Here is an 88,372-nt window from a genome sequence, read left to right as displayed (position 1 = left end):
GATGCAGAATGGATTGCTGATCTGGTACGTCATGGGTTAGTAAAAGCAAGTTATATCCCAAATCGGGAACAGCGGGAATTGCGCGAAATGACCCGCTACCGCCAGGAGATGATTGAAGAACGTGCTCGTGAATTGAACCGAATCCAAGCTGTGTTAGAAGGTTGTAACATTAAATTAGGCAGTGTGATTACCGATATCAGTGGAAAAAGCGGAATGGCTATTTTAAAAGCGATCATATCCGGAGAAACAGATCCGATTGTTTTAAGTGAATTAGCAGAAGGGCGTGCCAGAAATAAACTTCAGGAAATGCGAAGAGCTCTGCAGGGACGAGTTTTAGAACATCAACAAAAAATGTTAGAACATCAGCTTGTGCATATGGAAAGTCTTACTTCTTTAATCTCAGATTTAGATGAAGATATTAAAAAAAACAGACACTATAAGTTGGGCTGTTGAGGCTTTGGATGGGATACCAGGAATCGGTAGACAAAGTGCAGAACGCATTCTTGCAGAAGCAGGGGTGGAAATGGAACATTTTCAAAATGAATCGCGGTTTAGTTCGTGGGCGGGTCTGGTACCGGAATGTAAAGAAAGCGCTGGTAAAAAGATGAGTAGTCGAATACGAAAAGGAAATAAATATTTGAAAGCATGTTTGGTAGAATGTGCCCGTGCTGCAATAAGAAAAAAACAAAGCTATTTCTATTCACGATACCAACGAATTGCTGCACGCAGAGGAGGGAAACGAGCGCTGATAGCCATAGCGCACACCATGCTAATAGCCATCTATCATATGCTAAAAGAAAAAGTTCCTTATTACGAAATTAGGTGCAGATTATTATAGTGTAAAGAATCAAGAGAAATTAATCAAGAGAAATCTTCGTTCGTTAGAAAAGTTAGGGGTAGATGTAATGATTCAGCCAAAATAACTTCTCCCTGCTATTATCATAGGAAAGTGAAAAGCCCGCCAAAAGGCGAGCTTATTAAGAATGCTTGTTTATAGGTTATCGCTGAATTACGTTTTCAGGACAGCCTCTTGTAGGCGGTCTGATACAGCTCTGTCATGGAAACGGTATGAAGATAACGCGGATCGTTCATGCGCCGGATTCTCTCACGCATTTCCTCAATATTTTCCTCCGAAGGATTGCTTTCGCAGGTTTCATGTGGTATCCTCTGTTTAGTTGAATTGTGAGGCGGCTGCCCTCCATCTGTGCCAACAGATGGGATGAGGGCGGTCGTTTTCTCATTATCCGTCATTGCGCTCACCGTATGGAATGATTCAGGGATGTTTCGTATACTGATGGAAAAAGGGGCAGCAGTGCCGCTTTTTCCGTCCAGCCATATGGGAAGGGAGCGCCATACATCATCGATACAGGTGACTTTCCGCGCACTGACGAATTTTTTCTTCATGAACCCAATGGAGTTCTCAATCGGGCCCTTGCTTTCTGGATCTGCCTTATTACACACCCAAGGCCGGATGTCCTGTTCCCTGTAGAAATCTTCAAAGACTCTGGTTCTGATGACTTCATCGTAGGTCTCACCGAAAGCAAACACGGCATCCTGATCAATGACTTCAGGCGGCCTCCAGGCTTGCAGAAGCACCGCCAGATTGCCTGACAGGCTTCCACAGAGTTGTATTTATGGTCCTATGCATAGACGCATAAAAAACGGCTGTAACACAGCAACAGGCAGATAAAGTGGAGCCGCTTTGCCTGAGAGAGGTTCACGCTATTCTAAATATTTTAATGGTTACTTCCCAGACACAGCTAAATCAACTACGGTTTGAAATGGCCTTATTCTTTTTCTGTTTTAATAATCTATCCCGTATTGGGATGTTCCCTTCATGCGCCACGGTGACGCATACCATAGGGCACCGGAAAAGGCAGAGTACCCCCTTGGCGTAATCCCATCATTTCAAAATGGTGTATAGTAAGCTACTCTTCCCTCCCTTTCTCCGAAAGCGCTGTTCTGTTTTAATAAATCCGGCTTTTTCTAAATCTGCAACCGCCCGTTGGATGGTCCTCCGCGAAAGATTCAGCTCCTCTGCGATGGTACTCATAGCAGGAAAACACTGGCCCTTTTTATCCGTCCGCTCTTTTAGATACATATACAACGAAATCGCGCGGTGTGGTAATTCCTCTGAGTAGACCGAATCGTAATACCCCACATACCTCCCCCCTTAGTCTGTTCGAAGTGGTTGTCTGGTTCCTGGGACAGTCGATCGATTTGGCATCGGCACGTGCGCCAGACCTCCGCCTGAAGTCCCCTCTATTCCTGACGGTTCATCAAAGTCTGCCTCCCCATCCCCATCAAATTGTCTTCGGATAATCTCCTGCTCCAGTTCCAGCCGGTCCGCATAGGACACCGGCCGCGCCACATGCTGTTCTACCTCATATTCTTCCTCAAATTCAATCCCCCATTTAAAAAATAAGCGCAGTTCTACCCGCATTGGATGACAACCGGTCTTCGCCAGGATAAAGTGTCCCTTTGGCAGCGACTTCAATTCATCCGGAGTCATGAGCGGACGTCCAATCATCTGCAGGCTCTGGCTGGGATCATGTTTTCCCCGGCTGATGGAGCCAGACAACACGGTTTTGTTGCCCAATGCCTTTGACAGAATCTCCGCACTTTCCGAGTTGGGTGCAAAACCACCAAATAAAACGCCCTGACAGTTATCCACGATAATTTCACTGCCATCTTTTCCATAGTTTTTCTGCAGCTGAGCGAAGCTTTGTATGATGGGTACCATACTGATCCGCCTGGAGCGCCCGGCTGAAAAAAGCATCTCCAAGGACTCAATCTTGGGAATGGTACCAATCTCATCTCCAAAAATCACCACACGGTTCGGAAGTTTCCCTCCATGCTCATCTGCAATGGACAGCATTTCCCGGTAAATCTGCTGTAAAAATAGGCTTACCATGAAATACTTTGTACTGTCTTCCTCCGGAAGCACAATAAAGATAGCTGACTTGGAATTGCAGAATGTCTCCGTATCCATCGTGCTGTCGAAACACAGGATCTGCTCCATCTCGGAATCCAGAAATGCGTTCAATCTGGACATAGCGGTGGAGAGGACCGAAGCCATGGCCTGTTCCGCTGTGTTAAGTGCCGCGCCGGCAAACCATTTTGCCTTGTGGTCGGCTGGCAGTTTCTGCATGAGCAGCTGGAACTGGTTCTTCCCTTTTACCGGTGACGGAGCCAACAGATCCTGGATTAATTTGAACACACTTACGATATGACGCTGTTCCTTAGGACAGTATTCGGAGATTAGTAAAATCACACTTGTCAGAAGCCCCTCCGCTGCGTCATAGAAAAATGCGTTCTGTCCATAACTGGAGGCATCTCCGCCTCCAGAACTAATGATGGTCTTGGCTGTGATCTTTGCATATTTCTCTGCCTTGGCTTTCACAGCCAGATTCTCCGGATTCTCTAAGTATAGATCCATGTATTTATTCACCATGCCGAGGATGTTATCGCCATCGGAACAGGTCGGATTGCGCAGATCCAGGATGGAAGTCTGATACCCATAATACTTCTGAGCTATTCCCGCGTAGTTGCGGAACAGATCTCCCTTGGTGTCCGTACACAGCCAGCTCATCCCGCTGGCACAGGCATACTCAATGCAGGGATATAAAAAGTTGGCAGTCTTACCAACACCAGCCGCGCCGATCATCAGGAGATGGATGTCACCGGAGTCAACCAAAGCCGTCACTCCGGTTCTGGAAAACAGCCCTCCGACTACGATTCCCTGTACCTTGGGCAGATGTTTTCCCTGCCGCCACAACGCCGGCTCATAGGGAACCTGTGTAAAGGTCCGTTTGATTTCTGCCTCGCTGGCAAATCTGGCCGTGCCATATTGGCCGTCCCCTACCGTCTTTGACTTAATCCCATTCAGAGAATAGTTGTTCGCAAGCAACGGGATCACCCCCATCAGGATAAACATCCCTGCGCCGGCACAAATGAGCAGCACCATCTGAATTGTTTCCATGATACCTCCTTTCTGGAACCGGGTACGATAGATGAAAGTTAGGAACTGACTCATTCCATTTTCAATAATTCCTGTTTCGTTTCCTGCTGATTCCCCGGAAGTTCTTCAGCTGGAATCGCAAGCTGCCCATGAAGGGCTTTTAAATCTTCATTCCAGTCCTTATACTGGGACAAATCCGTTTCCGTATCTCCATATCCCATTTCCAGAAGCTGTTTCTTGATCCGTTCTGCCGCTTTCATTCCTGGGATATCATGATCCAGACACAGCCGTATTTTTTTCATGTTCGGAAAATCCTGCAATAATTGAAAGATCGGCTTAGAGCCTACGCAGCACAGTGCAACATAGCTATGCTGCTTCCAGCCTTCTTTGTGTAGGGAAACATAGGAGAGTAAGTCAATAGGGGCTTCAAACACATAGAGCGTATCGCTGGTTCCTACCCACTGGAAGCTATACTTCGGATCACTGCTCGTTAAGTTTCCCCGGAAGCTCGAACCGTAGGTATAGATTCCTTTTTTGTGCGCGTGCCTGGCCACTCCCTCCTTATCTCTCCCGACAAAGATTGCATTATGGTACTGCCTCGTTCCGTCCTGAGAATCCTCCAGGCTTTCATACAGCAGGTCTGCCTTTGCAAAATCTGTTACGATCTGTTTGTCCAGATACCGCACCTTTAACAAGTAGGCAAAGGTCCGGCGCATATCACGATTCTTTGGCGGAAGCGAAAATGGTGCAGATGGTTCCTTCTCCTGTTTTTGACTCTGAATGTATGGAATCCCCTGTTCCCCGTCAAGCAGCATCGACACTGCATCCGGATACGTTTTCCCATAGAAGTATTTTACAAAATCAATGGCCAGCCCTCCTTTTTCTATCGCATGGTCATACCAAATGTTCCCTCTGACCGTGATGCTGTGGTCGCTGCTTAAACGTTTGTCCCTCCCGGATGGAAGCATTTTTTCTCCCTGGCGCTGTAAAAAGTCCACTAGGTCGATGGAATTCGCCCGCTCCTTTTGCTCTTCTGTGAAATAAACATATGACATATCCGATACCTCCTCATGATAGATTCTGACGCGGAGTTTCATCATCCGATTTATGCCCCATTGCCTTCTTTTTCTCCCGGATTCTACTACGGAGTTTTCCTTCCACCTGCATGGAGCTGCCTCCTGCTTTCCATTTTTCTTCTTCAAACATCTGTGCCAGGCGGTGCATGAGCCTTGTTGTCGCAAGAAAAACAGACGGCTCATAGAACGAATCCAAATGATCTAACAGAAACTGCGCATAGATATTTCCTTGGGCTGCCGATGCTTCTAAGTACGGAAGGGCTTTCTCCTTATTCCGCGGCACTTCATGTCCGCACAGGTACAGTTTTCCGAGGGCATATTGAGCATACTGATTTCCCTGTGAAGCAGACTGCTCCAGCCACTGGACGGCCTCTTTTACATCCGCTTCCACGTCCTCCCCCAGCAGGTAAAACCGTCCCAGACGGTATTCTGCAAACGCATTGTTCTGGGCAGCGGATTTTTTCAAGTAGGTGATTGCTGTCCTAATATCCTTTTCCACTTTTTCTCCGTCCAGATATAATTTTCCCAGAGAATACTGGGCGTACTGGTTATTTGCAGCGGCGGATTGCTTCAGCCACTTTATTGCAGCTTCCACATCTTTTTCTGTCTCTTCCCCCTGAAGGAATTGTTTGCCCAACTGGTAGGCTGCGTAGTCATGGCCTTGTTTTGCCGCTCTCGTAAACAGCTCCGTGGCTTTGGTAACATCTTTGGCAACGGCTTCGCCTGCCAGATAAATGTTTGCGAGAGCATACTGTGCTGACGCATGTTCTGCTTCTGCCGCTTTCTCAAGCCAGGCAACCGCCTGTTTCTGATCTCCTGTTCCATTTTCCAGCCAGAGCTTTCCCAATGCATACTGGGCATTCATATTTCCAAGCTGTGCGGCCCGTTCCCAGTATGCTTCCGCTACTCTATCATCCTTTACCGTACCGGTTCCTGTATGCAGCATCTGCCCCAGGCGGTACTGCAGCTTGTCATCATGGCTCTGCGCTTCCAGTCTGCAGAAACCGGAAAATGCCTGTTCAAAGCAACTTTCCGCATTTTCCACGTTAACGGCAACTCCAATTCCGTCCCGGTACATCTTTGCCATTTCATAACTGGCATAGGGATTTCCCTGCTCTGCGGACCTCTGATATAAGTTAAATGCTTGACTGTAGTTCTGTGTGACTCCCTGCCCCCGGTAATAGAGACCTCCAAGTGAATACTGGGCGTATTTGTGATCGGCCGACACTGCACGGGAAAACCACGCAACCGCTTTTTCATAATCCCTTACTGCTTTCCCGTCCCCGCCTTCTTCATCCGGCACTACAGGCAGCTCATATCCCAATCCAGCCGCATACATTTTTCCAATCCGGTACTGTAGATAGGGACGCTGCCTTTCCTCTGCACATTGCTCCGCTGCAACAAATGCAGTCAGCGCTTTCCCATACCATTCATGCGCTTTCGCGGGATCTGCTTCCCTTCCCAGGCCATCTGCATACATACGTCCCAGATCAAACATGGCAAGTGCATTTCCCTCTTCTGCCTCTCCCGAAAACAGACGGAAGGCTTCCTTAAAATCCGGCTCCTTCTCATCGCTTCCATAGAGACATTGACAGGCTACTTTATAGGTATCACTCCACTCTGCATGGAAATCTATATCATTGTCACCTGGAAGTTCATTGTCCTCCGGTTCATCTGCCGCATCTCTTCTTTCTGATTCTCCTCTTCGTTCATCTCCCGCTATGCTACCCATCTCGGTTACCGCTCTATCGATCCATATATCAGTCTCTTCTGCAGATGATTCTTCCAACAAAAAATGGTGACTCCCGATCTTCATTGCCTCGGTAATCACCATATTTTTAATCCGTTTCAGTTCTTTTTGCTGGGAGAGTGGTGCCAGCGGTATTGGCTGATCAGAATAGGTCTGCCAGATTTTCTCCCGGGCGGTTCCCCATGACTGATACAGTTCCTTGATATGGGGTTCCTGTTCCAGCTCATCCACGATTCGGTCCACCATCTGTTTCAAGTCTGCTTTCAGATACCCGTACACCTTTTTTCCATTTGTTCTCTGCAACCGCTTGGACAGCCGATGTATCTGTTTTTCTATTTTCTGATTCTGACAGGTTCCTGACTGGATTTCCTGAATCAGCCGCTTCACGGTCTGTTCTGCTTCTTTCTTGAGTCCTTCGCGGGCTGCATTCTGCACTCCATAGAGATTAGCAAAGTCCTGGCGGAAAATATCGTGAGCCAGCTCGGAGCGCATCGCTTCAATCGCAGGCTCGGTCAGGAATCCGTCATGATCTTTTGCAGAATACACCATCACATGGACGTGCGGGTGGTAGCTCTCATTGTGGAATGCAGCGTACCATCTCAGGTTCTCGCTGTCTATTTTCATCTGCTTACAGAACATCGCCCGCTTCGACCGCAGCAGCTCCATCCATTGCTTTCCGGAATCATAGCCCAACCGCGCCGCGTCCTCTCTTTTTAAACTGACCACATGCGTCCACACCGGCCCCTTATGTGCTTTCACCTCCTCCTGCACTCTGGCAATCACCACCGGCTTCCCTGCATCTGTGAACAGTCCATGCTCTCCGATCCGCTCCACATGGGGACGGTTGGCCAGATAGTCCACATAGTTTTCCCGTTTCGACAACAGATCCAGATTCCATTCCAGGGCCGTGGAAATAAATTCAGAGGCGTTTCGTCTGGTTGGATGAAGCCGGTAATCTTCATATTCCAGCATCGCCCTTGCCTTCGGCAGATCACGAAGCAGCTGTACAATCAGCTTCTTCTGCGCCGCGGTTGCGGGCAAGTGCCCCTTGCTCTCATCAATCTTTTCCACACCCTCTCTGGTTCCGATGTACTTGACATAGTTCCCAAGCTGCTCCGGCGGGGCATCCCGCAGATAGCGGCTGGTAAAAATAATTTTAGGCATGGAGTTCTCCCTCCATCATCCTTCCTCTCTGGGTGGACAATAAAAAATCAGTAACTGAAATCCATGTTTTATAGTGGTTTCATCTTCCGTTTCATAATAATCACAATCCACATAAAAATCATTAGAGATAAATGCTTTCACATTCTCTTCCAGCAACCAGCTCTTCCAGGTCTTAAAGTTTATAACACTAAATGAAGGTACATATCATCATGGTGCTGATTTAACATTCATTCAGATACTCCGTGCAGAGAAATTTCGAGACTTTTCCAGCTCCAATCCTTTTTCATTTCTCATATGAGCTTTCCCAGAGTAATATCCTCTACTGCTGTCCTCACTTTCCCACACGGTCATTCCATCTTCACTCGTACTCAAATAACTTGTACTGGATCCGCGTCTCGTTTTAACATTTTCTGTTCTGCCTCATCGGTCGTCTCCCTGTGCTCCTGCAAGGCCAGTTCCGTCAGGTCACGAACTGCATCTTCCATAATTTGTTCTTTTCCCATGTTATACTCCTTTTTGACACACCATAAATAAAATAAGGGCGGTTGTCCATACGCAAGATTCATAAATCGTTTTGGCTACTCTTGTACTCTATACTTCACGTTTTTGATATTTGTATGCATCTTCAAACTCAACCGCCCCATTGACTTTCTTCACCTCATCCACGCATTTCAGATGTAGCTTTTTCAGGGCATCCTCATCTACCTCATGGGAATAGGCAATCACATGAGCCAGTTTGGAAATCTCCACTGCAAGCTTAAAATCCATACGCGCCAGACGGTTTTCACTGTCATGTACGGTACTGGTGAGCACGGAGGATAAGGACTGGAGCAGATAGTTTTCTGCCTTTTTAGAATTCAAAAATCCAATATAAAATTTAACCGCTTCTGCCACAAACTCATTACGGGAACGAGCTCCTACATAGCTCACCATCTCATCTGCCCGCTCTACCAGCTCTTTCTCCATATAAACGCCTATACGCTGTTTCTTTGCCCTGCCCGCCAATGCCTTCCCTCCTTCGGTATTCATAAAAAAGCCCGCAATCGGCGTTTTCTTTGCATCTTTTGGCTCTACCAGCACCACTTTCTTCTCTCCCTGCCAATAAAGTATTCAAACCAGAATCCCCGGACGGCTTTGCCGGCCGGTGTTTTCCGGGGGTGTGCTGCGAAAGCAGCATAACCCCTTTAACCTGCACCACTTTCGACCCAACCAGTCCTGCTTCTGCCTGTCCGTATAACCTCCGGTCACAAAGGCCCAACAAGGCCGTCATTCCTGCCAGGGGTATCCCAATCCCACTCTGCCTGTCAAAGCGGCACAAACGGCCAAATACAGGCTCACGTTTCCGGAATAGGCGCTCTATCCCATCATGCCAGGCAGCCGCAGTTCCATCTCCGGCTCGCAAATCTCCACTTCCGACAGGTCAAACTCGGAAAGCGGGTATAATTCATGGGGAAAATCCCCCAAACCCTGAGCCTGCAGATAGGCTTCATTGCTGGCATTAACCCCAAGATCACTCTCATCTCCTGTCTGGCAAGCATATACCTGCTCTACACTACCATCTTCAAACCGGAGATACATTCCCTCGGTAATCTCATTGCCATGCTTATCCTGATATCTCATACACTGGCCGCCTGGCCCATCTCCTGGCCTGTCTGACTTCTCACATGGCTCTCTTCCGCCTGCCTCCTCGGCCTGGCCGGCTTTGCCGCTCCTTCCCTGGCAAGCTTGTCATCCAGGTACTCCCGGGTGGCCTGCGGCACATATTTCTCATACATCTTCTGCAGGTAATCGCTCAGCTCCTCCTTCAGATCCGCTTCCTTTTTGCCCATGTGATAGGTCAGGGCATCCAGACGCTCCGTGTTGAAGGTCAGTGTCAATGTGGTATTTTTCATCCAGACTTCCCCTTTCATGTATTCTTTAACTGCGGGCTTACCGGCTCCTCCTCCGGTTCATTCACCCATGTTTCATATTCCTGTACGCTGCAATAGCCTCCCAGCATAGCGGAAAACGCATCCAGACGGCTGGGCTTCACCCCGGACAGATCCATCTGCAATCCATAAAATCCCTGATACACCCGCTCCACTTTTGCATTCAGGACATCGGCCCAGGCTCTCTTTCCCGCTTCAGTCAACGTTCCCGTATCCAGTTCAACGATGGTGTGTGGCTCGTTTTCTATCTCCTCATGTATCAGATGGACATTCTCCCAACAGGAGAACAGTAAGTCCCTCAACCTTACACAGCCGGATTCATCCATCCCCTTAACAGGCGCGGTGTCATCTTCAGTCTCTTCCTGCGGTTTTACCTCATAGTTCGGGCAACAGTTCAAATAATAGTACACAGCAAAATGGTCCTCTCCAATATCGACATGTGCCACCTCCGGCCGTTCTGCCATCATGTCTGCCAGAAGTTCCTGTAAAAACAGGCTGCCGGAAACCTCCAGACCAGACTGCTCTTCTATCTCAACAAAGCTCGTGATCCAGTTCCCCTCCGTTGTCTTCTCCGCTCCTTCGGCCACCATCCCATGTACCACTTGGGACAGCAGACCCACAAATTTCGATAAGGCGGGATATTCCAGTAATGTCACATCCGGCACGAAAGATGCATACCTGGCATAGGAACTTCCTTCCGACTCCACCAGCACACCATCCCGATGACCTTCACCAGTGACAAGCAGACTGTGATACACACCGCTCTTCCCATCCATATACATCAGCTCCGAGTGCTTTTCAATAAATGCATAATCTACACAGGGCCTTCTTAAAAACTGCTCATATTCTTTGGCCGGCAGGCGTATCACCTTTGTAATCTCCGTCTCCCGCAGCCGGAAATCCGGCTTGCGCTCAAATATTGCCTGTATCAACCAATCCCTCCTCTGTCCATATTCTCAATCAGAACAGGCCGCCATGCTGTTACCTATAGCGTCCCTGTTCCGATTCTTATTCTGTTTTTTACAGGCCGACCGCCATAATCAGACGCATGGCATCCCGAAAGCCGTTCATATACAACTCCCGGCATTCCGTCTCGGATATACAGAACTTGTCAATCAATTGATTGTCCAGCCATTCCCGGTCCTCCTCTGACAGGGTGTGCAGGATCCGGTCCATCCTGGCCACATACTCTTTCATCTCCAGGTCATAGGTCTTGGACCGGCTCATCCCAAACTCATCCCGGATTTCCTGAACGCGCTTCACCATCAGTTCTTCTGCCTGCTCTGCAAGCTCTCTCATTCTCTCTCACCTCCTTGCACCAGCCAACATATCCTATGGCCGACCACAAGTCGATACCTAAAACCACCAAAGATTTTCGTGGAATCCAATCAAACCTAAGCGGCGGGAAGTCTACCAAATGCATAAAAATGGCTGCGCCAATAGCTGGAATCAATGTTCGCGTAACCAACGGGATCCCCGCAGTGCAGCATTTGGTTCCCGCCAACATACAGGCCGACATGACTAACTGGTGTGGACGAAGCATAGGTCTTTGTGAAAAACACAAGATCCCCCGGCTTCGCTTCCTCCCTTGGAATCACAGTGCACTGGTCAAAGATTCCCTGGGCCGATGTCCGCGGCAGCTGGTACGCCCCGGACTGGGTATAAATCCAACAGATGTAACCGCTGCAGTCAAAGGAAGTCTGAGGGCTTGAACCTCCCCACCGGTAAGGAAAACCAATGTACTTGCTTGCCTCCGCAAACAGTGCTTGGTAGCTGCCGTCTCCCATAGCGGCCCCGGCCATCATCCCTCCCGGAACAGCCGGCCCATAGACTGCAACCGTGTAGATTCTCTGGGCATTTGCCTCCTGCTCTGCCCCGATTTCCAAGCCCAGGCGCTGCCTGATGTTGGCATACACAGTACTAAGGTCTGTGATAGGGATGGCCGCCGTGTAGGAATCCCCGTCCTCATCTTCCCGCTCCTCATACTCCACAAAGCAGTCCACAAATTCTTTCTGTGCCAGAAGTGACGGCTGTGCGTTGCCAAAGTACATGGCATAAAAAACAGCTTTGATCCGTTTCGTATCCAGTTCCCCATCTTCCACATGGTCGATCCCTGCGATCAAATCCTCCAGGGAAGTGAAGCTGGTCCGCATGTCCACAATATACTTCCGGTATTCTTCAGGCACCTGGCTGGAAATAACCCCGTCCCGGAACACCAGGTCAACCGCAGACACGTTGTGGGAGCTGGTCCCGTCCATAATGCTTAACAGCATAATGGTCACTAAAACAAACGGAACTAAAACCGCCGCCACAATCGAGGCGAGCACATTTTTCCCCCGTTTATCCGCCGCCACAGCTACTGCCGCCTTGACAGCAAGAAGCGCCGCTGGAGCTGCCATATCGTTTCTCTCCTTTCTCTGCTCTATTTTTTTCCTTCCTATTTTTCCTTCGCTTTAAGATGGCAGGGATTAGACTGGCGCGCTCCTTCCATGTGTCGCTATATCTGTCCCCTATTATTCACTATATCGGCATTTATTCAATCGATTGGCACGCTTTATATGCACAATAAAGTAGGTTAAACTGTTGATATCGTGTATGAAACGGGGTGAACATATGACTGAACACAACGCAAAGGAAATCGGCCTGCGCATCCGCCGCCAGAGGGAAGCCCTTGGCTACAGCCGGGAACGGCTGGCTGAGCTTTCCGAAATATCCAATTCCTTTCTTTCCGATATCGAGCGCGGTGACCGGGGTTTTTCCGTTGCATTGCTGGGAAGGCTCTCCCGTGTACTGGGGCTCTCCGCCGACTATATACTGTTTGGAACCGAACAGGTTACCGATGTCAGCGCCATCACAGACATGCTTTCCGGCCTGGATGGGAAGTATCTTCCGGAACTTAAAGAGCTTCTGGGAGCCTATCTTAAAACGATTACAATTGCTGAAAAACAGGATGATTAACGCACAAAGCTGCCGCGGTATGAGCAGCTTTTTTGCTTGCCTTATAAATGAAAACCGTCCAGATCATGAAAACGTTGCTGTTGATACTGGGACTCCTCCTGCTTCATCATCTCCTCTGTCCGCTCCAGGGCATGTTCCAGCACAGCCGTATCGAATCCGGCTGTTTGGTATCCCTCCTCAATCACCTTGTAATAAGATTCCGAAGGCATCCCGAGAAAGCGCACGTCATTCATCACGTAGACCATGGCGGAGATACGTTTTCCTTCCAGCTCTACATCCATCATCTCCTTCCGGTACAGATGGGGCCAGCCCTCATACCGGTCCAATGCCGCCTCATCGAGAGCCTCAATCTTCCATAACAGAACCGGAACACTCGCCCCTTCCTTCGGCTCCACCGTAGCCACACCGCGGAATAACAGCTCGTAATTTTTGATCTCACTGCTTCCCACCACCTTTGCAGTCGGGCAGCGCCGCTCCATCTGGGGGAGATTTAAGTTGCTGCCATAAGCAATGTACAGCCGCTCCTGTGTTGCTTTTTTCCCTGTCCTTCTTGCCATCTCTGCTTCTCCTTTACATTCCTGTCATCATAGAAAAGGCCGGGGACTGTGCCTCGGCCTCTATGTGCATGTTCTCTTCCTGTTCATTGGTTTCTAATTCTACTGTCGGGACTTCCCTCTCCTCTCGCATCTGCAATTCCTTTTCCCGTTTCATTCTAAGCCGCTCCTTCTGCGCCTCGGCCTGGGCCGGATCCTTCCAGGCAATGCAGCCATCCAGATGTTTCAGCAGGTGAAGCCGCGCTGTCTTAAACTCATCCCCGTTTAGTCCCAACCGTAACAGCCAGGTTCGGAACGTATATTTCTCATTGGTCGTCTGCGTTTTCCTCCGGCTGGCGCTGGTCTGGTTGAGAGCCTGGGCCCCGATAGCCAGGCAGAGCTGGATGTAAGCCTTGATTTTGCCTGCATGAGTGGTCCCATTAAACAGCCGAAACTCAACGGTCCCTTTCTGGAACACACTATGCAGGTTCAGACAATGATAACGGCTGTTATCATAATGTTCCCGCTGGCGGCTGGCTCCGTTGTACCAGATCTGCCTCACTTCCTCCAATGTCCCCGGTTTCTTCTGATTGAGTTCCTCCAGAAACCGCTCCTCCACCGGCTTACACCAGCGATTCTGCCTGGTTACCGATACCTGTAACGCCTTATAGATCAGGTCTTCCTTCGCCGCCATGATATTGGTGATGTTGCGGAGGGTCCTTGCATCAAACGGAGAGGCATCGATATGCACATGGATCCCACAGCTGGAATTCGCCAGGGCTCCTGCCTCCCGCAGCTTCCGCACCAATTCCTGTATGGTCTCGATATCCTCATACCGGCAGATCGGGCTTACCATCTCAGTTTTATAGCTGTCACTGGCTGCTACACGGCTCTTTCCTTCTTTTCTCTCCGGTTTAATGCTGGCGTCACTCATGAACTTCCATTCCCTGCCCTGGGGATCCAGCGCAACATAGGTGTCGTAATAAGTCCCTTCATAGTAGGACTGGGTGCCAAAATAGGCGGCTGCGATCTCCGCCCCACTTTTCCTGGCAATCCCTGTCAGCTCAATCTCAATCCCAAACCGCTGCTGTTTCATGTCCATGGAACCACCTCCCGGCTCATCGTCCGCCTGCCTTTCCAAACAGCTTTGCCTTATAATCCGGTACCGTCACCATCAGGTTGTAACGCTCATTCCCGCATTTATAGAGACACACACCGCGCTGGGGATAGCGAATCAGGCTGAATTCGCTTGCTTCCAACTGCAGGGTATCCGTATAAAACTTCTCATCCACAGCCCCCGCATTGAACAGGAACTGGTGGGTGGGAATGGAGAACAGCGGCTTGGTATATTCCCGAATCCCCTCAATATTAAAATCCTCCAGGTTCTGGCTGGCCAGAATCACAGAGGAGTTCTTCTTTCTCACGCGTTTCATGAAGTTTCGGACATATTCGACCGCCGTCAGATTGGAGAGGAACAGGTAAAATTCATCCAGTCCTGCCACCGTATCGCCTACGGTCAGAAGTCGGTTGCTCATGAAGGACAACGTATTAAACAACAGGGCATCACGGAGATTCCTGCTGGCCTGCAGGACCCCTTTTACGCCGAAAGTGACGAAGCTGGAATCCGTGATATTGGTATGGCCGTTGAAAAACTTTGCCTCCGGTCCCCTGCACATGGAGTGGAGCCCCAGGAGAATGTTCTGCAACAGTTCCGCGGTATACAGCTGCCGCTCCCCGCTGTCAACCCCTTTGTATTCCGCCTCAATGAACTCGTACAGTTCGGAAAGGGTGGGATAATCTTTGGAGCCCAGCCTCTGAAAATCCGTCTCATCCGTAAGCCCGCACTTGGCGTAGAGGCGCTGAACCATAATCTCAATCACGTCAATCTCCCGGTCTGTAAAGTCCTTATAGGAACGGAAGAAATCTTTTAAAAAGCTGATATGCTGACTTATCCGGCTCCGGATCCGGAAGGTTTCCGGTGCATCCGGGTCCTCCGGGCCCTCTCCTTCATCCCATACCTTTGGTTCCAGGGGATTAATCAAAAAACGGCCGCCCATCAGATCGATGAAACAGCCGCCAAGATTGTTGGTCAGTTCTTCATATTCTGTTTCCGGATCCAGGCATATCACATTCAGCCCGGCCTCCCGCAGGTTGCACAGGATCAGCTTTAACAGATAGGATTTTCCCTGGCCGCTGTTACCCAGGATGAGAATGGAACCGTTGGTCTTATCATCTGCCCTCTGGTTAAAATCCACCAGGATGTTACTCCCGAACTTATCCCGGCCCACATAAAAGCCATGGGGATCCGTCTTCCCGCTGTAATTAAAGGGATAGAGGTTTGCCACACTGCTGGCCGGCAAGACCCGCTCAAACTGATCCCGGAACACATTTCTCCCGCTTGGCATCACACACTGAAAGCCCTGCTGCTGGCGCAGAAGGAGCCGGTCTACGTTCAGTTTTGAACGGATCAGTTCGGTCATCACCTCGGTCTGTAACAGCTTCAGGCGGTCGTATTCATTGGCAGTCAGTTCCATGTAAACAGCCGTATGCAGGAGCGGTTCCCGGTTTCGGTGGGTCCTTGCCACAATCATCGCCACATCCTGGAGATTGCTCTCTGCCTGGACCGTCTGCTGTAAGTCATTGGTACTGGACTGGTTCAGCCGGTTCTTACTGGCGGCATTGCTGATGATTTTCCGCTCCTCCGCCGCGCTGACATGGCGGGTATAAATCTTTAAGGTGACCCCATCCTTTTCCCCCAGCCGCTTTAAGATTGCCTGCTCCTCCGTGGAAGTCGGGTACTCCCTCAGCGCCCAGACACAGCGGTATGTGTTGCCGCAGATGAAATAGTCAGTTTCAAACTTGATGACGGAGGGCGCAATCATGTCCAGAAATTCCTGGATGCGCACATCGTCCTTTTCCGCCTCCGGGGCGTTTTTTGCATGTTTCAACGTTCTCCCTCCTTGATTTTGGCGCAAAAAAAGCGCCGGACACATCTCTGCATCCGGCGTCATGCCGTATTTGTTCTTCTGTTTTTACATCTTTGGATTCTGCTGTATGTCCTGCGAAGGCTCCATCATGCCCAGGTAGCGGTCCAGCTGCTGGTCGGTCAAATCTGCAACCATTTCCGCAAACGGGACCAAATTGCCCTCTACCGCATAGGCTTCCAGGGCATTGAAATAATCCAGCCGGCTCTCTTTTGCGATAGACACGGCAGGGAATCCGTTTGCTAAAAGCTGATAGTTCATAATCAGGCGCGAGGTCCTCCCATTGCCATCCGGGAAAGGATGGATTCGCACAAACTCAGCGTGGGTCCATGCCGCCAGCTCAATGGGGTTCATTTCTTTCCCCTTCCATGTGAGGTCGGCATAAAAATCTTTGACCTGCCGGTACATCTCACCAGGTGATGGCGGGGTATGCTGCGCTCCGGAAATGTACACGTCTACGTTCCGGTAAATCCCTCCCACAAAAATATTCTCCATCAACAGTGCATGGATTTCCTTAATGATTTTTTCATCCAAAGGCTGTTCCTTTGCGATACACTCCTTCACATAGCGGTATGCCTTCTGGTGGTTGACAGTCTCATAAATCTCCCTCAGCCTCTTCCCGCCTATGGTAATCCCATCCTCTAAAAGCACCTTTGTCTCCATGAGGGTCAGGGTATTTCCCTCAATAGCGGTAGAGTTATGGGTATATTCTATCTCAAACGCCTGCTCGTAGGACTGCAGCGTCAGCTCCGGGATGGACGCCCTGCCAGACTGGTATAAATCCCTTTTTCTCAATAATTCCGGGTAATTCAAGCAATCCACTCCTTCCTTTTCATAATGATTGCATCTTTTTTACAGTATACCACAGTTTGATTAAATCGTAACCACCAATTTACTGTTCCCATCAAGGCTGGCTTTACAATTCCTATTGAAGTTTCTTCAGCCTCCTGCATTTAATCATCCGGAATGATCCACCGAGCCCCGTCAAAATCCTCGAACTTCTCACTAGTCACGTTCTGCTCATAATACACCGCTAGAATCCGTTTGATATCTTCCTCATCCGCCCGCCTGGAATCAAATCCTTGTTCCTTCAGGGACTTTTCAATGCGGTCCAGATACGAAAACACATCCTTTCCCTTCTGGTTCCGAAGACGGATCAGGATTAAAAATTCACGGGCCGTTGCCATCTGTACCTGAATCCGGTCTAAGAAAATCTGATCCCGCTCCAGCAACTGGCGGATGACCGGATTGCGTTCTTCTTCCGCCCGCCTGCGCAGAAATCCCTTGTTCTCCTCAAAATTCTCCCGGCTGTTTAAGCACAGCATCTCAATCTCAGCCACACCCTTGAGCACATTCATCAGGGCATACACCCTTGCCCCTACACTGGATTCTGACAGGACTGACAGGTTGGTGGGCCGGATCATGAAATACACCAGCTCATCCCCGTCATAGGTCTCTAAGCTATATTCCGTAATCCTCCGGGTGTTCATCAGCTGCCTGGTGGAGAGCCTCTGTTTGGCTGTTGTCTTTCCCTCCCGTTTCCCATTTCTGCTCATCTGGTCATCCTCCATTCAAAAAATTGCTGCCTGAAAAAATAAGCACAGGCATAGCTGATAAAATCCAGGATACTGGTATCCTCAAAACGGATGGTTAAAAAGGCATAGGCGGCCGTAATCAGCGCCGGGATAATCACCCCGGTCTGGACAGCCACAAGCACAGAAAACAAAACTCCCACCCCAATCACAGTCAGATCCCGAAGCTGCCACAGCCACATGACAGCCCTTGCCTTCAAATGTTCCGGGTAAATATACATCCTCCCCCTCCTACAGTTCCATGGACATACCGGACCTCTGGTCCTGTCCACATTCCATTTCGTTTGTAAATTCCTGATGCATGGCCGCCAGTTCCGCCTTAATCTGCCCTAGCTTATCAAGCACCTCCCGGCCAGTCTTCTGGGCCTCGATGGATGTTTTCAAGTCCATCCCCTGGTCCAGGTTCACATAGAAACTGCCGGCCAGTTCCCGCTCCGCCCTGCTTACAATCCGGATAGCCCGTTCATAAAGGGACGGCGTCTCCTTCATGGTTTTCTTCGGGTCTCCCATCTGATACACGCCTCTTCGCAGACGGCAGTAACCGCTTCCGTCCGTATTCGCCAGCCGCCAGAGGGCCGAAGATATGACCGTTGCGCGCATCGGCTCCCCCATCACGGCATGGCCTTTACAGTTTTCCATCACATAATCATAGATTTCCGACATGGGATGCTCATCCCCATCCCGCAATAACGCCTTAATGTAATACAGTGCCATCTCTGTGTTGGTATGAAAATATAAGTGCAAGAACTCCACCTCCTTCCCGCGGTTACATCCCAAGCTGAACATTCTTCTGGTGCGATTGGCTGGTTTCCAGCCCTTCCCTTATGCCTTTCCCCAGCTCCTGAACCGTTTGATTCCCCATGATCTCACATACAGGGATCCGGCGCACCGGAATCCCCCTGGCTTTGGCATACGCTGTTTCCCGCTTCATTCCTGCCGACATCCGGTCACCGCATATCCAAAGTTCCTCACACCGCTCCAATATATCCAGCCCAAGACGGATTCCTATTTCCCGTTCTTCCGGCACGGAATCATTCAGTATCTGGGGATATAACAGGTGCGGAGCCAGAGGAACCGCTCCCTGTCTGATGGCATAACCGCATGCCTGCCTTGCAAATGCCGTATTATCTTCTGTATTCCCCGCATAAGGGGAACAGATATAAATCATCCTGCTCTCCAATCAGTTCCTCCTATTTCGCCGCTGCCTGTACAATGGTCCTAGTCAGGTTTACCGCGCTTTGGGCCGTATACACACTGCTCATCAGGTTTGCCCTAGTACTGGTATCCAATCCAAACTGTCCGGCAATCCTTGGTACCTCCCCCGCCGCCAGCATAATCCCCAGGCCCAGAAGGGCGTTCTTACTTAGCACCATCAGACCGGCAGTCAGCATCGTGGCCTGCAAAAAAGCAGTCAGACAGATACCGATTACCTGCTTACACCAGCTCGTAAAGCCATCCATATATCCCCTTGGAACACTGAACAGGTACAGACTTCCCACAGCAATCTGAATCAGCAGAATCCCTCCCCGTTTCAGGTTGGCAAAGAATACTTTAATCGTGGAATACCCCATCATAAACAGGATAAAAATCATCAGGATCGGATTTGTGATCGTATTGATTCCTCCGAATACCCCGCTGACCATTGCATCCTGCAGGGTACCCGAATTCGCCAGGCTGTCAATGATGTTCCCTGCCATGGAACCGAAATCACCACCCAGCCCGGTGATTCCTCTAGTAAGCTCTCCCTGGAGGGACACACTGAATTTGTAAAGTTCTACCGGTACAACGGTAAAAAGACCGGCCGCCATAAAACCTTTTAATGCATTCAGCGCTGTATCACGGACGCTTCCCCTGCCGCTCTGGTATTCAATGGCACATTCAAATACCGCTACTACAAGTCCAACCACATAGAGCACCCAGGCAAGCTGTGAGAAAAACAGGACTATCGCCTGGATCCAGTCCAGTTCGAACAGCTCTGCCCCCATCTGCCCCATGAGCGAGAAAAAATTTCCCAGAAACCCAATCATCTGGCCATAGATCCAGTCCACGATCTGGCCGAGGACCGTATCCGCTACAAAGTCCCAGATAAACATCGAACCATCACCTCTTTCTTACTGTTAATCTCAAAATTCCCGGTTTCCTTGCTGAACAGGCTGGACGTCTATCATCCTTACCACAAGCAGATGCTCCGGATGGACACTGTTTTCACATCCAGTGCTCCAATGCAGAACAGCGTGAACTCACCACCGACCAGTCCCCGACTGTTTTCGTTTCCACTGTGTTCATAACACTCAATCTTGACTTCCAGATTCCCGGCATACTGATAATCCCAGCAGATCTGCCACATAAACGGTGTTTCTAAAAATGTCATATCCAGTACGTGATCCGGATAGAGGGATGCCCCTATCACTTTTCCATCTGCAATAACAGACACCCGGGAGTACCGGAGCGTTGCGTAATCCTCCGGCAGATAACGTTCATTGGATTCCCTCATTGTGTCATAATACGCCAAGTATTCGTTTAATGATTTCATAGGCAGCGCCCCTCCTGCCTGTGTTACATCTGAAGTCCGTCCTGCATATGCAGGTTTTCTTCTCTGTCCTTCCATGCTTCAATCTCATCCATCATTTTGAATACGTTCGGATTAGGACGGTACAACATGCTCCCGCTTTCATCAATCTCCGTCACACGTTTTCCCTCCAGATACAGCTGCAGCAATCCCTTCTCTAATCCTTTTACCTCAAATCCCATTTTCTCAGCCACGGCTGAAATGTCTTTAAAAAAGCGGCTCTCTTCTCTTGTTTCTGATGGCGACTGTTCTTTATATCCAGACATACTCCCAATGATGGAACACAGATGATCCGCCCACTCTTTATCCATGTCCCAATCATCTGCCAGTTCCCTGATAACCGATTGGACCTCTTTCACCTGGTCTGCTGCCTCCGCACCTTGTGCGGAAACCATTTTGCTCGCATAGCGGTATAGTCCATTCACAGCGGCAATTTTCTATTCCTCTGATAGCCGATTCGCCCTTCCTGTCCGGACTGCACGCTGCAGCATTTTGTCAAACTGCACTTCGCGATCCTTTCGATCACTTAAATCCCAATATGCCTCCATCTCCCCGATCATTTTCTTCAGCCGTCCGATACTCTCATCCCCTTGAGTTTCCCGGTCAATTTTGATCATGGCTGCGTATTGGGTCAAATGCTTAATGCACGTTACATCAGTAACTTATCCTGTTTGTCATTTGAAACCATATCTTTCTCCTGATTTTCTGCCATCGACATCCCATTGTGCCTCACAGTCCAAGTTGATTCTGTAAAGGCCGTTCCGCCTCTCTGCTATTTTCCATTTCCTGATCCTCTGGACTTTGTAATGGAATCAGCTCTATTACGGCTTCTGAAGGTTCGAGAAGTATATCCAGACGGCTGACCAGTTCCGCCATATGTTCCTGCCAACCAATCCAATTCTTTTCTTCAAACCAGCCGCCCCATTTCTCGCCATTTTCAGCCTGGAATATTGCATGTTTCTTTACATTCAGAAGCGTATCAAATATATAGTTCCGAATCCACTGAATAGTATCCCTATGTGCTGTAAATGAAGTAATCGAATCAAATTTGTGATCCTCTTTCCCCCATTCCCCATCATAGTCCAGACTCTTCACTTTCCCGTTCACAAACTTCAACATCAGTTCCGCCAGCGCCATCACACTGGTGTGGGATCCTGCCGTTTCTACTTCCGGAGGGGCGTTCCATGAATCCTGTTTCAAGGCTTCCAACAAAGCTTCAAGTTCCAGTTTACCATCTTCCGGAAGACTCTCCCTAATAAATTCTACCGCATCCAGACCTTCATCCGACTCAAATGCCGTGATTCCCCAACATCCCATTCATCTTCCTCCGTATTCTTATTCCAAACAAAATCATATTTCACTTCTTAGATTCCAACAATCTGCCACACATACATCGGTGCAAACAGGCTGAAAACCAATCCTGCAAACAAAATGGCAGCCGGAGCCCACTCAATCTGACCGTGTTTCCGGTAGTCCATATAGGCAGTCGCCACCTTGACAAAGAACAACACCGCCAATACCAGATCGATTGCCGGGAACACCACGTTGTTGACCACCGTCTTGATCTGGGATGAGGCTGCTTTCCAGGTGCCTTCCACTGCGCCTGCTACATTCCCGGTGTTAGAGGCAAAAGCTGTCATGCCAAACATAGTGGTCAGAAGTACTACAACAATCAGTGCAATCATCCATTTATACTTTTCCATATAGCTCTCCTCTCATACCGATGAAACGAACGCTTCACGAGCGCTTCATCACATACAGCAAAAGCCGCAGAAATCCTGCGGCCTTCACTTCATTTACCTATTTTTCTGTTCTTAAACAACCGTTATCCTACCTCGGTTTTTGAGGCGAAATGTGCCAATCCTGCCAAAGATTCCCTTGCACCCGGACCGAATCCGTCAGATTCATAGATAGCATCCCGGCCGGCGTCCAGCAGTCAGTCAGCCAGGTATAGGGTGTATAGCTGCCATCGGGATACCAGATTGGCAAAAAATGGGTTCTTCGTTCATAGGTGCTGAATGGGTTCTCCTCAAATTCAAACCGGGTCTGATATCCCCGCCCCATCCGTTCCAGTACACGCCAGTAGCTCTGATAATCAAATTCCGGGAAGTAGGTGATGGCGTTCTGGGCTTCTGTCACCGCATGACTTTGATTGGTGCTCACCCCTGCTGTCACTGTCTCCTGGATGCCATAACCGGACTTCAGTGTGTTTCCGGAAGCGGTCGGGGATTTCTCATCCGGGTAGATTTCCATCTCAGCTGATAGTCTGGCCTGGTAACGGTCATAATCAAATTTCCACCAGCCGTGATCGCACCAAAATCCCTCGTCATCATCGTCTCCGCTGTGCCAGACCCAGTAAGAATACCACCATGGCCTCCACACACCCCAATCCGCTCTTGTCACCTGTTCCCGGACTGAAACTGATGGGATGGTAAAACCGTCATTCCGGTCATCCGCGTTGGGATCCGGGGGCGGATTCTTATTCAAGTCTACGATATTTGCTGTAATCGTGTTTTTGTCGGTCCTTCCCCCGCCAGAAACCGTGACATGTATGGTCATGGTCTGCGGTGTGGAAGGGGTGGTCCATCGAATCCAGGCAATCTGGCTGTCTCCCTCTGGATAGTAAACGTGATCCACACGCATCGCCTTTCCGGCCACCCGGAAGGTAACGGAAACCGGATGATCCGGATCCGACTGGCCTCCCCTTACCGTCACTGCGGTGATAACTTCCGTATTCACCCGGTACTCATAATCAAAGGCGTCAATAGCCGGCGGCGTGGTTATCTCATTAAAGCGTACAATTCCCAGCCCCAGGGACGCGATGATTTCCTGGTTGGAACGCACACCGGACTTTGGCCCATTCCAGACAGGATATCCTAAATCCGCGGTCTCTAAGAACATGGATAGCGGCAGATTTTGAAAACCAATCGTGGGAAGCATCGCACGTACCGCACCATTTCCCGCCTGGTCATATAGAGCAGCTTCTGTTGCTGTCATTGCTATATTGGTTCCCTGAAACACAACATAGGCAATGGGTTCCAGCAACAGTTTGTATTTGCCGTTTGTCAGCACTTCAAAGTCTATTCCTGTCAGGTTTGCAATACTACGGATGACCTGCTCGTCTGTAAAATAGTTTTTAATCGCCTCTATGCTGGCCTCGCCAAGACTCTGTGAACTAATGATCCGCGGAAGGGACTGTCCCGGATTCACAAATGTATAAGTCTCGCTGCTTGCATTCAATGCAGTTCCCTTGTTATAGGACAGCTTGCTAACCTTTCCAAAATGCAGCTGGATATTGGTCGGCCTTTTGTTTGTAAAGTCAATGGGCTGTGTCACTGGGGTCCTGGTTTCCGCCAGGATGACTGTCACTCTTACCCCTTCCATGCCAGGAGTCCACTTGTTCTGTGAAGTTCCCTGTCCCATGGACCCACCTCCGCCATCCAGATTTCCTTCTCCGACTGCGTATACGGTGAGAGGGCATATAAGCATCAACACCATTGTCAGCACAGCCAGTCTTTTTGTCACATTCCCGCACATCCTCAAAGAAAAAACACCGCCGAAGCGGTGTCTCATCACGATACTTTTAATCCATAATGCCAATCTTATTCCCATTCTCATACATATCCTCAGCTACCGTTCCCTGCCCTTCTCCGATCTCATCAATCCAGCCAAAAACAGGTACATAAATCTTCCCATTTTGTGTAGTTCCATACTGCGGCTCCCCTGCCTGTGTGGGCACCTCGTTTGGCTGCACAACCTCTTCATGGGGTATGGCCTCGGGAGTTCCTTCCACGGACTCTCCATCCGGCTTTTGGGCAGGATTCTTTAACACTTCTTCAGGCGGAGCAGTTGGTTTTACTGGAGCTGGCTGCACGGCCTGTTCCGTCCGGTCCGTCTGTGCCGGCAGAGCCGCTGTTGGCTCCGTTGTCCCTGTCCCGGAAGGTTCCGTTTCCGGTTCGGTCCTCACTACGATATCCGGTTTGGTTGGCTCTGTTTCTTCCTCTGTTGTTACCACTTCCGTTGTCTCTGCCGGCATGACCGCTACTGTTACCGCTTCCGTCTGTTTTGTCTGCTCCTCCGTCTGGTTGCTTCCCTGTGTCTCACCTCTGAATTGGCTGCCGATTGCTGCAATCAATACAGCTCCCACAACCACGCAACCAAGGACAGCCAGCCGCCGTTTCATCCGCTCATTCAATTTCATTGATTACGCCCCTTGTACTTTTATCTTTGTATGACATAACATACCGTAACCCGCTCTAAAAGTCCAGTGACTTTTCCCATTTCCCCCTCTTTCCCCCCTATTTTTCAGAATACTTCAATATACCCGGCCCGTACTTTAAGTTTCATCTTCATAGGAGGAAATGTCTTTCCTGCAAATTGTACCGGAACCTCCAGCCAGACCACGGCATCTGCTTCAAACCGTTGTGCATTTACAGGGTCTGAAGGCGCCAGGGGCGCATTGCGGATTGTAACATCCAGCCCGAAGATCTTATACTCCAGGACACCTCCAGTATATTTCACCCGGGTTCCTCCCTCCCGCCGTGTTCCCAGCGTTTCATCCAGGTGGTAATAAATATCCCCTGTATCCACCGATTCCTCAAAACCATATCCTTCCGTATAATATCCTCCCGAGTATCCCTCCCGTACTCCGTGGTAGACATTGGCGTAGTTGTCATTTACCACCACAACCACTGCATCCTGCAGCGCTTCTTTCACCCCAGAGGCAATCAGGCTCAGACGGAAAAATTCCATGATTCCACACAGAATCAAAAGGCAGGCCAGAGTCACCGCGATTACCAGGGGAAACGCAGTCCCACGTTGATCTTTCAAACACACCAGCCATTTTTTCATTTCCAATACACCTCAGACTTTCCGGTTGCCGCAGCCCGGAGGGTGATGGGGAAGGAACCAAATCCTCCAAACAATCCCAGATTATAGCGGCAGGTCAGCTGCACGGTTACTTCCTCATTGAGCTGAATCCGGCCACTGGTTGACCAATGAACCTCGGGATTAAGTCCTGTCTTTTCTCTGAGAACAGCCGCCCTCCGGTTCGTCTCACTCCCGATCCGGCCCGCAATCTCTGCCTCCCGGCAAAGTTCTGTCGCAAAAGTATCCAGCTGCTGTTTCGCTATAAACACCGGCAGAATCTTTACGGAAAGAGCCAGAACCAGCATCACGCACAAAATTAAAACTGCCACATCAATGTACCCTTCCCCGCCGCGGCCGGCAAGAATCTTCTTTAAATATGACACACCATCCCCTCCTCACTGGTTCTGGCAGGAATCACTTCTGGCTCATTTAACCGCGTCAACACATACCAGGTGCCCTCCGCATGGTTCATTGACTCCACCTTCTGCTGTAAAAGTTCCTCCGCCTTGATCTGGACGCATTCCCTCCAACTGTACGGACTTCCAGAGACGGCTTCACCCGCCAAAAGATTCCCAATCTGCTCCGGGACCAGATACACATATCCGCCGGGCGTCATCATAAACACCGGTTCTTTGGGATGTCTCTCCAAAAACTCCCGCACTGTCCCCGATAATTTTTGCCCGCTCCTGTTTTTAACTTCTTTTTCTGCCATTCCTGTCTGATTTTTAACACCGCTCATGTCCTTGCGCCTCCGTCTTTTTCTTTTCTAAAACATACTCCCCATGGACTTTAGAATCTCAAATACGATAATCGCCAGGTAAGTGATAATAAAACACACCAGCATGAGGAAGCTGAACACCCGAATCTTGGGCGGGATCTTCTGGGCTTCCTTTTTCAGCCGCTGCAGCTCCATCTGTTTGAAATCATGGGACAGCATCTGAAAATACATGGCACCATCATCGCCCCGTAGTACGCCGATCAGCCCCCGCACCACATCGGAGAGCATGGGGGAGTTGATCCGGGCCTCAAACCGGGTAAGCGCTGCCTCGTAGCTGGAAGAGCGCATATCCGCCGCCAGGATTTCCAATTCATTGGCAAACTCTTCCCCCGCGTTCTTTTTATAGTTCTCCACAATGGACAGCACATCCCGGCTGTTCTTCAGTTCTTGCTCAATGGTTGACACAAACCGGGGCAGCTCGCCCTCCAGCTCTCCCCTCTTCTTCGCCAGCAGCTCATCCGCCTGCTCCTGCTCCTTGAAATACACCATCACCGCCAGAACCACGACAATCACAGCCAGAAGTGGAAAAACCAGCAGACAGGGAATCACGCCCAGCAGCACAAGCCCCGCCTTGGAAATAACATAGGCCTGATACACCTCCGGTTCCATATTCAGCCCACTGGCCTTTAAGATGTTTTTCTGCCGCCCCCGTTTATAATCATCCATATGAATATAAGGCGCCAGCTTCACAGCCAGGGAAAGGAGGTACGTTTCCAGACTCTTTGCTGCCTTTCTGTTTTCCCTTCCTGTATTAATCATCGCCTTTGACGTCTTTAAATACGGCAGACGCAGCATATCCGCTGCCAGGAAAAACAATCCGGCCGCCAGCAGTCCGCCAAAGCAGACCAGTAATCCAATCATCCCCGTCACCTCCTGTATTCCAGCGGCTTGGTCAAACGGATCACACACGCCGTGCTGATAAAGATAAGAGCCGCCGATCCCGCCAGGATGATCTGTCCCATATAGGAAAACATCATCGTCTCGTACCAGCTGCGATTTAAGAAATACATTAACGGGATATTTCCAATGACAAGGATCACCATAGTAATAAATTCCTTCCTGGGTTCCGTCACCAACAGCTCCAGCTCTGCATTTACGATCCGCATATCTGACAGCTTGCTCACAATCGGCGTTAGTGTGGTTTTTAGGCTGCGGTCATACTGGCAGTCGCACAGTGCATTGCACCACTCCTCAAACACATCGTTTTCAATCCGCCCTCTCAGTGCCTGCAGCCCGGCTTCCACATCGGGATTCACCATCCGCACTTGGGTTGAAAATTCCTGAAACACATTGCAGACCGGTGGATTTAAGTAGTGCAGGTTTTCCTCCACCGCGGTCAGGATATCCTCGTTCCTCAAATATGCTGTAGTAATGATGGACAGGGCTGTCTCCAGCTCCGCCGCCACGTTCTTCTTGTAATGGCCGGCCGTCAGGCGCACATACCAGAAAGGGAAGAACAGGAAGCCCATCGCCAAAACCGGGGCCAGAAAATAGTTCCCCATCAGGATTGCCAGCGAGCCGCCAACACAGAACAAGGACAAGCTGGCTGCGCAGATCATGGAAAAACGGCTTTCCCGGCCCGTCATGGCCAGGATTTCCTGGGCCGTACGGATTTCCCGGCGAAACACCCCCGGTTTCTTCCGGCTGGTGGCCTCGTTGATTTCCTCCTTTAACGTTCTGGGCTTTTGCATCAAAAAGCCAAACAGACCGTCTATAAATTCCATCGGTTTTAGGCCCAGAATTAAAAAAGCACCGGTTATCATACCGGCACAGGCTAAAAGCTGCATCAATGTCATACATTCACACCTCCCCTCAACTTCTTCAGCGTCTCACCCGGCATCCCGTTCTCCAACAGCCGTTTTGCCAGCCCGTCCGATATGGCATGCACCTGCTCATGGTGGCCTTCAATGATGAATTTCCCGTCTTCCACCCGGTTTTCCGTGATCTTGTACTGGAACAGCGGCCGGTAGCTCCTGGTTCCATCCGGGCGGATTTCACACTCCTGGATTTCCATCAGGCGCCTTTCCCGGTTTTCCAGCTGCTTACAGAATGCCACGATTGGATAGGCCTCTGTCACATAGGATAGGAGGGTCTCATCGCTCATGTCCACCGCCCGTTTACACAGGGACACCATACGCCGGTATGTGGCTTCACAACTGTTGGAATGGATGGTGGTTACCACCGCCACACCGGTCCTGGCCGCCTCCTGGGCTGCATTGGCCTCCGGCCCGCGCATTTCCCCCACCACAATGATATCCGGGTTAAACCGCAGCGCCATGTCCAGTAAGGCAATCTGATCCACTCTCTGGCGCTCATTCTCACTGTCCCGTGCCAGGGTATGGATGACGGAATTCGTTACCGCGCCTTCCTTCTCGCGCACCAGCGCCAACTCCCTGGAACCACTCTCAATGGTGTAAATCCGCTTGTTATCCGGTATGGTTGTCAAAAGCCAGCCAAGCAGCGTTGTCTTCCCGGAGCTTGTCGCCCCTGCCACACAGATAGAGATCCCGTACCTCAGACACTCGGTCAAAAAATCCATCATTGGCTGGGTAGCGGTTCCCCCGTTTATAAAATCTTCCTGTTTCATGGATTGTGGATTTACAATACGGATAGAGGCTGCAATCCCTACGTCTTCATCCACCAACGGCGTTTTCATGGCTGCGATTCGGATGTTTTTGGATAAATGCCCCAGCACAGCCGGGCTGGCATTGTCCAGAACCATACCGGACGTGTGGAGCATACGGCGAATCACATTGATTGCGTGCTGAGGGCTCTCAAAGCGCTCGGTCAGTTTTTTCGTGACGCCTCCGGAATACTGGACTTCAATATCCCGCCAGCTGTTGAATAGTGATAGGTAATCCTTTGAAGTTATCTCCGGATTTTCCCCCACTCCACACCGTGCATGAAACTTTCATTTCACACGGCGTTCCATCAATATTTACTTATTCTCACTAATCTCACAATTTCCAACTAAACGTCTCAAGTTATTCAGCTTCACGAAGTCTATTGATTTTCGTTTCAACAATTCAAGGTATTTTTCAAAGGTTTCTACTTCTTTTGTATGAATCAGCTTATGCACTGCTCCAGTAACAAACACCAGATTTTTATATGCATCTGTGCCTCCCTCCGAACGCATGGTTTTATGATGTACTTCCATATCTGATATTTTCAGTTTTTCTCCTGTAATAAAACACCTTCCACGTTGTCCAACGTAAAGTGATATCCGGTTATCATTGTATTCCAGACTTTGGTTCTGAACAGGATTCTTCATGATATATTGCAATGTATCATAACTGAAATTTTGCAGATATTTATGGATTTTCTCCCTGCCGTTCACCGTGTAATTGCATATATCCTGCGAAAAACATACCGGTGGAGTTGTCTGCACGTAATGGATTGGATAAAGTGCCACCCGCTGTATAAATAGGGGCTTTACCTTACACTTTCCATAAAAGCGTTCATATGCCCTGCTTTTATTACCTCGTTTACTTCGTATACATTTCGTTCTGCAATAAAGGCTCTTATTGACATGAAAAGCGATTTCTGCAAAGTCTTTACTGATATGACTGGCTATCTTATAATACCCATGCAACCCCAGTACAGTAGCATTAAACTGCTGTACCCGTGCACCGATAGCATCATGTTGTAATACTTTGATTTTCTGTTTTAATTCTTTCTTGCATTTTTCTTTGCTTTTCTTTGTCATGTGGGATTTGACCACATATTTCTGACCTTTCTTCCAAAGCTTCAACTTAAATCCTAAAAATTCAGAATATCGTTTTCTTAAATTTACTATCTTGGACTTTTCCGGGCTGATTTCTAAGCCCAGTCTTTCTTCAAGCCACTGTTTTGTGGCTGCAAACATCTTTTCGGCAGTTTTTCTATCTTTACAGAGTAACTTAAAATCATCGGCATATCTGACGATAAATACTTCTTTTAAATTACCCCTTCTCAACAACTCATATTTTCTTGTCGGATTTTTATATGAGTGGTGGGTTTTATGGTTCTCCCACTGGCTTGCAATCCACCAGTCTAACTCATTAAGAACGACATTAGATAATAATGGACTGAGAATTCCGCCTTGCGGGACCCCTTTTTGTGGAACCCCTATTCCTTTAATTTCAGTCTTTAGCATCTTGGATATAATACATAACAATTGTTTATCCTGAATCCCCAGGCTCCATAACTGTTTCATGAGTTTCCCATGATTGACATTATCGAAAAATCCTTTAATATCAATATCTACTACATACTGAAAGTTATGCCGGTTGGTCAGTGCCAACACTCTGGCAATGGCATGATGAGTGCTCCGATTCGGACGGAAGCCATAACTATGTTTATAAAATTTGGCTTCACAAATCGGCTCAAGAACCTGCTTAATACATTGTTGTATCAGCCGGTCTTCCATGGTCGGAATCCCCAGTGGTCGTACTTTCCCATTATCTTTTGGAATTTCTACCCTACGAACTGGCATTGGTTGAAAATTTGACATTCTATTTCGCACATATGAGATTAACCTCTCCGGATTGTCTTTTCCAATATCCAGAATCGTAGTAGCATTGACTCCCTTGGTCTTACTGCCTTTATTCTTTTTGATGTTACGATATGCAAGCAATATATTTTCTCTGCTTACAATCAGGTCATATAGATTTGTAAATCTCCGATTTTCTTTTGCTTTGGAATACAGTTCATCATAAATCGCCTGAGTATCATAATACTCATTGTTTCTCAATCGCTGTTTCTTCCTTGATTTTCTAGTTGCCATAAGTCGGCTTTCACTTCCTTAATTGCGGAAATCCTGCCTCTCTTAGTCATACTCGAACCTTATGCAGTTTCATAACTGTTTGTAAGTTGTGTTTTACTGTAAATACTGACTTGTGGCTATCCCTCCACCGCTTATTATCACGGCTTCATCGGTACTGTGCCACTACTTTCATCAACATAAAAGCAGGTTATACAAAATGTTTTCCCTGCTAACGCTTCATAGGGATTAAGCCCTCCACGTTGCTGACTTACCACGTTCCGATAATCCTATCTTTACATATATACCCTTAGGTTCCTTCTTTAAGCCTGTCTGCTTTGACACCGCCTGTAACGGTGTAAGGAGTTTCATATCAACAAGTTTTACTAATCCTCACAGACCTTGCATTCTGCAAGCACAGCCGTTAGACTGTTTAGAGATTTAGACCCGTACACTCAAAGGTTCGCCGTCTACTGCCTTTTTACAGTAGAATTCTAACCATAGGTATTTTATAGACCCCGCCCTATCACTCCCAGCCACCTCTGGCTTGGTTTTGCTGTATCCTTTTTGACCTTAGCAAGTGCATACAGGCGACTTCAGCGAGCTTTATGACAATCTTGTGCTTAATCACAATCATGCCATTCGCAGTTTTAGGCAGGCGTTTCAAGGCGTTCCCCTATCATTCCACCTATCGGATTATCAGTTCTCCTAAACCGAACTTTGTTACATTCTTACGTTTAGTGCCTAACCTTTTCAGCTAGGAACGTGTCGCACTGTCGATCTCCTCAATCCCTGTCCCAAACACGTACTTGGTGAGGAAGGAAAACTCCGCCATCTCAGTATAAATGGTATCCACCAGTTCCTGACGGTCCATCCCCTTTACTGCGATCCGGTAGTCTTGCACATACTTGGTGATATAGCGCTTAATCTGATCCTTGACATCCCCGCTCCCCTGGTCGATGATCAGCGTAGAATATTTACTGGAAATGTACTCCTGCACTTCTTTTAAAACATCCGTAAATTCCCGGCCTTCTCCCTGCGGAGAAAAGAACAGGTTGTGGGCGCGAGGAACCTGCGATTCTTGAAAAAGCCGCCGCTCTTCGTCCTCTTCTTCTGTTCTACTGATCTCTTCTAAACTCAGTTTTTCCAAAACAGGCTGCTTTTCCGGCACAGCGGCTTCTCTTTCTCCTCTCTGTGCTGATTCATCCTCAGTTCGTACATTAAGCCCCTCGGAATCGCTATATTTCTGCAGTTCTACTTCCTGTTCATTGCCGGCCACTCCTGCCATTGCCGCCTGTCCACCAGTTTCCCGCTTCGGTCCCGGCCCCAATATATCCCCGGAGCGCTTTTCCCCTAACATCCAAACACCTCCCTGCTGATTGCCTCAATCACCTTTCGGAACCCTTTGCTCTCCCGCAAAGATAAATCCGCCAGAAGATCCCCGGCTAGACTCTGCGCCGCCAGTTCCGCGCAATAAGGCAGCTTAAACGTCACACTTCCAAGCACCTGCTCCACATGTTCGCTGGCCTCATTGGGTTTGATGTTGCTGGCTACTTTATACTGTTTTTCCGCATCCCATTTGTTGTCCCGCAGCAGAGGAAGCTGGCTGGAAAGGTAGCTGATACTCTTCAAGTCACAGTTTACCAGGCGGAGAACCGCATCGGACTCCATCAGCGCAATGGCAGACAGAATATCATTGGCAATGTAGCTTCCACAGTCAATAATCACATAAGGAGCTATTTCCCGGAGACACGCAATCAACTCCGTTGCCTGCTTGGCATTATAAGGCGGATAGGTATATTCATTCTCTCCCCGTAGCATTCCCATCATAGTCAGGTAGTCGTACTTTTTATGGGTAATCAGGTTATGACGGACCAGGGATTGCGTCACCTGGGCGGCCGCCAGCACACTTCCCAGGGATTGTTCACATTCTAAGTCCGCCGGAGGACAGATACAGGGCAGCATGGGAGCTGTCATATCGCAGGTTAGGAGGATCACGTTCCGCTTCTTTCCGGCCAGGTACTTTGCCAGCTTCACAGCCACTGTGGATTTCCCGCTTCCCGGGCTCCCCCAGACCGCCAGGACCTGATTCCCTGGCTCATCCATGAAATCCTCCTGCGCCTTTGCCGAACGGTCGAAAATACTCCCCTTTTTGAAATTCAGCATTTATTCCACCCCGCTCTCACTTCCTGCGGTTGACTCCGGCTCCCTTCCCTGAATTGTTTCTTCATCGACTTTTTCTACTGCTTCTGTTCCTGCTGTTTTGCTTTCCCCCTCCGTGTTCCCTTCCGTTTCTTCTCCCTCTGGTGGATATAGTTCTTCCAGCATGATTCTCTGGGCTTCCACAAACTTCCGGGCATTTTCCTTTGTTCCCCGGTATACCAGAGATAAATGCAGCTTCCCATCCGCTTCCAGTTCTGCCAAGACCTTTCCCTGCTCCGGTGTAACCAGAAGGGTCACGGTTCCCGGCAGTTCTTTCTCCGTCTCCTCATCGCCCCGTTCTCCTGTATTGGCGTCATATCCGCTATTTGCTGTAACCGCAATAACCTCCACATACTGAAGCTCCGGCGGTATCACCGTTGATCCCTGTTTCCTATAATCCGGCGCAATCACAGATACAATATCCCCGCTGATCAGCTTTCCGGACAACCCATTGGCAAACGCTTTCACACTGACGGAAATAGCCTGCTTTTCCCCGTTTAGGTTATAAAGATAGGCATTCTCCGCTGCTGGCTCCTCCGCCACCTTGGAACAAATGATATAGTCACCCGGTGCCATATCCGCCGATGCATACTTTCCAACCACTTCATCGATATTACGCACAACGGACTCCGGCAGGTTATAGGCTCCCACCTCAACCGATTTCACCATGTCCTTTGTAATCTCATCCCCAATCCGGATATTTTTGGTAACCCGGACAATCTCTGTTTTCTCACTGATTGTCCGGTTAAACATCGGCGTGATTGCAAAGCAGATTACCAGGGACAGTACAATGCATAGCAAGCCAATCACGGTTCTGTTCTTAAAGAAATTCATCTTTGTCTCCCTTCCTTCTACCCTTGACCCCTACGAAATCCAACTGCATCGGATATTTTGTGTATTGCTCTCTCCATTGCCATATTGATTCTCCTTACCTCACTGCAAACGGTCTGCCCTTTTCCTGAACCGAAGGCCGAGAACACTCATACAGCCAATCAATACAAACAAACTCAGCACTCTTTTCTTCATTTTCCTACTCCTTCTAAACATAATAAGCAACCGCATATCCAATGGCCAGAAATGGAGCCATTGGATATGAAGACCACACCGGCCTTTTAAAAAGCGGCAGCACACACCTTGCGCACAGATGAAACAGAAGCTGGAGCAGCAGCCCCAGCATGGTTCCCATCATGGCATGCTGCAGCCCCAGCACAAGGCCGCAGGCTGCCGCCAGTTTCACATCTCCACCGCCAATTCCCCCTCTTACCGCCGCCGCCAGGAAAAACAGTGCCGGGATGATCCCCAAAAGACATTCCGGCCGAATATGCAGGAGGGAGAGGGCGGCTATGCCGCCGCTCACCCAGTCCGGTATCTCCCGCCGCTTCAGATCCACAAAGGAGGCGGCCAGCAGCAGAACAATAAACAGGGCTCCCTGCATCCTACATCTGCAAACCCGGCTGTTCCCCGGCCTGTTCTGGTGTTTCCTGCTGGGGAGCGCCTGTCTGCGGGGCTACAGACTGTTCCAACGCCTGCTGGTAGGCCGATAACACTGCATTGTGAAGCTGTTCCCTAAACTCTGCCGTTACCGGGAAACACACTTCTTTATATCCTTCCGTTGTCTTCCGGCTGGGCATGGAAACAAAGAGTCCACGCTCCCCTCCATCCACTACTTTGATCCCCCGGATTCCAATACAACTGTCGACCGTGGCGGATGCATACCCCCGGATACTCCCCGCTTCTCCTGGCGGGTACATGGATGTAATTCTTACGTCTACAGTAGGCATATAATGTTCCTCCTTCTTTCTTTTTCTTTCTGTGTTTTCTGTTAGCCTGCATAGTTGAACATCTCGGTAATACGCCGGGATAAAGTGGGTAACACATTTTCAGAGAATAATGCGTACAGACCTGCCAGCAGCAAAGCGCCGATCACAACAGCCATCAGAATTTTGATGGCACTATCAATGAAATTTTCTCCGGAACGGCCCATAAGGACAAACCGTACCTTCCACATCTTCTGTTCCGCCGCATGTTTCATATGCTCAAATCTTGCTTTCATGAATTGCTCCTCCTTACATAATAAAAGGCAGTCTTCGCTGCCTGGTTTCCTTTATTACAGCTGAAGCGTTTGGGAATGGGACGGCTCCGGTCCTCCAAACGCAACCGGTTTAAAGTCCGTATAGTCCACGTAATAAAATTCACTGGATCCCTCATCGTATAACTCAATGACGTCCGACACGGAAAGGGAGTGTCCCATATATCCCGGCACCTCCTGCTCACTATTAAATTTCTCAAAAATCCGCTCCATCTCATTGGTTTCAATTTCACCGTCATACACCATGCGGTAATTATCCGGTTCCGGTTCTCCAAATTTCTCAACCAGCATTTCATATCCAATGAATTTCATATAGATATTGACATCCGGTTTCAACTGCCAGATCCGGCAGTTCTTTAAGGGGTCTCCTCCCTGTATCTCGGCCTGGCCATTCATCAATCGGTCATACACACCGCCTTTCCACACCACCTCTTCTATCCCTCCCTGCCGTTCCAGATAGGTCTCCAGCTCTTTCCCCTTAAAAATTGGATCCACCACCGCCTGGCTGCCGGCAATGTAGCCGGCCGGATTTCCGAAGTACATAATCCGCCCCTGTTCCACTCGAATTCCACGCATAGGGCTTCCACTCCTTTCCTCGTCTGTTTTGTTCATCTTTGGAGCCTGCAGCGTCTTCCCCAGACATTCCTATTTCCTCTAGGTGCATCCCTGACCCAAAATCCATGCCACATCTCAAATTCCTCCTTATACCAGTTACTGGCTCATGCCCTGTGAAAAGGCGTTTCCTTCTTCCTCCTGTTCCAGCTTGTTTTTCCCTCCTGGCTGATTCATCCGATGAGCCGACTGGATCCCTTCATACTTCTCCTTATGAATAATAGCTGCCTTCACATAGATGGTTTTCCCATTCTTGTATTTCCGGTAATGGCCTCTCCTGGTATGAGGCAGCATTTCATACCCCGTCCTCCTAAATCCGCCTCTCCCGCTGTTCTTCTTACTTAAAAAATAAACAGCTCCGATGGAATCCGGGGCTGCTCCTTCCTGTTTCATATCGAACACCTTGATACTATTTTTGTCTACAAACCGCTGACTTTGAATCGCCTTTCCCGCATACTCCGACTTCCTGGGATGATCTTCCAGATACTTGCGCCATCTCTGCTCCGCCAGTTCCATTTCCTGCAAATAGTCCAGGAGACTTAAGAATACGGCAGCCACACCATCTGCCTTTCCGACCATGTTTTCCATGGAAATTTTCCTGCTCCCCTTCAGACGATCCAGGATCTTAATGCAGAGTTCCTCATCCTTCTCTACCAGATAAGCACAGTCTCCGCCACTGCTTCCCTGGATGTTGATGATGTAATGCACATCATCTGCCACCAGTCGTTCCAGGTTCTCCCGGTCTGTTTCGGTCATCTCATAGTAACCGTATTCTTCATAGAGCTGCTCATTGATTAGCAGCAGTTTAGGAACACAGTCATATTCGGTATAATATTTCCCCTTCTCCATGTCGTATTGAAAGCGGCGGCTTCTCTGCTCTGGGGGAATGGATGAGACGGACTTTTCATCCACATATCGCCGTTTCTTTTCGGACTGCCCCTGAAAGAATGGGATCATGAGCAGCATATCCAGGTAATGGTCCAGGCGCTTCCGGAACTGCTTCATGTCCCGCCCCGTCAGATCCTTCAGGCAGCGTTTTCGGTCCTCCTCCTGGCTGTAAATGAAATCCGCCAGACGATTTTTCTTGGTTGCCAGCGTTATTAACGCCTGGCTGCGCTCCTTCTTATTTCCCCTCTCCAGTATCATTTCCGCCGCCAGCAGGTCACTGATCAGTTCTTTCCGTTCCTCCCCATCCCCCACCATGTGGTTGTAAAACCGGTACTGAGGAAGGTTCATTTTGTACACGTATTTAGACATCCGCTGCCCTCACTTTCCTACTTTACCTATTGTGTCAGCTCAACACCATACCACGCTGTACGCCGGAAAGCGATTCACAAAAACCAACAAACATTAGGGCAGAACATGCAGCAGACCTGACAAAACCATGGGCCGCCCGGTAGGCTAAATCGTAATTCTCTTCTTACATCTGTATTGGTCCCGGACTACCTTCCAATCCCTGGCGCATCTGATCTAACGCCTCCTGTGTAGGGTAAACCTGCCTGCCATCCCGCACCTCCCAGACACAGAAATCATTCCGGTCACAGAGCATGATCCGGTGCTGATAGAGCTTCTGCATTTCCACATATTCCATGGCTTCCTTTTCATTGCAGAGCCACACCCCGGCCGCATACCTTCCATCCTCCAGGAAACTGTATCCGCTATACTGGGGTTCATGGTTCTCCAACGGTAGGGCATCGAGGGGGCGGATCTGGGAGAGCTGAAGCTTCTCCTCATCCGGCAAAAGTTCCGGCTTTAACACACCAAGCACATGATCCCGGGCGCAGCGTTCAAATTCACCATTCTTTAAGTTCACCAGAAACACAGGCTTTCCCAAGGCATTCGCATTGGCACCATTCCCGCCTGTGCAGTAATAAAGCGGCCGGACAAAGCCAGCCTCCAGTGCAGATTCTTTTAAAACAACCACCTTTCCTTTCAAAGAGCAGCCGCTTCCTATCTCCACACAATCCCTGTCTGTAAAAATTCGATCATCCGACATGGCTCCCCTCCTTCTCCCGGACCAGCCCGGACAGGTCTGAAATCAAGCTTAACCGAACCGCATCCGGCATAGTTTTAATAGCTGCGCGGACATATGCCTCCACCGCTTCCGGTGACTGGTCCCCCACCTCCACGATTTCCACCTTACGCACGGATACCTTCCCTTCCTGGAGCTGAAGGGCCAGGATATCCCCGCCGCACATACCGGCCGCCAGACGCAGTTCCCTCGGAATCAACACCCTTCCCTTACTGTCCATCACCTTATATACCGGCTTATTCATCGTAGTAACCTCCTTCTTCGATTGTCTTGTACGCTTCCTCCTCGGATATCCCAAACAGGGACAAGATCTCCAGAAGCGGCGCCTGGACCGCCGCCATGGGATCCGTATCACCGATTAAGATCGCCCCCGGAATCGTCTGTACCACCAGCCCTGCATCCATGGGAATATGAGCATCGTTCAGTAAATCATGAGGAACTACCAGTGCTGCTTCCTCCTCATCGGCAATGATATCCGCCTCACAGATACCCGTTTCCACCTGAAACCGCGGTCCATAACCGTTAGCCTCTTTTACCGGACTGGTGGGGGCAAACTCCAGTGCTACCAGATTCCCTGGATTCAGGCACATACTCTCCAATACTCCTGGCGGCAGGATGATGCTTCCATCCTCCGCCACTCTCCCATTTATTTTCACGTTTCTCATTACGCCTCCCTTTCCTCTCCTTCTGCTGTCTTATCCGGCTGTTCTAACTCCCGGATGAATTCCTGAAGTTCCTCCTCACTCACGCTAAGCTGTGCGGTCTCCAGTTCCTTCACAAGCGCCGCCAGTCCGCTTATTTCCTCTGATAGCTGCTCCAGCCGTGTTCCATTGCAGTACCCGCTGAATGTCCGCAGATAGCCCTTTACATCCGCATGATACCGCCCTGTTTTCTGATGCCTGACCATGGCAAAATAACAGGCTGCCAGGCAGCTGTCATCCACCTTCACCAAGAGATATCCCCCGGTCCCGGTGATCAGGCGCTGTTTTCCTTCTGTCTGTTCCTCCAGCCGGCGCTTTGCCCACCAGAGCTTTTCATCCCCCTCCATCTTCCGTCTCACCTCCCAACAGCCCGGCAGAAAACAAGTCCATCTGCTGGTTGCCCCACTTCTTCTGCTCCTGGGGATCATAGTTGGTAATAATCACCTCCGGGAATTCACACCCCCGGTCATAGCGCTGGGCCAGGTTATTGATCCGGCTGACCGCCGTGATGTGGCAGCCCTCGTACAGCCCCCGGATATAGTCGCAATCGTTATAGCTGACCATCCATTTTCCCTGACAGCCTGCCAGGGTTTCCCGAAGCCTCATATGGTCCTGCCTTGGGAAATCCACCTCATAGTGGTCCTCCGTCATAAAATAAGGCGGATCGCAATAAAGAAAGGCGTTATCCCGGTCGTACTGCCGGATGAGCGCCTCAAAGTCTTTATTCTCGATGACCGTATTCGCCAGACGGTCCGCCGCCTGCCAGATCAGGTGGAAGGTCTTTCTCACATCAAAGGGCTGGCAGCCAAAAGATGTACAGCCGCTTCCATAACTGTACCGGATTACTTTGTAAAATGCCGCCGCCCTCTGGACATCCCCCGGCTCTGCGCGTTTCAGAAGGAGGGAACGCAGTTCCTCAAACTCCAGAGGCGGCAGGTTATGCCTTGCCAGCTCCAGTTCCTGTGCAAGAAAAGTTCCTGCAAACTCCTGTCCCTCTAAAAACCTTCGCAGCACAAGGAATTCGTCCCTTCCGTTTAAAGGCAGGAATCCCAACTGGCGTAAAAACTCCATGGTGTGGTTCTTCACACAGGCATATAAATTGGTCAGGTTGGAATTGAAATCATTATAGACCTCCATCACCTTCGGATCCGGCGGTCTCCCGAACAGCACCCAGCCTCCGCCTCCAAACACCTCAATATAGCGTTCAAAACTGGCCGGGGACAATTCATACACCGTGTTCCGCAGCGCCTTTTTGCCTCCCACCCAGGATATAAAACTGTTGATACTTCTTCACCTCCTCTATCCAATTCCCTGCGTCATCATGGAATGGTCCTGCGCCTGAACCTCCTCCAGTCCAGGCTCCTTTGAGACCGCCCCATAGGCCGTGAGCTTCCTTCCGGTCTGGGCATACAGCTCTTTCCCATAGCCTTCAAAATCAAATCTCCGGAACGCCTGTGCCTCCAGGTCCGCTCCCATCTGCTCCAGACATTCCCTGCCGTAAGTAGCGTAGGTCACCTGTACCGGATCAAACGCATACTCGTCCAACCTATCTGTCAGCCTGGCAGCCTGCTCTAAACTGGAACACCTCTCATACTCAGCTACCGCCTTGTACTTCAGCAGTTCTTTCTCTGTCATCGAGGACAGTTTCCTGGCGAACTCGTTCCACCGGTCTATGCCATGGTCTCGCCATGCTAACTGCTCAAACAGCGGAGCCGCGGTGTACACTTTGGCAATCCTGCATTGTTTGAATGATTCCAGTCCCAGATTCTCTAATACCCGGGGTTTTGATGCTTCATCATATGGAATTTCCAGCCAGGCCCCAACGCCTAAATCCTCCGGTTCTGTTCCCTTTGGAACAAGGTACAGAGAAAACTGGGATGGATGATGCTCCACCTGTTTCGGAAGTTGCTTCCCGTCATAGACTTCCTGCCACTGGTCTGAAACACGGTAACAGTAGCCCCTCGATGTGAATACGCCGTTTTCCTTTTCCCTTATATAAGCCCCAACCTTTTCGGTATCTAAAAGCGGGTAAATATCTCCCGGTAAATCCTTTAAAATCGGATCCAGATCATTGTCAATGGTCATTTCCCCGATGTCATTGTCACATCGGATCCCCGGGAGGAACTCAAACCGCTCCAGGTTATACAGACCATTGATAACCTGCTTCATGTTTCGTTCCGGAAGAGCCTTTAGAATACCTTCATAAACCTCGATCTGCTTCTCAGTCATCTGCACCAGCTTATAGACTAACAGATTCAATTCTTCCAGCGTATGATTGTATCGGTCCAGAACCGATTCGATAAATCCCGGCCAGCCCCGGCCGCGCTCCAAATGATAAGGCTCCCCTTCCATTAACCTTGCCCTCTGAAACGCATCCCTCACCGCCTCCTGGTGGGCCGGCAGAGACAAGGCACTTCCCTGATAGGCAGGATCATTTGCAAACTTACAGGCATAAATCCATACCTGCATAGATTGATTCACTTCTCTCATCCTCCTCTTTTTTCACCGTCCTCCTGCATGGCTCACTCCATGTTCATTCCCTGTGAAAATGTTTCCCGGATGGACTCGGCCTGCGCCAAAAGGCATCTCTCAGTTGCCTGCTGTACCAGATTGAGCGCTTCCTCCAGCGCTCTCTTTTCTGTCTCTGAATCTATATTTGATCTCAATGCCATGCTAATAGTCCTTTCTGCCTGCTGCAAATCGCTGCGGACACGTTCATAATGCATCAATCTCCCTCACCTCCTCTTTCAGATTTCTCGTTTCACAGCTGTCGGCTGGCTCCTTCCCCTCTTTTTATGAGATGCCGCCCATCCCCTCCATGCCTGTCAGTTCCTGCTCCGGGACAATCCCCTTCAGTTCCTGTTCCGTCTGTACGCGGAATTTAGAATGGCCAAAATAGACATACAGATCACAGTCTGACTCACACTCGATGCCTTCCTGTGAAAAACATTCTCCCCAGCCATCACATGCTTGTCCGGCCCATTCCCGTTTGAGGACCTCTAACTCCTCCGGATTCAGCTCCCCATGGCTCTTGATTTCCAGCACGCCCCAGAGATTATACTGATATCGCTCCACGGTTGGGCGCATACTGATTACCCTTTGCTTTAAAAGCTGATTGTCCAGGTAATCTGCTAATCCTTTTTCTGTTTTTAAGATATCATCTGCGGCAATCGCGTCCAGAATATCATCCTCATAAGATATCAACCCAACGGAAGAGAGTGATGAGGAATACTCATCCTCATCCACCAGTTCTGCCAACAGCGGACTGTACAGTCTGATAACGGAAGCGTTCTCGCACAGTTCATTGCAATGCCACTCATCACGCAGCACGGTTCCCTGTTCCGACCATCTGGTTCCATCCCGTTTCATCAGCGCCTTTCCCAGGCTGTTCCAGTCCAGATATGTTTCACAAAACCGGGAAACATAAAGTGAACCGTCATCCTTCATCCGCCATCTGGCATAGTCTTCTGGTGTCCTAAATTCTGAAAGGACCTGATAATGATCCAGGTCGCTTAAAACATCCATGGCCTCATCCAGGCTGCGGGGGCATTCCGCGGTTAACACCGCTTTCAGCTTCTCCACGATCTGCTCCGTGCCGTCCATCACCTTATCTTTTAAAAACCAGGCAAACCGGTTCAGTTCTTCTACCTTACTCCCTACCGGAAGATAATGACGCAGCTCATCAAGCGGTCCGCCGTACTGATTCCATTGACATTCGGAAAACTCCTGTATCCCCAGTTCCTTTTTGGCCAGTTCCATTTGTTCTTTATCTGCCGGGATTGCCAGAGAAACGTTTACCATTCCATTTTGCGAGGGGCGGCGCAGATGAAGCAGAAATAGCGAATTTTTATCATATCCCGGATCCGGAAGGTAGTTCTGATACACTTCTGTATCAACAGTATCCTCACGCTTTAAAACAAGGCCACTTGGGCAGTAATCACCTTTGTGGTCTGCAAAGTAGGAATCCCGGATGCGTTCAAAATCCAGCATGGGGTACAGTATCTCTGGTATCTCAATCTGTTTCCCTCTGCGTAACAACTCCGCCGCAGTTCGCCCCGGATCACTGATATCCTCCAACAGATCATAGGAATCCAGGTTATAGGAAAGATTGATGATCTCCTTCAGCGTTCCGGGCGTTTCCAATTTAAGTGCCACAGAAAAAATGTCCTGCTCTTTCCTTGTCATATGCCGCAACCGCGAATCCAGGAAGTCCAGTTCCTTTTGCCTCGTCTCATCTCCGTAATCCATCCCTGTAACCATCTCTGACAGCGGCTGAACCGGGGAAATCAGAGAACGGACCGTCACCGGCTGATTCCCGGCTTTCCCCTCGTCCAGTATCTTTTTGACAGCCTTAAAGTCTGAAGCCGACATAGGAATTCTCATCAGCTCTGAAACCATATCCCCATAGCCAATCCGGATTTCTAACATTCCACTTCCTCCTCATTTAAGACAGTCCCTATTCCATGCCGGCTGATTAAGACCGCATGGATAATCAGACGCAGCAGCCCGTCATGGAACAGTTCCGGATCCCCTAATTCCGATAAAGACACATAAGGTTTTCCAGTACATAATTCCTTTGCCACACAGAATGTTGCATAACTGTCCAAATCAGCCCCGCGAAGGCGGAATCGGCTGTAGTCAATCGAGCTCTCCTGCACAAAAGACCCGGCCTTTTCCCAAAGCCTCTCCTCGCTGCTCAACAAAAACACGGCGGCGGCGAATCCCGGTTCCGTCACAAGCCCCGGATATAAACCACAGCGCATGAGCGCACGAAACCGCCGCCTGTGTTCCCCACTTTTAAAAAACATAATCCCTTTCTCCCCTTCCTCCCGTAGCTTCCCTACCCGGACCGTCAGGGCCGATCCCGGCAGCTCCTCCGCCAACAGTCTGAGTAAAATCTGATAGAATGCGGGAGGCATTTCCTGATCTGCTGCGGTATACAGATGGCCGTCCATGCCCTGTTCTTTTTCTGCTCTCCACACATTGACATACCGGCAGCTTCCAATCCCCGCTGTCTCTCCAGCCTGCCGGCTCCGGATGATTCCGCTTTTTCGCGGTCTGAACCCCGGCACCTGCTGCATTTCCCGCTCCAGCTCTGCGATTGACGTCCCTTTCATAAATCTTACAGTCATGATTCTCAGTCCTTTCTTTCAAATCAGTGGAATTTTGACATAAAAAAAGCAGCTATGCCCTTATTTAAAAAGACATAACTGCGGTTCCACGGTCTCACCAGCCGTCAACACGTTCCTATCAAAGTCCGGCTGATTAAATTCCCAGCTCTTCTCTCTAACGGAATACCATGGATTCCAATTCATCCAGCCACCCCATATCCATCTCTTCTGCTTTTGAACTGATACTTTCCATACGGTATCCCAGTTCTTCCAATCCGCTCTGAACTCCCTTTACGCAGTAATTGGAAAACCCTTCCGCTTCCTGTTCATTGTCATCGTAACAGGAAAACTCATACTCCACCCTTACCTTGTAGCCGTCCAGAAACCGCAGCGTCAGATCGCTGGTGATATATCCCTTAAGGCTTTCATCATTTAATAATGCGGTCTGGATATCATGTTTAATCTTTTCCTTCATCCCTTCGTACATCAGGCAGTTACACTCCCTGTCATCAAATCCAGTATGGAAGGTTATGGCTGTGTTCACTTTATAATCTTTCACTTCTTGATCACCATCCTTCTTTGGTGTATTGACTGTGTAGATTCCGATTAACTAACCACCCATTCACTGTTTCATTGACATCCCGCTCAAGCCAGCTTCCTCGCCTTCCCATGCAGGATGAGATGGATGCTCTCCCGGCTGCTGGATCTTCCCCGTCTTTTGTGTCGGCGCCTCGTCCAGAAAACCTCCCAACCGATTCAGAACATAATCAGACAGCCAAGTGCCTCCAAACGTCTCATGGCTCTTAATTCTCCATATCGCCAGCTTTCCAAGATCGAGGTTCACATCCTCAAACGGAAACAGCAGGTTGGTCAATCCCTCATGACAAAATGACTTCACATGTTTAAACTCTGTCCCTTCCAATAAAATGCCTTCCTGTGTAAACATTTCGTTGATTCCGTCTATCCACTCCTGCACATCTCCTCCGCAGCCCTGGAGAATCAGTCCCTCCTGATTTGTCATTCTGCGTAACTCATCGTTTGTGATCTGCATGAAACTCCTCCTTCATTTTTTATAATCTATTTAAAAAGGCCAGCCATTTTCTAATCTGGCTGACCTGGATTTTTTATTCGATGACCTTTTCATTTACATCTCCAATACTGGCGCCTGCTGATTCTCCATGCTCTGACAATACTCAGTCACCAAATCATTCAGCTCCTCTATGGAACCATACTCCGGCAGCCAATCCCACAGCGTTGGCACTCTGCACTGGATGGCTAACTGTTTACATTTGCTCCAGTTTGAAATTCCCATAGCGCTCTTAAGCGCATCCATTTTGCTTTCGGTTGCCGGAAGGGTCAATGTATAGTTATCATAGGGATTCCCTTTATAGACCCATACTTTAAAACTACAAGTCTGCTTATAATTCGGATCCGGTAACTCCTTCCCTCTATAGATGGGCTCCAGTTCTTCCTGACTCCCGCTGGTATAGCCAAATGCATGAAACATACCACCGTGTTTTTTTATATAATCTTTTCCAATCCCTTCATAATTAGATCTGGCTGCCTGCTCCTCCATAGCCATATCAGCATTTCCCTTCAGCAGATGTTCCCCTAATTTTACTTCCGTTGTCACCCCCGGCAGATATCTGAATTTATCCATGTTGCAGGAAAGATTGATTATATCTTGGAGTGTCTCCGGTTTCATCATCTCAATCACGGTTCCGAATACCGCCTCATCCTGGCTGTCCATCCATTTCACACGATAGGCCAGGTAGTTCAGTTCCTCCAATCTTTTTTCTGTCACCGGGACCTCATACAGGTAATGGCGCAGATTTGGAATGGACGATTCCACATAGGCGGTAGCTGTTTCCAACGGAACTGTATCTGTTCCATTCAGAAGAGAATAGGCTTCTCTTATTTCTTCGATTGTAGCCGGCAGACTGATACCTACACCAGGGCTTACTGTCCGGCTCAAAAAAATCTTAAACATTTAAATTCCCCTCTCTGTCCTTTCACATATAGCCGTTTCTATTTTTTGATACTCTATTAAAAAGGCCAGCCATTTTTTGATCTGGCTGACCTGAAATTTTACCCCATATCCTCTTTTACCCGTCTCACATCTATGAAAAGGCCAAAAAACCGGGGTCAAAAACGGCCATTTTTTGCCCGATTTTTCCCTCGATTTTTCGCCAAAAACCACTATATCTTGTGGTTTAACCCCTGTGCTTTCCTTCCAAACCACAATTCCGCATCATTATCACCACCTCGACATTCCCCGTCCCCGGAAACATATCCACCCCGCACACCTTCTCCACCCGATACCCTCTCTCCTGCAGCACCACCAGATCCCTCACCAGGCTGGTGGGCTTACAGGATATATACACCATCCGTTCCACTCCAAAATCAATGATCTTTCCCAGCGCTTTTGGATGGATCCCATCCCTGGGCGGGTCCACCACGATCAGGTCCGGCTTATCCTTTAGGCCATCGATCACCTTCAGCACATCCCCGGCAATGAATTCACAGTTATCTAGCCCGTTCAGTCCGGCATTCAGCCCGGCTGCTTCCACTGCCTCCTCCACGATCTCCACTCCCACTACCTTTTTGGCCACAGGCGCCAGGATCTGGGCAATGGTGCCGGTTCCGCTGTAAAGGTCAAATACAACCTTATCCCTTGTCTCACCCACAAAACTACGGGCCGTATCATACAGGACCTCTGCCCCAAGGGAATTGGTCTGGAAAAATGAAAATGGAGAAATTCTGAAACGCAGTCCCAAAAGTTCCTCGTAGAAATAGTCCTGTCCATACAGGATATGGGTCGCATCGCTCTGTACCACATCGGCCAGGGAATCATTTTCCGTGTGAAGGATTCCTGCAAACCCTCCGTCAACAGGCAGTGAAAGCAGACGCTCCTTCCACTCTGAAAGCACCGTCTCCTCATCTCTTCCACCCAGATATTCCCGTTGGGTGCTGGTCACCAGATCCACCAGTATCTCCCCTGTTTTCACAGCCCTGCGCACCAGTAAATGGCGCAGATAGCCACGGTGCTGCAGCTTTCTGTAAAACGCAGTCCCAAGCTCCTCAAAATACTCTTTTGTAGCCACCAGGATCCGGCAGAAGTCCGGGTGCACGATCTGACATTCCGGCGTTGTCACAATATCATAAAAGCTGCCCCGTTTATGCATTCCCAGCGCCAGCGGGCCGTCCTTCACCTCATCCCCAAAGGAAAACTCCATCTTGTTTCGGTATCCCTTCACCGCGGGGCTGGCTTTGATTCCCTGGAACTCATAAGTTTCCGGTTCCACCACACTGTCCAGAAGGGATCTTACCTGGCCTTCCTTGATCTTCAGCTGCTCCTCATAGGGCAGGCTTTGGTAAATGCACCCGCCGCACAGGCCAAAGTGAGGGCACTCATTATCCGGCAGTTCCAGAGGGGAACGCTCCAGGATTTCCAGTGTTCTGGCCTCGGACTTTCCCTTTCTTCTTTTTGTGACCACACATTGGATTTTCTGACCCGGCACTGTGTTCTTTATAACCACACGCTCACCATCTATCACCATGATCCCCTTGTTGGGAAATTCTACCTTTTCTATGATTCCTTCGTAAATGTCGCCTTTTTTCATTTCATCTGTCTCCGTTTCCTGCAATTCCATTTTTTCATCGTTTCATTATACCATGGTGCAGCAGCCACATCAAGTTTTCACATCCCATCCGCCTCTTTTCCCTGTTCCTCTCACCCATATGAAAATTTTAAGCCCGCTATATTATCATAAGCGTCTTTGTCATAACATTTTAAAATAAACATCCCACGGAATGTATTGAATCTCCCTTTTGTTCCGGTTTCAAGTGGGAAATGCACCTTTCCCGCATAACTTTTCCCTCTGTTTATATAGCCCTTTTGAAGCTCTGCCTTCACCTTGTCCAGGGCATCCTTCATTCTGCCATCATAGGGATAGCCAATACGCGTAAAGTATTCCAATGCCCGGAAACAGTCATATTTCCAGCGGCAGGGATAATGGAAATGAACCATGTCCTGGTGGATGGGCTCACCTGTGCTCAGCGACTTGAACAATTCCCTCCTAAGCAGATATTCCTGCCCAAGCGCAGCCTGATCTTTTATTTCTTTCAGCCTGTATCCATACCCGTATCTCTCATAATCCGCCAATGCTTCCAGCACGGAAAGGGTGGTATGTACAGACCCCGCAAGAGAACGGTTATGAACGGAATCCCAGGCGCAGTTCCAGCCTCCATCCTTCATCTGATGCCCCAGAATATAGTCAATGATCTCATAGATCCTTTCATCCTCCATCCTTGCGTAGCATACAATACTCAGCACCATTGCGGACATACACATATCCTGATACCTGGTTTTGGAAATCCTGCCATGGCATTTCCAAAGGTCATCCATCACCATCCCTGCAGCCCCCTGATAGCAGGGATCATCATAGCGTATTTCCATGTATTTAAGCTCCAGAAGGGTGTAAGTACTGCATATCCACTTGCGGGTGTAAATGCTGCCGCCCCACTTTTCTTCTCCTCTATCGTACAAGTCCAGATACCGTCCTATATATCCGCCGTCTTTATGGTCCGTTGGCTGTTCCAGCAGATATTTATTGGCCAGATACTGAATCACAATATCCCCTTCCAATAACCACTCTATGATCGTCATGGCTGTTCTCCCTTCCCCGTATATAAAAAGACCGCCACCACTGTGACGGTCCCTTCAATCTTCTGCATTATCTCTATACTGACTGCCTTAACTTAGTCAGCTTTTTTCTCCTCCGGCTCCTCATCTTCAAAGAAGTCATCGTCAAAATCATCATCAAAGTCGTCTTCAAAATCTTCCAGGTAATCTGGTGTAAAGAAACGGTATACGGCATATGCAATACCTGCAACTGCAGCTACTGCGCCAATGATCGCCAATACCCAGAGGATACAATTCTTTTTCTTCTCGTCTTCCTCTCTTTTGTGAAGCAGATCATTGATCCTGCTGGAATTCATAAGTTCTTCTACACGGCTTAAAGCCTCTTTTCCCATTGCATCAAATCTGTCTCTGTCAAATCTGTTCATCCGGTTCACGTCCTTTCTTATATGCAAGCAAATAAGCTCAGATACATACTTTTTAATTATTATATCATGGAAGTCCCTATTTTACTATCCCAATTTCTTGAATTTTTAGCCAATTACATTCATTTTATGAAATGAAAAAACAACTATACCTTCTGAAGCTTTGCAAAGGATGCAAACATTTTCTTCTGTCCCGCGGTATCAAACTCCACAGTCACCTCAAAATCCTTGCCGCCGTCCTTAATGGTTTTGACCGTTCCCGTGCCAAACTTGACATGCTTGACCCGGTCCCCCTCTTTGTAGTCCAGGGACGATGGCTTTTGCACGGTAAATGCTTTTCCAAACAATGGCTGTCTCTGACCGCCCATTCCGCTGCCTGCGCTGCTCCCCAGGCTTCCAAAACCACTTCCTGTGCCGCCAGAGGCGCCCTGGCCGCTTTGACTCCTTGCACTGCCCCTGCCCTCAAACAGGTTCTCTGTCTTGGATGCATACGCATTATAACCCTTGCCAAAGGTGCTGGTGCGTCCCGAAGCCGCGGATTGGTTCCAGGGCAGTCCTGCCTCCTCGGGCATACTGCCGGAGGCGCGGCCGCTGTAGCTACCCAGTACCGGTTCCAGGCGTTCCTCGTCCAGAAGGTCTGCCGGAACTTCCTCCAGGAACCGGCTTGGCTTGCAGTATCTGGTTTCACCGTTGACCATGCGCTGTCTGGCTGAGGTCAGCACCAGCTCCTGTTTGGCCCTGGTAATACCCACATAACACAGGCGCCGTTCTTCCTCAATGTCAGTACGGTCATCTGAGTTGATGGACATCATACTGGGGAACAGCCCGTCCTCCAGCCCCACCAGGTACACCTTGGGAAACTCCAGTCCCTTGGCGCTGTGCAGTGTCATCAGGGTCACCCGGTTCTCGGACTCGTCCATGCTGTCAATATCAGCCACCAGCGCCACCTGCTCCAGGAACTCATCCAGGGTGGGGTGTTCGCTGTCCTCCTCATAACTCACTGCCTTATTTACCAGTTCTTCAATGTTCTCAAGACGCGTCTGTGCCTCGATCTCTCCCTCTGTCTCCAGTTCCTGCTGATATCCGGTCTCATCCATGATACCCTCAATCAGATCCTGGATGGTAAAATCGTCTGACAGCGCCCGTACGCGAAAGCTCTCCATCTGTCCCATAAATTTTCCAATCTTCTCCGCGGCCTTTCCCAAACCTGGTATCTGACGCGCCTCCTTAAGGGCATCGTACAGACTCATCCCATGCTCTGATGCAAATGCAGTCACCTTTCCCATGGTGGTTGCCCCGATCCCCCTTTTTGGGACATTGATGATCCTCAGAACTGACAGGTCATCCACACCATTGGCAATGGTCTTAAGATAAGCCAGGATATCCTTGATCTCCCTTCGCTGGTAGAAGTTCACGCCTCCCACCAAACGATAAGGAACATTGTAGAAAATGCACCGCTCCTCCAGAAGACGAGACTGGGCATTGGTCCGATAGAGCACGGCCTGGTCCTGATAGGAATATTCACTGTCCCGGATCTGCCTTGCCACATAATCCGCCTCATCCCTGGCCATGTCGAACTGCTTAAACCGGATCAGGCTGCCTTCATCATTGGCTGTCCACAGCGTTTTATCTTTCCTGCCCCTGTTATGGCGGATGACACCATTGGCCGCATTCAGTATATTCTGGGTGGAGCGGTAATTCTCCTCCAGCTTAATAACCTTGGCGCCTGGAAATGCTGACTCAAAACTCAATATATTCTCAATATCCGCTCCCCTGAACCGGTAGATGGACTGGTCGTCATCACCCACCACGCAGAGATTCTTATATTTGGCAGCCAGAAGACTGACCAGCTTAAACTGCGCCATATTGGTATCCTGGTATTCGTCCACCATGATGTATTTAAACCGTTCCTGGTAATAATCCAGCACCTCGCTGCTGTTCTGGAACAGCTCCACTGTCTTTACGATCAGGTCGTCAAAGTCCAGGGCATTGTTCTTCTTCAGCTGTTTCTGATATTCCTTATAAATCTCCCCGATCTTCTTCTGGCGGAAATCCTGACCCGCGTTCAGAAGAAATTCCTCCGGCGTGATCAGCTTGTCCTTGGCAGATGAGATGACTCCCAGCACGGCCCGCTCCTTAAACTGCTTTGTATCCACGTCCAGGCTCTTAAACACCTGTTTCATCAGTGTCTTCTGGTCATCGCTGTCATAGATGGAAAAATTGGTTGTGTATCCCAGATATTCAATATGCCTGCGCAGGATCCTCACACAGGTAGAGTGAAAGGTGCTGACCCAGATGCTCTCCGAGCCAAATCCTACCAGCTGGTCCACACGCTCCCGCATCTCTCCTGCCGCCTTATTGGTAAATGTGATGGCCAGGATATTCCATGGATTCACCTGCTTTTCATCGATCAGATAGGCCACCCTGTGGGTCAGCACCCTGGTCTTGCCGGAACCCGCTCCGGCCAGGATCAGCAGCGGCCCATCGGTGTGAAACACAGCCTCCTTTTGCATTGGATTTAATGTATCGTAAATACTCATATTCTATGTACCGCCTTTATTCCTTCATTTATTTGTTCATGGATTTCCACATTGATCTCTACATGGATTTCCACATTTTAATGTCAGGTTTTTAGTATAGCATTCCTGTCCCCATTGTGCAACTTTAATCAGGTGATAAATCCTCTGCCCAGCAAAAGGTATTCTTTCCAAGACTCTTTGCGCAGTATAGTGCCTGGTCCGCTCTTTTGTAAGCGTGCTCAAAGGTCTCTCCCTTCTGACATATGGCGGCAATGCCAACGGAACAGCTCTGCTCCAACTTCATTTGACTGAGGATACGGCTGATTTCCCGGATCAGTCCCCGGGCAGCCTTTTCTCCCAATTCCCTGTCATAAGGCCCGGGCAGAAACATCATGAACTCATCGCCGCCTACCCTTCCCACAATGGCGGAAGGAGGCACATGTTCCGCCATGACTGATGCCGTTTTTTTCAAAAGCTCGTCCCCTTTCAGGTGTCCGTAGGTATCATTTACTTTTTTAAAATCATCCATGTCGATCACAAACAAAAGACCTGTCTCCCGGTCCTGGGACAGCATACGTGTGATGTGGATCTCCGTATATTTTCTGTTGTATAAACCGGTCATAGGATCCAGCTGGATATGCTTTTCCAATATGGCGCTCCGCTTTAATGCCTCCTCGGCCAGATTGGCAAATGTCTTGGGGTAGTATTCTCCCTCCTGCTGATAAATATAAGGTACGGACTGGTGAAGACTGTCAATGACCAGGCCTCCGCCCTTTTCCCTGTGCACGCCGGCCGTTATCCTGGTGTCCATGTCAATGGTAACCCCTTTGTCACCTGCCCCCGCCTCCCGGGCCTTAAACTCCCCGTACACCACGCAGGTATCCTCCGTGATCATCTTGGCCTCATACCAGGCATCCTGCACCACAAACCGGATGCCCCTGGCCTCCTCCTGATCCTTTTCCAGTCCCCTGGCCAGTGCTTCCAGACTGGTGTAAAACTCATGCCTTCCGGTTCCGATCACAAGCACATCCGGCGAAAAATATGCCAGCAGCGCCCCTATGGTCTTTGGGTCCCCGGAAATGTATCCCTCCATCACACGCTGAATCAGTCTGCTTGCTTCCCTGCATATATCATCCCGCATATTTGTTCCTTTCACATTTACACACTTACTCGTCCATATTTACATACTTGCTCTTGACTATCAATATAACATAATCGTGAAATTTCTGCCACTGTTACAATGGTTTCAGCGGATCAGTCCCAATGCAAAAAAGTTTTCCCGATTCTCCCGGTTTCTGAGAGAATCAGAAAAACTTTCATACTGCCAAGCCCAAGAGGGCATCCCCCTGGATTTTTTTTAATAGCAGCTCCAGAATGTGCAGGCGTCTCCACACATCTATCTGTGCGCAATCTTTCCCAGTGATATCAGCTCCCTGGTATCCTTGTGGAAAATACATACCCGGGTGCCTGAAATACTCACCTTGATCATTTCCCCCTCAGAAAAATTAATGCTTCCAAACACCACGGAACGCAGGCTGGTTCCCAAACACTCAACGATCACCGTGGTCTCCATCCCGTAGGGAAAGGAGGATATTACCCTGGCCGGTATGTTTCCCTCCTGGCCAATGGCCACGTCTTCCGGCCGTATGCCCACGGTCACATCCCCTCCATACGCCCTGAGTCCTGCCTCATTCTCTGCTTCCACCAGGAAGCGGCTGCCATCTCTTTGCAGTTCCAGATCCTGGGAGGACGCATCCAGTTGGAAGCCCACGAAGTTCATGGCCGGGTTTCCCACAAAGTCAGCCACAAACATATTGACCGGCTCCGCGTACAGCTTTAAAGGAGGCGCATACTGCTGAAGCACGGCTGTGTTCATCAGGCAGATGGAGGTGGATAAGGCCATTGCCTCCAACTGGTCATGGGTCACATACACAAAGGTGGCATTGGATGTGCTGTGGAGGCGTTTCAGTTCTGTACGCATCTCCAGCCTTAATTTGGCATCCAGATTAGACAGAGGCTCATCCATTAAAAGGATCTGCGGGCTGGTGGCCAGCGTTCTTGCAATAGCCACCCTCTGCTGCTGCCCGCCTGACAACTCGGATGGGTACCTTTCCAGATAAGGAGTCAGCTGTAAAAGCACACACAGCTCCTCCACCTTGTCCTTTATGTCCTTTTTGTTCCATTTCATATTTTCCAGGCCGAAGGCTATGTTTTTATACACGGTCATATGGGGCCACAACGCATAGTTCTGGAACAGGAAGCCCACGCTTCGTTCATTCGGCGGCACATCGATCCCCTTTTCAGCTGAAAATACCAACTGGTCCCCGATCCAGATCTCACCTTCCGTAGGCGTCTCCAGGCCCGCGATCATACGCAGAGTGGTGGTTTTTCCGCAGCCGGATGGTCCCAGCAGGGAAATGAAACTGTTGGCCGGTATTTCCAGGTCCAGGTGATCCACCGCCACTGATTTTCCGTATCGTTTTGTTATATTTTTAAGTTTTATACTGTTATCTGCCATTTCATCAACCCCCTATACCAGAATCAATGGATGCTCCGGTCAGTTTATTAATAATTGCATTTAGTGATATGACTATGATGACGATCAAAAGCGTGATCGCATTTGCAAACTGCTCATACCCCTTTTGATTGTACATGAACAACAGCGTTGTGAGCAGAACAGAGCCTGGAGTGTATAAAAGCACAAACAGCTCCATTTCCCTTGTACAGCTGATAAATGGCAGGAGATATCCTGACATAATGCTGGTCTTCTGGATGGGAATGAGGATACGGCACATTCTCTTATACCAGGGAATTCCCATGATCATTGCGGATTCTTCAAGGGTGGCGCTGATCTGGAACATGGAATTAAGGCCTGACCTGGAAGCCATGGGCAGGTATTTCACTACACCGATCAGAACCAGCATGGCATAGGTGCCGTACAATGCAGGTATAAATCCTCTCCTGGTGGAGAACATGGACAGGTAAATGGCTGAAAGGGCAATGCTGGGGATCAGATAGGGCAGGAATGTCAGGCTATTGACAGTGGCGGACAGCTTGGTTCCCCATTTTCTGGCAATCCCGTATCCGGCCAGACATCCCACGGTACCGGCTCCAAGGGAGCAGCACAGGGCCAGCAAAAGCGTGTTCTTTAAAGCTTTCCAGAAGGTAGGGTTTCTGAATATGCCGGAAAATCCGATCCCCGCATCCTCCGCGATCCAATAGCGCAGCGTAAAATTAGAAAGGGAATAATCCCCCTTTACCTGCGTAAGGGATTCGGTTGCAAAACTCACAAAGGGCAGCAGGGTTACCGCTACAACAAAAACCACCACCACGGTGCTTACCACTCTGCGTCCTTTCCGCAGTCTGGTCAGTGAAACATTGGAGCTCTTCCCGGAGACCGTTGTGTAGGATTTCCTGGTCCCCAGCATTCTCTGGTTCAGGTACAATATGGAAAAACTCAACACCAGCATCACAACCGCGTACACATAGCCGCGCCCGGGATTGGTGCCGTTGAGGTAACTGTACATCTTTGTGGCCAGGGTATAAAAGTTGACCGGCAGTCCTAAAAACTGGGCTGTGGAAAATACACTGAGGCCTGATGCAAATACCAAAAGTATGGTGGACAGCACGGCCGGCTTTACAAGGGGCAGGGTCACCATGGCAAATATGCGGAAACGGGAGGTCTTTAGGATCTGTGCCGCTTCCTCCAGATTGGAATCCATGTTCTTGAGGATCCCGCCGATCAGGATATATGCATAGGGAGCGTAGTGAAGGCCGGTCACCAGAACAATGGGAAAGAATCCGTAGGCGAACCAGTTGGGTGTGGCCAGCCCGGTGACAGCTTCAAAGATTCCAGTGGTGCCTCCAATAAGGCTGTTCTTAAAAAAGTTTGTCCATGCAATTGCCAGTGTCCATCCCGGCATGATATACAGGAACATAAACAGTGTGGAGCAGAGTTTTTTACAATACATATCGGTCCTTATGACCAGCCATGCAAACATTCCGCCCACCGCAATGGCGATCAAGCAGGAAAACACAGCGCACATAAGGGAATTTACAAGGGGAATGACAAAGGTCGAATATACTTCCCCTGACGCGAATGTTTTGTTCCAGTGATATAATGTATATGAGCCTGCTGCTTCATGAACCCTGTTAACTTCTGAGGTATGGACAACCAGCGTATCCTTGAATATGTAGATCAGCGGAACGATCACCAGATATACCAGACAGATAAGCAAAACCAAAAGAATGATGTTATGGGGTCTGCGCAGGAAATTTCCAACTTTTCTAGCTTTTACTTTCAATCAATTCACCTCTATTTTAAAAGAGCTGCCGCATCAATGATTAGGAAATCATAGATGCGACAGCTTTTGAGAACAACGCAGCACCGCAGGCTGCATCCGGTTAACGTAATGTCTCAATAAAATCTTCCACATCTGCACGGTGATTTACCAGGTAATCCGGATCATCCAGTACAATATTCTTCTTTACTTCGTCAAAACTGTAATCCGTGGCATGGACATTGGCCGGATTAGCGGAGAAGCCTCCGTAATAGTCATTGAATGCAGCCCATCCGTTTTCACTCAGCAGCCACTCAGAGAAAAGCTTGGCTGTGTTGGGATGCTGGCAGTTATTAAGAATTATGGAGTAAACCGGGTATGCATAACCTCCCACAGGGTTGCATGCGGAAAGATCATAACTCAGCTTGATGCCCTTATCTTCCTGGGTACTGAATCTCTGGGTGCTGAAATATCCCACCCATGTGTCGGTCTGGCCCAGAGCTCCCACGGTGGTGGCCGAGGTGGTATCCGAGGTAGTCAGAAGGACGCCGTTCTGGAACATCATCTTAATAAACTCCCATCCTGCGTTGTCCGTTGTTAACGTGATGTCTTTTCCAAAATATTCCTTGTATGCATCTGCCAGCCTTGCCGCATACTCGTCTGATGTAAGCATTGTCAGCATATCGAAGTTTACGCCCTCACTGGAAGGATCCTTCATTGTAAACAGTCCCTTGTATTCCGGATCAGCGATACGCCACAGATTGGTAAGCCATCCTTCTCCAACCAGCTCATCATTATACATAAAGCTCTTGGTGTCATAGTACCAGATCAGGGCAGTACAGTCATCATTGCCCACCAGCTCTCCAACCCGGGAATTGGACCAGTTCATGGCGTATCCGGTGTCTACCAGTTCTGCCATGACCCGGTAGGTATCCTGGGCGCATACAAGATCTGCGCTGACCGCACCGGACTGGCATTCTGAGGTGATCTTCTCGATCATCTCCGTCTCCCCCAGCTGTGTAAACTCCACTTTGATCCCAAACTCTTTTGCAAACCGGTCAGCTGCATCCTGCAGGTATGAATTGGCTCCGTAAAATACCAGGGTCCCCTCGTCCTTGGCCGCTGCAACCAGGTCATCATAACTCATCTCATCTCCCGAGTCGGATGCCTGTCCGGAAGACTCCCCGGTTTTCTGATCCGCCGCCTCACTGCCCGCTGCCTCTGTCTTTGCCGCCTCTGTCTCCTTCTTGCTTTCAGCCACTGTGGTTGGCGTGGTGCTCCCAGAACCTGTACATCCGCTTAATGCACCGGCTGCCATGATTCCCGCCAGCGCCACTGCCATCAGTTTGTTTCTTCTCATTGTGTATTCCTCCTCCTTATGGTTCCGATCTTTATTCGGAAACTAACATTACCAGCACACTGTTGCACAGGTATTCCGGCAATGGTGTACTATAGTTTCATATCAGACAGAAATTCCAGCATATCCGTATTCTTCTCCTGTACGACTGCCTGGATTTTCTCATCCTTTGCTAATATATCCATCAAAGCTTCCGCCACGGCCATCTCGCACAGATGACTGTAGTTCCTGTAAAAATCAAACCGTGAAAAATCCCCCTTGGATTCAATCACATAGTCTGCCAGCTCGGCCAGGGACGAATTCTTATATGCGGTAATGGCTATTACCTTAAGATTCCTCTGTTTTGCCAGGGCCACGCCGTCTATCACGCTTTTGGTCGAACCGGACTGTGAGACTGCAAGCACCAGGTCACTGCTGCCGGCCAGATTGATCTGGTTCATGTAATAGTCGGCCACACCGCTGAAGGTGCATTTGATTCCCAGACGCCCAAGCCTGAATCCCATATGTTCAATGATCGGCGTGGTATTGCCGGAGGCGATCAGATGGATCTGGTCGCAGCTTCTCAGCAGGTCCACGCACCCATAGATGATATCCGGGTTAATATTATCCGCGATATTCAGCATGATCTTGGAATATTCCCGGAACACATCCCCCACACTGTTCACCGTATTGTCTGTTTCATGATTCTGATACCTTACCAGCTCCTTGGAAAGGGACATGCGGAAGGGCCAATATCCCTTAAATCCCACATGCTGACACATCCTCACCACGGTTGCTTCACTTACATCACTTGCCAGGGCCAGGTCTTTTACCGTAAAATCAACTACCTTTGCAGTGTTCTTCAGTATATAATCCGCCAGTTTCCTCTCTGTGGGGGAAAGACTTTCATACTGCGCCTGCATGTTTTCAATTGCAGATAGTTCTGTCATAAACAGCCTCCTTTTCTTACAGGTGTACTCTCGGAGTCTCCTGGTACTCAGATTTGCGGGATGATTTTTTGTCAGTTGTGAATAAATTTGTGTGCGGCTGGCGGGAAACCGGCCGCAAAGATGGGTGCCAAGGAGACTCCGGGAGTACACACAATGCTATATCCTGCTCCTGCCATTATACCAGAGCATGTCCTAAAAATCATTCCCATCATACGTACCCCCTGCTTTGGGACATATAAGAGTGTATTTAAGACATGCGTTAGAATCTGCACAAGGTTCTCATTCTGTTTTCGACATAAGGCAAAAGCCTGGCATGGATATACTCCGGCATATGGATGATCTTCACAGGATCCATATTCCCTCCATTTTCAGAAACGTACTGTTCCATGGCCTGATAATATTTTCCTAAAAACTCTGTTCCCAGATTAAACTTGCTGATCCCCTTTGAAAATGCCGCCAGCAGCTGGTCATCCGGTATCCCGCTCCCTCCATGGAGCACCAGGGGAACCTTTGTGACCGACCGTATTTCCTCCAGCCTTTTTATATCAAGATGAGGTGTATCTATATATTCTCCATGGGCATTTCCAATGGAAATTGCCAGGGAGTCAACCCCTGTCTCTTTGCAGAACAACTCCGCCGCATCCGGCTTTGTGTACAGATCTTCCTTTGAGTTGTCCGCATCAGAGGCCGCGCCCACATGTCCGATCTCACCTTCCACAGCCGCCCCCAACTCATGGGCCGCTCTCACCACATCCCCGGTTATTTCAATATTCCTCTTAAGTGGATTCACCGACCCGTCCATCATTACGGATCCAAATCCGCAGCGGACCGCGTTCAGAATCGCTTCCTTCGTGTAATCATGATCCAAATGAAGACCAATAGGCACGGAAACCTCTCCGGCCAGCTCCTTTACCATCTCAGCAAAGCTTTTCATACCCGTTGTTTTTTGTATTGACACATGCTCCGGATACAGCATGACAATGGCCGGGGTATTAGCTGCCTGGGCCGCGTATACAACCGCTCTCGCCATGTTATAGTCCTGACAGATAAATGCGATCACCGCCGTGTTGCATTCCCTGGCTGTCTGTAAAATATTGGTTACCTTCTCATACATCTCTGCTTCCTTTCTTAACCTTATTTGCTGCGGACCAGATCCTATTTCCTGTTGGCCCAATCTTATTTCCTGTTGGCCAGCGCCGGCAAGAGACCCCCTGCAAAAAAATCTCCCAGGCCAACCGTGGTGGGCCTTTTTGCAAACTCCAGATCCCTGCAGGGGATGCAGCAAACCATGGGATCCTCCTCCATTACCTGTTTGCTGAATTCCCTTCCTCTTTCATTCACATTCCAGGTGCGGATATTCCTGTACTCATCGATTCCAAACTCATCTCCGTACACATATCTTGCAGATGCAAGCATGATCCCGCCTTCCAGGGCCTCCTTAAGGTCATGGGACCCTGTTCCGTATGCAAGGGCCCATGCATGGGTGTGTATAATAAGAAGGGGAACCTTCAGGGACCGGTAAACACAGCTGACCCCATCCAAAACCTGGTCCGGGTCAAGGATCTGTATCCTTTTGCCCACAAAGTCCTGCAGCTCGTCCTCATTCATGCTGATCACATCCAGCACCGGCGCCAGTTTTCTATGCACCATCCGCCGAAACTCCCCATTGACATAGCATCCGTCCTCCAGGATCACAAACGTCCTGTCCCTGATACCGGCCAGAAGATTAAATACCGTATCCAGCCTCTTTGTCAGTATGGATGCATCCAGCACCTCGCTGAAGCATGAGAGGAGAAACACATCCGCATCTCCTGCCTGATTCCCAAAGTCCTCAGCTATCACCATGTTCATGCTGTCCGGATCCCGTGAGATCAGGATCCTGTTGTGGCATGAGGTGGTAAAATCAATGTCATTGACCTGGATATGTACGCCGGAAGGATACTGAAGGATAATGTGCGGATAAACCTCATCATGGTCCGGCCCCGTTCCTGAATAACATGTAATGCCGGCCGGAAGGAGATCTTCCATATATTGATTAAAACAGCACATTCCCAAAGTGCTCTCATATCCTATCTTCCCTATGGCGATCGCCGCCCTGGCAGCGGTCCCTCCAATGGTGATCTTATAAGAGAAGTTTTTTGCAAACTCCCTGCACAGCCCGCAGTCTTCGGGAATGATCTCACATCCTGTGCCCTGCCTCATGCAGGAAAGGATCTCAATCATTAGACCCTTCATGGACTCTATCCGTTCTGTGTCCCCTGTCTGCCTCACGCCATTCAGCCCCACGCTATCCAGTTCCCCGGCATGGACCTCACATTCTTCCATCAGATGCTCCATGGAGGAAAGATTCCATTCCAGTTCATAATCCACACACGCGTGAAACCCCAATGCTATTTTTTGCTTTTTATTTCCATCCATATGCCTGCTGCAGGTCATCGATATAAGGATGCCTTCCCTGCGGAGTGGAACAGTTCGATCTTCTGTCCCGCCACCTTCCTCAAAGCCTCAATACAGGGAGGATATATGGCATTTGGTTCCCTTAATGACCGGTCAGCCAGGACTTCCCTGCATTTCTCGTAGAAGGGAGCTTTGATATCACTTGAAATATTGACCTTATTGATTCCATGGCACACGGCTGTCTCGATCTCGCTGTCCGGGTTGGATGAACCTCCGTGAAGCACCAGCGGCACATCGGCCACTTTCTTGATCTCATCCAGGATATCGATTCTGAGTTTGGGTTCAAATCCCTTTGGATACAGCCCATGGCTGGTTCCGATGGCAATCGCCAATGCGTCAATTCCTGTTTCCTTTATAAACCGCTCCGCGTCCTCCGGATCCGTGTAGCGGATCTCGTTGGTTCCTGTCTCAATGGAATCCGTATTGCCGATGGTTCCCAGTTCCCCCTCAACCGATACGTAATCCGCTGATGCATGGGCTGTCTCGCATACCTTTTTGCAAAGTGCGATATTTTCCTCAAAGGGCAGCAGCGATGCATCGATCATAACAGAGGTAAAGCCCAAACTAATAGCCTTTACGCAGTCCTCGTAGGAGCCGCCGTGATCCAGATGAATGCACACAGGAACCGGGGCATGATTCGCTTCATCGATCACTGCTTTGATAAAAGAATTCTGTACAAATGATAATTCATCCGGATGAATGGCCACAATAACCGGTGAATCCTGGGCAACGGATTCCTGGATCACCCCGGTAAGAATCATGTTGCTGGATGTGTTAAAGGCCGGTACTGCAAAATTGTTCTCTTTCGCGACTGCCAAAATGTCTTTCATGTTTACAAGCATCTCTTCTATCCTCCTGATTGTCTCTGACCCTAAGCCATAAATTGTTTTCTTAGCTATATTATATTGCTATGAAATAAAATGTCAATATATTTTTGTAATGAAATTTCTTTTCAGTCAATATATTGAAATTTTTCATTCAAATTTGTGCACAACTACGAAGCACAAGCCCCCTCCGTCAATTATGACCAATGAAACAGCCCGCAGCAAACCAGGCCTCGGTTAAACTCCGTTAAAATAACGGTTGGTAAAATAAAGGACATTTGCCCCTTGTCATCTAGTATTGAATTTCAAAAAATGGCTATTTATCAGATTCCATCTATATTTATTATTCCTTATAAATACAGGTGATTCCAGGTTTTTTATTTATCATGGTTTATTACAGTTTATTGAATTTGGTGTAAAAATGGTGTAGAAAAAGAGGACCGAACAGTCCTCCTTATACTACATTTGCTATTTTCTCTATCTCCTCCTTTTTATTTTCCTCTGTCACATGAGTATATATGTCCATTGTCGTTGCAAGTGTAGAATGCCCTAAAAAGGATTGAACAATTTTCGGCTGAATATTAGCCTCAAAACAACGTGTTGCAAAGCTATGGCGCATAGTATGTGCACTAAAATCTTGAAATATCTCTACCTTTCGTTTATCCTTCCTAGCCTGTTCTGTTCTCTTGAGGTTTATATCACTCACTATACTTTTAATAGTTCTGTTAATGCTATTCCGGTCTATGGGATTCCCGGTATCCGTGGTAAATACCAAATTACACAAATCCTTATTATCGTTCTTCTGCCATATACTCCCCAGCATGATTATATCTTTCCCTTGTCCCTCCCTATGGACCTTTAAAGACTTTGCCACATTATCAAGCATTGGAATCGTCCTGATACTTTGTTTTGTTTTAGGGGACTGAATAATAAACTTACACTCCCTGCTTCCTTCCACTTGGATATATTGCAGGGTCTTATTTACCCGAATAGACTTTTCCTTAAAATCCAAATCGTTCCAGCGCAAGGCCAAAAGCTCCCCAATTCTCATGCCTGTACCAAATGCCATTATAAAAAGCGGATAATATCGCTTCCATTTTACGGAATCTGCAACAAAATCAATAAATTCCCGTTGTTCCTCTGCCGTAAGCACACGCCTTTCCTTTTTTTCCGTCTTAGGAATGTCTGCTGCTTCACATGGATTCTTTAAAAGAAGGTCATCCCTTACCGCTTGTTTTAATGTGCTATGCAGGATGTTAGCAATTTTCTTTATTGTATTTGACTTCATACCCCTTTTAGCCAATTCGTTATATAGTTTTTGAACATGAATACCCTTGATATCTTTAATATACTTTTTTCCCATATCTGGTTGTATATACAAACGGTAATACAACCGGTAGTGATTGACTGTTGATTCTTTCAAAATCGGTTCTTTGTATGTTTTTATGTATTCCTCAAACCATTTATCTAAAGTAATATTTTTACAGGTACCATATAAGCCATGCTCCAATTCATAGCGCATATCGTCCATGGCTTTCTTTAAGCGTTTAGGGTTGTCGTCATCATATAACGTATAACGTTCCCCTGCGTAAGTAAAGCGTCCCATATATCGCCCATCTGGCCTTACTACAATGCCCTTTGGCAGAGGCTTTCCATTCTTATCCACTGCCATGTGATCACACCCTTTCTATCCGCAACCGGGGCGCTATTCCTGTCCCGGCCACTCCATACACTCCACCATGAAAGCAACCCCGTATTTAAAGCCGCTGATAAAACCGTACTCCTGGCTTACGCAGCTTACTTCCAGGCAGATTTCCTGTATCTCCTCAAAGTCCTCCCGATCCCTCAAGGGATTTTTGATCCGCTCGATCTCTCTATGTAATGGCTCCAGCGCCGCTGCGGTCTGTGTAAGTTCCCCATAAACCAGACCATATATTTCCTTTAATAATCTAATCATAATATCCCTTCTTTCTGAATTCTCATTTCTAACCTTTTATGTAGATAAATATGGGGCGTAGGTGTCCAGGGAAGTTTCCCTTTACTCTCTGCCCCTCCGGGGGATGCTTATCTCACAAGCATCTTTTGTAGTCAACGTGTGGCCATCACCCACACCGAGATAAAGCGTCTTTATCATGTACTGGCGTTGTCATGGCCAGGAACCACGACTTTTCAACGGAATCCGTTGATATCTCCCCCAGATAGTTACTGTGTTTATATATGTAATACCTACACGCCCCAGTCACTTTTAAGCTGGTTCAGCAGCTTCATTTCTTCTGATGTATCCCTACCCGGGTTACTGTCCGGATGATATGCCTTTGACAGGGTGCGATAAAACTTCTTTAGCATGGCTTTATTATCCTCATGATTGGTGTGAGAAACACTGCCGTGACTTCCTCCGGCTCCGCTATCGTAGTTATCATAATAACTACGGCTCTCTTTTTGGCTCCGGCGTTCATAATCCCTCTTTGCCTTATAATCTGCCTTGACTTTCTTAAGTGCCTCAGGGCTGCGCAGGTTCCCGAACACATCATAGCAGCGCTTATATTCACTCTCGCTGGTATCATACTTTTCTTTGAAAGCCTCCACCCTCTGGTTGTGCTCCTTAAGGATGCGCCTGTGTTCCTCCCTGGCCTTGTATTCCTTTGTCTGCTGGAACTCTGCTTCCACCCGGTCTATGATAGGCTGGAACTTCTTATAGACCATATCAGAAAGCACTTCTTCGGACAGCCCCAGGGCATCCGCTTTTCTTTTCAGGCCGCCTATGATGTAATCCCCTATCCAGCCGCCCCAGTCCACAATCTCATAATACCCAATGGTACAGATTACCGTCTGCTTCTTCCTGACCTTTCCAGCCTCCCGGTAACTCTCATGGATACTAATCCGGTATGCTTTCCTGACAGGACGGTCAAAACGTTCGTCACTGTAACTCCACCCCCATGTGGAACCACTCACGCCATCAATTGTCCAGGTAGTTTCATAGACTTTAATCTCCTTAGCCTCTCCTGCAGGAATCTTCTTTATCTCTACCTCCTGTATCACGCAAAACAATCCCGTATCCTCCTCGTGGTTACTATGTTTTAAATGAGAATAACTACATTTTAAGCTATCTTGTCTGTCAACTCACGAAGCACTTTTAACTGCTTCATCATATCAAAGACAAGGTCGTCCGCAATATCAACTTTTATACCGGCTAAAATATAATATGGGGGCGCAATTTTCCACGTTTCTTCTATATCCTCAATCTCCTGACCGAAATAGGCTTGTCGTACATCCTCTATCATTACCTTTGCTCTTTCAGCCAGCACCTCTATTCCCATTAATGCGTCATCTATGTCCATAGCCAAATTACTGCTCATATTCTAAAATTCTCCTTTTCCCAGGAGAACCATGATCCGCTGCATGGCGACATTCTCCTTTACTTTTTGGTTGCAAAGGGATGGTTCTGTGATATAATCAGAATATCCCTACTGCATTGGTGTGTGGTCGGGTATTGTTTTTTCAGCCCTGTGTGTTTGCCGACACATGGGGTTTTTAAATACCCTGTTTCTATGTAACGTTTTTGACGTTCATTTACCTTGGATGGATATTTCTACACCTTAAGCTGTTTAAACCGTCATTCCTGGTTCTGTTCCTTGATTTTCAGACACAGAATTGATTCTGTGCAGTCCTTTCATTCTATTTGAGAGTTCGGTTCGCTGCTCCTCGGTCAACTCCCTTTTCGTATCTCTGGACCTTACTGTTATAAACCGCTTTGGGAATGTGTACCGCTTGGCAACTATCTTATCCTGATATACCTCCTGTCTCCCTTCTTTGAATTGTTCCGGGTTCTGCTCCACCAGCTTATCAAGTTTACGCATCCAAACCGGGTCCGCCGTGTAAAGTTCTGCGGTATCCTCTGCCGCATTGAATCCAATAATAACCTCCTGCTCTGTCCTTGACAGGCTATAATCCGCCATCCTGTAATCTCCTTTCCCGGTGTGTGGCTCCGGCAGAGGCTCTATGTAATTGCCGTTACTCCCCTCTGCCGGATGCTTTGCTTTCTCAGCCCTGTGCGTTTACGGTGAATCTCATGGCCTGGGACTGGCCCCTGTATTTCTGGTAAAGCTTAGGATGATCTGCTGCAAATGCCTTAGCATTAAATTTGTTACTGATAACAGCCTTAAACCTGACCATCCAGTCCCCTACCTCTGTTTCCTCCTGGCCCCTGGCCTGTAACTCCTTCTTGATATCCTCCTGCAGGGCTTCCATTTGCTTCTCAATGGCTTTCTTTTGGGCCTCCAGGGCCTTAAGGTCATTGACCTTTTTGAGTAATGTTCTCTCTGACATATTGCATGATCTCCTTTCCTAACATTGGATTCTCACCGGGCTATTGTTCGCCATCCCTGGCATATCCTCACCGGAATTGAATCCGCAGCCCCTATCAGTCTTGCGTGTCTATTGCTTTTGGCTCACAGGTACGATTGATAGGTTTGTGGGGTATTGTCTGCCCCGGCTGCTTTTGTTTTGTGTTCCTTGCTATGTATATAGTATATATCTATTTGCGCAAATAGTCTATTAGCATATTGCATATATTTGCACAAATATATTTGTGACTTTTGTATATTTACGCAAGTAGATATTAATGATACAATATGGGTATAATGAAATAGGTGTCTTTATCTTTTATCACCTAATGAAAGGGGAAATAGGAATCTATGGCAGAGGAAAGCAAAATAAGCAAAGCCCAGCAAAAAGCAGTAAATAAATATATCAGTAACAATTATGACAGAATCAATCTCACTGTACCTAAGGGGAAGAAAACTGACATATCGAGACATGCTGAAATACATGGTGAAAGTCTAAATGGTTTTATCAATCGAGCCATTACACAAACTATCGAATCTGACAACACTGCACAGGAAGGAGCGTGACCCTATGCCATTACCAAAAGAACGAATCTATACCATTGATGATATTTACGGTCTGCCGGATGGAGAACGGGCAGAACTGATTGACGGTCAGATTTATTATATGGCCCCGCCGAACACTACCCACCAAAGAATATCTACCTTTCTACACGGAACTATTTTCAATTACATCAACAGTAAAAACGGCCCTTGTGAAGTATTCCATGCACCGTTTGCCGTGTTCCTTCAGGCAGAGGACGAGAAGAACAATACTAATTACCTGGAGCCGGATATATCCGTAATTTGCGATAAAGACAAATTGGATAATAAAGGCTGCCACGGTGCACCGGATTGGACGATTGAGATCGTTTCCCCTTCCAGCCGACAAATGGACTATTACAAAAAGCTGGCTCTTTATCAAGGAGCGGGGGTACGGGAATATTGGATTATGGACCCGGCCAGGGAGGTTGTTATGGTGTATGACCTGGCTAACGAAACACCACCCACCATTTATCGTTTTACCGATTCTGTTAAAGTCAACATATATGAGGACTTTTCCATTGACTTTAGCCAATTAAGCATTTAATACTATCCACATTGCAGCAGAACCATAACGGGGCTGCTGCTTTTTCTTTGTCCTCAGCCTTTTCACGGACTCCGTGAATACTTTACTCATTTATGTGCAACATTCACAACGAAACTCTCCCTCATTCGCTCTGATCGGCACTGCTCCGCAGCTCCAGGCAGAGATTTAGTTGTTGATTATGTATAACTGAACGGACTCCGTTCACCTACCCGCACACCCACGCAAGTGAGCGAAAAATACTTATCAACGGATTCCATTGAATACTTTGCGGAATCCGCAAAGAAATAAAACCTTTATGGCGGACTCCGCCAAAAACTCCTTACCAGCTACGTGTGCGGACTCCGCACAGTACATAATTTCGTACGGACTTCGTACATAATCCCTCTGCCTGTATCCACATCACATAATATAGGCCAATTTCCCATTATTATCCCTTAAGCAATACTTTTATCACCCGGAATGTTTCTAACCCTTCTCTCCCGTCCTGCTCCTTGATTTCCCGGCATATAATTGATTTCAGTGCTTCGCACATCCTCCGGTATAAAGCAGCCCTCTGCCTTCGTCCAATATGCGGACGTTCCAACATATTCCTACATCAGCGTTCCGAACGCTCGCTATTATCGTTCCGAACGTTCGCATGGAAAGCCGTGCACCTTTTCCACCCTGTTACCAATGGAGTACACTATAAGGTAACGGAGTACTACAACGGAAACTCCCTTGTTTTCCCTGGTAATTGTGTTGTTTTGTATGCATTCGTTTCGTTTTGAAACCTTAGCAAATCTAAGCATTGTTAGCAAATGTTAGCGTTTGTTAACCTTAACAACTCTTAACATTCGTTGGTTTCGTTTGTTTTGGAAAAGCCGTATTCGTGGTTTTGTAGCCTGGCATTTATGTTTGTTTTGCAAATTCGCCCTTATTAGATACAAAGGCTGGGTTTTGTAAGGTTTTTAGTAATACCATAGCCCGGCATGGCAAAGGAAGGGGGATGCAAGAAGTTTCTGACAACGCCCCTGGACCGCCGCTCTAACCTTCTTTTCACATAATTCTAAATAATATATTCTGTATATAGGGGTATCAATCCTTCACCCCTTCCAGCATGGTTATTCTGTTCTGAATCACAATAACTACATGAACCCATTTTAGGGCATCCGAAATGTCCAGATACTTCACGCGCGTAACGATGTCAATATATTTTTTTGAATGTCAGAAATGTCAAGGTGTACACACGCGTAACGATGTCCGGTTATTTCTTTTTAGGGCCTCTAAAATCTCTGGACACTTTCACCCATTTCCGAGCAAAAGTCTTTATCTCCTCGGTGTTCGCCCGGCGTTCAATCCCGATATTTGGTTATTTTTCCCGCTGTTCCTTCGCCGTTCACGGTTTCATTTTCTCGGGCTTCACTCGGGGTTCAATCCTATTGCCCCTGTAGTTCCCCAGTGGTTCGTTTTCCTCCTTTCCTTGCCCTCTCGATCTGTTCTGGTGTACCTTTATCTAAGATGAACTTGGAACGTTGTACGCTTCCTGCGGATGTCCCGGCAATCTTGGCGAGTTCTTCGCGAAGAGTAGATTTCTGACTATCGCCTCTGATCATTTGGTCAGAAGCGATTTTTGCTCTTGCACTTTTTCTGTCGCCTCCCGCAGCCCTCTGTCTTTCCTTCATCTGCTTTGCAATCTCGCAACTCACCGCCGCACCCGTTCCAATAGTTCCAAATGCATCTGGCGGCGTTCCTCCCAGTCTATCACGTCCAGGGCCACACGCTCCGTGCTGCTGGTCCAGGTGCGGTGAAACTTCCCCACACCGTTGCCAGTTATGGCCATGCTGTAAATCCGTTCGTCATCCGGTACGAATGGCCGCAGCCGTTTAGCATACCTGGGCTTGCGTAACTCCCGCAATACCTTGGCATGAATCTGACGCACAGCTTCCAGTGTGGTTCCATGTTTCTGCCCTATGGCTCCCAGTGTCATGCCGCCCTCATATCTCTGACGGATCACCTCCGGCTGCTGCCCCGGCAAACTGTCCACACAGGCCCACAATTCTGCCTTAAGCTGTTCCTGCTGTATCCGCTCCAGGGCATCCCCTTCCATATTCTCAGCAGAGGCTACCATATCCCCCACTGTTGTATCCGCCCCACCGTCCAGACCCTTTACAGGACTGTCCAGGCTTCCCAGGCGGGCCATACAGGCACTTTGCCTTATATTCTCTATCTGTTCAGGGTAAGGCCCATAAAGGCCGCTGATTCATATTCTGACGGCTCCCGTCCATACTCCTGCTGAAGGAACTACAGAACCGCTTATACCTCTCTGAACCTTCTCCAGACAGCGGACGGGGAGCCTTAAGCAGCTGCCATTCATCTGGAGATAACGGCACATCCGCTGCCGAATGTGATACTCTGCATAGGTCAGGAACTTCACGCCCTGGACTGGATCGTATCCATCAATGGCAGGATACAGGGCTAGATACCCCTCCTGCTCCAGGTCCTCCAGTTCCCCGCTGTCCCGGTACTTCCAGGCTATGGAATGGATAAAGCGGCGCACCTGGCTGTAAAGCTGCTCCATGTTCCCAGCCACTTTCTCCCCGGCCCTGATCCGGGCCACAAGCTGTTCATTGGATAATTCCCCGAAGTTCGTCCCTTGTTTATTTGACATTTAGCACACTCCTTTATATAATCAGATTATCAAGTGAAAAGAAGTGTACCTCTGCCAGGCCTGTCCATCTGTCTATGGACGGGCCTCTTTCTTTGCCATTTCTACGTCTATGTATAATGCTCTCATAGGATACTTGCCGTAATCATTGCCGTTGAAAATGTTCTCCAGTTCATCCATTTCAAAATCCCCCAGGACTTCCGATATACCGCAGACAGTAAAACCATGCTGCCTTAATTCTGTCCGTATCCTGGTTACTATCTCCCTGTCATCCTCCAGGCATTCCGGCGGCGTGATGGTCTGCATCGGCTTATGGAAGTGATTCCCGCGGCTATCGCAGTAGTCAACCATGAAATTCCTGGCCGTAATCGGTATCCCTATTGACTGGAATAATTTAGTTAACACCATATGTTTCTCCCTCCCTTACGAACAGAAATTATCGCCATTGATTAACCGATTCATTGCTATACGCTTCTGGTGTTCCTGCTCCTGTTGGCGCTCTACTTTCAGCCGTTCTTTTTCCTGTGCCTTTAATTCACTGGCTTTTTTACGCTCCTGCCGGACTGCTAATTTGGGTGCCAGGGCTGCCACAAACTCTTCCTCTGAGCTGGTTAATAATTCCGCTGCTTCTTCATCCCTTGTGTATACTCCGTTGATAATCTCAATCTTCATGGTTTTATTCTCCTTTTTTTTGTAATTTTATTACAGGCGGAGATTTAAGGCGGAAAAAACGGAGGACACATTACAGAGAAAAATCCCTGTATTTATGGCCTTTGAGCTGCTTTTTTCCCGGCGGAGATTTTTTTCCAATTCAGTGAGCATTTTTAACACCCTGTTTTAATTCCTACAGTATAACTATGTTGCATTTCATTACTTAAATATTCAGTGAAAAAAATCTCCGCTTCTCCGCTTCCGTTGATTTTACAGGGTTTCTGCCTCCGCTTTGGCCTTTAAAACCTCCGCAAACTATTCTCTTTTGTCCCAAAACCTCCGCTTTTATTTTATGTCAACTAATTAAACGGTATTTTCCCTTGCGTGTACTCTTCCTGCGTGACGCGTTCAAAATAATCTGTTCCTAAACCTTTCCTTAGATTCCTGTACACCATTACCCCTCTTTTTTCACCATAGTTCGCCTTGTCCGCCGGGCACCCGTTGGCCTCCATCCTGTCCCGGATGTTCTGTTTATTCACATGGGTGAACTCATTCAAAACGCACCAGTTTATATATGCGCTGTCAAAGTCTGCCTTAAGCACCATATCCGCCCTGTCTCCCGTAATGATATAAAATTCTGACAGGTAACGGTAAACGGTATCCAGTTTTTCACGGTAGTCCCTCATAGCTTCCTCACAGGCTGAGGAATAGGTGAATTTGAAATTGTGGTCCATCAGCCTGTGCAGCCCTTCCAGGGACCAGTTAAAGATGGCGTTTCTCTCCTTCAGCATCTTATCCAGTAAGGCGCTGTCCCGGCGGTCCTGCTCTATGGTATTCGTACAAGGCACCACACACAGCCGTTCAAAGATATGGCCGCCCTTGTCATCCTGAAAGCTGGGAAGGTTGTTGCAGGCTATGGCAATCCCCCCTGGGAATATATAATAGAACGGCTGTTTATTCTTTGGTTCTATCTTCACAGCATCCCCGCCTGTAAGCTGCTTAAATACAGAGCTGTCCTTTATCTCACTGCCCGTCTGATCCCCTATGCTGATTAAGCGTTTCCCTATGATGCTCCCCAGGGCGAACTTGGAAGCCTCGTTCATCTGTTGAATCGGAATATTTGCAATCTTATCCGTTCCCAGCAGTTCCCCCACAAGGTTAAGGATCTGTGTTTTGCCTGAATTTCCCAGAAGTGACCACAACACCAGCGCCTGTTTTACCCGGTATACCTTCACATTGGAAAGGATAAGCCCCATATATTCCTGAATCACGGCTTTCTTCCCCTGGTCCGCATTCCCTTCCCTGTCGCTGCACAGGTCATCCATATAGCGGTCAAACACTGGCCGGGCCGTATCCTCCGGGCGGTACTCGCAGTTAAGCTGTATTGTACTTTTCAGTTTTGGTGTATGCGGCTCCAATTTCCTTGTTTTAAGGTTATATAAACCGTTCTTGAGATTTATATAACCCTCATCTGTATCCAGATCCCGGAACGTGCATATATTGCTGTCCCTGCACAGGAGGAGGTTGTACACATTATTAATCATGTTGTCGCTTGCCATCCCTACGGGGACATACCGCCGGATGAGGGATTTTACCTTGTTGCGGTTGCATTTGTTATATACTCCGTCCTCATACAGATAAAAATCGTCCTTATCTTCCTCCGGACTCCTGACTATAAGATAGGGCAGACCCCGGCTGATACTGTCGGCCAGTATGTCCCCGTTTATTTTGACCTTGGCCCGCGCTCCCTCCCCATCCGTGAAAAGCCATGGAGCGCCCCGGTTCTCCGATGCTGCTGTCAGCTCGTCAAGTTCTTCCCTGCTATGCCCTTCCTTTGTAAGGTAATCCGTCACATCCCCTTTATAAGACATGGACGTGAGCACCCAGCGGATGGAATGAGCAAAATGCCTCAAATCCTTCACAATCTGGTCTTTCAGCTTCATTCCCGGTTCGTCATTGTCAGGAAGGATTACCACCTTTGCCCCAGCGAAATAAAAAGCATATTCCCTGCGCCAATCGCTGGTGCTTCCGGCTGTCGTTGCAGTATACCCTAGTTTGTTCAATGTGTCGGCATCCTTCTCACCCTCTACAATATATACAGGATATCCGGCGCGGACAGCCCTCACCAGGGCAGGGAGATTATACAGGACAGCGTAATCACTTTTCTTACAGTACTTATATGTATCATTCTTCCGATCTATAGTGATATAACGTATTTCCTTGCCCTCAAACCTTACCTTGGAATAAAGATAACGCCCCTCTGCCGTCTTATAATCATATATGGCTTCGATTTTCTTTCCCTGGCCAAATTCAAGCCGTTCCTTCCACTGAGGCGGCCTGTAATCTCCTAAGTCCTGGAAGGTTAACCCTACTGTTTCTAAAATATCCTTTGTTTCACATCCTGCATGACAGTGCAGCAGCAGCTTTCCCTTGTCCTCTGTTATGGTAAGGCTTGCCTTGCTGTCATAGTGTACCGGGCATTTACATTGGAAGGAGGCCGGGCCAATCTTCCTTGGTGCCTCAAAGTGTGTCAATAGCTCCTGTAATGTAATCATATATCTCCTGTGTCCTCCTGCTGCCTCAATAGCTTCCTGGCTGACTTTAAAGCTAACAGCGTGTTCTTTCCCCGGTTCTCTAATGTTTTTATAAATGCTCTAACCTCCCGGACGTTCCCCGGCAGGAAATAACCGCCGTCCTCCTGACAGGAGGAGAGGATCACGGCCCCGGCTGCCCTCTCCCTGGCAATCTCTTTTTGCATCTCCCGGACAGTTTCAAATCCCAGTCGGCTACATAATACCTCTGCACTTACAGCATTTCCCTTCCCCATGGGGAGTACATCCGCAACAATCATTCTGTAAGCTTTCTTATTTGCAGTCCCTACGGTTGCCGCCGCTCTCTGCTCTGGTGTGTGGTCTTGATACTCTTCTTTCAGTCCTGTACTGTTTCTTTTATCCATGGCTTATACCCCCGTAAGGTCATTAAGGTACTGATCAATCTTAACCTTGTCCCACAGAACACGCTTTCCTATTTTTACCTTTGCGCCGATCTCCTCCCCCAGCTTCATTGCATTGTTGCGCCCCAGGTTAGTGTAGGCCCTTAATTCCTCCGTGTCCATAAGACGGCTTTCTCCTGCTACTGTGTTCATTGCTCTTGCTCTCATTGTGTTGACTCCTTTCGTTCATTTAAGATGGTTTAATCAAATGTAATTGGCTTACAGGAATATTATAGCAAACATCCATTCTGTTTTCTGTTGCCTGTGCATAAGTAATCTGTTTATCATGATTTAAAAGTCGCTTGCCTGTCACACTTCTTTGTGCTAAAATAATGATATCAATATTAGAAATAAATATCTATATTAAATATAGAAATATATTTTAAGCAAATATATCACGAAAGGAAAGTTTATGAAATCCAAATTATTAAAAAAAGAATCTTTTATAGAGAATCTTTCCAAAATTACAAAAGGTATGAAACAAAAGGAAATTGCTTCCATTATGGGTTGCACAGAGGGTACAATGTCGAAGTATCTTAATCCAGATAAAAAGGATTTTCCGCCAGTTGATAAGCTGTACAACCTTAGCCAGCATTTTAATGTATCTATAGATTGGCTAATTGGAGTTGAAAAGAAAGAAGAACCAGAGCAAAAATTATCAGCACGGGCTATTTGTGAAATGTTAATTTCTATATATAACTCTGTTCCTTTTGACTTTGAAGAAATACAAAAGACTGAAGACTGCGCTGATTACTTTGACGGAAACTATGGAACCATTGAAATTAAAGAATCTCAAAATACATACCACTCTCTTTATTTTTCTAATTGGGGAACGATAAATGATTTTCCATTTATGGATACCAATTACCACCCAAAAGCTGCTACTATTAATTTGTTTTTATCACGTTTTATAAAAATAAGAGATATGTCAAAGGAAGGGAACTTAAATGATGAGATGTTCAGCAGGCTTCTTGAAAGTTACCTTAATGACGTGGCAAACTGAGAATAGCATGGTAAGTGCCTCAAAACATGGCGTAGTGCAAGTTAACAGTTCTTCTGTTATATTGTCTACATCATAGTTTGAGGCACTTCTTGTTTTGCCGTGTCAGTCTGCAGCTATCCAGCAGTTCCGCCGCCCCCTTACAGAGTTATGTGCCGCCTGATATTCAGATGAGGCAGAGGAATGCCATGAGGGCGTGTTTAAATCCTCTGATTGGCCTGGGAGAAAAGTACGGAACGACCTTTCTTATCATTGTCCATACAAACAAGCAGATGGGCCTGTGGGGCAGGAAACGTATTGCAGACAGCGATGATATCTGGGACATTGCCAGAAGCGTCCTGATTGCCGGGGAGGCCAATGACGGCCTACGCTGCCTGTCCCAGGAGAAAAGCAATTACGGCCCACTGGCACGGACGGTTCTATTCCGACTTGATTCAGGCAAAGTGGAGTTTGAGGGTTATACGGATAAGAAGGACAAGGACTATGTGACGGCAGCCACGGCGGCCACATATCAGGCCCCGGCCCGTGAGGATGCCAAAGCCTTTATACTGGACTATCTGAAGGATGGGGAGAAGGAAACGGCTGACCTTGATGGAATGATGAAGGCCCAGGGGATTTCTAAGGGGACGCTGGAGAGGGCCAAGGCAGAGTTGAAAAAAGATGGGCAGATAGCCTATTTCAGCAGAGGGTTTAAACCCAAGGTTCATTACTGTAAACGGACCAATCCTATACCCAGTGGAACCGTGCGTGAGTAGGGTAAAAAATATAGTATTTATAAGGGTTTTACCGTACTCCTGCACCTTGCGTGAGTACAGGAGTACGCCATTCCGTACTCACTCACCTGCGTGAGTACGAGCAGGCCGCATAAAATAAGGGTTTTGCCGTACTCCCCCACGGAGCCTGTGGGTATATGAGAATGGCAGAGTAAAGGGAGGAGAGGCACATGATATTAACTAAATTATTCCAGTCGATAGAAATACCGATTTTAACCAGAAACTTAATGGTGGATTACTGTGATAGCCAGGGGAATCATTTTCATAAGCCGATGCAGACCATCACGCTGCCGGAATGTATGGAGGATGATATGGAGATAGTCACCAGGATACGGGCAGAGTTAAGGCGGCATGGCTTTACTGTCTGCGGTATATCGGAAGTTCTGGGGGAGTTTGAAATGGACGAACTGGAGAATATCTTCAACGGCAGTGATTACGGCAAGCATCCCATGAGGGTCTTATACATAGATGTGGAAATGGCAATGAAAGAGGACCATTCATTTCAGCAGGGCGGACAGCATAGGGCAGCTTTACAATCAGAAGCGCCATTTTATCTGCTCCATAGCCTGGAAATACTGGGACGGCGGGGAACTGGAGCAGGAGGGATATTGGGCCTTGTATCCAAGCAGCAGATGCAGCAAGCCCTCCAGATGAATGGAAGCTGTTGAAGGATCCCCGTCCACTGTCTGGAGAAGGTGCAGAGAGGTATAAGCGGTTCTGTAGTCTTTCAGCAGGAGTATGGCCGGGAGCCGTCAGACCATAAACCAGCGGCCTTTATGGGCCTTACGCTGGAACAGGCAGCGGATATAAGGCAGAGCGCCTGTATGGCCCTCCTGGAAAATCCTGCCGCAGAGATATTCCCCGCGGATGGAAACAACGGACTGCTGATCCACGGGGAAGCAGGGCCTTTTAGAAGTCATCTGAAGGACCGCTCCCGAATGCAGTAATGATCTTTACAAAGCCGGAAGGCGGAAGCTGGTTCATAGAATATTGTTCCATATATCGGGAGATGGCAGGACGGCTTTCGGACTCCGTCAAAGCGCGGTATGCATAAATATCAAAATCAAAACCACCGACTTTAACATGAGTAATGATATTGGGGACAGAAGCCTTATTCAGCATGGTGGAATCTCCTCCTTTGTGCGGTATTGGATCGATTGGTTCTGCATAACGGATGGAATTCGTATAACAGAAAAAGGCCGGGCAGGGTATGAGGGAGGGGGCGCTGGCCTATGCGGGGCAGGGACGATGTTGTTTATTGTGCAAGATGCACTAAATGATGCGTTGCTTTGTGTGCGCATTGCACAATTAAATTGTTTGAAAATGAAACACAATAGGTTCTTCTGTGTACACAAACCCAATGCGGTCCGCTGAGCCCATAGGTTTGCTAGTTTTGGGCGAAAAAAATAGGGCATTTCGTTTCGCCAGATGGCTGGGAATAAATGGAGATAACAGGCAAAAAACTGCAGATCATGGATGGGACAATCCTGCAAAAAGGTATGTAAAATAAGCATTCTTTGGCTTACGGACAGAAAATGCAGAACAAAAAATAGCGCTTAAGGAAAGTAAAAAGAAAGCGCTTACAATAACGAAAAAAGCCTATAGCGTTTCGTCAGTAAACAGCAGTGTATGCAGATATGAAATGCGTCTTGCGGTAAAAAATGTGCGCCGGATGCATGCTTTCTATGCGGGCATTCGGAACGCTGCTGGATGCTTTAGAACCAGCTGGACCGGAGAAGCTTAAATGATTTCCAGAGGAATGAGGCAGCACAGAGGGTTCAAACATCGCTACGAACCAAATGATCAGAAGCGGTAGTTAGAAAGCAGGGACATCTGCAGGAAACGTACAACGTTCTAAGCTCATGCTGGATAAAGGTGCGCCAGAACAGATTGAGAGGGAAAGGAAAACGTATTGGCGCAGGGGATGAAACTATAAAGTTATTGTCTGTAAGGAAAAAGATAATGGTGTGGACAATATGTATAAGGAGTTATCGGCAAAAGAGAGATTCGACAACAGACAGCGATCTGTAAAGCCTCTTGTCGATGCTTATTTTATATGGTTAAAAGCCTTACAGGGAAAAGCAAACTCAAGCTCCAAACTGAAAGAAGCCATCAATTATTCCATTAATCAGGGGTGTGTGAAGAAATCTCTGTAAAAGCAGATCTTCTATGATAATGGTAGGACTGAAAGCTTCTCTATGAGCATTCAGCCCTTGGTTTATATATACTGCACATATCTGCGTATGTCAAGAACTAGTGGATTCCCACCTGGCTTGAAAGGTTTTTATTTGAACGGCTCGATGAGTATCTCGTCTTCCGAAGAAACGGCAGCGGCAAAATGGTTGAGTTTGGCAATATCAATGCCTACGTAAATCATGAGGTTGTACCTCCCTTTCATAAAGTCTGATACCGTGATATCCACCAACGATTATCATCGTAGACTTGATTGAAATAAGTACTCAGAGTGAAACACTCCGGCAACATCCAGCTATAAACAATTCAGATAAAAGTAGCGGCAATACACTCCTGTTGAGTAGTCAAGCTACAGGATAAAATCAAAAGTCCACAGTATCTGAATGTATTAAACCACAGTTCAAGAAAAATGAAAGGAATATGTTGTTTTTGTTTCTATAAACATCATACAAGGGGAATATGAAAATTGGTATTGTCGCGAATGTTTTGCAGGACAAGCCCTTTGACGAGGCATTGGCCTATTTTAAGAAGTTGGGAATTCAAACGGTGGAGCCGGGCTGCGGCGGTTATGCGGGAAAAGCCCATGTAAATCCTGAAATGTTGCTTGCCGACAAAGCCGAACTTGTGCAGTTTCGCCAGCAGCTGGAGGATTCCGGTCTGACAATCAGCGCCCTCTCTTGCCATGGAAATCCCATCCACCCGGATGCAGAAATGGCCACGCAGTATGACAGCGATATGAGAAACGCTGTCCTGCTGTGTGAGCAGCTGGGGCTGGATACCATTACCTGTTTCTCCGGCTGTGCCGGCGACCATCCTGGGGCCAAATACCCCAACTGGGTCACCTGTCCCTGGCCGGATGACTATCTGAAAATTCTGGAATATCAGTGGAATGACGTGCTGATTCCCTATTGGAAGGATTTTACCGCCTTTGCAAAAGCTCATGGCGTCACCAAAATTGCGCTGGAGCTGCACCCCGGCTTTATGGTGTATAACAGCGAGACCTTAAAGCGCCTTCGGGGTGCCGTAGGTCCTGAAATCGGCGTCAATTTTGATCCCAGCCATTTAATCTGGCAGGGAATGGATTCTGTTGCCGTTCTGCGGGAACTGAAGGAATCCATTTTCCACGTCCATGCCAAGAACTTGAAGATTGACCCCATCAACCGTTCTGTCAACGGTGTTCTGGATACCAAGCATTACAGCGATGAGCTGAACCGCTCCTGGCTTTTCCGAACACTGGGATATGGAAATGACGTGGCATATTGGAAAACCCTCTTCTCTACCCTGCGCATGATTGGATATGATGGCGCTGTCAGCATTGAGCACGAGGACAGTCTGATCAACCGCTTTGAAGGCCTGGAGAAAGCGGTGTCCATGATGAAGGAATGTATAATCATGGAGAGCGAAACAGCCATGTGGTGGGCATAACCATTTCCCTTTCGCTTTCCGTTGTGCCTAGCCTGCATGGATGCCCTCCTCCCCTCCCTCAGGGCAGCTTTTTCCCACATATATTGCAGAAGATATACTCTCCCTCAACCTTAGTACCGCAATAAGGGCATAAAGCACTGTCCACCTCCGGGGGCTGTGGTGCTTCCTCCTTCGGCCCCCAACATCTCATTGAGTGGATCCGATTCCTCCGTTGCATCCGTGATGTCATAAGCGGAGTAGCTGTTTTTACCTATGGCATTTTTGAATTGATAGATGGTGTTTACCAAGTCAACGCCCGTCCAAAGCACACCAAACAACGCCATAATTGGACTGGCCTGGGTTGCCATAAACGTCCAGAACAGGTCAAAGCATATCATAAAGATGCCGACTATACTGCCGCCCAGTTTGATACTCTTCATAGGAGTCCTCCTTCCTGCTACTCTTTCGCAATCTCTGAAAGTTTCATACGCTTCTTACTCAACCGTTCCCTGTGGGAATATAAGGCCTTATATATATTTGCTATGACTGGGGAACAGACCCCTGTCCTGATCCTTCTTCCGTTTCTTCATACTGAAAGTCTTTCATGATTCCAGCTTTTAACATTCTCCGCACCAGTCTGCTTATATTGGGGTCTTTGATTCGCGATTCTATGAACTTCACAATCCATTCATAGTCAAGATGGTCGAAAAAAACTTTGATATCTGCGTCCAATACCCAATTGGTTTTCTCTCTTTCCAGCATAACATTAAGCTTTCTCAGCACCCCATGACTGTTGTTGCTAATCTGATTTGGGTTCTTCCGCAATTATCCGTCTTCCCTATAGCCAAGCATGACTTTTGTCGCAAGCAGCTTCAATCCACATCTCCCATACATCGTTCTCTTTATTGCTTTGATTCGGTTATTGTTCCATTCAACGAACCCATTACTTCTATCACTTACTACAGCATTTTCAACAGCAACCATATCGTTCTCTAACCCTTTTGAAAAACTTTTTATCGCATTTTGTGGCGAATTTTTATATCGGTCTATGAAGGGATATAATAAATTCATGTTCTTCTTATAAAATATTGTAAGTGTCTCAAACTATGATGTAGACAGTATAACAGAAGAACTGTTAACTTGCACTACGCCATGTTTTTGAGGCACTTACCGATATGCTAATTATCTGTTCACTTTTCTGCTACATGAATTGATAGATATTATATACGTTAATCAGTATAATGATAATCATAAGCCCGATAAACAGACGGTTAACCGTATTCTCCTCAACTGTTTTATTAATTTTTCGTCCGACCATGCCTCCCAGCAGTCCTCCTCCCACCATGAGAACCAGCACGCCGATGCCGAACACTGGTACGGTTCCTGTCACCAATGTGTTAATTAAGCTGGTACTCTGGGAGAATAGGATAATATAAAGGGAATTCTCAGCTGCCTCTTTCGTGTCCATAGAGAAAAAATAGAACAGCACAGCTAAATTGATAGGGCCTCCTCCAATACCTAAAAATGAGGAGCAAATTCCTAAAAACAGGCCGAGCAGAATACAGATGAGCAGATTCTTCACATGCAGGGTGTGCACCTTATCCTTATTAACCGTATAAATCAAGATTACGAATGTAATAACCAGCAGACAGGCCGCCTGGATCGCCCCTACTTTATTCGGATCAGAGGATATGGCTGAAACAGCCCGGAATATCACCTTTCCTAACGCACCGCCGATAGCGGCTCCCACTGCTAAAGGCGTTCCTATCTTCATATCCACTCTGGAATAGCCGTTAAGTTTCGATTTTCCTACAGAATAACAGCTCATGGAAAGCACTGTACAGCCAGACAGAAAACTGATGGAAGACACGCTGAGTACGCCAAATGCATCCAGCAGCGGTTTAATCAGTATGCCTCCTCCGATACCGCAAATCGCCCCCGCAACCGATGCGGCAAAACTTACAGCAAAAAAGATTACATATAAATGCAGACTCATGTTTTCTCCTCTATGTATTTTAGGTTATGCGTTTGCAAAACGCCACAGCCCGCATAAATTCGAGCTTTTTTCTTTGCTAAAATACCCACACAGTGTTTATAGTAAAATTGAGATGCCTGATAACAATCAACCATATCCAACTGAAGGCGACTGTACTTATATAATTCCATACAATCAGCTTTCTTTGGCAGATATTTTTCAAATTGCTATTAGGATATTTATGATTCTGACAAGCCTCGTTTCCTTATCTCTCTTACAACAGCACATCTCATTATTGCCTACTTTTGAAAGGGTAATACGCAGGAAGTCTGAGCGTTTGGTGCAATCGCCAGACAACTCCTCGAAATGGCTGACCGGCTCAGAGATGGCGGCTGTGAAATGACCGCAATGGAGAGTACTGCATCTTATTTGGAAGCCTCTGTACAATATGTTGCACTTGCGCATACCGTATTTGACATCGCTGAAACTCTGCTGTCCCTTCATGCACCTCCCTTTATTGTACCAAACGGTGGGTGTTTTTGGATAAACAACGCGTAAATACACGGATTAAATCATTGTATCCTTAAATATTCTTTGTAGCAATCCAGTCAATGCCTGAACCGCATACATCATTCACGATGATATCACCAATCTTAACCGGACTTTTTAAAGTAATGTCCTTCAACAGATCCATCGCCTCAAAGATACACTTCTTTGGGATTCCACCGTTTGTCTTAACCGAGCAACAACTATGAGTTCCGCCCTCTGCCTTTACAATACTCGTCAGAACGCGAGTCGGATTCATAAGTTCTGTTCTTCCGTACTCTTCCCCACGACTACATGCATTACCGGTTATACTGTAGCCATTTTCCTCATCCACACGAAGATGACATCCCTTTGGACATATAATGCAGATTAATTCTGTCATACAGCTTATACCTCCTTCTGTAATTCTACAGATACTATGATTTCATCGCCTTCTACCTTATTCAAAAGAACATTCGGTACCGTAATATGCTCCATCTCACCCGGTGCCATATGCTCTCGTTTGAATTTGGCAATCAGCTTCTCTCCATCTTTCACATGGATCTCTGCATCTCTCAGAACGGAATTGACGCGGAAAGAAATCTCCAACTTATTATCCACATTATCCATACGAATTGCCTGTGGGACTGTATAGGTTACATGATTTCCCTCATTCACCGTAATTACTCTGCCGCCTTCAGGACAACTGCGTTTCATTGCGTATTCTGCTGCAGCTTTTCCCGCTTTCTGGCTTTCTGCTGTAACAAAATCCACTAAATCGTGAACATGAACAACGTTTCCACAGCTGAATACGCCCGGTTCCTGTGTCTCCATATTCTCATAGACAAGTGCTCCTCTGGTAGCATTATCCATTGGAATGCCCGCCTTTATGGTCAGCTCATTCTCCGGAATCAATCCTACAGACAAAAGCAGTGTATCACAATCAAATACCATCTCTGTGCCAGCGATTGGTTTCCTGTCCAATCCCACCTGCGCCACAGTGACCTTCTCCACTCTCTGCAGACCCTCTACATTGGTTACTGTATGGGATAAGTATAACGGAATTCCATAATCATCTAAGCACTGTACAATATTTCGGTTTAATCCGTTGCAATACGGCATCAATTCCACACATGCCAAAACTTTTGCTCCCTCAAGAGTCATTCGCCTTGCCATAATCAAACCAATGTCACCGCTGCCTAAAATTACAACTCTGCGGCCTACCATCCACCCCTCGATGTTCATATATCTTTGAGCAGTTCCTGCAGTAAATACACCTGAAGGTCTGTCTCCCGGAATAGCTACGGCACCTCTTGTCCTTTCACGACATCCCATAGCTAAAACAATAGCCTTTCCTTTCAGGTATACTAAACCTTCCCATACACTACATGCAGTAACAACGTGCTCTTGCACAGCCAGCACCATGGTATCCAGACAAATCTCCACACCTAATTCTTCTGCTTGTTCCACAAAACGAGCTGCATACTCAGGTCCTGTCAATTCCTCTTTGAAATAATGAAGACCAAAACCGTTGTGGATACACTGATTTAAAATACCGCCAGCCTCTTTATCTCTTTCCAATACCAGAACATGCTCTGCACCTGCTTCTTTTGCACTGCAGGCTGCTGCCAAACCCGCCGGACCGCCGCCTACTACTATTACATCATACTCTGTTCTCATCAGCGTCCCTCCTTGATAGCAGAGGTAATGATAAAGCTTCCCTGCTCATCCATCAGAATTTCCTCCTGACTCACACCTAACTCTCTGGCAAGAATCTCATGAACACGCGGTCCACAGAAACCACCTTGACAACGTCCCATTCCTGCATTGCACCGTCTCTTGATTGCATCTACAGTTCTCGGAACAATTGGACGATGAATCGCTTCAATGATTTCACCTTCCGTTACAGTCTCACAGCGGCATATGATACGTCCGTACAGAGGATTATTCTTAATTACCTCCTGTTTTTCCTCATCACTTAAATGGCGGAAAATAATTCTCTTTCTACTGTCAATAAACTCGTCTTTCTCTTTCATTTCCAATCCGCATTCTCTAAGAATACTCTCAGCCTCCTCCGCAATAGAAGGTGCACTTGAAAGACCCGGGGACTTAATTCCTGCAAGATTGATAAAATGAGAACAGATTGGTGATTCTCCAATCACAAAATCTGGAATCTGAGTATTAGGTCTTACACCTGCATACTCATGGATTATTTCTCTAAAATCAATCCCCGGCATAGAACGATGTCCCTCTGCTTTTAAGGTCTCCAATGTAGCAGGATCTGTTCCTACATGATCTCCATCCGGCACTTCATAGCAATCCGGTCCTACCAGCAGGTTGCCATGAACAGTAGGTGTCACACACACACCCTTAAATCCATGCTCATCCGGACATGGGAATACAACTGAGTGCAGCTTATTGCCCTGGCTCTTATCCAGAACAAAATACTGTCCTGCAAAATTCGTCTGATAAAGGTCATTACCTCCAATCAGGTTATATACCTGAGCAGACCAACCACCACCAGCATTAATTACATATTTCGCTTCATACACACCCGAATTGGTTATAACAACAAAATAATCATCTTTCTTTTCAATAGCTGTAACTTCACTTTCCAGTTTCAAATCCACGCCATTGCGGACCGCCGTCTCAGCCATTGCAATACAATACTCCCAAGGATTGATAATAGCAGACCCCGGTGCGTATAACGCAGCTTTGATATTAGGATTCAACCCCGGCTCCAATCTCAGAGCCTCATCATGATCCACAATCCGTACACCCTCTGCACCGTTCGCAACACCTCTTTTATATAACTCTTCGATATAATTAAGTTCATGAGGATTATCATAGGCAATGATGAAAGTTGGCATAGGAATACGCTCTACATCCAGCTTCTCGCAGATCTCCTCTGCCAGCTTGATACCTCTGATATTCAACCTCGCTTCCATACTTCCCACAGGACAATCAAATCCTGCATGGAGAATCGCTGTATTTGCTTTCGTACAACCGTTAGCCACATCATTGTAACGTTCGCAAACACAGACAGACAGGTCATAGCGTGATAACTGATATGCCGTTGCTGCACCGATCACACCACACCCCACAATCAATACGTCATACATACTTTTACCTCCTTATGAGCCTTACCACCACTTAATCTGATCTGTAACATACTGGCGGATTTTAATAAATTCCGGAGAAGTAACATCTCGTGGTATCGGCAGATCCACATCAAGCACTTCTTTGATTGTTGTAGGTTTATTTGAGAGAATCATGACCTTCTCTGCCAAATATACTGCCTCTTCAATATTGTGGGTGATAAAGAGAACCGTAGCCCCTGTCTCTTTCCACAAACGCAAAACCTCATCCTCCAGATAGAAACGCAGTTTGATATCCATCTGTCCGTAAGGCTCATCCATAAGCAAAAGATCCGGATTCATCGCAAATGCTCTTCCGATGATGATTCGCTGTTCAGTTGACACAGAGAGCTGGTGAGGGTAAGAATTGCGGAATTCTTCCAAGCCCATCAACTTTATGATCTTCTCCACTCTTACATCAATTTCTGCCTTTGGAAGCTTTTTTAATTCCAATCCAAAACGGAGATTCTCTTCAACAGTCTTCCACGGAAGTGCAGATGGCTCCTGAAAAACAAACGCCAGATTATGCTTTCTTGGGTCAGCACTTTCTCCATCAATCAAAAGATCTCCCTTTGTAGGCATATAAATTCTGGTAAGCAGATTTAAAAATGTTGTCTTTCCACAACCGGTAGGTCCTACGATACAGACAAATTCACCTTTTTTAATATTAAAAGAAATATCATCTAATACCCTGAGACTTCCGAAATTTTTTGTCAGGTTCTGTACCTGAACCTTATAATTATTATCGTTCATATTCGTACCTCCCCTGTTACAGTGCCAGATCTGTGTTATCGGAAATTTCTTTTCTCAGTCGAAGAAACTCTGAATCGACAGTACTTCTTGGGCGAGGCAAATTAACCTCATAGACGGCTTTTACATGGGCTGGACAGTTGCTTAATAATACAATTCTATCTGCCAGATAAAGTGCCTCCTCAATATTATTAGTAACAAATACAACCGTACGTTTCTCGGTCTGCCAGATACGCTGTACCTCTTCCTCCATAGCATAACGAGTCTGAGCATCCAGTGCTCCGAATGGTTCATCCATCAAAAGAATCTGAGGATTATTGGTATAAGCACGTGCAATACTTACTCTCTGTTTCATACCACCAGAGAGTTGGTCAGGATAACTTTTCTCAAAACCCTGAAGACCTACCAGATCAATGTATTTCTGAGCAATCTCCCTGCGTTCTTTCACCGGCACACCCTTAATCTTTAATCCAAACTCTACATTCTCCATGACTGTTTTCCACGGCATCAGAGCACGTTTCTGGAATACCATGCCGATTCTCTCATCGCTTCCCTTCAGTTCTTCGCCATCCAAACGAATACTGCCGTCAACAGGTGCTTCCAAACCGGCGATCATATTCAGCAAAACAGTCTTACCGCAGCGTCCCGGACCTAAAAGTACCAAAAATTCGGATTCATAAACATCCATGGATACGTCCACGGCCGCATCAAACACTTTACTATTCACAATGTAACTTTGAGAAATGTGATCTAAACTTAAACTGATTTTCTTACCGTCCATGGACATACAATCCTTTCTAAAAGTTGAATCAAAATTGCCAGCATATATCCCACGATACCGATGCAGATCATCGCAAGAAGACAAAGCGGATAATCACCGGAATCCATGCCACGTACGATTAAAAATCCAACTCCGGATTTTCCCCCCAGCATCTCTGCTGCCAATACTACCATCCATCCTGCAGAGGTAGAATTTCTGATACCTGCAAAAATTGCATCCAAAGCAGACGGAATTGCAATCTCAAATAACATCTGCCTATTATTAGCATTGAAGATAGTTCCGATATCCAAGTACTCTTTCTCTACATTAGAAATTCCTGCATGGGTGTTTACTACTACCGGCATCAATGCACCGATAAACACGATAAGTACTTTTGGAAACTCACCAATTCCAAACCACATGGTAACAAGCGGTACCCACGCCAGCGGAGGTACTGCACGGAACGCTGTAAAAATCGGTCCCAAAATAGCATTTGCCTTCTTATTCCATCCAATCAGGATACCAAAAGAAATACCTAACGCCCATGACAGACCAAGTGCAATAAACACACGTTGAAGACTTGCCCAGATATGCCCCATAAGCCCAAGACCCTTGATCGGCTTATTGAGAAGTTTTATATAACGCTCCCATACCTCTGCCGGGGAAGGGAACTTAGATGCCGGATTTGAAGATGCCAAAACCCAAAGTCCTACAAGAAGCAAAATCGAAATGACAGGCAATACCTTGTAAATACGGTTTCGCAATATTTCTTTACGCTCATATTCGCTGAGAAGTAATACCTCTTTTTTCATTTCTTCCACCCCAGAACCTTTCCTTCAACACGGCCAAGAATCCATGTGAAAATAACTCCAAGCATACCAATTACTACAATACCAAGAATAATAATATCCGGCCTTGCAAAAGAACGTCCCTGCTGAATCATATACCCCAGACCCAAATTCGCTGCCAGCATCTCTGCTGCTACAAGAGTTGCCCACGCATTACCCAATGCTACACGAACGCCTGCAAACGTCATAGTCAACGCAGATGGAATACCAATTTTCCTAAAAATCGTAAAATTAGAAGCACCGCAAACTTTTCCTACATTAATCAGTGCCTGGCTTGTCTGTCTGATACCTGTGTATGAATTGATTACACATGGTACAAAGGCGGAGAAGAATACGATAAACGCTTTTGCCTTTAATCCCAATCCCATCCAGATGATGGTAATCGGAATCCATGATACCGGTGGAATCGGACGAAGAATCTCAAAAATCGGACGCATAAAGCTGTCAAATCCTCTAAACCATCCCATAAACAAACCAAGCGGAATTCCGATGACAATTGCCAGGAAAAATCCTGATAATGCAACCTGTAAACTGGATAAAATATGTGCACCTAATACAGCTCCATCCGGATTCGGATCTGTCAATTTTACAAAAAATAATTTCACTACATCTGATGGCATAGGAACGTATCTGCTGGGTAGCCATCCAAACATAACTGCAAACTGCCACAATAATAAAAATGACAAAACGCCAATCACAGACAGCATTGTAAGCTGATATGTATTTCTTTTTTTGTCTGTTTGCACCTTAGCGATACGCTCTTCGTCCGACAGACGATGAGTTGCTCTCACGCTGTCACTCATTCTCATACCTCCTTAAAAACAGAGGGTGCTCCAATGGAACGGATGCACCCCTGTAATGTCTAAAGCTACTTAATCGCATTTGCAATAGCAGGATTTACAAGTCCTTTGTCAAGGATGGCCTGGCGATCTTCCTCTGTATAGTTACCCAGAGTAATGAAGAAGTCTAATGTCTCAAACAACTGGTTGGTTGCAGGAGAAACGTTGCCTCCTTTGCCATTACGGTCAGCTTCTTCTCCTGTCATAGCTGCTACTGCCTCATCAAGAGTTGTACACTGAAATTCAGCAATCAGACGAGCTACTGTCTCTTCAGTTACCGCTACGCCTTCATCATCACAGGACTCCATGAATAACTCTTCTGCTTTTGCCATGTTCTCTTCGCTGGCCTTGCACCACTCCCAGGTCTTGTAATAAACCTGGTAAGCTGTGGAAATCAGATCCGTCTTATTCTCAATAGCATCACTGGTTGCACAGATACCGCTGATATTATTCAGATTCATCTTTCCAATATCGGTAACGCGTACGTTGCCATCAAGTTCTGCTGCTACTGCAAATGCATTCCATACACACAGTGCATCTCCTTCGCCTGTCTGGAAAGCAGTCAGACATGTCCCTACCGCAGTATCGATAATCTCAATATCATACGCTTCCAAATCCTCAATGCCAATACTTGCCATATACTGCATGAACATATACTGAAGAGTTGTTCCCTTATTCAACAGAACTTTTTTACCTCTCCATACTTCCGGATTAGTGGTATCTTTTGCCAGGTCTGTGTCAGGACGAACAAATAATCCTGTATTAAACTCATTATCACAGATTCCGATCATGTTCATATCGTAGTTCTTCATACCATTCAATACACCAGGACCACCTACATCACATACATCCCAATCTGCACTCGCTTCCATCATAGCAGGACCGCCTGTGAAGGACTGATACTCTACATCAATATTCAGTTCATCGAAAAATCCCATCTTATCTGCCACATACCAAGGCATGGAATGTGCGGAACCAGCAAAGAAACCAATACTTAAAGTTTCTCTTTCTGCCAATGGTTTAAGTCCAAGAGTACTGTCTGCTGCAGCCTCTGCAGCTTTCGTTGCTTCTGTTTCTTTTGCTTCTGTTTCTTTTGCTGCAGCTACCTTTGTCTCAGAACTTCCAGAACCTCCACATGCAGTAACACTACCTGCTCCAAGTGCGATAACACCTGCTAATACTAATAACTGTTTCATACTTCTCTTCATGTTTTTTCTCCCTTCTTTTAGTGGGTAGTGTCAAGTTTCACTACCTGTTTTATTGTTTAAACCTTGATTTTATGGGAGTTTGCAATAAAAAGAGCAATAACCTCCCTTTTTTTGGTAT

100 protein-coding genes and 2 pseudogenes are annotated in these 88,372 nt (G+C 47.7%); 11 read left to right on the top strand and 91 right to left on the bottom strand.

Annotated features, from left to right (window positions below; all coding sequences use genetic code 11):
* Window positions 1–453, top strand: a 453-nt coding sequence (locus tag ABID13_RS23235) for an IS110 family transposase (RefSeq protein ID WP_354021264.1), incomplete at its 5' end; no start/stop codon positions are given.
* The gene (locus tag ABID13_RS23230) at window positions 410–838 is read left to right on the top strand and encodes a transposase (protein ID WP_082174008.1); all 429 of its coding nucleotides are present in this window, start codon (window positions 410–412) and stop codon (window positions 836–838) included. The genes ABID13_RS23235 and ABID13_RS23230, both read left to right, overlap by 44 nt.
* Before the next feature lie 179 nt (window positions 839–1,017).
* On the opposite strand, the gene ABID13_RS23225 is transcribed toward ABID13_RS23230, so the two are convergent.
* The 12 genes from ABID13_RS23225 to ABID13_RS23170 all read right to left on the bottom strand — a co-directional run bounded on the left by ABID13_RS23225 (window position 1,018) and on the right by ABID13_RS23170 (window position 12,278).
* Window positions 1,018–1,548, bottom strand: coding sequence for a hypothetical protein (locus tag ABID13_RS23225; RefSeq protein WP_197092216.1), 531 nt, complete (start codon window positions 1,546–1,548; stop codon window positions 1,018–1,020).
* Between the two features lie 355 nt (window positions 1,549–1,903).
* Window positions 1,904–2,161 carry a helix-turn-helix domain-containing protein gene (locus ABID13_RS23220; protein WP_045094335.1) on the bottom strand — a complete coding sequence of 86 codons (258 nt, stop codon included), beginning with the start codon at window positions 2,159–2,161 and terminating at the stop codon, window positions 1,904–1,906.
* A 12-nt stretch (window positions 2,162–2,173) separates the two neighbouring features.
* The gene (locus ABID13_RS23215) at window positions 2,174–3,982 is read right to left on the bottom strand and encodes a type IV secretory system conjugative DNA transfer family protein (RefSeq protein WP_082174009.1); all 1,809 of its coding nucleotides are present in this window, start codon (window positions 3,980–3,982) and stop codon (window positions 2,174–2,176) included.
* 50 nt (window positions 3,983–4,032) lie between these two features.
* Window positions 4,033–5,016 (bottom strand): DUF3991 and toprim domain-containing protein, encoded by a 984-nt coding sequence (locus tag ABID13_RS23210; protein WP_048931088.1) that lies wholly within the window; start codon window positions 5,014–5,016, stop codon window positions 4,033–4,035.
* Window positions 5,017–5,029: 13 nt separating this feature from the next.
* Window positions 5,030–7,951 (bottom strand): MobP3 family relaxase, encoded by a 2,922-nt coding sequence (gene mobP3, locus ABID13_RS23205; RefSeq protein ID WP_002571398.1) that lies wholly within the window; start codon window positions 7,949–7,951, stop codon window positions 5,030–5,032.
* A 368-nt stretch (window positions 7,952–8,319) separates the two neighbouring features.
* On the bottom strand, window positions 8,320–8,454 hold the full coding sequence (locus tag ABID13_RS23200; protein ID WP_276325553.1) for a hypothetical protein: 135 nt from the start codon (window positions 8,452–8,454) through the stop codon (window positions 8,320–8,322).
* Between the two features lie 88 nt (window positions 8,455–8,542).
* Window positions 8,543–9,034, bottom strand: a complete 492-nt coding sequence (locus ABID13_RS23195; protein WP_048931090.1) for a CopG family ribbon-helix-helix protein — start codon at window positions 9,032–9,034, stop codon at window positions 8,543–8,545.
* Between the two features lie 273 nt (window positions 9,035–9,307).
* A complete protein-coding gene (locus ABID13_RS23190; RefSeq protein WP_048931091.1) occupies window positions 9,308–9,571 on the bottom strand; it encodes a hypothetical protein in 264 nt (87 codons plus the stop codon).
* A complete protein-coding gene (locus tag ABID13_RS23185) occupies window positions 9,568–9,843 on the bottom strand; it encodes a DUF6103 family protein (RefSeq protein WP_048931183.1) in 276 nt (91 codons plus the stop codon). Before ABID13_RS23185 ends, ABID13_RS23190 begins: the two co-directional genes overlap by 4 nt.
* Before the next feature lie 14 nt (window positions 9,844–9,857).
* Window positions 9,858–10,811, bottom strand: a complete 954-nt coding sequence (locus ABID13_RS23180) for a DUF6329 domain-containing protein (RefSeq protein WP_242849306.1) — start codon at window positions 10,809–10,811, stop codon at window positions 9,858–9,860.
* Between the two features lie 88 nt (window positions 10,812–10,899).
* Window positions 10,900–11,178, bottom strand: a complete 279-nt coding sequence (locus tag ABID13_RS23175) for a DUF6809 family protein (RefSeq protein WP_048931092.1) — start codon at window positions 11,176–11,178, stop codon at window positions 10,900–10,902.
* A gap of 95 nt (window positions 11,179–11,273) precedes the next feature.
* Window positions 11,274–12,278 carry a C40 family peptidase gene (locus ABID13_RS23170; RefSeq protein ID WP_048931093.1) on the bottom strand — a complete coding sequence of 335 codons (1,005 nt, stop codon included), beginning with the start codon at window positions 12,276–12,278 and terminating at the stop codon, window positions 11,274–11,276.
* 184 nt (window positions 12,279–12,462) lie between these two features.
* Between ABID13_RS23170 and ABID13_RS23165 the strand changes: the two genes are divergently transcribed.
* Window positions 12,463–12,837, top strand: coding sequence for a helix-turn-helix domain-containing protein (locus ABID13_RS23165; RefSeq protein WP_048931094.1), 375 nt, complete (start codon window positions 12,463–12,465; stop codon window positions 12,835–12,837).
* A 41-nt stretch (window positions 12,838–12,878) separates the two neighbouring features.
* On the opposite strand, the gene ABID13_RS23160 is transcribed toward ABID13_RS23165, so the two are convergent.
* The 60 genes and pseudogenes from ABID13_RS23160 to ABID13_RS22865 all read right to left on the bottom strand — a co-directional run bounded on the left by ABID13_RS23160 (window position 12,879) and on the right by ABID13_RS22865 (window position 65,409).
* On the bottom strand, window positions 12,879–13,394 hold the full coding sequence (locus tag ABID13_RS23160; protein ID WP_048931095.1) for a gamma-glutamylcyclotransferase family protein: 516 nt from the start codon (window positions 13,392–13,394) through the stop codon (window positions 12,879–12,881).
* Window positions 13,395–13,407: 13 nt separating this feature from the next.
* On the bottom strand, window positions 13,408–14,472 hold the full coding sequence (locus ABID13_RS23155) for an amidoligase family protein (RefSeq protein ID WP_048931096.1): 1,065 nt from the start codon (window positions 14,470–14,472) through the stop codon (window positions 13,408–13,410).
* 16 nt (window positions 14,473–14,488) lie between these two features.
* Window positions 14,489–16,318, bottom strand: a complete 1,830-nt coding sequence (locus ABID13_RS23150) for a VirB4 family type IV secretion system protein (RefSeq protein ID WP_048931097.1) — start codon at window positions 16,316–16,318, stop codon at window positions 14,489–14,491.
* Between the two features lie 84 nt (window positions 16,319–16,402).
* Window positions 16,403–17,167 (bottom strand): Fic family protein, encoded by a 765-nt coding sequence (locus ABID13_RS23145; RefSeq protein WP_048931098.1) that lies wholly within the window; start codon window positions 17,165–17,167, stop codon window positions 16,403–16,405.
* Between the two features lie 140 nt (window positions 17,168–17,307).
* On the bottom strand, window positions 17,308–17,910 hold the full coding sequence (locus ABID13_RS23140) for a hypothetical protein (protein WP_048931099.1): 603 nt from the start codon (window positions 17,908–17,910) through the stop codon (window positions 17,308–17,310).
* Window positions 17,907–18,167: a hypothetical protein gene (locus tag ABID13_RS23135; protein ID WP_048931100.1), complete on the bottom strand. Its 261-nt coding sequence runs from the start codon at window positions 18,165–18,167 to the stop codon at window positions 17,907–17,909. Before ABID13_RS23135 ends, ABID13_RS23140 begins: the two co-directional genes overlap by 4 nt.
* A 10-nt stretch (window positions 18,168–18,177) precedes the next feature.
* The gene (locus ABID13_RS23130; protein WP_048931101.1) at window positions 18,178–18,690 is read right to left on the bottom strand and encodes a hypothetical protein; all 513 of its coding nucleotides are present in this window, start codon (window positions 18,688–18,690) and stop codon (window positions 18,178–18,180) included.
* 22 nt (window positions 18,691–18,712) lie between these two features.
* Window positions 18,713–19,114 carry a DUF7768 domain-containing protein gene (locus tag ABID13_RS23125; protein WP_048931185.1) on the bottom strand — a complete coding sequence of 134 codons (402 nt, stop codon included), beginning with the start codon at window positions 19,112–19,114 and terminating at the stop codon, window positions 18,713–18,715.
* Window positions 19,115–19,136: 22 nt separating this feature from the next.
* Entirely contained in the window at window positions 19,137–20,039 is a 903-nt protein-coding gene (locus ABID13_RS23120) for a conjugal transfer protein TrbL family protein (RefSeq protein ID WP_048931102.1), read from the bottom strand.
* 77 nt (window positions 20,040–20,116) lie between these two features.
* Entirely contained in the window at window positions 20,117–20,479 is a 363-nt protein-coding gene (locus ABID13_RS23115; RefSeq protein WP_048931103.1) for a hypothetical protein, read from the bottom strand.
* Between the two features lie 23 nt (window positions 20,480–20,502).
* On the bottom strand, window positions 20,503–20,874 hold the full coding sequence (locus ABID13_RS23110; protein ID WP_242849308.1) for a hypothetical protein: 372 nt from the start codon (window positions 20,872–20,874) through the stop codon (window positions 20,503–20,505).
* A 370-nt stretch (window positions 20,875–21,244) separates the two neighbouring features.
* The gene (locus tag ABID13_RS23105) at window positions 21,245–21,832 is read right to left on the bottom strand and encodes a DUF4259 domain-containing protein (RefSeq protein WP_048931104.1); all 588 of its coding nucleotides are present in this window, start codon (window positions 21,830–21,832) and stop codon (window positions 21,245–21,247) included.
* 47 nt (window positions 21,833–21,879) lie between these two features.
* Entirely contained in the window at window positions 21,880–22,218 is a 339-nt protein-coding gene (locus ABID13_RS23100) for a DUF3852 domain-containing protein (RefSeq protein ID WP_048931105.1), read from the bottom strand.
* Window positions 22,219–22,345: 127 nt separating this feature from the next.
* Window positions 22,346–24,133, bottom strand: a complete 1,788-nt coding sequence (locus tag ABID13_RS23095) for a DUF8193 domain-containing protein (protein ID WP_048931106.1) — start codon at window positions 24,131–24,133, stop codon at window positions 22,346–22,348.
* Window positions 24,099–24,716, bottom strand: a complete 618-nt coding sequence (locus ABID13_RS23090) for a DUF6550 family protein (RefSeq protein WP_045094356.1) — start codon at window positions 24,714–24,716, stop codon at window positions 24,099–24,101. The genes ABID13_RS23095 and ABID13_RS23090 overlap by 35 nt, the downstream gene beginning before the upstream one ends.
* Before the next feature lie 104 nt (window positions 24,717–24,820).
* Entirely contained in the window at window positions 24,821–25,366 is a 546-nt protein-coding gene (locus ABID13_RS23085; RefSeq protein ID WP_045094357.1) for a hypothetical protein, read from the bottom strand.
* Window positions 25,363–25,767 carry a DUF4320 family protein gene (locus ABID13_RS23080; RefSeq protein ID WP_045094358.1) on the bottom strand — a complete coding sequence of 135 codons (405 nt, stop codon included), beginning with the start codon at window positions 25,765–25,767 and terminating at the stop codon, window positions 25,363–25,365. The genes ABID13_RS23085 and ABID13_RS23080 overlap by 4 nt, the downstream gene beginning before the upstream one ends.
* Complete coding sequence (locus tag ABID13_RS23075; RefSeq protein ID WP_048931107.1) at window positions 25,755–26,123, bottom strand: hypothetical protein; 369 nt, start codon at window positions 26,121–26,123, stop codon at window positions 25,755–25,757. The genes ABID13_RS23080 and ABID13_RS23075 overlap by 13 nt, the downstream gene beginning before the upstream one ends.
* A gap of 27 nt (window positions 26,124–26,150) precedes the next feature.
* On the bottom strand, window positions 26,151–27,023 hold the full coding sequence (locus tag ABID13_RS23070; RefSeq protein ID WP_045094360.1) for a type II secretion system F family protein: 873 nt from the start codon (window positions 27,021–27,023) through the stop codon (window positions 26,151–26,153).
* Between the two features lie 5 nt (window positions 27,024–27,028).
* Entirely contained in the window at window positions 27,029–27,958 is a 930-nt protein-coding gene (locus ABID13_RS23065; RefSeq protein ID WP_048931108.1) for a type II secretion system F family protein, read from the bottom strand.
* Window positions 27,955–29,004 (bottom strand): annotated as a pseudogene (locus ABID13_RS23060) (ATPase, T2SS/T4P/T4SS family); the annotation flags it as partial. The gene ABID13_RS23065 and the pseudogene ABID13_RS23060, both read right to left, overlap by 4 nt.
* Before the next feature lie 96 nt (window positions 29,005–29,100).
* The gene (gene ltrA, locus ABID13_RS23055) at window positions 29,101–30,927 is read right to left on the bottom strand and encodes a group II intron reverse transcriptase/maturase (RefSeq protein WP_048931109.1); all 1,827 of its coding nucleotides are present in this window, start codon (window positions 30,925–30,927) and stop codon (window positions 29,101–29,103) included.
* A 751-nt stretch (window positions 30,928–31,678) separates the two neighbouring features.
* Window positions 31,679–32,263: pseudogene (locus ABID13_RS23050) on the bottom strand (type II secretion system protein E); the annotation flags it as partial.
* Complete coding sequence (locus ABID13_RS23045) at window positions 32,257–33,069, bottom strand: nucleotide-binding protein (protein ID WP_045093699.1); 813 nt, start codon at window positions 33,067–33,069, stop codon at window positions 32,257–32,259. The pseudogene ABID13_RS23050 and the gene ABID13_RS23045, both read right to left, overlap by 7 nt.
* Window positions 33,070–33,939 (bottom strand): Flp pilus assembly protein CpaB, encoded by an 870-nt coding sequence (cpaB, locus tag ABID13_RS23040; RefSeq protein ID WP_045093700.1) that lies wholly within the window; start codon window positions 33,937–33,939, stop codon window positions 33,070–33,072.
* A gap of 205 nt (window positions 33,940–34,144) precedes the next feature.
* Window positions 34,145–34,540, bottom strand: a complete 396-nt coding sequence (locus ABID13_RS23035) for a prepilin peptidase (RefSeq protein ID WP_045093701.1) — start codon at window positions 34,538–34,540, stop codon at window positions 34,145–34,147.
* Window position 34,541: 1 nt separating this feature from the next.
* Window positions 34,542–34,886 (bottom strand): SpoVG family protein, encoded by a 345-nt coding sequence (locus tag ABID13_RS23030; protein WP_045093702.1) that lies wholly within the window; start codon window positions 34,884–34,886, stop codon window positions 34,542–34,544.
* Between the two features lie 41 nt (window positions 34,887–34,927).
* Entirely contained in the window at window positions 34,928–35,113 is a 186-nt protein-coding gene (locus ABID13_RS23025; protein WP_416387864.1) for a DUF6133 family protein, read from the bottom strand.
* A gap of 99 nt (window positions 35,114–35,212) precedes the next feature.
* Window positions 35,213–35,770 (bottom strand): YodL domain-containing protein, encoded by a 558-nt coding sequence (locus ABID13_RS23020; RefSeq protein WP_045093704.1) that lies wholly within the window; start codon window positions 35,768–35,770, stop codon window positions 35,213–35,215.
* Window positions 35,771–35,905: 135 nt separating this feature from the next.
* Entirely contained in the window at window positions 35,906–37,063 is a 1,158-nt protein-coding gene (locus ABID13_RS23015) for a hypothetical protein (RefSeq protein WP_117451828.1), read from the bottom strand.
* 163 nt (window positions 37,064–37,226) lie between these two features.
* The gene (locus ABID13_RS23010) at window positions 37,227–37,802 is read right to left on the bottom strand and encodes a hypothetical protein (RefSeq protein ID WP_045093705.1); all 576 of its coding nucleotides are present in this window, start codon (window positions 37,800–37,802) and stop codon (window positions 37,227–37,229) included.
* Window positions 37,792–38,082 carry an AbrB/MazE/SpoVT family DNA-binding domain-containing protein gene (locus ABID13_RS23005; protein WP_045093706.1) on the bottom strand — a complete coding sequence of 97 codons (291 nt, stop codon included), beginning with the start codon at window positions 38,080–38,082 and terminating at the stop codon, window positions 37,792–37,794. The genes ABID13_RS23010 and ABID13_RS23005 overlap by 11 nt, the downstream gene beginning before the upstream one ends.
* Complete coding sequence (locus tag ABID13_RS23000; protein ID WP_045093707.1) at window positions 38,075–38,503, bottom strand: hypothetical protein; 429 nt, start codon at window positions 38,501–38,503, stop codon at window positions 38,075–38,077. The genes ABID13_RS23005 and ABID13_RS23000 overlap by 8 nt, the downstream gene beginning before the upstream one ends.
* Entirely contained in the window at window positions 38,503–38,886 is a 384-nt protein-coding gene (locus tag ABID13_RS22995) for a hypothetical protein (RefSeq protein ID WP_045093708.1), read from the bottom strand. The genes ABID13_RS23000 and ABID13_RS22995 overlap by 1 nt, the downstream gene beginning before the upstream one ends.
* Complete coding sequence (locus ABID13_RS22990; RefSeq protein WP_045093709.1) at window positions 38,873–39,802, bottom strand: DNA adenine methylase; 930 nt, start codon at window positions 39,800–39,802, stop codon at window positions 38,873–38,875. Before ABID13_RS22990 ends, ABID13_RS22995 begins: the two co-directional genes overlap by 14 nt.
* A gap of 36 nt (window positions 39,803–39,838) precedes the next feature.
* The gene (locus ABID13_RS22985; RefSeq protein ID WP_048931110.1) at window positions 39,839–41,020 is read right to left on the bottom strand and encodes a hypothetical protein; all 1,182 of its coding nucleotides are present in this window, start codon (window positions 41,018–41,020) and stop codon (window positions 39,839–39,841) included.
* Between the two features lie 41 nt (window positions 41,021–41,061).
* On the bottom strand, window positions 41,062–41,265 hold the full coding sequence (locus tag ABID13_RS22980) for a hypothetical protein (protein WP_048931111.1): 204 nt from the start codon (window positions 41,263–41,265) through the stop codon (window positions 41,062–41,064).
* Window positions 41,266–41,332: 67 nt separating this feature from the next.
* Window positions 41,333–42,967, bottom strand: coding sequence for a hypothetical protein (locus ABID13_RS22975; RefSeq protein WP_048931112.1), 1,635 nt, complete (start codon window positions 42,965–42,967; stop codon window positions 41,333–41,335).
* Window positions 42,961–43,671 (bottom strand): hypothetical protein, encoded by a 711-nt coding sequence (locus tag ABID13_RS22970; protein ID WP_048931113.1) that lies wholly within the window; start codon window positions 43,669–43,671, stop codon window positions 42,961–42,963. The genes ABID13_RS22975 and ABID13_RS22970 overlap by 7 nt, the downstream gene beginning before the upstream one ends.
* Window positions 43,672–43,825: 154 nt before the next feature.
* Complete coding sequence (locus tag ABID13_RS22965) at window positions 43,826–44,209, bottom strand: hypothetical protein (protein ID WP_197092217.1); 384 nt, start codon at window positions 44,207–44,209, stop codon at window positions 43,826–43,828.
* A gap of 63 nt (window positions 44,210–44,272) precedes the next feature.
* Window positions 44,273–44,701 carry a hypothetical protein gene (locus ABID13_RS22960; protein WP_048931114.1) on the bottom strand — a complete coding sequence of 143 codons (429 nt, stop codon included), beginning with the start codon at window positions 44,699–44,701 and terminating at the stop codon, window positions 44,273–44,275.
* A gap of 93 nt (window positions 44,702–44,794) precedes the next feature.
* A complete protein-coding gene (locus tag ABID13_RS22955; protein ID WP_002571315.1) occupies window positions 44,795–45,640 on the bottom strand; it encodes a hypothetical protein in 846 nt (281 codons plus the stop codon).
* A gap of 223 nt (window positions 45,641–45,863) precedes the next feature.
* Window positions 45,864–47,273 (bottom strand): 23S rRNA (uracil(1939)-C(5))-methyltransferase RlmD, encoded by a 1,410-nt coding sequence (gene rlmD, locus ABID13_RS22950; protein WP_048931189.1) that lies wholly within the window; start codon window positions 47,271–47,273, stop codon window positions 45,864–45,866.
* A gap of 110 nt (window positions 47,274–47,383) precedes the next feature.
* On the bottom strand, window positions 47,384–48,319 hold the full coding sequence (locus ABID13_RS22945) for a prenyltransferase/squalene oxidase repeat-containing protein (protein ID WP_048931116.1): 936 nt from the start codon (window positions 48,317–48,319) through the stop codon (window positions 47,384–47,386).
* A gap of 92 nt (window positions 48,320–48,411) precedes the next feature.
* On the bottom strand, window positions 48,412–48,720 hold the full coding sequence (locus tag ABID13_RS22940) for a hypothetical protein (protein ID WP_007860109.1): 309 nt from the start codon (window positions 48,718–48,720) through the stop codon (window positions 48,412–48,414).
* A gap of 143 nt (window positions 48,721–48,863) precedes the next feature.
* The gene (gene pcrA / locus ABID13_RS22935) at window positions 48,864–51,257 is read right to left on the bottom strand and encodes a DNA helicase PcrA (RefSeq protein WP_048931117.1); all 2,394 of its coding nucleotides are present in this window, start codon (window positions 51,255–51,257) and stop codon (window positions 48,864–48,866) included.
* Window positions 51,258–51,381: 124 nt separating this feature from the next.
* Window positions 51,382–52,377 carry a diguanylate cyclase domain-containing protein gene (locus ABID13_RS22930; protein ID WP_045093720.1) on the bottom strand — a complete coding sequence of 332 codons (996 nt, stop codon included), beginning with the start codon at window positions 52,375–52,377 and terminating at the stop codon, window positions 51,382–51,384.
* 255 nt (window positions 52,378–52,632) lie between these two features.
* Window positions 52,633–53,754, bottom strand: coding sequence for an ABC transporter ATP-binding protein (locus tag ABID13_RS22925; protein WP_048931118.1), 1,122 nt, complete (start codon window positions 53,752–53,754; stop codon window positions 52,633–52,635).
* 4 nt (window positions 53,755–53,758) lie between these two features.
* On the bottom strand, window positions 53,759–55,540 hold the full coding sequence (locus ABID13_RS22920; protein WP_007860113.1) for an ABC transporter permease: 1,782 nt from the start codon (window positions 55,538–55,540) through the stop codon (window positions 53,759–53,761).
* Window positions 55,541–55,640: 100 nt separating this feature from the next.
* Window positions 55,641–56,876, bottom strand: a complete 1,236-nt coding sequence (locus tag ABID13_RS22915) for an ABC transporter substrate-binding protein (protein WP_048931119.1) — start codon at window positions 56,874–56,876, stop codon at window positions 55,641–55,643.
* 89 nt (window positions 56,877–56,965) lie between these two features.
* A complete protein-coding gene (locus ABID13_RS22910; RefSeq protein WP_007860117.1) occupies window positions 56,966–57,802 on the bottom strand; it encodes a MurR/RpiR family transcriptional regulator in 837 nt (278 codons plus the stop codon).
* A 259-nt stretch (window positions 57,803–58,061) separates the two neighbouring features.
* On the bottom strand, window positions 58,062–58,916 hold the full coding sequence (locus ABID13_RS22905) for a class II fructose-bisphosphate aldolase (RefSeq protein WP_007860119.1): 855 nt from the start codon (window positions 58,914–58,916) through the stop codon (window positions 58,062–58,064).
* Between the two features lie 62 nt (window positions 58,917–58,978).
* On the bottom strand, window positions 58,979–60,220 hold the full coding sequence (locus tag ABID13_RS22900) for an ADP-dependent glucokinase/phosphofructokinase (RefSeq protein ID WP_197092218.1): 1,242 nt from the start codon (window positions 60,218–60,220) through the stop codon (window positions 58,979–58,981).
* Between the two features lie 14 nt (window positions 60,221–60,234).
* The gene (locus ABID13_RS22895; RefSeq protein ID WP_048931121.1) at window positions 60,235–61,101 is read right to left on the bottom strand and encodes a ketose-bisphosphate aldolase; all 867 of its coding nucleotides are present in this window, start codon (window positions 61,099–61,101) and stop codon (window positions 60,235–60,237) included.
* 436 nt (window positions 61,102–61,537) lie between these two features.
* Window positions 61,538–62,755: a tyrosine-type recombinase/integrase gene (locus ABID13_RS22890; protein ID WP_048931122.1), complete on the bottom strand. Its 1,218-nt coding sequence runs from the start codon at window positions 62,753–62,755 to the stop codon at window positions 61,538–61,540.
* 33 nt (window positions 62,756–62,788) lie between these two features.
* Complete coding sequence (locus ABID13_RS22885; protein WP_048931123.1) at window positions 62,789–63,040, bottom strand: DUF6809 family protein; 252 nt, start codon at window positions 63,038–63,040, stop codon at window positions 62,789–62,791.
* A 269-nt stretch (window positions 63,041–63,309) separates the two neighbouring features.
* Entirely contained in the window at window positions 63,310–64,122 is an 813-nt protein-coding gene (locus tag ABID13_RS22880; protein WP_242849318.1) for a hypothetical protein, read from the bottom strand.
* 59 nt (window positions 64,123–64,181) lie between these two features.
* Window positions 64,182–64,439, bottom strand: coding sequence for a hypothetical protein (locus tag ABID13_RS22875; protein WP_048931125.1), 258 nt, complete (start codon window positions 64,437–64,439; stop codon window positions 64,182–64,184).
* A 249-nt stretch (window positions 64,440–64,688) separates the two neighbouring features.
* A complete protein-coding gene (locus ABID13_RS22870) occupies window positions 64,689–65,039 on the bottom strand; it encodes a hypothetical protein (RefSeq protein WP_197092219.1) in 351 nt (116 codons plus the stop codon).
* An 85-nt stretch (window positions 65,040–65,124) separates the two neighbouring features.
* Window positions 65,125–65,409: a hypothetical protein gene (locus ABID13_RS22865; protein WP_048931126.1), complete on the bottom strand. Its 285-nt coding sequence runs from the start codon at window positions 65,407–65,409 to the stop codon at window positions 65,125–65,127.
* A gap of 368 nt (window positions 65,410–65,777) precedes the next feature.
* On the opposite strand from ABID13_RS22865, the gene ABID13_RS22860 reads away from it, so the two are divergent.
* On the top strand, window positions 65,778–65,993 hold the full coding sequence (locus ABID13_RS22860) for a hypothetical protein (RefSeq protein ID WP_048931127.1): 216 nt from the start codon (window positions 65,778–65,780) through the stop codon (window positions 65,991–65,993).
* A gap of 4 nt (window positions 65,994–65,997) precedes the next feature.
* The gene (locus ABID13_RS22855) at window positions 65,998–66,555 is read left to right on the top strand and encodes a Uma2 family endonuclease (protein WP_048931128.1); all 558 of its coding nucleotides are present in this window, start codon (window positions 65,998–66,000) and stop codon (window positions 66,553–66,555) included.
* Between the two features lie 1,681 nt (window positions 66,556–68,236).
* Here ABID13_RS22855 and ABID13_RS22850 read toward each other — a convergent pair.
* The 7 genes from ABID13_RS22850 to ABID13_RS22820 all read right to left on the bottom strand — a co-directional run bounded on the left by ABID13_RS22850 (window position 68,237) and on the right by ABID13_RS22820 (window position 73,010).
* Entirely contained in the window at window positions 68,237–68,734 is a 498-nt protein-coding gene (locus tag ABID13_RS22850) for a sigma factor-like helix-turn-helix DNA-binding protein (RefSeq protein ID WP_242849310.1), read from the bottom strand.
* A 60-nt stretch (window positions 68,735–68,794) separates the two neighbouring features.
* A complete protein-coding gene (locus ABID13_RS22845; RefSeq protein WP_242849311.1) occupies window positions 68,795–69,202 on the bottom strand; it encodes a sigma-70 family RNA polymerase sigma factor in 408 nt (135 codons plus the stop codon).
* Window positions 69,203–69,274: 72 nt separating this feature from the next.
* Window positions 69,275–69,607: a hypothetical protein gene (locus tag ABID13_RS22840; RefSeq protein ID WP_048931130.1), complete on the bottom strand. Its 333-nt coding sequence runs from the start codon at window positions 69,605–69,607 to the stop codon at window positions 69,275–69,277.
* A 15-nt stretch (window positions 69,608–69,622) separates the two neighbouring features.
* Window positions 69,623–69,871, bottom strand: coding sequence for a hypothetical protein (locus ABID13_RS22835; protein WP_048931131.1), 249 nt, complete (start codon window positions 69,869–69,871; stop codon window positions 69,623–69,625).
* 338 nt (window positions 69,872–70,209) lie between these two features.
* Window positions 70,210–72,405: a phage/plasmid primase, P4 family gene (locus ABID13_RS22830; protein WP_242849312.1), complete on the bottom strand. Its 2,196-nt coding sequence runs from the start codon at window positions 72,403–72,405 to the stop codon at window positions 70,210–70,212.
* Window positions 72,402–72,806: a hypothetical protein gene (locus ABID13_RS22825; RefSeq protein ID WP_048931132.1), complete on the bottom strand. Its 405-nt coding sequence runs from the start codon at window positions 72,804–72,806 to the stop codon at window positions 72,402–72,404. Before ABID13_RS22825 ends, ABID13_RS22830 begins: the two co-directional genes overlap by 4 nt.
* A gap of 3 nt (window positions 72,807–72,809) precedes the next feature.
* Window positions 72,810–73,010, bottom strand: coding sequence for a hypothetical protein (locus tag ABID13_RS22820; protein ID WP_048931133.1), 201 nt, complete (start codon window positions 73,008–73,010; stop codon window positions 72,810–72,812).
* A gap of 244 nt (window positions 73,011–73,254) precedes the next feature.
* Here ABID13_RS22820 and ABID13_RS22815 point away from each other — a divergent pair, with 244 nt between their 5' ends.
* The 6 genes from ABID13_RS22815 (at window position 73,255) to ABID13_RS22790 (ending at window position 78,233) form a co-directional block, all read left to right on the top strand.
* Window positions 73,255–73,845 carry a helix-turn-helix domain-containing protein gene (locus ABID13_RS22815; RefSeq protein ID WP_048931134.1) on the top strand — a complete coding sequence of 197 codons (591 nt, stop codon included), beginning with the start codon at window positions 73,255–73,257 and terminating at the stop codon, window positions 73,843–73,845.
* 185 nt (window positions 73,846–74,030) lie between these two features.
* Window positions 74,031–74,597: an AAA family ATPase gene (locus tag ABID13_RS22810; protein ID WP_048931135.1), complete on the top strand. Its 567-nt coding sequence runs from the start codon at window positions 74,031–74,033 to the stop codon at window positions 74,595–74,597.
* A gap of 188 nt (window positions 74,598–74,785) precedes the next feature.
* A complete protein-coding gene (locus ABID13_RS22805; protein WP_242849313.1) occupies window positions 74,786–75,283 on the top strand; it encodes a hypothetical protein in 498 nt (165 codons plus the stop codon).
* Window positions 75,284–75,310: 27 nt separating this feature from the next.
* Complete coding sequence (locus tag ABID13_RS22800) at window positions 75,311–75,562, top strand: hypothetical protein (protein WP_156200220.1); 252 nt, start codon at window positions 75,311–75,313, stop codon at window positions 75,560–75,562.
* 1,029 nt (window positions 75,563–76,591) lie between these two features.
* Window positions 76,592–76,771: an IS66 family transposase gene (locus tag ABID13_RS22795; RefSeq protein WP_242849319.1), complete on the top strand. Its 180-nt coding sequence runs from the start codon at window positions 76,592–76,594 to the stop codon at window positions 76,769–76,771.
* A 496-nt stretch (window positions 76,772–77,267) separates the two neighbouring features.
* Window positions 77,268–78,233: a sugar phosphate isomerase/epimerase family protein gene (locus ABID13_RS22790; protein ID WP_048931138.1), complete on the top strand. Its 966-nt coding sequence runs from the start codon at window positions 77,268–77,270 to the stop codon at window positions 78,231–78,233.
* A 58-nt stretch (window positions 78,234–78,291) separates the two neighbouring features.
* Here ABID13_RS22790 and ABID13_RS22785 read toward each other — a convergent pair whose 3' ends face one another.
* From ABID13_RS22785 to ABID13_RS22730, 12 genes are all read right to left on the bottom strand, one after another.
* Entirely contained in the window at window positions 78,292–78,378 is an 87-nt protein-coding gene (locus ABID13_RS22785; protein WP_354021265.1) for a DUF7577 domain-containing protein, read from the bottom strand.
* Window positions 78,344–78,652 carry a hypothetical protein gene (locus tag ABID13_RS22780; protein ID WP_048931139.1) on the bottom strand — a complete coding sequence of 103 codons (309 nt, stop codon included), beginning with the start codon at window positions 78,650–78,652 and terminating at the stop codon, window positions 78,344–78,346. The genes ABID13_RS22785 and ABID13_RS22780 overlap by 35 nt, the downstream gene beginning before the upstream one ends.
* Window positions 78,653–79,037: 385 nt before the next feature.
* Window positions 79,038–79,283, bottom strand: a complete 246-nt coding sequence (locus ABID13_RS22775; protein ID WP_048931141.1) for an ISL3 family transposase — start codon at window positions 79,281–79,283, stop codon at window positions 79,038–79,040.
* A gap of 130 nt (window positions 79,284–79,413) precedes the next feature.
* A complete protein-coding gene (locus ABID13_RS22770) occupies window positions 79,414–80,208 on the bottom strand; it encodes a sulfite exporter TauE/SafE family protein (protein ID WP_048931142.1) in 795 nt (264 codons plus the stop codon).
* 562 nt (window positions 80,209–80,770) lie between these two features.
* Entirely contained in the window at window positions 80,771–81,115 is a 345-nt protein-coding gene (locus ABID13_RS22765; protein WP_048931144.1) for a DUF1667 domain-containing protein, read from the bottom strand.
* A gap of 5 nt (window positions 81,116–81,120) precedes the next feature.
* A complete protein-coding gene (locus ABID13_RS22760) occupies window positions 81,121–82,392 on the bottom strand; it encodes an NAD(P)/FAD-dependent oxidoreductase (RefSeq protein ID WP_048931145.1) in 1,272 nt (423 codons plus the stop codon).
* The gene (locus ABID13_RS22755) at window positions 82,392–83,834 is read right to left on the bottom strand and encodes an NAD(P)/FAD-dependent oxidoreductase (protein WP_048931146.1); all 1,443 of its coding nucleotides are present in this window, start codon (window positions 83,832–83,834) and stop codon (window positions 82,392–82,394) included. The genes ABID13_RS22760 and ABID13_RS22755 overlap by 1 nt, the downstream gene beginning before the upstream one ends.
* A gap of 21 nt (window positions 83,835–83,855) precedes the next feature.
* On the bottom strand, window positions 83,856–84,602 hold the full coding sequence (locus ABID13_RS22750; protein WP_048931147.1) for an ABC transporter ATP-binding protein: 747 nt from the start codon (window positions 84,600–84,602) through the stop codon (window positions 83,856–83,858).
* Window positions 84,603–84,618: 16 nt separating this feature from the next.
* Window positions 84,619–85,380 carry an ABC transporter ATP-binding protein gene (locus ABID13_RS22745; protein ID WP_048931148.1) on the bottom strand — a complete coding sequence of 254 codons (762 nt, stop codon included), beginning with the start codon at window positions 85,378–85,380 and terminating at the stop codon, window positions 84,619–84,621.
* On the bottom strand, window positions 85,356–86,171 hold the full coding sequence (locus tag ABID13_RS22740) for an ABC transporter permease (RefSeq protein WP_048931149.1): 816 nt from the start codon (window positions 86,169–86,171) through the stop codon (window positions 85,356–85,358). The genes ABID13_RS22745 and ABID13_RS22740 overlap by 25 nt, the downstream gene beginning before the upstream one ends.
* The gene (locus ABID13_RS22735) at window positions 86,168–87,010 is read right to left on the bottom strand and encodes an ABC transporter permease (protein ID WP_048931150.1); all 843 of its coding nucleotides are present in this window, start codon (window positions 87,008–87,010) and stop codon (window positions 86,168–86,170) included. The genes ABID13_RS22740 and ABID13_RS22735 overlap by 4 nt, the downstream gene beginning before the upstream one ends.
* A gap of 65 nt (window positions 87,011–87,075) precedes the next feature.
* The gene (locus tag ABID13_RS22730) at window positions 87,076–88,254 is read right to left on the bottom strand and encodes an ABC transporter substrate-binding protein (protein ID WP_053095380.1); all 1,179 of its coding nucleotides are present in this window, start codon (window positions 88,252–88,254) and stop codon (window positions 87,076–87,078) included.
* Window positions 88,255–88,372 lie beyond the last annotated feature (118 nt).

It is taken from the genome of Enterocloster citroniae, from assembly GCF_040545455.1.
Taxonomy (GTDB): domain Bacteria; phylum Bacillota; class Clostridia; order Lachnospirales; family Lachnospiraceae; genus Enterocloster; species Enterocloster citroniae.
Note: the sequence above shows the minus strand (reverse complement) of the source record. Positions and strands in the feature narration are given on the sequence as shown.

Coding starts and splice junctions, on each gene's coding strand:
- ABID13_RS23230 (WP_082174008.1), top strand. CDS start 410: ATGAAGATATTAAAAAAAACAGACACTATAAGTTGGGCTGTTGAGGCT.
- ABID13_RS23215 (WP_082174009.1), bottom strand. CDS start 3,982: ATGGAAACAATTCAGATGGTGCTGCTCATTTGTGCCGGCGCAGGGATG.
- ABID13_RS23210 (WP_048931088.1), bottom strand. CDS start 5,016: ATGTCATATGTTTATTTCACAGAAGAGCAAAAGGAGCGGGCGAATTCC.
- mobP3 (WP_002571398.1), bottom strand. CDS start 7,951: ATGCCTAAAATTATTTTTACCAGCCGCTATCTGCGGGATGCCCCGCCG.
- ABID13_RS23200 (WP_276325553.1), bottom strand. CDS start 8,454: ATGGGAAAAGAACAAATTATGGAAGATGCAGTTCGTGACCTGACGGAA.
- ABID13_RS23190 (WP_048931091.1), bottom strand. CDS start 9,571: ATGAGATATCAGGATAAGCATGGCAATGAGATTACCGAGGGAATGTAT.
- ABID13_RS23185 (WP_048931183.1), bottom strand. CDS start 9,843: ATGAAAAATACCACATTGACACTGACCTTCAACACGGAGCGTCTGGAT.
- ABID13_RS23175 (WP_048931092.1), bottom strand. CDS start 11,178: ATGAGAGAGCTTGCAGAGCAGGCAGAAGAACTGATGGTGAAGCGCGTT.
- ABID13_RS23170 (WP_048931093.1), bottom strand. CDS start 12,278: ATGGCAGCTCCAGCGGCGCTTCTTGCTGTCAAGGCGGCAGTAGCTGTG.
- ABID13_RS23160 (WP_048931095.1), bottom strand. CDS start 13,394: ATGGCAAGAAGGACAGGGAAAAAAGCAACACAGGAGCGGCTGTACATT.
- ABID13_RS23155 (WP_048931096.1), bottom strand. CDS start 14,472: ATGGACATGAAACAGCAGCGGTTTGGGATTGAGATTGAGCTGACAGGG.
- ABID13_RS23140 (WP_048931099.1), bottom strand. CDS start 17,910: ATGAGCAGAAATGGGAAACGGGAGGGAAAGACAACAGCCAAACAGAGG.
- ABID13_RS23135 (WP_048931100.1), bottom strand. CDS start 18,167: ATGTATATTTACCCGGAACATTTGAAGGCAAGGGCTGTCATGTGGCTG.
- ABID13_RS23125 (WP_048931185.1), bottom strand. CDS start 19,114: ATGATTTATATCTGTTCCCCTTATGCGGGGAATACAGAAGATAATACG.
- ABID13_RS23120 (WP_048931102.1), bottom strand. CDS start 20,039: ATGTTTATCTGGGACTTTGTAGCGGATACGGTCCTCGGCCAGATCGTG.
- ABID13_RS23115 (WP_048931103.1), bottom strand. CDS start 20,479: ATGAAATCATTAAACGAATACTTGGCGTATTATGACACAATGAGGGAA.
- ABID13_RS23105 (WP_048931104.1), bottom strand. CDS start 21,832: ATGGGATGTTGGGGAATCACGGCATTTGAGTCGGATGAAGGTCTGGAT.
- ABID13_RS23100 (WP_048931105.1), bottom strand. CDS start 22,218: ATGGAAAAGTATAAATGGATGATTGCACTGATTGTTGTAGTACTTCTG.
- ABID13_RS23095 (WP_048931106.1), bottom strand. CDS start 24,133: ATGAGAATGGGAATAAGATTGGCATTATGGATTAAAAGTATCGTGATG.
- ABID13_RS23090 (WP_045094356.1), bottom strand. CDS start 24,716: ATGAAATTGAATGAGCGGATGAAACGGCGGCTGGCTGTCCTTGGTTGC.
- ABID13_RS23085 (WP_045094357.1), bottom strand. CDS start 25,366: ATGAAAAAATGGCTGGTGTGTTTGAAAGATCAACGTGGGACTGCGTTT.
- ABID13_RS23075 (WP_048931107.1), bottom strand. CDS start 26,123: ATGAGCGGTGTTAAAAATCAGACAGGAATGGCAGAAAAAGAAGTTAAA.
- ABID13_RS23070 (WP_045094360.1), bottom strand. CDS start 27,023: ATGATTGGATTACTGGTCTGCTTTGGCGGACTGCTGGCGGCCGGATTG.
- ABID13_RS23065 (WP_048931108.1), bottom strand. CDS start 27,958: ATGACATTGATGCAGCTTTTAGCCTGTGCCGGTATGATAACCGGTGCT.
- ltrA (WP_048931109.1), bottom strand. CDS start 30,927: ATGGCAACTAGAAAATCAAGGAAGAAACAGCGATTGAGAAACAATGAG.
- ABID13_RS23045 (WP_045093699.1), bottom strand. CDS start 33,069: ATGCTGAATTTCAAAAAGGGGAGTATTTTCGACCGTTCGGCAAAGGCG.
- cpaB (WP_045093700.1), bottom strand. CDS start 33,939: ATGAATTTCTTTAAGAACAGAACCGTGATTGGCTTGCTATGCATTGTA.
- ABID13_RS23035 (WP_045093701.1), bottom strand. CDS start 34,540: ATGCAGGGAGCCCTGTTTATTGTTCTGCTGCTGGCCGCCTCCTTTGTG.
- ABID13_RS23030 (WP_045093702.1), bottom strand. CDS start 34,886: ATGCCTACTGTAGACGTAAGAATTACATCCATGTACCCGCCAGGAGAA.
- ABID13_RS23025 (WP_416387864.1), bottom strand. CDS start 35,113: ATGTGGAAGGTACGGTTTGTCCTTATGGGCCGTTCCGGAGAAAATTTC.
- ABID13_RS23020 (WP_045093704.1), bottom strand. CDS start 35,770: ATGCGTGGAATTCGAGTGGAACAGGGGCGGATTATGTACTTCGGAAAT.
- ABID13_RS23015 (WP_117451828.1), bottom strand. CDS start 37,063: ATGTCTAAATACGTGTACAAAATGAACCTTCCTCAGTACCGGTTTTAC.
- ABID13_RS23010 (WP_045093705.1), bottom strand. CDS start 37,802: ATGTCGGATGATCGAATTTTTACAGACAGGGATTGTGTGGAGATAGGA.
- ABID13_RS23005 (WP_045093706.1), bottom strand. CDS start 38,082: ATGAATAAGCCGGTATATAAGGTGATGGACAGTAAGGGAAGGGTGTTG.
- ABID13_RS23000 (WP_045093707.1), bottom strand. CDS start 38,503: ATGAGAAACGTGAAAATAAATGGGAGAGTGGCGGAGGATGGAAGCATC.
- ABID13_RS22995 (WP_045093708.1), bottom strand. CDS start 38,886: ATGGAGGGGGATGAAAAGCTCTGGTGGGCAAAGCGCCGGCTGGAGGAA.
- ABID13_RS22980 (WP_048931111.1), bottom strand. CDS start 41,265: ATGCATTATGAACGTGTCCGCAGCGATTTGCAGCAGGCAGAAAGGACT.
- ABID13_RS22975 (WP_048931112.1), bottom strand. CDS start 42,967: ATGTTAGAAATCCGGATTGGCTATGGGGATATGGTTTCAGAGCTGATG.
- ABID13_RS22970 (WP_048931113.1), bottom strand. CDS start 43,671: ATGACTGTAAGATTTATGAAAGGGACGTCAATCGCAGAGCTGGAGCGG.
- ABID13_RS22960 (WP_048931114.1), bottom strand. CDS start 44,701: ATGCAGATCACAAACGATGAGTTACGCAGAATGACAAATCAGGAGGGA.
- ABID13_RS22955 (WP_002571315.1), bottom strand. CDS start 45,640: ATGTTTAAGATTTTTTTGAGCCGGACAGTAAGCCCTGGTGTAGGTATC.
- rlmD (WP_048931189.1), bottom strand. CDS start 47,273: ATGAAAAAAGGCGACATTTACGAAGGAATCATAGAAAAGGTAGAATTT.
- ABID13_RS22945 (WP_048931116.1), bottom strand. CDS start 48,319: ATGACGATCATAGAGTGGTTATTGGAAGGGGATATTGTGATTCAGTAT.
- ABID13_RS22940 (WP_007860109.1), bottom strand. CDS start 48,720: ATGAACAGATTTGACAGAGACAGATTTGATGCAATGGGAAAAGAGGCT.
- pcrA (WP_048931117.1), bottom strand. CDS start 51,257: ATGAGTATTTACGATACATTAAATCCAATGCAAAAGGAGGCTGTGTTT.
- ABID13_RS22930 (WP_045093720.1), bottom strand. CDS start 52,377: ATGCGGGATGATATATGCAGGGAAGCAAGCAGACTGATTCAGCGTGTG.
- ABID13_RS22925 (WP_048931118.1), bottom strand. CDS start 53,754: ATGGCAGATAACAGTATAAAACTTAAAAATATAACAAAACGATACGGA.
- ABID13_RS22915 (WP_048931119.1), bottom strand. CDS start 56,876: ATGAGAAGAAACAAACTGATGGCAGTGGCGCTGGCGGGAATCATGGCA.
- ABID13_RS22910 (WP_007860117.1), bottom strand. CDS start 57,802: ATGACAGAACTATCTGCAATTGAAAACATGCAGGCGCAGTATGAAAGT.
- ABID13_RS22905 (WP_007860119.1), bottom strand. CDS start 58,916: ATGTATGAGAAGGTAACCAATATTTTACAGACAGCCAGGGAATGCAAC.
- ABID13_RS22900 (WP_197092218.1), bottom strand. CDS start 60,220: ATGGATGGAAATAAAAAGCAAAAAATAGCATTGGGGTTTCACGCGTGT.
- ABID13_RS22895 (WP_048931121.1), bottom strand. CDS start 61,101: ATGCTTGTAAACATGAAAGACATTTTGGCAGTCGCGAAAGAGAACAAT.
- ABID13_RS22890 (WP_048931122.1), bottom strand. CDS start 62,755: ATGGCAGTGGATAAGAATGGAAAGCCTCTGCCAAAGGGCATTGTAGTA.
- ABID13_RS22885 (WP_048931123.1), bottom strand. CDS start 63,040: ATGATTAGATTATTAAAGGAAATATATGGTCTGGTTTATGGGGAACTT.
- ABID13_RS22875 (WP_048931125.1), bottom strand. CDS start 64,439: ATGAGCAGTAATTTGGCTATGGACATAGATGACGCATTAATGGGAATA.
- ABID13_RS22870 (WP_197092219.1), bottom strand. CDS start 65,039: ATGGCGGATTATAGCCTGTCAAGGACAGAGCAGGAGGTTATTATTGGA.
- ABID13_RS22865 (WP_048931126.1), bottom strand. CDS start 65,409: ATGTCAGAGAGAACATTACTCAAAAAGGTCAATGACCTTAAGGCCCTG.
- ABID13_RS22860 (WP_048931127.1), top strand. CDS start 65,778: ATGGCAGAGGAAAGCAAAATAAGCAAAGCCCAGCAAAAAGCAGTAAAT.
- ABID13_RS22855 (WP_048931128.1), top strand. CDS start 65,998: ATGCCATTACCAAAAGAACGAATCTATACCATTGATGATATTTACGGT.
- ABID13_RS22850 (WP_242849310.1), bottom strand. CDS start 68,734: ATGGCCCGCCTGGGAAGCCTGGACAGTCCTGTAAAGGGTCTGGACGGT.
- ABID13_RS22845 (WP_242849311.1), bottom strand. CDS start 69,202: ATGTCAAATAAACAAGGGACGAACTTCGGGGAATTATCCAATGAACAG.
- ABID13_RS22840 (WP_048931130.1), bottom strand. CDS start 69,607: ATGGTGTTAACTAAATTATTCCAGTCAATAGGGATACCGATTACGGCC.
- ABID13_RS22835 (WP_048931131.1), bottom strand. CDS start 69,871: ATGAAGATTGAGATTATCAACGGAGTATACACAAGGGATGAAGAAGCA.
- ABID13_RS22830 (WP_242849312.1), bottom strand. CDS start 72,405: ATGATTACATTACAGGAGCTATTGACACACTTTGAGGCACCAAGGAAG.
- ABID13_RS22825 (WP_048931132.1), bottom strand. CDS start 72,806: ATGGATAAAAGAAACAGTACAGGACTGAAAGAAGAGTATCAAGACCAC.
- ABID13_RS22820 (WP_048931133.1), bottom strand. CDS start 73,010: ATGAGAGCAAGAGCAATGAACACAGTAGCAGGAGAAAGCCGTCTTATG.
- ABID13_RS22815 (WP_048931134.1), top strand. CDS start 73,255: ATGAAATCCAAATTATTAAAAAAAGAATCTTTTATAGAGAATCTTTCC.
- ABID13_RS22810 (WP_048931135.1), top strand. CDS start 74,031: ATGAGGGCGTGTTTAAATCCTCTGATTGGCCTGGGAGAAAAGTACGGA.
- ABID13_RS22805 (WP_242849313.1), top strand. CDS start 74,786: ATGATATTAACTAAATTATTCCAGTCGATAGAAATACCGATTTTAACC.
- ABID13_RS22795 (WP_242849319.1), top strand. CDS start 76,592: ATGTATAAGGAGTTATCGGCAAAAGAGAGATTCGACAACAGACAGCGA.
- ABID13_RS22790 (WP_048931138.1), top strand. CDS start 77,268: ATGAAAATTGGTATTGTCGCGAATGTTTTGCAGGACAAGCCCTTTGAC.
- ABID13_RS22780 (WP_048931139.1), bottom strand. CDS start 78,652: ATGAAGAGTATCAAACTGGGCGGCAGTATAGTCGGCATCTTTATGATA.
- ABID13_RS22775 (WP_048931141.1), bottom strand. CDS start 79,283: ATGAATTTATTATATCCCTTCATAGACCGATATAAAAATTCGCCACAA.
- ABID13_RS22770 (WP_048931142.1), bottom strand. CDS start 80,208: ATGAGTCTGCATTTATATGTAATCTTTTTTGCTGTAAGTTTTGCCGCA.
- ABID13_RS22765 (WP_048931144.1), bottom strand. CDS start 81,115: ATGACAGAATTAATCTGCATTATATGTCCAAAGGGATGTCATCTTCGT.
- ABID13_RS22760 (WP_048931145.1), bottom strand. CDS start 82,392: ATGAGAACAGAGTATGATGTAATAGTAGTAGGCGGCGGTCCGGCGGGT.
- ABID13_RS22755 (WP_048931146.1), bottom strand. CDS start 83,834: ATGTATGACGTATTGATTGTGGGGTGTGGTGTGATCGGTGCAGCAACG.
- ABID13_RS22750 (WP_048931147.1), bottom strand. CDS start 84,602: ATGAACGATAATAATTATAAGGTTCAGGTACAGAACCTGACAAAAAAT.
- ABID13_RS22745 (WP_048931148.1), bottom strand. CDS start 85,380: ATGGACGGTAAGAAAATCAGTTTAAGTTTAGATCACATTTCTCAAAGT.
- ABID13_RS22740 (WP_048931149.1), bottom strand. CDS start 86,171: ATGAAAAAAGAGGTATTACTTCTCAGCGAATATGAGCGTAAAGAAATA.
- ABID13_RS22735 (WP_048931150.1), bottom strand. CDS start 87,010: ATGAGTGACAGCGTGAGAGCAACTCATCGTCTGTCGGACGAAGAGCGT.
- ABID13_RS22730 (WP_053095380.1), bottom strand. CDS start 88,254: ATGAAGAGAAGTATGAAACAGTTATTAGTATTAGCAGGTGTTATCGCA.